96 protein-coding genes, 3 pseudogenes and 1 other annotated feature (1 of these 100 running past the window's edge) are annotated in these 115343 nt (G+C 42.6%); of the genes and pseudogenes, 84 read left to right on the top strand and 15 right to left on the bottom strand.

Features of this window, described 5'->3' with window-relative positions; translation table 11 throughout:
- The 17 genes from MHZ95_RS13740 to MHZ95_RS13660 all read left to right on the top strand — a co-directional run.
- Window positions 1-439, top strand: partial view of an alpha-ketoacid dehydrogenase subunit beta gene (locus tag MHZ95_RS13740; protein ID WP_239391351.1) — the 3' portion only. The gene continues 545 nt to the left of window position 1, outside the view; only the last 439 of its 984 coding nucleotides appear in the window; the start codon falls outside the window, past its left edge; the stop codon is at window positions 437-439.
- 25 nt (window positions 440-464) lie between these two features.
- Window positions 465-1763, top strand: a complete 1299-nt coding sequence (locus MHZ95_RS13735; RefSeq protein WP_239391350.1) for a dihydrolipoamide acetyltransferase family protein — start codon at window positions 465-467, stop codon at window positions 1761-1763.
- 226 nt (window positions 1764-1989) lie between these two features.
- Window positions 1990-3666: a methylmalonyl-CoA mutase family protein gene (locus MHZ95_RS13730; RefSeq protein ID WP_239391349.1), complete on the top strand. Its 1677-nt coding sequence runs from the start codon at window positions 1990-1992 to the stop codon at window positions 3664-3666.
- Window positions 3659-5818, top strand: coding sequence for a methylmalonyl-CoA mutase (gene scpA, locus MHZ95_RS13725; protein WP_239391348.1), 2160 nt, complete (start codon window positions 3659-3661; stop codon window positions 5816-5818). The genes MHZ95_RS13730 and scpA overlap by 8 nt, the downstream gene beginning before the upstream one ends.
- 41 nt (window positions 5819-5859) lie before the next feature.
- Entirely contained in the window at window positions 5860-6894 is a 1035-nt protein-coding gene (gene meaB / locus MHZ95_RS13720) for a methylmalonyl Co-A mutase-associated GTPase MeaB (protein ID WP_239391487.1), read from the top strand.
- An 89-nt stretch (window positions 6895-6983) separates the two neighbouring features.
- A complete protein-coding gene (locus MHZ95_RS13715; RefSeq protein WP_239391347.1) occupies window positions 6984-9173 on the top strand; it encodes a helix-turn-helix domain-containing protein in 2190 nt (729 codons plus the stop codon).
- A gap of 443 nt (window positions 9174-9616) precedes the next feature.
- Window positions 9617-11173: a class I adenylate-forming enzyme family protein gene (locus MHZ95_RS13710; protein ID WP_239391346.1), complete on the top strand. Its 1557-nt coding sequence runs from the start codon at window positions 9617-9619 to the stop codon at window positions 11171-11173.
- Between the two features lie 49 nt (window positions 11174-11222).
- A complete protein-coding gene (locus MHZ95_RS13705; RefSeq protein ID WP_239391345.1) occupies window positions 11223-11654 on the top strand; it encodes an acyl-CoA thioesterase in 432 nt (143 codons plus the stop codon).
- A gap of 265 nt (window positions 11655-11919) precedes the next feature.
- Window positions 11920-13089, top strand: a complete 1170-nt coding sequence (locus MHZ95_RS13700; protein ID WP_239391344.1) for an ABC transporter substrate-binding protein — start codon at window positions 11920-11922, stop codon at window positions 13087-13089.
- A 71-nt stretch (window positions 13090-13160) separates the two neighbouring features.
- Window positions 13161-14033: a branched-chain amino acid ABC transporter permease gene (locus MHZ95_RS13695; protein WP_239391343.1), complete on the top strand. Its 873-nt coding sequence runs from the start codon at window positions 13161-13163 to the stop codon at window positions 14031-14033.
- Window positions 14034-14050: 17 nt separating this feature from the next.
- A complete protein-coding gene (locus tag MHZ95_RS13690) occupies window positions 14051-15073 on the top strand; it encodes a branched-chain amino acid ABC transporter permease (RefSeq protein WP_239391342.1) in 1023 nt (340 codons plus the stop codon).
- A 2-nt stretch (window positions 15074-15075) separates the two neighbouring features.
- Window positions 15076-15843 carry an ABC transporter ATP-binding protein gene (locus MHZ95_RS13685; protein WP_239391341.1) on the top strand — a complete coding sequence of 256 codons (768 nt, stop codon included), beginning with the start codon at window positions 15076-15078 and terminating at the stop codon, window positions 15841-15843.
- The gene (locus tag MHZ95_RS13680; protein WP_239391340.1) at window positions 15843-16565 is read left to right on the top strand and encodes an ABC transporter ATP-binding protein; all 723 of its coding nucleotides are present in this window, start codon (window positions 15843-15845) and stop codon (window positions 16563-16565) included. Before MHZ95_RS13685 ends, MHZ95_RS13680 begins: the two co-directional genes overlap by 1 nt.
- A 56-nt stretch (window positions 16566-16621) precedes the next feature.
- Window positions 16622-17788, top strand: a complete 1167-nt coding sequence (locus MHZ95_RS13675) for an ABC transporter substrate-binding protein (protein WP_239391339.1) — start codon at window positions 16622-16624, stop codon at window positions 17786-17788.
- Window positions 17789-18283: 495 nt separating this feature from the next.
- Window positions 18284-19762, top strand: coding sequence for a hypothetical protein (locus tag MHZ95_RS13670; protein ID WP_239391338.1), 1479 nt, complete (start codon window positions 18284-18286; stop codon window positions 19760-19762).
- A gap of 20 nt (window positions 19763-19782) precedes the next feature.
- On the top strand, window positions 19783-20340 hold the full coding sequence (locus MHZ95_RS13665) for an acetyl-CoA carboxylase biotin carboxyl carrier protein (RefSeq protein ID WP_239391337.1): 558 nt from the start codon (window positions 19783-19785) through the stop codon (window positions 20338-20340).
- A gap of 53 nt (window positions 20341-20393) precedes the next feature.
- Window positions 20394-21737 (top strand): acetyl-CoA carboxylase biotin carboxylase subunit, encoded by a 1344-nt coding sequence (locus MHZ95_RS13660; protein WP_239391336.1) that lies wholly within the window; start codon window positions 20394-20396, stop codon window positions 21735-21737.
- Window positions 21738-21788: 51 nt separating this feature from the next.
- On the opposite strand, the gene MHZ95_RS13655 is transcribed toward MHZ95_RS13660, so the two are convergent.
- Together MHZ95_RS13655 and MHZ95_RS13650 are read right to left on the bottom strand one after the other, a co-directional pair.
- Window positions 21789-22520, bottom strand: a complete 732-nt coding sequence (locus tag MHZ95_RS13655) for an IclR family transcriptional regulator (protein ID WP_239391335.1) — start codon at window positions 22518-22520, stop codon at window positions 21789-21791.
- 15 nt (window positions 22521-22535) lie between these two features.
- Window positions 22536-23306, bottom strand: coding sequence for an IclR family transcriptional regulator (locus MHZ95_RS13650; RefSeq protein WP_239391334.1), 771 nt, complete (start codon window positions 23304-23306; stop codon window positions 22536-22538).
- A gap of 359 nt (window positions 23307-23665) precedes the next feature.
- Here MHZ95_RS13650 and MHZ95_RS13645 point away from each other — a divergent pair, with 359 nt between their 5' ends.
- The 3 genes from MHZ95_RS13645 (at window position 23666) to MHZ95_RS13635 (ending at window position 27257) form a co-directional block, all read left to right on the top strand.
- A complete protein-coding gene (locus MHZ95_RS13645; protein WP_239391333.1) occupies window positions 23666-24988 on the top strand; it encodes a phenylacetate--CoA ligase family protein in 1323 nt (440 codons plus the stop codon).
- A gap of 169 nt (window positions 24989-25157) precedes the next feature.
- Window positions 25158-26480 carry an MFS transporter gene (locus tag MHZ95_RS13640; protein WP_239391332.1) on the top strand — a complete coding sequence of 441 codons (1323 nt, stop codon included), beginning with the start codon at window positions 25158-25160 and terminating at the stop codon, window positions 26478-26480.
- 15 nt (window positions 26481-26495) lie between these two features.
- The gene (locus MHZ95_RS13635) at window positions 26496-27257 is read left to right on the top strand and encodes a 3-hydroxybutyrate dehydrogenase (RefSeq protein WP_239391331.1); all 762 of its coding nucleotides are present in this window, start codon (window positions 26496-26498) and stop codon (window positions 27255-27257) included.
- Between the two features lie 299 nt (window positions 27258-27556).
- On the opposite strand, the gene MHZ95_RS13630 is transcribed toward MHZ95_RS13635, so the two are convergent.
- A complete protein-coding gene (locus MHZ95_RS13630; RefSeq protein ID WP_239391330.1) occupies window positions 27557-28447 on the bottom strand; it encodes a LysR substrate-binding domain-containing protein in 891 nt (296 codons plus the stop codon).
- A gap of 148 nt (window positions 28448-28595) precedes the next feature.
- Between MHZ95_RS13630 and MHZ95_RS13625 the strand changes: the two genes are divergently transcribed.
- From MHZ95_RS13625 to MHZ95_RS13595, 7 genes are all read left to right on the top strand, one after another.
- Complete coding sequence (locus MHZ95_RS13625; protein WP_239391329.1) at window positions 28596-30359, top strand: thiamine pyrophosphate-requiring protein; 1764 nt, start codon at window positions 28596-28598, stop codon at window positions 30357-30359.
- On the top strand, window positions 30346-31839 hold the full coding sequence (locus MHZ95_RS13620) for an aldehyde dehydrogenase family protein (protein WP_239391328.1): 1494 nt from the start codon (window positions 30346-30348) through the stop codon (window positions 31837-31839). Before MHZ95_RS13625 ends, MHZ95_RS13620 begins: the two co-directional genes overlap by 14 nt.
- Window positions 31840-31936: 97 nt before the next feature.
- Window positions 31937-33001: a TRAP transporter substrate-binding protein gene (locus MHZ95_RS13615; RefSeq protein WP_239391327.1), complete on the top strand. Its 1065-nt coding sequence runs from the start codon at window positions 31937-31939 to the stop codon at window positions 32999-33001.
- A 79-nt stretch (window positions 33002-33080) separates the two neighbouring features.
- Window positions 33081-33560, top strand: a complete 480-nt coding sequence (locus tag MHZ95_RS13610; RefSeq protein WP_239391326.1) for a TRAP transporter small permease — start codon at window positions 33081-33083, stop codon at window positions 33558-33560.
- Entirely contained in the window at window positions 33560-34834 is a 1275-nt protein-coding gene (locus MHZ95_RS13605; protein WP_239391325.1) for a TRAP transporter large permease, read from the top strand. The genes MHZ95_RS13610 and MHZ95_RS13605 overlap by 1 nt, the downstream gene beginning before the upstream one ends.
- A gap of 48 nt (window positions 34835-34882) precedes the next feature.
- Complete coding sequence (locus MHZ95_RS13600) at window positions 34883-35791, top strand: malate dehydrogenase (RefSeq protein WP_239391324.1); 909 nt, start codon at window positions 34883-34885, stop codon at window positions 35789-35791.
- An 18-nt stretch (window positions 35792-35809) separates the two neighbouring features.
- Window positions 35810-36745: a ketopantoate reductase family protein gene (locus tag MHZ95_RS13595; protein ID WP_239391323.1), complete on the top strand. Its 936-nt coding sequence runs from the start codon at window positions 35810-35812 to the stop codon at window positions 36743-36745.
- 704 nt (window positions 36746-37449) lie between these two features.
- Here MHZ95_RS13595 and MHZ95_RS13590 read toward each other — a convergent pair.
- A complete protein-coding gene (locus MHZ95_RS13590; protein WP_239391322.1) occupies window positions 37450-39042 on the bottom strand; it encodes an AraC family transcriptional regulator in 1593 nt (530 codons plus the stop codon).
- Between the two features lie 225 nt (window positions 39043-39267).
- Between MHZ95_RS13590 and MHZ95_RS13585 the strand changes: the two genes are divergently transcribed.
- The 12 genes from MHZ95_RS13585 (at window position 39268) to MHZ95_RS13530 (ending at window position 53941) form a co-directional block, all read left to right on the top strand.
- On the top strand, window positions 39268-40131 hold the full coding sequence (locus MHZ95_RS13585) for a transketolase (RefSeq protein WP_239391321.1): 864 nt from the start codon (window positions 39268-39270) through the stop codon (window positions 40129-40131).
- Window positions 40115-41170, top strand: coding sequence for a transketolase family protein (locus MHZ95_RS13580; protein WP_239391320.1), 1056 nt, complete (start codon window positions 40115-40117; stop codon window positions 41168-41170). The genes MHZ95_RS13585 and MHZ95_RS13580 overlap by 17 nt, the downstream gene beginning before the upstream one ends.
- A 297-nt stretch (window positions 41171-41467) precedes the next feature.
- Entirely contained in the window at window positions 41468-42886 is a 1419-nt protein-coding gene (locus tag MHZ95_RS13575) for an MFS transporter (RefSeq protein ID WP_239391318.1), read from the top strand.
- A gap of 15 nt (window positions 42887-42901) precedes the next feature.
- Entirely contained in the window at window positions 42902-43690 is a 789-nt protein-coding gene (locus MHZ95_RS13570) for an SDR family oxidoreductase (protein ID WP_239391316.1), read from the top strand.
- Window positions 43691-43704: 14 nt separating this feature from the next.
- On the top strand, window positions 43705-44751 hold the full coding sequence (locus MHZ95_RS13565) for a zinc-dependent alcohol dehydrogenase (RefSeq protein ID WP_239391314.1): 1047 nt from the start codon (window positions 43705-43707) through the stop codon (window positions 44749-44751).
- A 90-nt stretch (window positions 44752-44841) separates the two neighbouring features.
- Window positions 44842-45675 carry a sugar phosphate isomerase/epimerase family protein gene (locus MHZ95_RS13560; RefSeq protein ID WP_239391312.1) on the top strand — a complete coding sequence of 278 codons (834 nt, stop codon included), beginning with the start codon at window positions 44842-44844 and terminating at the stop codon, window positions 45673-45675.
- Window positions 45676-45734: 59 nt separating this feature from the next.
- A complete protein-coding gene (locus tag MHZ95_RS13555) occupies window positions 45735-47228 on the top strand; it encodes an aldehyde dehydrogenase family protein (protein WP_239391310.1) in 1494 nt (497 codons plus the stop codon).
- Window positions 47229-47429: 201 nt separating this feature from the next.
- Window positions 47430-48551 carry a cupin domain-containing protein gene (locus MHZ95_RS13550; RefSeq protein WP_239391308.1) on the top strand — a complete coding sequence of 374 codons (1122 nt, stop codon included), beginning with the start codon at window positions 47430-47432 and terminating at the stop codon, window positions 48549-48551.
- 14 nt (window positions 48552-48565) lie between these two features.
- A complete protein-coding gene (locus MHZ95_RS13545) occupies window positions 48566-49438 on the top strand; it encodes a fumarylacetoacetate hydrolase family protein (protein ID WP_239391306.1) in 873 nt (290 codons plus the stop codon).
- The gene (locus MHZ95_RS13540; protein WP_239391304.1) at window positions 49435-49851 is read left to right on the top strand and encodes an acyl-CoA thioesterase; all 417 of its coding nucleotides are present in this window, start codon (window positions 49435-49437) and stop codon (window positions 49849-49851) included. Before MHZ95_RS13545 ends, MHZ95_RS13540 begins: the two co-directional genes overlap by 4 nt.
- Window positions 49852-49870: 19 nt before the next feature.
- Complete coding sequence (locus tag MHZ95_RS13535) at window positions 49871-51478, top strand: class I adenylate-forming enzyme family protein (RefSeq protein ID WP_239391302.1); 1608 nt, start codon at window positions 49871-49873, stop codon at window positions 51476-51478.
- A gap of 183 nt (window positions 51479-51661) precedes the next feature.
- The gene (locus MHZ95_RS13530) at window positions 51662-53941 is read left to right on the top strand and encodes an ATP-binding cassette domain-containing protein (RefSeq protein WP_239391300.1); all 2280 of its coding nucleotides are present in this window, start codon (window positions 51662-51664) and stop codon (window positions 53939-53941) included.
- A 99-nt stretch (window positions 53942-54040) separates the two neighbouring features.
- On the opposite strand, the gene MHZ95_RS13525 is transcribed toward MHZ95_RS13530, so the two are convergent.
- A complete protein-coding gene (locus MHZ95_RS13525; protein WP_239391299.1) occupies window positions 54041-54802 on the bottom strand; it encodes an IclR family transcriptional regulator in 762 nt (253 codons plus the stop codon).
- 252 nt (window positions 54803-55054) lie between these two features.
- Here MHZ95_RS13525 and MHZ95_RS13520 point away from each other — a divergent pair, with 252 nt between their 5' ends.
- From MHZ95_RS13520 to MHZ95_RS13455, 14 genes and pseudogenes are all read left to right on the top strand, one after another.
- Window positions 55055-56284, top strand: coding sequence for an FAD-dependent oxidoreductase (locus tag MHZ95_RS13520; protein ID WP_239391297.1), 1230 nt, complete (start codon window positions 55055-55057; stop codon window positions 56282-56284).
- Between the two features lie 38 nt (window positions 56285-56322).
- On the top strand, window positions 56323-56871 hold the full coding sequence (locus tag MHZ95_RS13515) for a hypothetical protein (protein ID WP_239391295.1): 549 nt from the start codon (window positions 56323-56325) through the stop codon (window positions 56869-56871).
- Window positions 56872-56972: 101 nt separating this feature from the next.
- The gene (locus tag MHZ95_RS13510; protein WP_239391293.1) at window positions 56973-58154 is read left to right on the top strand and encodes an MFS transporter; all 1182 of its coding nucleotides are present in this window, start codon (window positions 56973-56975) and stop codon (window positions 58152-58154) included.
- 53 nt (window positions 58155-58207) lie between these two features.
- Window positions 58208-58707: pseudogene (locus tag MHZ95_RS13505) on the top strand (formylglycine-generating enzyme family protein); the annotation flags it as partial.
- Window positions 58708-59128: 421 nt separating this feature from the next.
- Window positions 59129-60424 (top strand): MFS transporter, encoded by a 1296-nt coding sequence (locus MHZ95_RS13500; protein ID WP_239391291.1) that lies wholly within the window; start codon window positions 59129-59131, stop codon window positions 60422-60424.
- Window positions 60425-60442: 18 nt separating this feature from the next.
- Complete coding sequence (locus tag MHZ95_RS13495; protein ID WP_239391289.1) at window positions 60443-61612, top strand: ROK family protein; 1170 nt, start codon at window positions 60443-60445, stop codon at window positions 61610-61612.
- Between the two features lie 313 nt (window positions 61613-61925).
- The gene (locus MHZ95_RS13490) at window positions 61926-64199 is read left to right on the top strand and encodes an arylsulfatase (protein WP_239391288.1); all 2274 of its coding nucleotides are present in this window, start codon (window positions 61926-61928) and stop codon (window positions 64197-64199) included.
- A 19-nt stretch (window positions 64200-64218) separates the two neighbouring features.
- On the top strand, window positions 64219-65460 hold the full coding sequence (locus MHZ95_RS13485) for an MFS transporter (RefSeq protein WP_239391286.1): 1242 nt from the start codon (window positions 64219-64221) through the stop codon (window positions 65458-65460).
- Window positions 65461-65686: 226 nt separating this feature from the next.
- Window positions 65687-66565: a 3-hydroxyacyl-CoA dehydrogenase family protein gene (locus MHZ95_RS13480; protein ID WP_239391284.1), complete on the top strand. Its 879-nt coding sequence runs from the start codon at window positions 65687-65689 to the stop codon at window positions 66563-66565.
- Window positions 66562-67341 (top strand): enoyl-CoA hydratase/isomerase family protein, encoded by a 780-nt coding sequence (locus MHZ95_RS13475; RefSeq protein ID WP_239391283.1) that lies wholly within the window; start codon window positions 66562-66564, stop codon window positions 67339-67341. The genes MHZ95_RS13480 and MHZ95_RS13475 overlap by 4 nt, the downstream gene beginning before the upstream one ends.
- A gap of 329 nt (window positions 67342-67670) precedes the next feature.
- Complete coding sequence (locus tag MHZ95_RS13470) at window positions 67671-69221, top strand: class I adenylate-forming enzyme family protein (RefSeq protein ID WP_239391281.1); 1551 nt, start codon at window positions 67671-67673, stop codon at window positions 69219-69221.
- An 18-nt stretch (window positions 69222-69239) separates the two neighbouring features.
- The gene (locus MHZ95_RS13465; RefSeq protein ID WP_239391279.1) at window positions 69240-70943 is read left to right on the top strand and encodes an acyl-CoA dehydrogenase family protein; all 1704 of its coding nucleotides are present in this window, start codon (window positions 69240-69242) and stop codon (window positions 70941-70943) included.
- A 33-nt stretch (window positions 70944-70976) separates the two neighbouring features.
- Entirely contained in the window at window positions 70977-72155 is a 1179-nt protein-coding gene (locus tag MHZ95_RS13460; RefSeq protein ID WP_239391277.1) for an acetyl-CoA C-acetyltransferase, read from the top strand.
- Between the two features lie 141 nt (window positions 72156-72296).
- Complete coding sequence (locus MHZ95_RS13455) at window positions 72297-73844, top strand: class I adenylate-forming enzyme family protein (RefSeq protein WP_239391275.1); 1548 nt, start codon at window positions 72297-72299, stop codon at window positions 73842-73844.
- 142 nt (window positions 73845-73986) lie between these two features.
- Here MHZ95_RS13455 and MHZ95_RS13450 read toward each other — a convergent pair whose 3' ends face one another.
- Entirely contained in the window at window positions 73987-74739 is a 753-nt protein-coding gene (locus MHZ95_RS13450) for an IclR family transcriptional regulator (protein ID WP_239391273.1), read from the bottom strand.
- Between the two features lie 221 nt (window positions 74740-74960).
- Between MHZ95_RS13450 and MHZ95_RS13445 the strand changes: the two genes are divergently transcribed.
- The 8 genes from MHZ95_RS13445 (at window position 74961) to MHZ95_RS13410 (ending at window position 83593) form a co-directional block, all read left to right on the top strand.
- Window positions 74961-76163: an FAD-dependent monooxygenase gene (locus MHZ95_RS13445; protein WP_239391272.1), complete on the top strand. Its 1203-nt coding sequence runs from the start codon at window positions 74961-74963 to the stop codon at window positions 76161-76163.
- A gap of 221 nt (window positions 76164-76384) precedes the next feature.
- A complete protein-coding gene (locus MHZ95_RS13440) occupies window positions 76385-77374 on the top strand; it encodes a fumarylacetoacetate hydrolase family protein (protein ID WP_239391270.1) in 990 nt (329 codons plus the stop codon).
- Window positions 77334-77825, top strand: a complete 492-nt coding sequence (locus tag MHZ95_RS13435) for a DinB family protein (RefSeq protein WP_239391268.1) — start codon at window positions 77334-77336, stop codon at window positions 77823-77825. Before MHZ95_RS13440 ends, MHZ95_RS13435 begins: the two co-directional genes overlap by 41 nt.
- Before the next feature lie 49 nt (window positions 77826-77874).
- Entirely contained in the window at window positions 77875-78996 is a 1122-nt protein-coding gene (locus tag MHZ95_RS13430; RefSeq protein WP_239391266.1) for a cupin domain-containing protein, read from the top strand.
- 163 nt (window positions 78997-79159) lie between these two features.
- Complete coding sequence (locus MHZ95_RS13425) at window positions 79160-80197, top strand: TRAP transporter substrate-binding protein (RefSeq protein WP_239391264.1); 1038 nt, start codon at window positions 79160-79162, stop codon at window positions 80195-80197.
- Window positions 80198-80330: 133 nt separating this feature from the next.
- Window positions 80331-80825 (top strand): TRAP transporter small permease, encoded by a 495-nt coding sequence (locus tag MHZ95_RS13420; RefSeq protein WP_239391262.1) that lies wholly within the window; start codon window positions 80331-80333, stop codon window positions 80823-80825.
- Window position 80826: 1 nt separating this feature from the next.
- Window positions 80827-82095, top strand: a complete 1269-nt coding sequence (locus tag MHZ95_RS13415) for a TRAP transporter large permease (protein WP_239391260.1) — start codon at window positions 80827-80829, stop codon at window positions 82093-82095.
- Between the two features lie 142 nt (window positions 82096-82237).
- Window positions 82238-83593 (top strand): MFS transporter, encoded by a 1356-nt coding sequence (locus MHZ95_RS13410; protein ID WP_239391258.1) that lies wholly within the window; start codon window positions 82238-82240, stop codon window positions 83591-83593.
- Window positions 83594-83643: 50 nt separating this feature from the next.
- Here MHZ95_RS13410 and MHZ95_RS13405 read toward each other — a convergent pair whose 3' ends face one another.
- Together MHZ95_RS13405 and MHZ95_RS13400 are read right to left on the bottom strand one after the other, a co-directional pair.
- Window positions 83644-84417 carry an IclR family transcriptional regulator gene (locus MHZ95_RS13405; protein ID WP_239391256.1) on the bottom strand — a complete coding sequence of 258 codons (774 nt, stop codon included), beginning with the start codon at window positions 84415-84417 and terminating at the stop codon, window positions 83644-83646.
- A 20-nt stretch (window positions 84418-84437) separates the two neighbouring features.
- Window positions 84438-85244 (bottom strand): IclR family transcriptional regulator, encoded by an 807-nt coding sequence (locus tag MHZ95_RS13400; RefSeq protein ID WP_239391254.1) that lies wholly within the window; start codon window positions 85242-85244, stop codon window positions 84438-84440.
- A 195-nt stretch (window positions 85245-85439) separates the two neighbouring features.
- Here MHZ95_RS13400 and MHZ95_RS13395 point away from each other — a divergent pair, with 195 nt between their 5' ends.
- The 4 genes from MHZ95_RS13395 (at window position 85440) to MHZ95_RS13380 (ending at window position 89384) form a co-directional block, all read left to right on the top strand.
- Window positions 85440-86708, top strand: coding sequence for a phenylacetate--CoA ligase family protein (locus tag MHZ95_RS13395; RefSeq protein ID WP_239391252.1), 1269 nt, complete (start codon window positions 85440-85442; stop codon window positions 86706-86708).
- Between the two features lie 130 nt (window positions 86709-86838).
- On the top strand, window positions 86839-88215 hold the full coding sequence (locus tag MHZ95_RS13390; protein WP_239391250.1) for an MFS transporter: 1377 nt from the start codon (window positions 86839-86841) through the stop codon (window positions 88213-88215).
- Window positions 88216-88273: 58 nt separating this feature from the next.
- Window positions 88274-88726, top strand: coding sequence for a DUF3237 domain-containing protein (locus MHZ95_RS13385; protein WP_239391249.1), 453 nt, complete (start codon window positions 88274-88276; stop codon window positions 88724-88726).
- 217 nt (window positions 88727-88943) lie between these two features.
- Window positions 88944-89384, top strand: coding sequence for a BrxA/BrxB family bacilliredoxin (locus MHZ95_RS13380; RefSeq protein WP_239391247.1), 441 nt, complete (start codon window positions 88944-88946; stop codon window positions 89382-89384).
- A 249-nt stretch (window positions 89385-89633) separates the two neighbouring features.
- On the opposite strand, the gene prli42 is transcribed toward MHZ95_RS13380, so the two are convergent.
- Window positions 89634-89732 carry a stressosome-associated protein Prli42 gene (prli42, locus tag MHZ95_RS13375; RefSeq protein WP_239391246.1) on the bottom strand — a complete coding sequence of 33 codons (99 nt, stop codon included), beginning with the start codon at window positions 89730-89732 and terminating at the stop codon, window positions 89634-89636.
- A 114-nt stretch (window positions 89733-89846) separates the two neighbouring features.
- Here prli42 and mce point away from each other — a divergent pair, with 114 nt between their 5' ends.
- The 6 genes from mce to rnz all read left to right on the top strand — a co-directional run bounded on the left by mce (window position 89847) and on the right by rnz (window position 95655).
- Window positions 89847-90275 carry a methylmalonyl-CoA epimerase gene (mce, locus tag MHZ95_RS13370; protein WP_239391486.1) on the top strand — a complete coding sequence of 143 codons (429 nt, stop codon included), beginning with the start codon at window positions 89847-89849 and terminating at the stop codon, window positions 90273-90275.
- On the top strand, window positions 90262-91809 hold the full coding sequence (locus tag MHZ95_RS13365; RefSeq protein ID WP_239391245.1) for an acyl-CoA carboxylase subunit beta: 1548 nt from the start codon (window positions 90262-90264) through the stop codon (window positions 91807-91809). The genes mce and MHZ95_RS13365 overlap by 14 nt, the downstream gene beginning before the upstream one ends.
- A 13-nt stretch (window positions 91810-91822) precedes the next feature.
- Window positions 91823-92944: a M20/M25/M40 family metallo-hydrolase gene (locus MHZ95_RS13360; RefSeq protein ID WP_239391243.1), complete on the top strand. Its 1122-nt coding sequence runs from the start codon at window positions 91823-91825 to the stop codon at window positions 92942-92944.
- Window positions 92945-92959: 15 nt separating this feature from the next.
- Window positions 92960-93436 (top strand): chemotaxis protein CheW, encoded by a 477-nt coding sequence (locus MHZ95_RS13355; protein ID WP_239391241.1) that lies wholly within the window; start codon window positions 92960-92962, stop codon window positions 93434-93436.
- Window positions 93437-93511: 75 nt separating this feature from the next.
- Window positions 93512-94696, top strand: a complete 1185-nt coding sequence (locus MHZ95_RS13350; RefSeq protein ID WP_239391239.1) for a DNA polymerase IV — start codon at window positions 93512-93514, stop codon at window positions 94694-94696.
- Window positions 94697-94710: 14 nt separating this feature from the next.
- The gene (gene rnz / locus MHZ95_RS13345) at window positions 94711-95655 is read left to right on the top strand and encodes a ribonuclease Z (protein WP_239391237.1); all 945 of its coding nucleotides are present in this window, start codon (window positions 94711-94713) and stop codon (window positions 95653-95655) included.
- A gap of 149 nt (window positions 95656-95804) precedes the next feature.
- Here rnz and MHZ95_RS13340 read toward each other — a convergent pair whose 3' ends face one another.
- On the bottom strand, window positions 95805-96281 hold the full coding sequence (locus MHZ95_RS13340; protein WP_239391235.1) for a YbaK/EbsC family protein: 477 nt from the start codon (window positions 96279-96281) through the stop codon (window positions 95805-95807).
- Window positions 96282-96396: 115 nt separating this feature from the next.
- Window positions 96397-97416 carry an NADPH dehydrogenase NamA gene (gene namA, locus MHZ95_RS13335; RefSeq protein WP_239391233.1) on the bottom strand — a complete coding sequence of 340 codons (1020 nt, stop codon included), beginning with the start codon at window positions 97414-97416 and terminating at the stop codon, window positions 96397-96399.
- Between the two features lie 376 nt (window positions 97417-97792).
- Between namA and MHZ95_RS13330 the strand changes: the two genes are divergently transcribed.
- The 4 genes from MHZ95_RS13330 to MHZ95_RS13315 all read left to right on the top strand — a co-directional run bounded on the left by MHZ95_RS13330 (window position 97793) and on the right by MHZ95_RS13315 (window position 100655).
- The gene (locus MHZ95_RS13330) at window positions 97793-98125 is read left to right on the top strand and encodes a hypothetical protein (protein ID WP_239391231.1); all 333 of its coding nucleotides are present in this window, start codon (window positions 97793-97795) and stop codon (window positions 98123-98125) included.
- A gap of 267 nt (window positions 98126-98392) precedes the next feature.
- Entirely contained in the window at window positions 98393-98926 is a 534-nt protein-coding gene (locus MHZ95_RS13325) for a sigma-70 family RNA polymerase sigma factor (RefSeq protein WP_239391230.1), read from the top strand.
- A 3-nt stretch (window positions 98927-98929) separates the two neighbouring features.
- Entirely contained in the window at window positions 98930-99343 is a 414-nt protein-coding gene (locus MHZ95_RS13320) for a PadR family transcriptional regulator (protein WP_239391229.1), read from the top strand.
- Between the two features lie 7 nt (window positions 99344-99350).
- Window positions 99351-100655, top strand: coding sequence for an FtsW/RodA/SpoVE family cell cycle protein (locus MHZ95_RS13315; protein ID WP_239391227.1), 1305 nt, complete (start codon window positions 99351-99353; stop codon window positions 100653-100655).
- Window positions 100656-100734: 79 nt separating this feature from the next.
- On the opposite strand, the gene proC is transcribed toward MHZ95_RS13315, so the two are convergent.
- From proC to MHZ95_RS13300, 3 genes are all read right to left on the bottom strand, one after another.
- A complete protein-coding gene (proC, locus tag MHZ95_RS13310; RefSeq protein ID WP_239391226.1) occupies window positions 100735-101544 on the bottom strand; it encodes a pyrroline-5-carboxylate reductase in 810 nt (269 codons plus the stop codon).
- 51 nt (window positions 101545-101595) lie between these two features.
- Window positions 101596-101815, bottom strand: a binding site (T-box leader).
- A gap of 58 nt (window positions 101816-101873) precedes the next feature.
- Window positions 101874-102986, bottom strand: coding sequence for a hypothetical protein (locus MHZ95_RS13305; RefSeq protein WP_239391224.1), 1113 nt, complete (start codon window positions 102984-102986; stop codon window positions 101874-101876).
- Window positions 102987-103004: 18 nt separating this feature from the next.
- Window positions 103005-104144, bottom strand: a complete 1140-nt coding sequence (locus tag MHZ95_RS13300; protein WP_239391222.1) for an SPFH domain-containing protein — start codon at window positions 104142-104144, stop codon at window positions 103005-103007.
- Window positions 104145-104308: 164 nt separating this feature from the next.
- Here MHZ95_RS13300 and MHZ95_RS13295 point away from each other — a divergent pair, with 164 nt between their 5' ends.
- The 8 genes from MHZ95_RS13295 (at window position 104309) to MHZ95_RS13260 (ending at window position 114448) form a co-directional block, all read left to right on the top strand.
- Window positions 104309-105253, top strand: coding sequence for an MBL fold metallo-hydrolase (locus MHZ95_RS13295; RefSeq protein ID WP_239391221.1), 945 nt, complete (start codon window positions 104309-104311; stop codon window positions 105251-105253).
- Window positions 105219-105992 carry an SDR family NAD(P)-dependent oxidoreductase gene (locus tag MHZ95_RS13290; RefSeq protein WP_370643038.1) on the top strand — a complete coding sequence of 258 codons (774 nt, stop codon included), beginning with the start codon at window positions 105219-105221 and terminating at the stop codon, window positions 105990-105992. The genes MHZ95_RS13295 and MHZ95_RS13290 overlap by 35 nt, the downstream gene beginning before the upstream one ends.
- 154 nt (window positions 105993-106146) lie before the next feature.
- Window positions 106147-107400, top strand: a complete 1254-nt coding sequence (locus MHZ95_RS13285; RefSeq protein ID WP_239391220.1) for a Y-family DNA polymerase — start codon at window positions 106147-106149, stop codon at window positions 107398-107400.
- Between the two features lie 150 nt (window positions 107401-107550).
- Window positions 107551-109527: a sigma-54-dependent Fis family transcriptional regulator gene (locus MHZ95_RS13280; protein WP_239391218.1), complete on the top strand. Its 1977-nt coding sequence runs from the start codon at window positions 107551-107553 to the stop codon at window positions 109525-109527.
- 262 nt (window positions 109528-109789) lie between these two features.
- Window positions 109790-111142: a dihydrolipoyl dehydrogenase gene (lpdA, locus tag MHZ95_RS13275; RefSeq protein ID WP_239391216.1), complete on the top strand. Its 1353-nt coding sequence runs from the start codon at window positions 109790-109792 to the stop codon at window positions 111140-111142.
- A gap of 18 nt (window positions 111143-111160) precedes the next feature.
- Window positions 111161-112114 carry a thiamine pyrophosphate-dependent dehydrogenase E1 component subunit alpha gene (locus MHZ95_RS13270; protein ID WP_239391215.1) on the top strand — a complete coding sequence of 318 codons (954 nt, stop codon included), beginning with the start codon at window positions 111161-111163 and terminating at the stop codon, window positions 112112-112114.
- Between the two features lie 18 nt (window positions 112115-112132).
- Complete coding sequence (locus tag MHZ95_RS13265; RefSeq protein WP_239391213.1) at window positions 112133-113188, top strand: alpha-ketoacid dehydrogenase subunit beta; 1056 nt, start codon at window positions 112133-112135, stop codon at window positions 113186-113188.
- A 15-nt stretch (window positions 113189-113203) separates the two neighbouring features.
- Window positions 113204-114448 (top strand): dihydrolipoamide acetyltransferase family protein, encoded by a 1245-nt coding sequence (locus MHZ95_RS13260; RefSeq protein ID WP_239391211.1) that lies wholly within the window; start codon window positions 113204-113206, stop codon window positions 114446-114448.
- A gap of 115 nt (window positions 114449-114563) precedes the next feature.
- Here MHZ95_RS13260 and MHZ95_RS13255 read toward each other — a convergent pair.
- Window positions 114564-114815, bottom strand: a pseudogene (locus tag MHZ95_RS13255) (LysR family transcriptional regulator); the annotation flags it as partial.
- 152 nt (window positions 114816-114967) lie between these two features.
- On the opposite strand from MHZ95_RS13255, the pseudogene MHZ95_RS13250 reads away from it, so the two are divergent.
- Window positions 114968-115343 (top strand): annotated as a pseudogene (locus MHZ95_RS13250) (transposase); the annotation flags it as partial.

Here is a 115343-nt window from a genome sequence, read left to right as displayed (position 1 = left end):
TGAAGTGCCGAATGAAGATTATGTCTTGCCGATCGGAAAAGCGGATGTGAAGCGCGTTGGCGATGATATCACGATTATCACATATGGTCTTTGTGTCCATTTTGCACTTCAAGCGGCCGAACGTCTTGCCCAGGATGGCATATCTACTCATATTCTTGACTTGCGGACGATTTATCCGCTTGATAAGAATGCGATTATCGAAGCGGCTTCCAAGACGGGGAAAGTTTTGTTAGTGACGGAAGATAATCAAGAAGGAAGCATTTTGGGAGAAGTAGCGGCCATCATTGCCGAAAATTGCTTGTTTGAACTCGATGCTCCGATAAAACGTTTAGCAGGACCTGATGTACCTGCCATGCCATATGCACCGACGTTGGAGAAGTTTTTCATGGTCAATCCGGACAAAGTCGAGAAAGCGGCACGTGAACTCGCTGAGTTTTAACTGAACTGGAAAGGAGGTAAAATAATTGGCAATTGAAAATATTAGCATGCCGCAACTCGGGGAAAGTGTGACAGAAGGCACGATAGAGAAATGGCTAGTCAAACCGGGCGATACGGTGAACAAATATGATCCGCTTGCAGAAGTGAACACGGATAAAGTGACGGCGGAGATTCCTTCTTCTTTTACCGGGACAATCAAAGAACTGATTGCACGGGAAGGGGAAACGCTTGCTGTCGGAGAGACCGTCTGTACGATTGAAACGGAAGGCCAAAACGAGGCAACGCCAGTCGCAATAGCACCTGCACAGGAAGAACCTGCCAATGCAATATCGACAGCAGATGTTCAAACACAGTCCGACACAGCAAACCGCCAAAAAGGAAAAGCGGCGGGGCGCTACTCTCCGGCAGTTCTGCGGTTGGCACAGGACAATGGCATCGATTTGACACTTGTGGAAGGTTCGGGTGCGGGCGGACGAATTACACGGAAAGACTTGTTGGCGTTGATTGAGAGTGGGAATATTCCTTCTACACCGACCCCGTCTGCATCAGCCCCACGAGTGCCTATAGATTCAGCATCATCTCCCACGAAGCCAGTTAAGGCTGTCGATGTGCCTGTAGCAGTGGGAGATATTGAGATTCCGATAACAGGGGTACGCCGTGCGATCGCCAGCAATATGTTGCGTTCTAAACACGAGGTACCTCATGCTTGGATGATGATTGAAGTCGATGTGACGAATCTTGTTCAATACCGTGACGCATTGAAAGACGACTTCAAAAAGAAGGAAGGCTTCAATTTAACTTACTTCGCTTTCTTTATAAAAGCGGTTTCCCAAGCATTGAAAGAATTTCCGATGATGAATTCGATGTGGGCTGGAGACAAGATTATCCAGAAAAAAGACATCCATATTTCTATTGCGGTCGCGGCGGAGGATGCTCTTTACGTTCCCGTCATCCGCCATGCTGATGAAAAAACAATCAAAGGAATTGGGCGTGAAGTGCAGGAACTGGCGACTAAAGTGCGTTCAGGTAAGTTGAATGCATCCGAGATGAAAGGCGGTACATTCACGGTAAATAATACCGGCGCATTCGGCTCCGTTCAATCGATGGGGATCATTAATCACCCACAAGCAGGAATCCTTCAAGTGGAGTCGATTGTCAAACGCCCTGTTATCATGGCGGGTGGTATGATTGCTGCACGTGATATGGTAAACCTGTGCTTATCGATTGACCATCGTGTACTTGACGGGCTTGACGGCGGTCGATTCCTTGCACGTGTGAAAGAAATTCTAGAAAACATATCAGCCGACAATACATCGGTTTACTGATGGATGACGTTCAAAAGCCCGGACTGCCCAAGTCCGGGCTTTTTCATCAAGTAGCGACTTCTGTAGCTGATGGTTCGCTTTCAATAGACAAGCTTTATAGAATAAAGGTAAATAGCACTTTTGTTCGAATTAGGTGAGTTTTCATACTAACACTTCCAACAAAACCATTTGTCAGGTAAAATTAAACTAGATGGATGTTTTCGAAGGGAAAGGGGATGGGAATGATATGTCAGTACATACAATGAAAACAGCGATGTTTGACAAAGCGGATGCTACCCAATGGAGAGAAGCGGCAACCAAAACGTTGAAGGGGAAGCCTTTTGAAACGCTGTTGACTAAGACGATAGAGGGCATCGAACTACACCCGCTCTATACGCTAGAGGATGTTGAATCCCGTGCGCAAAAACATCGAGCAATCAGCAAGGAGACAGGATGGATCGTCGCTCAGCAAACGTTTGCGCAAGACGGTCAACAATTTATCGGAAAAGTGAAAGCTTCCCTAAAGCGTGGCAATGAAGCGATCTTATATGATGGTACACAGCAACTTGATTGGAACCAGTCATCGCTGGAGGAACTGGCACAGCTGATGGTATCCTATCCATTTTTTATTCGAAACACAACAAAACAGGATCCAATTTTGAATGCGTTTTCATTAATCCCAGAAGCGATGCGTTCGACGGTGAAAGGGATGATCTTTGTTCCTGACTGGATCATTCCGGACGGCTTCTTGCAGGTTCGGACGATTGGTGCGGATAGTGGGTATGCTCATCACAAAGGGGCAGATGCTGTTACAGAGCTTGCCTTAACGCTTGTACAAGCCGCCCAGTATGCTGAAGGCAAGGAGAACTTTTCCGATTTCGCAAATGATTTCTTTGTTCATTTTGCGGTGGATACGCATTTTTTCATGGAAATTGCTAAGTTCCGTGCATTTCGCATTCTATGGCAAGCATTCGGAACGGCCTATGGCATGAGGCAAACACCGAATATCCCGATACTTGCGACGACATCCCTACGCTCCTATTCGAAGTTGGATCCTTATGTCAACTTATTGCGCGCAGGCAACGAAGCTTTTTCGGCGGTTCTGGGGGGGGCCGACGTCATCACGGTACATCCCCATGATGTATTGACGGGGCCGACAGATGCTTCCATCAGATTTGCGCGCAATCTTCAGCTTGTCATTAAAGAGGAAACCCATGTCGATAAAGTGCTGGATCCTTCAGGCGGTTCTTATTTTATCGAAACGATCACATCCAAGCTTGTCGAAAATGCATGGGCAATGTTTATAGAAATCGAGGCGGATGGCGGTTATGAAGCCTTTATGAACAGCTCACGTCTCGAAGACCTTCTGAAACAACGGCGTTCGGACGTGGCAAAAGGGAAGAAGTCATTGATTGGAACTAATGTGTATGCAGATTTGACAGCCACAGAGTTAACAAATGGGGATGTGGCTCTTACGGGAGGGCGGCTTGCCGAGCCATTCGAAAAGATCCGATCAAAATTTGAAGAAGGACAGCCTAGAACGGTATTAGTGACGTTTGGCAGTGTGAAAGACTTTAAACCCCGCGCTGATTTCGTAGGAGGGTTTTTGGCGATCGGAGGCATCCGTTCCGAATTGAGTCCAGCTTTTCAAGAAGCACAAGACGCAATCGATTGGCTCCAGCAGGAAAGGCCGGACTATGCAATTGTTTGTGCTTCACCGACGGAGATGGAATCCATAATTCCGCAATTATTGGGGAAACTTCCTGATTCGGTCATTTTGGAGGCGGCAGGGAAATATGATACGGAGCTAGCCCAACAATGGCTTGATTTAGGTTTACATGGTTTTCTATTCGTTGGTCAAGACAAAGTAGAAAAGCTGTTTGACATCTATAGCCAATGGAAAGGGGATAGTCAAGATGAATAAACCCGATTTCAGTAAAGTAGACTTGCAACAAATTACAGCCAATTTGACAGAAACAAAGCCGGTTGACCATAAACCGTTTCTCACTAACGAAGGCATCGAAGTGAAAAACTACTATGTAGAAAAAGATATTGAAAACATAGAACACGTGCATGATTATCCTGGAATTGCGCCGAATACGAGAGGCCCTTATCCAACGATGTATGTCGCAAGACCTTGGACAGTGAGACAATACGCCGGCTTTTCGACAGCGGAAGAAAGTAATGCATTCTATAGACGTAACTTGGCGATGGGGCAAAAAGGCCTTTCCGTTGCATTCGATTTAGCGACGCACCGTGGATATGACTCCGACCATCCGAGGGTGACGGGGGATGTCGGGAAAGCGGGCGTCGCCATCGATTCAGTCGAAGATATGAAAATATTATTCGATGGCATTCCACTCGACCAGATGTCGGTGTCAATGACAATGAATGGCGCGGTATTGCCAATCATGGCTTTTTATATTGTGGCGGCAGAAGAGCAGGGGGTGTCACCGGACCAACTTGCCGGTACGATTCAGAATGATATTTTGAAAGAATATATGGTGCGGAACACGTATATTTTTCCTCCTGAAATGTCCATGAAAATCATTGCGGATATTTTTGAATACACATCCAAGAATATGCCGAAGTTCAACTCGATCTCCATTTCCGGCTATCATATGCAGGAAGCGGGGGCAACCGCGGATATTGAACTTGCCTACACCCTTGCGGATGGACTTGAATATGTCCGTACGGGATTGAAAGCGGGCATTGATATCGATTCCTTCGCACCGCGCTTATCCTTTTTTTGGGCAATCGGCATGAATTACTTTATGGAAATTGCCAAAATGCGTGCTGCGCGCAAAATTTGGGCGCAAATGATGAAAACATTTGAACCAAAAAATCCGAAATCACTCGCTTTGCGGACCCATTCACAAACATCAGGCTGGAGCTTGACTGAGCAAGACCCCTTCAACAATGTGACGCGCACGCTGATTGAAGCGAATGCAGCGGCAATGGGGCATACGCAATCGCTCCATACGAATGCGCTGGACGAAGCGATCGCCTTACCGACAGATTTCTCTGCACGCATCGCCAGAAATACGCAGCTGTTCTTGCAGGAAGAAACGTTGATGACGAAAGTGATCGATCCATGGGGCGGTTCCTATTATGTCGAGCGATTGACCGATGAGTTGATGGAAAAGGCATGGACGTTGATCGAAGAAATCGAAGATCTTGGTGGGATGGCGAAAGCGATTGAGACGGGATTGCCAAAAATGAAAATTGAAGAAGCGGCCGCTAAACGTCAAGCGCAAATCGATTCGCGTGCCGAAACGATTATCGGCGTCAATCAATACCGATTGGAGACAGAAGATCCAATCGATATTTTGGACATTGACAATACGCTTGTTCGACAAAAGCAGATCGACCGTATTAATGAGATGAAGGCAAAGCGCAATGAAGCCGAAGTAAGACAGCTTTTAGCAAAGTTGACGGAAGTGGCGCGGAGTGGCGAGGGCAATCTTCTTTCCTGTGCGGTCAATGCGGCACGTGCACGCGCGACAATCGGTGAAATTTCAGATGCGATTGAAAGCATATCGGGCAGACATAAGGCGGTGATCCGTTCGGTGAGTGGTGTGTATAGTTCAAATTTCTCGAATGCAGAAGAGATTGAAGAAGTAAAATTGATGGCCGAAGATTTTTTGCACAACGAAGGGCGACGGCCGCGTATCCTCATTGCCAAAATGGGGCAAGACGGCCACGATCGCGGGGCAAAAGTCATCGCATCTTCTTTTGCCGATCTCGGTTTCGATGTGGATATTGGACCATTGTTCCAAACACCGGAAGAGACGGCTTTGCAAGCAGCTGAGAACGATGTGCACGTCATCGGCGTCAGTTCACTTGCGGCGGGACATAAAACACTTGTCCCTGCACTGCGGGAAGAATTATCCAAAATCGGCCGCGATGATATTCTCATTGTTGTCGGAGGGGTGATCCCGGCACAGGACTATGCCTTCTTACGCGAAAATGGCGCTGTCGCTATCTTCGGTCCTGGAACAGTCATTCCAGTCGCTGCGCAAAAAGTGATTGAAGAAATTTACAGCAAGCTTGGCTACAAGGAAGTGGCGGAGTGAAAGAATATAACCGTTTAGACGACGACAGTGCGCTGCACGTGATGGCCGGCATCGCTTCATCACATGACGGCATGTCCGCCGCCAGACGGAAGCGCTTTGTGAAAAAAGAACGATTCGTTTCGGTGGAGGAATTGACGGAGAAGATTTTACGAGGGTCCCGTCTCCATTTGGCAAAAGGGATAACCCTGCTTGAAAGCATTACTTCGCAAGATAAAGAAGCAGGACAACAATTATTGCTCAATGTACTGCCTAAAACGGGAAACAGTATTCGCATTGGTATTACAGGCGTGCCTGGAGCAGGAAAAAGTACTTTTATTGAGGCGTTTGGCTTGATGCTCGCCAATGCAGGCCATAAAGTAGCAGTTCTTGCGATTGATCCGAGTTCTACCGTTACTGGCGGGAGCATCCTAGGTGACAAAACCCGGATGGAAGAACTGGCAAGGCATCCAAATGCTTTCATTCGGCCTTCACCTTCTGCGGGGACGCTTGGAGGCGTTCATAAAAAATCGCGGGAAACGATGCTGCTTTGTGAAGCCGCTGGATATGATGTGATCTTGATTGAAACGGTCGGCGTCGGGCAAAGTGAAACCGTCGTCCGCGGCATGGTCGATTATTTCATGTTACTCGTCTTGACCGGTGCGGGGGATGAATTGCAGGGGATGAAAAAAGGGATCATGGAGCTGGCAGACGGGATCGTCGTTCATAAGGCGGATGGGGACAACTTGAGACTTGCCAAAAAGACGGTTAAGGAATATCGTCAGCTACTGCACTTCCTGCAACCCGCATCACCTGGATGGACGTCGACAGCCTTACCAGTTTCATCGCTCCAACAGACCGGACTTGACGAAGTGTGGAAAACGATTTTGACGTTCAAAGAAACAATGGAAAGGACTGGTCATTGGGAAGGGCGGCGGCAATCCCAAACAAAAGATTGGTTCCGCTCCATGATCAATGATCGGCTTATTGATGCATTTTTTGCAGAGCCAGGAAAGAAAGAAGCCGTCGCGGAACTCGAAAAGGGCTTGCTTGAAGGAACACTCACAGTTACGCATGCGGTAGACCGGTTGTTTAACTAATTGGCATTCCATAAAACGGACTCCACAATTGTTTAGGAAGTCCGTTTTTTCAGTTAGCAAACTGACAACAGATCGAGAGGGATAGATAAATGTCTCATTTAAAGCAAGAAAAAATCATTCAAAGATTAGAGAACCATTTGCGGATGACTTCAAGACAGTTGATAAAAATGGATACGGAAGAGGAAGCGATCCAATTTTTAATCGACTCCTTCAAATCGAAATTTTACTGTGATTTTGTTGGAGTTGTTTTGGAAGAGCAAGAACAATTTATACTGAAAACACGGACAGGTCATATGGACAATGTGAAAAAAATCTTTCCTTTGTCGATTCAAAAATGCTCGCCTTTATTATTAATCCAAAGTTTACATAATAATGAAACTGAAAAACTCGAAGACTGTGAAATGACCGAAAAATTAAAAGCATCGGGCGTTAAAACTTGGTTTACGGTGCCTTTAATGGATGATGTGAAAGGTTTGGGCTATTGCATCATTGGTTTTTTCACCTATGTTCCTTTACTTGAAATGGACCGAATCTTCGATGAGTTTGGAAAGGACGTGGCGGTCGCCATTTCTTTAGCTAGGCGAAAAGATCAGCAATCTAAAAAGATTGAAGGTATCGAATGGATTAGTCGAAACTTATCCATTGACCGGACGCTGGAAGGGAATATTAGTGAATTTACTTCAAGGGCTGCAAAAGGGACAAATGCAGCATCTGCCTGCATCTATCTATACAATGAAAAGGACAGTTGTTTCGAATTGCAGAAGCCCGTTTTCGGTGCAGTGGCATATGTGCCAAAAGTCTACTTGAATCATAATAATGCACTGATCGAGTACTTTTCCTATCTTGAGCAAGCGGGAGGGCGGCAATTGACCATCCCGATTGTTATAGATTTGAAGACAATCGGGGTATTGCATATTGAAGATAAAAATTCAGGACTTTTATTTTCAGAAGATGATGTCAACTTGTTGAAATTGTTGAGCGAACATATTGCAGTTTTGTTGAAAAATGCTCAATTGTACAATGCGGAGAAAGATCATCGGGAACGTTTACAGCTTCTCCTCGATTACCAACAGGCACTTGTAAAAGAAACGGTTGTCCACGATGATTTTCATGGTGTCACCGAGATGCTTAGTGAAATGTATGCGTGTTCTGTCATATTATTAGATCGTTTTTTTCGGCCGCTCTCCTACAAATTAGAGGAAAGTGATCATGAAATGATTGAAAGATTCATGGTGGAAGCAGAACAAAATCGAATTGCGACAAGGATTTTTAAAGTGTTCGAAGAAGAGGAACGTCCTTTTTCCGTGTGGCCGGTCAATGGCGTGAATGCATTGCTAGGCTATTTAGCGTTGCGTATTGATGAAGCGCAGATTGATGAGTTTGATCGTTTGACGGTGGAATTGGCACGGAATATTTGTTCAATCCAATTTATCAAACAAAAACTTGTTTTAGATGCCAATGAACAAGCGAAAGACACCTTAATGAGTAAGCTATTGGTCGAAACGATTGAGGATGAACAAAGCATTTTACAATATGCGAATCTATTCCAATGGAATATTTATCAACCACATCGTGTTGCAAATTTATCAATCAATTTGAACGAATCTGAAGTGGAAGGCTTGAATTTATTAGAACAAAAATCGAAAAAATCAATCGTATGGGATTATATTACAGACGAAGTTATAATGAGCTGGCAAGGCGTTATGACAGCTACTTTTAATGAACAATATTTGTTCATCGTCCCGGTTAAGGAAATCAATAAACGTCATCAATTTTGGGCAGAATTTTATAAAAAAATTCAGTTGGCCGTTTCAAAAAGTACAATTGATTGTGAAGTATATTTAGGTATCGGTAGTCGAGTAGAAGAATTGAAAAAATACTATAGTAGCTATGAACAATCCCTGCAAGTATTGAATGTCGTGAAAAATCGATTTCAGACAAAGGGGTACGCCCTGTTTGAAGAATTGGGCTCCTATACGCTTTTACATCATTTGCATCATCCGGTTGTCAATATCTTTATGGAAAATCAACTGGGTGCTTTACTCTCATACTCTGAAGAAAAGAATATTGACTTGTTTCATACGTTAAGTGTGTACTTGCGGAATAATGGTAATGCCAAAGGTACGTCCGAAGAACTATTCATCCATCGGAGTTCATTGATTTACCGTTTGGAGAAAATTGAAAGTTTACTTGATGTGGATTTGAATGATTCCGAAACACGCTTTAATCTAATGATGGCGATTAAATTATATGATATGAATCGACAGGCTTATTCATGAGCCTGTTTTTTCATCGTTAAATACGAGGAAAATCCAAAAAGGAATTCCTACATGTTGTACGTATCATTCGAAAAGTGGGAAAATTATAATAAATATATACTTTTATGGAGGGTTACATAAAAGAGGGTCCAAATACCGATTGCTTCAAATAGTTCTTTTTAACTTGCTTCAGCAGAAGTCTACTACTTCTATAAGGGGCAATATGAATGCTAGATATGGTTTTAATTCAGTGGAGGTCAAAACCCCGGCTGAACCAAGTTAAAGCCTCCGGCGGATGTCACAGATTTTGAAGGGAGTTAATTGCGCTTATCTAAGTGCCTTAATTTCTGCAAAAAACGCAGAAATTAAGGCAAATCGAACCCTTCGCTGTTCGATTCGCAATTCAAAATCCCGACGCAATTACGCCGAGGCGTAATTGATATGGGAAGAAGGAGCTGGAATGAATGGAAAAAAGAAATGAATTGAGTGTCTATGGATTGCTTGATTATGTCAGTGCTCAATTACCTGCTGCTGAAGCCATTTATGACTACAATACTCCTCGAAAAACGTATCAGTCGTTAAAAAACGATGTGGATACCTACGCTGATCGATTAGCGGCTAAGGGAATTGGTAAAGGCGATCGAATTGCGGTTTCCTTGCCGAACTGGTACGAAACAGCAGTTTTACTATTTGCAGCAGGGAAAGTCGGAGCGATCACAGTTCCGTTCAATCCAGGGTACAAATCACATGAAATCAATTATATTTTAAGAAAGTCAACACCGAAAGCGCTGTTCATTACAGAAAAGTTCAAAGATAGTATGTCTTACGAGGAAGCGCTTGCACTCGTTCCGACAATCGTGAGTGTAAAATTTCGTGAAGAGCGCATTGATGCACTTGAGGATTGGTTGTGTGAAGATGTACCGAAAATAGGGAAGGTGGAAATCGATCCGAAGGAAGATATCTATCTCATTTTATATACATCGGGAACGACAGGCGAACCAAAAGGGGTCATGCTGACTCACCAAGCTTGTGTCATGTCAGGGAATGCGGGCGCGGACATACTTCAGTGTTCAGGAGATGATGTCCTCCTTGTCACTGCGCCTTTGTTCCATATTTTCGGAATTGCAGTGAACTTGTTTTTGGCTGTTGCATCAGGTGCACGAATGGTGTTTTTGGAAAAATATAATCCTGAACACGTCTTTCAAATAACCGAGAAAGAAAAAGTGACGATTAAACAAGCCGTCCCGACAATGTACCTAAAGGAACTTGAATTTGAGGACTTTGACAAGTATGACCTTTCTTCTTTGCGAACGGGTATTGTCGCAGCCGCACCCATCTCACCGGATAAAGTCAAAGCTATTCGAGAGAAGTTCAATATTAATCTTCTTCAAGCGTTCGGAACTTCGGAAACGGCAACTACGACAATAGGCGCTTTGGACGATTCGGAAGAGAAAATTCTCTCAACACTGGGGAGACCGGTTAAGGGTGTGGAATTAAAAATTGTCAACGCGAATCGGGTTGAAGTCCCTGCAGGAACAATAGGGGAAATCGCCATTCGGGGCGTTGCGAATATGAAAGGGTATCATCAGATGCCCGAACAAACGGCTCAAGTCATGGACCACGAAGGATGGTATTATTCCGGGGATTTAGGGAAAGTCGATGACGAAGGTTTTCTTTATTTTGTCGGACGTCAAAAAGAAGTGGTCATTCGTGGCGGATTCAATATTTATCCGCAGGAGATTGAAAACTTGATCATGCAACATCCCGCAATAGATACTGCGATCATCATTGGTTTGCCGGATGAAGTATTAGGAGAAACCGTGTGCGCTGTCATTAGATGTCTTCCAGGTGAAAAATGTACAGAACAAGAGATTTCAGACTTTTTAAAACCGAAAATTGCGACCTATAAATTGCCGAATCGAGTTCTTTTTATAGATGAATTCCCATTGATGGCAAGCGGCAAAATCCAGAAGGTCAAAATGAAAGAATTGATTTTGAAAGAAGCGAATAGTCTTGTGTGAACTTGTTGCACCGAGATGAGAGAGAATGTAGAAAATTGGAGGAGATTGTATGGCTACAAAATATTCATTCAAAGTGAGATGGGGAGACACCGATCCAGCAGCAATTGTCTTTTTCCCTAATTTTTATAGATGGATGGATGAAGCGACACATGAGTTTTTAACAGAATTAGGGCTTCCTACATCCGAATTAATAGAAAAAGAAAAAATCGGGGCACCACTATTGGAATCCAATTGTAAGTTTAAAACGCCGCTTGTGTTTGATGATGAAGCTTTCGTCATAACGGAAGTAGCTGAAATCCACAATAAGGTGTTCAAATTGTCCCATACATTTTACAGGGGAGAGACATTCATCGCTGAAGGATTCACGTTACGCGCTTGGACTTCCTTCAATGGAAAACCGAAAGCGATCACGATTCCACAAGAGATTCGTGAAAAGTTGAAAGCGCATCAGAAAGCCGATTTAGTTGCACAAACGAGTTAAGATTGAAGGCAAGATAATGGGGTTACCATTGAAATCTAGCAGTAGAAGTGGAGAAACTGTTTTCCTTTGAAATCTTCACTTCACTGTTTTGTGTAACCGCTTTCAATTATTGTGTGGCTTTATCAAGCCATTAGGCGAATTGAATAGAATTGATTTCCTGAAAGGGGTGATTAAAGACGAATCTATGAAAGTTGGAAAACAAATTCTGGAGGAAGCTTTCAAAATACAGTAAACAGAATATGGACTTTAGGGGTGGAAGATTGAGATGAAACAAATGTTAAAGGGGAAAGTAATTGCACTGCTTAGTCTTGCTTTTCTTTTAATCATGGCTGGTTGTGCAGAGGAAAATGTGGCTAGCGGCGAAAAAGGAGAAAGCTCGCAAGATGATGTGATAAAAATGGGATTACTTCTTGCAGAAACAGGGCCGGCTTCGACACTGGGTGCTTCCCAAGTAAAAACGGTGAAGTTATTGCAAAAACAATTGGATGAGGCAGGACCGATTAACGGTAAAACGATAAAACTGATCCAATACGATTATGAAACGGATGATACAAAAGCGGTCGTTGCGATGGACAAGCTCCTTTCTGAAGGTGTTGTTGCAATTAACGCGGCCACTCAATCCAGTACAACGACGGCTGTTATGCCAAAAGCGATCGAGGCAAAAATACCATTCCTCGCAGGGGCACCGATCGATGTAGAAAATGAATATGTGTATAGCACGGTTCATTCTCCTAGAGTCATTGCAATGCCGATTGTCGACTATTTAAACAAACAAGGGATTAAGAAAGTGGCATGGTTAAACGCCGCGGATGGATTTGGCGTGACGGGCCTTCCAGCGTTCAAAGAATTGGCTAAGGAAAACGGTATTGAGATTGTCGCGCATGAAGAGTTCGACGCAACTGCGACCGATATGACCATCCAATTGACGAAAGTTCGCAGTAAGGATCCCGAGGCGATCATTGTGTGGTCAAGAACGCCTGGAGCCGGGATTATTGCCCGCAACTTTAAAGCACTCGGTTTCGATATTCCGATGATTCAGAGCACAGCTGCGGCCAATGAAGGCTTTTTAGAACAAGTGAAAGATGACAATGAGAATATTTTTGTCGTCGGCAGTAAATTGAGTGTTCTCGATCAATTACCGGACTCAGAGCAAAAAGAGCTTTTGAAAGAATTTAAAGAGGCTTATGAACAGGAGTTTGGAGAGGAACCAGATTTGTTTGCGGCGCATGTTGTGGATGGTGTCTATGCATTCGTTGAAGCAGTGAAAGCCGGAAATACGACAGCCGAAGAAATCCATCAATATTTGGCGAATGATCTAGGGGCTTTTTTAGGCGTTACTGGGACGTATAACTTTTCTGAATCCAGAATAAGTCCTGAACCCGATGGGATCTCTGTGTTAGCAATTGAAAATAATACGTGGAAGTATATCGAGTAAGAAAAACAGAAAAGCCCTGCGGTAAGGTACTGAATTTGTTGCAGGGCTTTTTCGAAAAGGGGTTGCTGAAAATGGATCTGTTTTTACAATATTTGATCACAGGGCTTACAGTCGGCAGTATCTATGCTTTATTAGCTGTCGGCTTTGTCACAATTTATAACGTTACTGGTGTATTGAATCTGGCTCAAGGAGAATTTGCGATGATCGGGGCATTATCGTGCGTGACTTTGGTTAATCTAGGCATCCCGATTTTAGGTGCTATCCCTTTAGCTATTTTAATTACTGCCATCATTGGCTTCGGGGTTGAAAGATTGGCGATTTATCCAGCTAGGAATGCGACGCCGATCATCTTGGTCGTCATTACGTTAGGTGTATCCATTTTCCTGAAAGGGATGGGCTTGATCATTTGGGGATCGTCTCCGAAATCTTTGCCACCTATTGTCGAGAGTCGATCAATTCAGTTTTTTGGAGCGGTCATCAATTCACAAAGTATTTGGATTTTCATTTTATTATTTGTCTTATTAATCCTTCTGTATTGGTTTTTCGATAAGACATTTATCGGTTCAGCGTTACGGGCAAGTGAAAAAAATCCACACGCTGCTAGCTTAATGGGCATCAATACAAGCACGATGTCGACCATTGCGTTTACGATTGCAGCAGCATTAGGTGCAATTGCAGGTGTGATGATAGCCCCTCTGACTGATGCTACGTACGAAATGGGCTTTTTTATCGGCATCAAAGGCTTTGTTGCCATGATTTTCGGTGGAATGCATAGCGTACCCGGGGCTGTAGCGGGCGGTTTGTTATTGGGGGTCATTGAAGCTTTTTCGGGAGGCTATATATCTACGTATTATACGGACGCGTTGGCATTTGGCTTCTTGTTGCTCGTTCTGTTCTTTAGACCACAAGGATTGTTTATGAGAGCAACTGGAGAACGTGTGTAGAAAGGAGGGGGCATTCAATGGAGAAAGTGGAAGCAATTTTATACGGGAGTCGCTGGAAAGGGTTTCTTGGCTTTATTGCATTGATATGTTTATTGCCGTTTTTTATCAGTTCGCAATATATTTTCACGCTATTCATACTAATAGGGATTTATTGTATTGTTACAATCGGTTTAAGCCTGCTGATCGGTTATGCAGGGCAAATTTCGATTGGCCATGCTGCATTTTTTGGAATTGGTGCGTATGTTTCGGGTGTATTGACAGCGAAGCATGATATGTCTCCATGGCTGGCGATGGGAATTGGAATGATTGCCACATTTCTAATTGCTTATATGATCGGCATGCAAGTATTGAAATTGAAAGGGCATATTTTGGCATTAGCAACGATTGCCATTAACATCATTGTCTACATTTTATTGGTAGGTCTGAGCGATATTACGGGAGGAGCAAGTGGGCTGATCGGCATCCCGAACTTATCATTGTTCGGCTTGGAGTTAGGCAACCAATTACATTACTACTTCCTTGTTTGGGCATTCGTTTTCTTAGTGATCTTATTTTCTACGAATATCATTCGTTCAAATGTTGGGCGGGTGCTGCGAAGCATTCATGATAGCGAAATCGGAACGGAAACGTTAGGTGTGAATGTAACGAAGTATAAGATCGCCATTTTTGCGCTTAGTGCAATGTATGCCTCGCTGGCAGGCAGTCTGTATGCACATTATATCAATTTCATTGCCCCACCGACTTTTAATGTTTCATTTTCCATCTTACTATTGGTGATGGTCATGGTCGGTGGCGTTCACTCCATTTGGGGAGCGATGATCGGAACGGCTGCCATTATGTTTTTGAATGAAGTCATCCGTTTTGTCGGCCATACGGTTTTCAATATTAGTGGAGAGGTCGAGATTGTCGTCTATGGATTGATCATTGTCGTTGTTATGATCTTCATGCCAAAAGGCTTGATTGGCGTGCTAGACATAAGAGGAAAGTTTGCGATCAAAAGTGCGGCAAAGAAAAATGTAGCTTCTGAGAAGGGAGTCTGACAATGGGGAACTTACTTGAAGTGAAAAACCTAACAAAAAAATTCGGCGGCGTTACCGCAGTCAATGATGTCAGCTTCCAAGTCGGCGAGGGTGAAATCGTGGCGGTTATCGGCCCCAATGGCGCAGGGAAAACGACATTGTTTAATATGATTTCATCCTTTATCCAACCGACCGTTGGGGAAGTGTTATTTAAAGATCAAAAATTGACGGGGAAAAAGATCTTTGACTTAGCTCCTTTAGGGATCTCTAGGACATTTCAAAATTTGCAGATCTTCAGTAATATGACCGTTTTGGAAAATGTCATGATGGGCACTTCTGTGAAATTGAAAACAAATGTTTTCAGCGCAGGTTTTCGGCTCCCAGTCGTAAAAAGAGATGAAAGCAAGGCTTATCAAGCAGCATATAAGGTGCTGGAAATGATGCAATTGACTCATTTAATGCATGAACAAGCAGGACAACTCTCTTACGGACAGCAAAAGAAAGTGGAATTTGCACGTGCGATTGTGTACGATCCTGCACTGATTATGTTGGATGAGCCGATGGCGGGTTTGAATGATGCCGAAACAAATACGATGGCTGGTTATATTAGTGATTTAAAAAAGAAAGGACATTCCTTTTTATTTGTCGAGCACAAAATGGCAACGATCATGCAAATCGCGGATCGGATTGTCGTCCTCGATTTCGGGACAAAGATTGCAGAAGGGACGCCAGAGGAAATTCAGAAAAATGAAAAGGTGATCAGTGCCTATTTAGGCGAGGAGGCGATTTGATGTTTGACGTTCAAAATTTAAGTACACGGATTGGGAAGATTCAGATTTTACACGCACTGGACTTTCATGTAAACAAGGGGGAAATCGTGTCCATTATCGGAGCCAATGGTGCGGGGAAAAGTACATTGCTGCATACACTGGCAGGCATCTATTCACCATTTGAAGGGAAAGTGACGCTTCAAGACGATACCATCAGTGGATTGCCAGCCTATAAAGTGGTCGGCAAAGGACTAAGGCTTGTTCCTGAGGGGAGGCAAATCTTTCCCGGCCATACCGTCAAGGAAAATTTAACGTTAGGAATCTATTCAAAATATTATAAGGATCGTAAATATGTTGAAGAAAACCTGGAAAGAATGCTGGAGTTGTTTCCGGGACTAAAAAAACATTACCAAAACTTAGGTGGGAATTTAAGCGGTGGAGAGCAGCAGATGTTGGCAATCGGTCGGGCGCTCATGTCAGATCCAAAAATCATTTTATTAGATGAGCCTTCAATGGGATTAGCGCCTAAAATTGTCAATGAAATTCTCGAAATACTCATACGGATCAAAGAAGAGATGGGCACAATGGTTGTCTTGGTTGAACAAAATGTCAAGGCTGCACTCAAAGTGGCGGATCGGGCTTATGTCATGGATCAAGGAAGATTTATCATGAACGGAACGAACAAGGAAATCAGTTCCAACCCTGAAGTGAGATCCGCTTACTTAGGGATAAAAGTGGGGTAAATGGAATATTTATTTGCAAGGAAAGCTGGGTAGACATTAACAAGGGAGAGATATGTATGAAAAGAAATTTTAAAGGAAAAGTAATACTATTTTTAGCATTGACTTTCCTATTAATGATTGCGGGATGTGGAGGTGGAAATGCCCGGAATGCGACCGCAGATATTAATGATGAGGAGGTTGTAAAAATCGGTGTGATTGTTGCGGAAACCGGGCCAGCTTCGACACTTGGGAGCTCGCAAGCGAATACAGTGAAACTATTGCAAAAGCAATTGGATGCAGCGGGACCAATCGATGGGAAGACAATTCAGCTGGTTAAACATGATTATGAAACAGATGACACGAAAGCAGTCGTAGCAATGGACAAGCTTATTTCAGATGGTGTGGTAGCAGTAGTCGGAGCAACACAATCAAGTACATCAATGGCCATTATGCCAAAAGCAATCGAAAAGAAATTGCCATTATTCACGATTGCTCCGATTGAATCGGACAGTGAGTATGTTTATAGCATGGCACATAGCACAACTGTCATTGCAATGCCAATCGTCGAGTATTTAAACAAGAACAATATTAAAAAAGTAGCATGGCTGAATGCTGCGGATGGTTTCGGCGTAACAGGTAAACCTGCATTTGAAGCATTAGCAAAGGAAAATGGCATTGAGATTGTTGCTCATGAAGAGTTTGATGCAACGGCAACGGATATGACAATCCAATTGACAAAAGTGCGTAAAACAGATCCAGAAGCAATTATAGTTTGGTCGAGAACACCTGGAGCTGGCATTGTCGCACGAAACTATAAAGCACTTGGGTTCGATATTCCGATGATTCAAAGTACAGCTGCGGCGAATGATGGTTTCTTGGAACAAGTGAAAGATGACAATCAGAATATTATGGTCGTCGGAAGTAAGTTAAGCGTTGTCGATCAATTGCCAGACTCTGAGCAAAAAGAAATCTTGAAAGGCTTCAAAGATTCCTATGCAGAAGATTTTAACGGAGAACCGGACTTGTTTGCAGCGCATTTGTTGGACGGTATTCAAGCCATTCTAGAAGCAGTAAAAGCAGGGCATGTAACATCAGAAGATATTCAGCAATATTTACAAAATGACATGGGCAAATACTTAGGTGCGACAGGAACATTTGATTTTGGCGTATCCCAAGCTAGCCCTGAAGCAGATGGTATATCGGTTATTAGTATTGAAAATAATACATGGAAGTACAATGACTGAACACAAGATGAGATTTGTACTGAATTAAGGAAACTGGATTGCACCAAAAAAACTGGCGTTTCTTTCTGAATTAGGGGAAAGGAACGCTGTTTTTTATATTGTAAGAAAAGATGTAATCCGGAAAAACGCAGAAGTCGTATCATGTGAAACATACTACCTAAACTTTAGAAGTCAATCAGTTTTAGTTGGATGAACTGTTCCAAGAAAGTTCGTTAAGCGAAAAATTATTCAAATAGATTGTTGAATAAAATGCCGACTTTGCCGAATAGCAGAATTTCGAGTTTTTCTATTCAAAAAAACATTGGTATTGTAATATTTGTACTACACGGAATATTCAGTTCTATATATTTGAAGTCAAGCATTTTAAGAGTAAATATTTAGGAGTGATATTGTTCAATCAAGTTATGAGAAGAAAAGATATGCAGATGTTTTTCATTGAAACGAAAGCGCTTTATATTGCGGGTGGGAAAATTTTAGCATACGAGGGGGATTAGCATGGAATTACAGTTTCTTGACACGACTTTCCGGGACGGTTCTCAAAGTCTGTGGGCAGCAGGGATGCGACCGGGCATGATGGAAGCGGTTGCAGAAGATATTGATCAATCAGGTTTTAAAGCGGTGGAAGTGCCGGTCATGCCGATTAATTTCAAAAAAATTGTGCGCGATTTAAAAGAAGATCCGTGGGAAATGGTGAATATGCTCGCGAAAAAAATGCCAAAAACAACAAAGGCTTTTATGGGCGAGCCAGCCATTTTTCCATTCGAAATCGTAGGTGCTCCTGAAGCGGTCGTTAAGCTTTATTATGAAAGGATCGTTGCAACTGGGGTATTGAATCGAGTCCAAATCATGGCGAATATATTTGGCAATGTCGATCGGCTCTATCCTTGGTATTTACCATTTTTACGAGAACAGAACTTGGAAGTTGCACTCGCTCTTTCCTATGCCGTATCTCCCCGGCATACAGATGAATATTTTGCGCAAAAAACGAAAGAATTGGTGGAGATGAAACCGGATGTGATCTATTTGAAAGATCAGGGCGGCTTGTTGACAGTTGATCGCATCCGTACATTAATCCCTATTATTTTGGAAAATGCAAATGGAATCCCGATCGAATTGCATTCCCATTGTACGACAGGTCAAGCAGAGCTTGTCTATCTCGAAGCAGCAAAATTAGGGATTCGGACTTTGCATACGGCGATTCCACCATTAGCGGATGGATCTGGTCAACCATCGATTTTTAGTACCGTTCAAAATGCAAAATATCTTGGATATACGTCCAATCTTGACATAGAGCGGCTTCAAAGGGCTTCGACTCGTCTGATGGAAATGGCGAAGCAGGATGACATGCCGATTGGTGCACCGCTACCTTATGATCATTCTCAATTTGTTTACCAAATACCTGGAGGCGTCATTTCCAACTTAAGACATCAACTGAAAGAATTAAAGCTTGAAAATCGTTTGGATGAAGTATTGGAAGAAACTGTGCATGTTCGGGAGGAGTTAGGCTATCCGGTAATGATCACTCCATATTCCCAGTTTGTTGTCAGTCAAGCGGCGATTAACGTTGCAACGGGTGAACGTTATAAAGTGGTCATCGATGAGTTGATCCAGTTTGCGCAAGGGACTTTTAGCGAGGATTCGGGCTATACATGGATGGATGAAAATTTAAAAGATAAAATATTATCTCTTCCGCGTGCGCAACAATTATCGACAGTGCCTGATGGAAGTACACCCCTTCATAAAATACGAGAGCAGTTTGGAGGCCCTACTCTTTCAGACGAAGAGTTCCTGCTTCGCTATATTATGAAAGGAACCCAAGAAATCGATGCGATGCGCCAAGCAGGACCACCTAGAAAGTATTTTTCTGCGACCGCGCCTTTAATACAGCTGTTGGATAATTTGAGTAAACAACCGGATATTAAACATATTCAAATACAAGGCCATAATCGTTCATTGTTATTAACGAATAATTGAGAATCAGGGAGGAATGGAAGATGAGTAAAAGTGTATTGAATATATTGAATGCAAATGATGTAGAAACATTGATGAAACTGATTCAAAAATTGGAGGAATCTTCTTTTAACTATTTAAAAATGGAAAACGGAGAGCATAAAATCATTATCGGCAAAAATGGTTATTCAGAACCATTTGTAGCCGGTAATGGAAATGTTGAGTTGAACGTGGGGCATTCAGAAGAATCTGCACAAAATACCCAGCATCATGAAACGACTGTCGCTATCACGCAACAAGCTGAAGCGGTAGCTACCGTTCAAGCGCCTCCTGTTAAAGAAATCGCTCTAGAACAGGAAGGGATTGAAATTATCAAAGCGACTACAGCCGGTCTATTTTATGCGCAATCTGAACCCGGTGCAGCCCCATATGTACAAGTTGGTGAGCAGGTTGATGAAGATACGACAATCGGTCTGATTGAAATTATGAAAGTATACAGTGCCATCTCGGCAGGTGTCTCCGGAGTGATTACCGCGATTCATGTTGAGGATGCGCAGCTTGTTGAATATGGACAACCTCTTTTCTCCGTCAAGGTAAAATAATTTTGAAGGCTGTTAGTTTGTCGGTGAATTATCTTCGGAGAGGAGCATTTAGCATGAAGATTTCACGTATTTTCATTATTAATAGAGGAGAAATTGCTGTTCGAATTATTCGAACGTGTAAAGTGTTGGGGATAGAAACCGTTCTTGCTGTTTCAGAAGCCGACCAACAGAGTTTGCCAGCAAGATTAGCAGATAAAACAGTTTGTATCGGCCCTGCCAATGCAGCCCAAAGCTATTTGAATATACCTATTATCATAACTGCAGCTCTATCAGTCGGAGCGGATGCTGTTCATCCTGGATACGGATTCCTTGCAGAGGTACCGGAATTGGCACAGGCTTGTAACGAGAATGGTCTGATTTATGTGGGGCCACAAGCGGACCATATCGCCAAGATGGGGAATAAGTTGGTTGCCCGAGCCATTGCGGAAGAGTGCGGAGTGCCAGTGCTTCCGGGATCGGAAAAAGTGTCCTCAGTGGAGGAAGTAATCCAGACGATTGAAAAGATCGGATTGCCGATCATGTTAAAAGCAGCGGCTGGTGGTGGCGGTCGTGGTATGAAAATCGTTACAAGTAAAGACCAAGTGAAAACTGTTTTTGAATCTGCCTCTGCTGAAGCCAATGCTGCATTTGGCGACGGGACGATGTATGTGGAAAAGTATATTGCGAACGCTCGTCATATTGAGGTGCAAATACTGGGCGATAAATTCGGTAACGTTCTTCATCTAGGGGAACGGGATTGTTCGACGCAACGTCGTCATCAAAAATTGATAGAAGAAGCTATGGCGCCCCTTATTTCAGAAGAGCTGCGTCAAGAGATTCGCAATGCAGCAGTAACATTAGCCAAAAACATTGCGTATGAAAATGCTGGAACCGTTGAATTTATCGTTGATCAAGATGAAGCCACTTTTTATTTTCTTGAAATGAATACGAGGATTCAAGTCGAACATCCTGTAACGGAAGCTGTAACAGGCATTGACTTAATTCAAGAACAAATCCATGTGGCGGAAGGAGAAGCGTTACGGTTGGCCCAATCGGCTATCGCTTTTTCCGGACACTCGATTGAATGCCGGATTAATGCCGAAGCGCCGGAAGAAGGGTTCCGTCCGACTCCCGGAATGATTACTAGATGGGAAATGCCACAAGGACCTGGCGTTCGAGTGGATACGCATTGCTACCAAGGGTACACTGTCCCTGTGTATTATGACTCGATGATTGCGAAAGTGATTGTCCATGGCAATGATCGTGCGCATGCCATTCAACGGATGTTAGTTGCTTTGGACGAATTTTCCGTTGAAGGTATTCAGACGACGATTCCATTTTTAAAGCAAGTGTTGCATGATAAGGATTTCGTTAGTGGCAATGTCAATACGCGTCTATTGGAAAAAGTATTGGTTTGACTAGTGCAATATAGATTATTCAAAAGGACTTTTGAAGATGTGATTTTGATATTATTTAACTTTTTGAGAGAGTTGTTCTGTTGCTTCATTAATCAGTTTGATAAATTGAGGCAACTTCTTTCTACTGAATCGTTGTGAAGGTCCAATCACCTCGATGGCTGCAATCGTTTTTCCGCTTCTTGTCTTGACTGCACTTGACACGGAAGTAACGCCAGAATAAGGTTCGTTGTTTGTGATCGCATATTTTTTTGTACGAATTTCTTCGAGTATATAGTCGATATTGTCGTAGGTTCCTTGCTCATCGATAGACTGAAAATAATGTTGGATTGCTTCTGGGTTTTCTTGCGCCAAAAGAATTTTTCCAGCACTGGTCGTATGTAATGGGAATTTTTGACCTTCATATGCATGATAGCCGATCGGGTCTGGAGAATTGGCACCATTGATGTAAAGCACATGTCCGTTTTGTCGAATGCCAAGCTGAGCTGTTTCATTTGTATGGATGGAAAGCTCTTTCAGAATTTCATGTGATGCGTGGATTAGCGGTGTAGACGATTGCAGGACTGCTCCTAAGGCAAGGATAGAAACCCCAAGCCGGTATTGGTTAGCATCCTTCACAAGAAAGCCTTCATGTCTCAATGTATTGAGCAGTCTATGGGCGGTACTTGGCGCGACACCGATTTGTTCAGCTGCTTCGTGCACGCCAAATTCTTCTTGCTCTGCGGAATAGAGATTCAGAATCCGCAGGGCATTGTCTAATGAAGAGTATTTTTTGTCGTTTGCCATCCAATCTCCCTCTATTCAAAAATAATGGCCGAGCCTATTTGAAATTTTTTTACTTGCTTCGACAACATGACCGGTAAGATAAGGAATGTCCTGTACATGGATTTGGCTCTCCCAACCGGTTACGCTCACTGCGGCTACAACTTGCCCCGAGTAGTCATAAATCGGAGCGCCGATGCTTACTCCTTGATGAAATTCGTTGACACAAACGGAATAACCTTGCCTTCTAATTTTGTCAAGATGCACTGATAGTTCATCGGAATTTTTAACTGTGTTTTTCCCGAATGATTGAAAGCCAATCGCTTCAATTTGTGCGAGCGTCGATTTGAAAGCGTCTTTTTGTTGAAAAGCTAGTATGATTTTGCCACAGCCTGTACAATAGGCCGGATTTTTCTTGCCGATATGCGAATTGAGACGAACCGGGTGAGGCGTTTCCAGCTTTTCAAGATAGACGATATCGATCCCTTCCAAAATGCCCAAATGAACGGAATGTCCAAGTTGCTGGACAAGGTTTTCCATTACTGGTCTCGCTTCCCGATGAATGATCATCGTTGTTTTAATGATGCCGGAAAGTGTCAATATCGAAAAACCTAATGAATAGCGTTTTGTTTTTTTATTCTTTTGTAAATAGCCATGTTCCACAAGAGTAGTAAGTAACCGATTTGTACTGCTTGTACTTAAATCGATGGCTCTTGAAATGTCCGATAAATTCCATTCAGGCTGTTCTTTTGTAAAAAGCCGCAGTATCGTAATGGCATTTTGCACGGTAGTGATCAAATATTTATCCACTAAACGATCTCCCCTTTCAATTACGCCTCGGCGTAATTGCGTCCAGATTTTGAATTGAGCAAAGCTCAATTAACTCCTTTCAAAATCTGTGACATCTGCCGGAGGCTTTATCTTCGTTCAGCTGGCGTTTGAATACCCGCTGAACAGTAAACAAGTCTGCATTCATCGTTCCACTTAGATAGGTGGGATACCTTTGTAGCTGACGCTTCGCTTTCAGTACAAAAACATTTGCTGAATGAAGATAAAAAAATTTTTTATTTTGCCACATAGCAGAATAGCGTATTTTTATATATGTCCACCTTATACTATCATAATTATCAGAAGAGATTAACTACTTTGTGTAATGGAGGATGAAGTCAATGACAGAGAAAATATTGGAAACTTATGATGTTCCGATGGATCAATTAAAGTTTGTTCAGGAAGAAAAGTTGCTAAAACAACTTGCGTATGTAGGTGAAAAATCGGCTTTTTACCAAAAGAAATTTCAAGATGCAGGTTTTACAGTCGACGATATCCGGAGCTATGAGGATCTTCGGAAATTGCCATTTACGGAGAAAAATGAATTGAGAGAGAGTCAACGACTTCAGCCGCCTCTCGGATACCATGCGGCTGTAGGAATGGAAGATATCATTCGGGTACATTCTTCTTCCGGGACGACGGGAAGACCGACCTATGTAGGGATTACGCGGAAAGATTATGATATGTGGAATGATATGATGGTCCGCGTTTTAGAAACACATGGCATTACAAAGAATAGTGTCGTTGTATTTGCAATGGGGCTCTCATTCTTTGTCGGCAGTTCGATGAAAGATGCCATTGAAAAACTAGGTGCCACTTTTATCCCGATCGGGACAGGTGCTTCGGATCGAGTCGTACGAAGCATTCAAGATATGAAAGCAGATGTCCTTTTTTGCACACCTTCCTACGCTGGGTATCTAGCAGAGTATATCCGAAAGAATTACAATATGGAGCCAAAGGAATTAGGCATTAAAATCATGTCTGTCGGAGGAGAACCTGGTGGCGGTCTGAAAGAAGTGAGAAGTAAAATCGAAACGGACTGGGGATGCAAGGTGATGGAAGCGATGGGGAATGCCGACATGGTGCCTGTCCTATTCAGTGAATGTCAAGAGCGGAACGGCATGCATTTTATCGGTTCCGATACGGTTATCTGTGAAATTATCGATCCAGAAACAGGTGAACCCGTACCGTTCGGTGACAAAATGGAAGGGGAGCTCGTCTATACGTCAATTGATCGGGAATGTGTGCCGCTCGTTCGATTCAGAACGAGGGATCTTGTGCAGGTAAATACAACGCCATGTGCTTGCGGTCGAACAAGTTTCCGTATGAAATGTATCGGCCGGACGGATGACATGCTCATTTTAAAAGGCGTTAATGTCTTCCCTTCGGCAATCAAAGATGTAGTGAGCAGTTTTAGCCCAAAGACGACGGGGGAAATTCGTATTGTTTTAGAAGAACGTCCGCCTCTTGTTAAAACAGCTTTACCGATCAAGGTGGAATATAGCGGAACGAAAAACGAGGAACAACTGCAAAAGTTAAAGCATGAAATCGAAGCTGAATTACGTTCTAAATTGATTTTTACCTCAAACGTACAACTTGTGCCAGAAGGGACATTGCCAAGATTTGAAATGAAAGCAAACCTTTTTGAACGATTGTATGAATGAATGTACAAGTAGAGAAAAATACGCTTTATTTCGTAAACGCTTACAATGCTATTTAATAGCGAGCTGCCATAAAAATTTCGATCGGGTGAAATAAATTTTTCACCCGATTCAATTACATTCAATCGTATGAATTAAGTTCACTAAAAGAATTCAAAGGAGGATACAGCTTATGAATAATGCTACAGAAACGTTAGAAAAACGGGTGATCAGAAAAACGATGAGAAGAATTTTGCCATTTGCCCTTCTATTATACATTATCGCTTATTTGGACAGGGTCAACCTCGGCTATGCGGCATTGCAGATGAATGCTGATCTCGCTTTAACTGCAGAAGTGTTCGGACTGCTATCAGGAATTTTCTTTATCGGCTATTTTCTGTTCGAAGTACCGAGCAATATGATCATGCATAAAGTAGGAGCAAAGATTTGGATTGCCCGCATTATGGTGACATGGGGTATCATTTCGTCTCTTACTGCCTGGGCGCAAACGCCGATGCATCTCTATATTTTACGATTTCTACTCGGAGTCGCGGAAGCGGGCTTTTTCCCCGGGATTATTCTATATCTTACTTATTGGTTCCGTGTTCAGGAAAGAGGACGGGCAGCTGCTTTCATCATCATTGCAATGCCGATTGGAGGCATGATTGGTGGACCTTTGTCGACATGGATCATGACAAATGTTGAATGGCTCGGTTGGACTGGCTGGAGATGGATGTTCGTTCTCGAAGGATTGCCAGCGGTTCTACTCGGAATTGTGACATTGTTTTACTTGACTGATCGTCCTCGTAAGGCTAAGTGGTTAACGGATGAGGAGAAGAACTGGTTAGAGACTGAATTGACAAAGGAACAGCAACAGAAAAAACAGACGACCAAAACGTCGAAAAAAGAGATGTTCAAGGACTCAAATATTTGGAAACTCTCATTCATTTACTTTTTAAATTTCGGCGCTGTTTATGGTTTGGCTTTCTGGCTGCCATCTATTATCAAATCCGTATCCGAGACGCTTTCGCTGACATCCATTGGGTGGCTATCGACCATCCCTTCGATCATCGCGATTCCATCGATGATTTTATGGGCATGGCATTCTGACAAAACGAATGAGCGCCGAGGCCATCTGATGATCAGTTTTGTGATTGCAGCCATCGGTTTTATCGGTTGCGGGTTTACTTCTAGTGCATATATGACCATTGCGTGCATCGCGTTCGCAGCGATAGGTTTATATAGTTTCTCAGGTGTGTTCATGTCTTATGTGACGACATTTTTTACGGATTCGACGGCACCTGTCGGTATTGCGACGGTCAATTCCCTAGCAAGCCTAGGTGGATTTTTTGGGCCGATGGTATTCGGTTACTTCACTTTTTCAACCGGAATGTTTTTTGTAGGGGCTCTCTTGTTTACAGCTTTTCTCGTTCTGTTGACGATGAAGAATAGAGAGCCGGAGCGGAGTGCGGTGGAAGCAAGTCAACAGCAAACTGTAAGCGCCTTCAAAAAGTAGAAAGGAATGAATCATATGAAACAAACAGATCGGACGGTTATCGTAACTGGAGCTGCACGTGGAATTGGTTTTGCAATCGCAAACGGGTTTATCCAAAATGGAGATTTTGTCATCATAGCGGATATTGATGGAGTGGAAGCAAACGAAGCTGCACGTCGGCTTGGTCCACGTGCAGTGGGATATCAACTTGATGTAGCGGATGAGGAAAGTGTTCGTGAATTCACGAATAAGGTTATTTCTGAAAGAGGTACAGTGCATGTTCTAGTGAATAATGCGGGACTTCAGCATATTGATAAAGTGGAAGATTTTCCAACTGACCGATGGTGTTTACTAATTGATGTCATGTTGACGGGCACTTTTTTAATGACAAAATATACATTGCCTTATATGAAAAATCAGCAGTATGGTCGCATTATTAATGTTTCTTCTGCGCACGGAAAAATGGCCTCACCGTATAAATCAGCATACGTATCTGCCAAGCATGGAGTCGTGGGCTTTACGCGAACTATTGCACTTGAAACAGCAACGGAAGGGATCACGGTGAATACGATCATGCCGGGACCTGTCAAAACCGAATTGATTGAAAAACAGATCGGTAAACTGGCGGAAGAAGACGGAATTTCAGAGGAAGAGGCGATTCAAAAACATTTATTAGGGAAGCAGCCAATGAAGCGGTTTATTGATCCATCGGAAATTGCGGGTACAGCGGTTTTCCTTGCATCAGATTCTGCTGCATCTATTACGGGAGATGCAATCAGTGTATCTGGGGGAATTTAAAGAATAAGGGAATTTTATATCTAACGTTAATAGAGCAGGTGCATGGATAAAATCATGTGCCTACTCCAATTTTATTGTTTAACGTCTTATCAAATTTCAAGCTGTAGATTAGTTATATTGAAATTTTATTTTTCATTGTTGCGCATACAGCAACTTTTAGTTGAATCATCGTGCATAATCTTCTAAGGTGATAATTAATTATGAAAATTCAGTCTCCGTGAGGTGGATAAAAAATTCGCATGGGTGTCCGTTTGATACATTAAATAAATAATCGGGCTTAAACTTTCGCTATCCATCCTTTAAATTACTGTTTGATCATCGATGTAGTGCGTTGTTAAATGGTGAATAAAAGCTTGAATCGCATAGGGAATAAAATCGCCTTGACGGTAAATAATCCCCACTTTTTTTATGGGTAAGGAATCAGAAATTTTGACTAGTTTTATGGGGAGATCCGTGACACCGTTCAAATATTGTCTTGGTAAAATTGTAGCCCCATTATGAAGGATGGTCATCCGGACCAATGAGTAAATATCCGATAGCTCGACAATTGGATTTAATGTAAAACCTAATTCTAGACAATGCTTGTCGATAGATTGTCTAAGTAGGTAATGTTCAGGTAATAAGAAAATGGGTTGTGATTGAAGTTCTTCCAATTGAATCTCTTCTTTTTCGGCAAATGGGTGCGTGATGGATACCGCTACGGAAAGTTCTGATGAGAATAATGGAATTGTTTCTAACTGCTGATGGTAAATGGGCAGGAAAACAACGCCCATGTCCAATTCGGAGTTAAGGATTTTGAGAACGGTTTCTTCGGTAGTAAGATCGAAGACGGATAATTTAATGTTAGGATATTGTTGATGAAAGGATAGAAGTGAAGCATACAGTAGATGGTTTCCAGATGTTCCGATTCGAAGTTGTCCGCGATTCAATCCCTTTAATTCTTGTATTTTTTCTTTTGCGATTTCCATTTCAAGAAAAATACGATTTACGTGTTCAAGAAGAATAGTGCCAGCAGCCGTTAATTCGATTTTTTTTCCTACTCTCAAGAATAGATCGTCTTCTAGCTGACTTTCAAGCAAGCGAATTTGTTGGCTTAATGTAGGCTGGCTTATCCCAAGTTTTTCAGCTGCTCTCGTAAAATGGAGCTCTTCACATACCGTTTGAAAATATTTTAACAGTCGTAGTTCCATTATTCCACTCCGTCCATAGATAGTGACTATTAAGATAATAGATATAATAGTATTGTACTATTGTTCTGAATCGAATACAATATTCTTGAGAGTTATTTCAGATAATTTGAAATTAACTAAAATGTTGAATAGAGAGGGTGGAGATTCATTGGGAAATCGTTACACGACGAGCTCAGCTTTTTTAGAAGCACTTCAGGAGGCGGGCGTTACACATTTATTCTCCAATTTCGGAAGTGATCATCCGGCTATCATTGAAGCACTGGCATTGGCAGAAAAAGAAGGGAAAGAGTTGCCGAAAGTGATTACGTGCCCTCATGAAATGGTTGCATTGAGTGCTGCACATGCATTTGCACAAGTGAGCGGAAAAGCACAAGCTGTCTTCGTACATGTGGAATGTGGGACGCAAAATCTAGGAGCAGGTCTGCATAATGCATGGAAAGGGAGAACGCCAGTTCTCATCTTTGCGGGAAGTTCACCTTATACACAAGAAGGCGAATTATTAGGCAGTCGAAACGAATTCATTCATTGGATCCAAGATGTACCTGATCAGCGGGGTATTGTAAGGGGTTACATGAAGTATGACAATGAAATTCGTACTGGAGCAAACGTTAAGCAACTTGTTCATCGAGCACTACAAATTGCGGAGAGTAGTCCGAAAGGACCTGTCTATTTAATGGGTGCACGGGAAGTGATGGAGGAAGAAACAACACCGATTCAGATGAATACCGATCTATGGCAACCCATTTCGCCGCGTGCATTGGCGCCAAAGGAAATTGCGCCGTTTGTTGAAGATTTGAGGAAGGCAAAAAATCCACTCGTTATCACTTCATATATCGGGAAAAACAAGGCTGCGGTTCATGAATTGGTCAAATTTTGTGAGAGTCTTGCAATTCCTGTGTTGGAATCCGTGCCTAATCATATGAATTTCCCATCGACGAACCTGCTCCACTGTGGCTATCAATGGAATACGCCAGAGCAGAATGCGTTGATTGAGGAAGCAGATTTCATACTTGTCATCGAAAGCGATGTTCCATGGATTCCGCTGATCAATAAGCCATCGAAAGACTGTACGGTTTACTATATTGACGAGGATCCACTGAAAGAGGGCATGCCACTCTGGTATATACCATCCAAACGCTTCTTTGCTGCAGATGCAGAAACGGCATTGCAACAGTTGAATGTAGCAATTGCAGCACTGGATGTGAATCAGGCTGAAATCGTGAAACGTCGGGCTAAAGTAGAAGCATACCATAACGAACAGCGCGCTAATTGGGCAAAAGCGGAAACCTATTCAGAAGGAATCATGACGGCGGAATATGTAACCGCATGTATTCGTGAATATTGTGATGAAAATACAATTGTTATAAATGAAGGAATCTCGAATTTTCAAGCATCCTATACACATCTCCAAATGTCGGAAACGGGTTCCATTTTAGGAAGTGGTGCAGGAGGACTCGGTTGGAATGGTGGTGCTGCGGTCGGTGCCAAGCTGGCGGATCCATCCAAAACGATCATTAGTATCACTGGAGATGGCTCGTATATGTTTAGCGTTCCATCAAGCGTACATTGGCTGTCAAGAAAATATGACGCTCCCTTTTTAACGGTGATTTATAATAACCGGGGCTGGAAATCTCCGAAACTATCGACACTTGGCGTTCATCCGGATGGGGTTGCAAACGAAATGAATGAGTTTTTCGTTGACTTCACGCCGCATGCCGATCTATCAAAAATTGCGGAAGCAGCGGGTGGTGCGTTTGCGCGAAAAGTGGAAAATCCAGCAGAAGTGAAGGAAGCGCTAAAAGAAGCTATTGCGGCCGTAAGATCAGGTCGTTCAGCGGTTTTAGATATTTATTTACCAGCAATTCAAGAAGAAAACAAAATGAAAGTGGGGAATGAACATGCAACAGTCTGAAACTATCACTAAAAACGCTTTTACAGGAGAATTAGTCAGAGGAAATAGTTACATTAATGGACGGTGGGTCGAAGGGAAAAGCGATCGTACCTACAAAAACGTCAATCCTTATGACAATTCGGTCATCGCAGAAATTAAATTAGCGTCCAAAAAGCAGGTGGAGGAAGCTTTTCAATCGGCAGCAGAAGCGCAGAAGAAATGGGCAAAATCCTCAGTTGAAGAACGCAAGCAAGTGATCGAAAAGGCGATCCATTATTTGACCGACCATCGTGAAGACATCGTACAACTCATTAGCCGTGAGACGGGCGGTACGCTTTTAAAAGCGAATGTTGAACATCATCTGGCGATGGAAGTTCTTGAAGAAGCGTTGAATTATGTGGACGAAGTCGGAAACGTCCAGGAAGTTCCCGGAGGACCAGACGGAAAAATCAATAAAATCTATCGTCTGCCACTCGGCGTTATTTCCACCATTTCACCGTTCAATTTTCCGGTCAATCTATCGATGCGGGCAATTATTCCAGCCATTGCGCTAGGAAATGCAGTTGTTCATAAGCCGGATATTCAAGTGGGGCTTGTCGGCGGCGTGTTATTCGCAAAAGCGTTTGAATATGCGGGGCTTCCGGCTGGAGTCTTTAATCTCATATTAAGTGATATTGATGAGATCGGAGATGAGATGTTGACGAACCCGATCCCGCGTCTCATCAGTTTTACAGGTTCAACAGCCGTCGGGCGTCATATCGGTTCCATCGCCGGCCGGAATTTGAAACGGGTTGCGCTGGAACTGGGAGGAAACAGCCCCTTTGTCGTGCTTGCCGACGCGGATGTTGACCAAGCTGTCAACGCAGCTATTTTTGGAAAGTTCATCCACCAGGGACAAATCTGCATGATCATTAACCGGATCATTGTCCACAAAGATAAACATGATGAATTTGTGGAGAAGTTTACGGCACGGGCGAAGGAACTAAGTTGTGGAAATCCACAAGATCCAAAGACTGTCATCGGACCGCTAATTAATGCGCGCCAACTGGAAAAAGCGGTTGGCTTTGTGGAGCTGGCGAAAAAAGAAGGGGCGACAATGGTTCTGGAAGGAAAAAGAGAAGGGAATGTCTTGACGCCGTATGTCTTTACAGAAGTAAAAAATACGAGCGAAATCGCCCAAACGGAACTATTTGCGCCAATTGCGCTCATCATCAAAGCAGAAACGGATGAGGAAGCTGTGGAAATGGCAGGAGAAACAGCACATGGGTTGAGTTCTTCCATCTTTACAAGTGATTTGAAAAAAGGGGAGCAGTACGCAGTGGCACTTGATACGGGGATGACGCATATTAACGATCAAACTGTAAATGATGCGCCGAATATCCCATTTGGGGGGACTAAAGCAAGCGGACTCGGCCGGTTCGGCAATCCGTGGGTCGTTGACGAATATACAACATTGAAGTGGGTTTCCGTCCAAACGAAGGAAAGGGCGTTTCCTTTTTAATCGAATACAAAATAACAACTGGAATCGGTCATCCGAAATCGGATGACCGCACTAACTCTGCAAGGATTATAAGTTATCTAAAGAGGGGGATGAAGTTGTGTCTAAGAAGATGATGTTTGTTTTCCTTTCAACTTTTTTAGTCGTATTCATTTTAACTGCATGTGGCGGATACTCGGGTAAGAGCAGCGTAGATGGAACTGCCGCGGCGGACGAAAATGAAAGCGGTACCAAAATACCGGCTGCAGATACAAGTGGCGCCACTTACAAGTTACGCTTAGGTCATCAATCACCTGAAGAAACTAATGTTCAAGTGTATGCAAAGCTTTTTAAGGAACTCTTGGAAGAAAAAACAAATGGAGACGTGCATGTTGAAATCTATCCATTCCGTCAACTTGGAACAGATCGTGAATTGCTTGAAGCCATGCAGTTTGGCACATTAGAATTTGGCATCATTAACGGTCCCCCCATTTCAGGATTTGCGCCTGAAACAGCGATAGTTGACTTACCTTTCTTATTCAGGGATTGGAATCATGTAAAAACATTTCTTGATTCAGATGTAAAAGAAGAGTACACAGCTTTAACAGAAGAAGCGAATTTGAAAATGATGGGCATTATGGCGCGCGGTTTTCGCCATGTAACCAATTCGAAAAAACCGATTGAAACTGTAGAAGATTTAAAAGGATTGAAAATTCGCGTAATCGAAAGTCCTGTTTATGTAAACGCTTACCGAGAAGTCGGGACAAGCCCGCAAAGTATGAACTGGAGCGATGCCTACACGGCCCTAGAGCAAAATGCGATCGATGCGCAAGAGAATACACTGGATATTATTCACGATGAAAACGTCGCCGAAGTTCAAGATTATGTATCCAAAACAGGCATTAACTTCGTATTCAGTTTCATTATGGCGAGTAAACAAGAGTTTGACAAATGGCCTGAAGATATTCAACAAGCAGTCCTCGAAGCGGCAGACGAAGCCGGAAAAGAAATGACGACACGAAACGAGCATAATGAAGGGGAGTTCGAAGAGAAATTGAAAGCGAAAGGAATGGAAATTAACGATTTCGATCGTAGCCAATTCGAAGGTAAATTTGAAGACACCTATTCCAGTTGGAAAAAAGAGCATGGCGATAACTTGCTAAAGAAAATCCAAGACATTAAGTAATCTATTTCCAAGCCGCCTTTACGAAAAATGCGGCTTGGGATATTTCATACACCTGCGTATAGACAAAGGGGGAGATAGAATGATAGATAAAATTAGTTACTGGCTCGATGCCGCCTCTAAAGCGCTTATTGTCTCTTTTCTAACAATTATGACGGTAGTGTTAGCGATTCAAATTGTCCTGCGCTATTTTTTCCAAATGGGGATCATCTGGTCAGATGAGTTGGCCCGATTTGCAATGATTGCACTTGTTTATATAGGAGCTGCTTCAGCTACACGGGATAACAGTCATATCACGGTCTCCATTTTCGAAGATCATAAGCCATCATTGCGGAAATGGTTTGCACCTATTCAATGGATTGTCATGTTTGTTTATAGTATTTGCCTGATAAAATTTGGCTTCGACACGTTAAAAGTAGTGGGGGCGCAGAGCTCAGCCAATATGGGGATTTCAATGGGATGGATTTACGCAGTGATTCCGCTGTCTGCGGCCATTATGATTGTTCATCTACTTGCCAGGATAGGGAAAAGGCCTCCTGCTATTGAGAAGGAGGAGATTTAATGGTTACACTTTTTTTTGCGTTAACGATTGTTTTATTTCTTCTGGGCGTTCCAATGGCAATTACGATTGGATTTTCATCCATTGTCTATATCCTTTTAGCTGACATCAATCCGATGATTGTGGTGCAGCGCCTTTTTACAGGTGCGGATGTTTCTGCTTTAATGGCAATCCCGTTCTTTATTCTCGCTGGTAATTTGATGTTGACCGGTGGCCTTGCGCAACGAATCCTAGATTTAGCGAACTCGTTGATTGGCCGAATGACAGGGGGCCTTGCGTTAGTCACAATCTTAGGATGTATGTTCTTCGCAGCCATTTCAGGAAGTTCGATTGCGACAGCAGCGGCACTGGGAACATTAATGATTCCCGCAATGGTAGATAAAGGATATGGTCGTGGATTTGCGACAGCGATTGTCTCGAATGCAAGTCCGATGGGGGTTATTATTCCACCAAGTATTTCTTTAATCATTTACGGTAGCCTTTCGGGTGCATCCATTTCAGACTTATATTTGGTCGGAGTGCCAGCTGGGCTCATCGTTGGTATTTCGCTTCTTATCGTCGTTTACTTGATATCGAGAAAGCGTGGATATAAAGGAACGGATGAACCATTTAAGTTTTCCGATTTCTTAAGGGCTTTCCGCCGTTCACTTTGGGCGCTTGGTACGCCAATCATTTTGCTTGGTGGCGTTTTTCTAGGAATTGTAACGCCGACAGAATCAGGAGTTGTCGCGGTTGTCTATGCAATCATTGTCGGTATGTTCATTTATCGTGAACTAAAACTAAAAGATGTTTGGGGGATTTTCTTAGACTCGGCAAAGTCGACAGCGATAATCATGTTTATCATTGCCAATGCTGCGCTATTTGCCTATATTCTTGCATACGAAAATATTCCTACTGCAATCGTCTCGAGTGTATTGTCGATTTCCGAAAACCCGATCATCGTTTTATTATTGATCAATGTTATTCTTCTTATTTTTGGCGCGTTCATGGATACGATGGCGATTTTAGTAATTGTCGTCCCGATGTTCCTCCCAGTGATTACCGCAATGGGAGTGGATCCGGTCTTGTTTGGAATCATCGTTGTTGTTAACACTGCGATTGGTATGGCGACGCCGCCATTCGGAGCAACATTATTAATTTCATCGAACTTAGGTAAATCCCCACTCGTCACGGTAGCCCGGGAATCGGGTTGGATGTTATTCGCTCTAATTGTAGCGTTATTGCTTATTACGTATGTTCCTTATCTCGTGATGTTCCCGCTGTGGGGCTTTGGCTAATCGTTAACTGTCTCTCAGATTTGTAATTGAAGTTGAGAGGAGAAAACTATGAAAATATCTATTATTGGCGGAGCAGGTACGTTAGGGGCGGCGATAGCATTTCGTCTTTGCCAAAATGATCAAGTGGATGAACTTTGTTTAATCGACGTGAATGAATCGCTTTTGATGAATCATCTGATGGATTTTAAAACGGCTTATCCAGCAAAAACTATCTATAAAGGGAATTTTCAAGATCTAACTGGTTCACAACTTATTCTAATTACCGCAGGGGTGCCGAACCGTAATGATATCGAATCAAGGAATATCTTTTTGCGGGGGAATATACCTATGTTTCAAAGTTTTGGTACTCACATCAAGAAGTATGCTTCGGATGCTTTTATCATAACGGTGTCCAATCCGGTAGATGCCTTAAATTATTATTTATATCGAAATTTTGATTTTAAGAAAGGGCAGTTGTTAGGTTATACAGTCAATGACTCGCTCAGGTTTGAACAGGCAATCCGGTCCGTCATGGAAATCTCGGAGGACGCGCACTTATTCAGCCCGGTCATTGGCGAGCATAGCAGCACTCAAGTTCCACTGTTTAGTCAGACTCGATTAAATGGCAATCCCTTGGCATTGAAAGCGGAGGACGAAGTAGCGATTAAGGAAAAATTAAATCGTTGGTTTATTGAATTTAACCGTTTAAACATCAATCGGACAACGGGTTGGGCAACCGCTGCGGGGATAGGTAGACTCATTGATGGCATCGTAACGAACGGAGAAGTAGATACGATTGGTTCGGCAATTGTAGAAGGCGAATACGGAATTGTCGATATAAGTATAGGAGTGCCGGTAACGGTTAGCAAGGTTGGAGTTATATCTATACATGAATGGCAACTGGCAAAAGCAGAGTTGGCGGATTACCAGCACTCAGCAGAGACGATTAAACAATTGATCAAGCCTTTTATCAGATAAAGAAAGGGGGAAGAGAAGGTGAACATCATCATAGCAGGTGCAGGGGCAATGGGTTGCCGATTCGGTAGTGCACTAGCTGACAGCAGTTGTCAAGTGACACTTCTGGACGATTGGCAGGAGCATATTCATAAAATAAATCGAGATGGATTGATTGTAACAAATGAAAAGGGATCCAGCCAGGTTCTGATACGCGCCTCATTACCTGGAAAGTGCGATCATAAAGCTGACTTAATGATCTTTTTTACAAAATCCATGCAAACAGAAAGCATGATAAAAAGTTGTTTGCATCTCATTACAGAGAAAACAGAGGTATTAACTCTTCAAAATGGTATTGGTAATATTGAAGTGCTTTCACAATATATTTCCGAAAATCAACTTTTTGCGGGAACGACAACATACGCTGCCAATTTGGAAGGGCCTGGAACTGTTGAAGCTTTCGGTTCTGGGACAATCGAAATGATGCATGTAAAGGGTGAAAGAAAAAAGCAAACGAAAAAAATAGTTTCCATATTAAATGAAGCTGGATTGAGGACTGAACTTTCAGCAGATATTCTCAAAAGTATTTGGGAAAAAGCCGCTTTTAATGCGGTGTTGAATCCGCTCTGTACGTTGACATCGAGCACTGTAGGAACAATCGGTACATATGGGGCGATTGTCGATGTCGTCAGTGGCATCCTCAAAGAAGTGGAGCTTGTGGCACATGCTGAGAATGTTCCTTTGGATAGACAAAAAGTGATGCGCGTTATTGATAGCGTATTCGATCCAGCTATGTCAGCGCACCATTATTCTTCGATGTATCATGATATTCAAAAGGGACGACCGACAGAAATTGATTTTTTAAACGGCGCTATTATTCAGAAAGCCCAAAAGCATAAAATTGCTGTACCTTACAATACGTTGATATACCATTTGATTAAAATGCTGGAAAATAATCGAATAGCTATTACCACCTGAGCTAGCATGCCGTTTTTATAGTATATGGAAATTACAAAGAGGCTGGGACAAAACCCACCTCAAAATAAAGAGCCCCGAATTTTTTGTACTGTAGTGATCATTATCCGTTAAGACTTTTATTCAAGAAGGACCCCGCTGTCGAGAATAAACATTCAAGAGAAGGAGAAAAAATCTGACAACCAGCACAATTGTAAGGGAATACTTTACTACAGTTTAAATTATTCGGAGAAAAAAGACGAAGGAAATGTATCTTTCGTCTTTTTTTCACTTGCTTCAGCAGTAGCTCCTACTTATATAACTGTCAGTAAGCATTCGATTCAGCGGAAGTTCATGCTATAAGTTTTTAAACGAGTCAATTGATAATTTATCCCGCATTAACGGGCAGTCAGACTCCCACCTCAAGAGTTAAGTAAAACGATAAGGATAGGTGGGAGATCAGCTGCCAATCGAACAGCGAAGGGTTCGATTTGCCTTAATTTCTGCGCCCTTTGCAGAAATTAAGGCACGTACAGGACGCCGTGAACTTAAGTTGCCTTCCTTCAGTGGGTAGTTTGGATATCCGTTAAAGTAAGATAAAAGCCCGATTGGTTCGGGCCAACACGATGTTGGTCACACAAGCGTTGTCACAGGACGTGACGCTTTTAGCTTGTGTTCTCCTCAATCAGTGGGGGATGGGAAAAACCCCCACTGATTGAAGTTTCACTTTATCTTATCACTTTAAAATTGTTCTTTTTATATTGTGTCGGGGTTATTCCAGTCACTTTTTTAAAGGTTTTCGAGAATTGTTTTGGATCAAAGTAACCAACCTCGGAAGCGATTGAATAAATATTCATATTACTTGTCATCATCAATTCTTTCGATTTTTGAATACGGTGTGTAATTAAGTATTTTTGAGGGCTTATCCCCATTTCTTTCGTAAATACTTGACTTAGATAAGAATGGCTGACGTTTAATTTTTCGGCGATAATCGTAATGGTAATCGTGTCTGAGTAATGTCCGTGAATAAAATCGATCGCTTGAAGAACAATTGGGCTTTTCATCAGGTGACGATGAGATATGTCATTCTTTAACGACTTTATTTGTTCAATGAATTCCTCGCATTTCTGTTCAATAGATGTAGTGAATAATTCTCTTGATGAATTGTCGATATTTGACATTTTTTCGAATTGGATGACTTGGAACTTGTCTAGGATAGCCGATAAAAAGGTATAACAATAATAGTAAAGATCATAATTCAAACTAGGTTTAATAATATCCAAAAATAAGCGTTGAATTAATTTTATTAATTGGGGATCTGCAATATTACGGTTAAATCTTTCTTTTACTTCCTGTAAATGCGAGTCAATATGATTAAAATCAACATCTTTCTTTACCATTTTAATGTATTCAATTGTTAATAGCTCTGTTTCATGACAGAAAAAGTTGTAGGCTTTTAAATAATATAAAGATTCGTACGCAGCTCGTATATCGTTGACGCTCTTAATATATGAACTTCTATACCTTCGTGCTGTCTTTGTCTGTGTAACTCGATTCAATTTGTTGGTCAGTTTCATGAGTGTTCGTTGATAAGTTGCCTGACTCTTGGAAGGGATATCATTTATAATGATGCACAACAGCGTTGGGTTAATATAAAATACTTCTCCGCCATTATAAGCATCTAATACCTTTTGACATTCATCTATCAACAGTTCGCCAACTAAATAATAAATATTTTTATTTAAATCATGGTCAACATATTCTATATCCATTAAATTGCACAAGTATAAATAATATCCTGAATTCTGTAAGTTGAGGCTTGCTTTCTTTTTGTAATAGATAAATTCCTCTTCGGTTCCTCCCCTTAAAATATCATTAAGATATTCTGTCTTTTCAAGCTTATTTACTCTAGCATTCATAATGGCATTTTTGTCTGTCACTTTTCCGATGGAGTTAAAGTAACAATTATAATTGTCTTGTAGTGCATCTTTGAAGTAGTTTTTTAGTTTAGTAATTAAAGTAGTATCTTCATGCGTGGTGATGGAATAGATAATCTCTGTATAAGAAACAAGCGTAAATGCCAGAAGTATAGGTGAAAGATTTTCTTTTAGCAAATCAACAAAGAAATCCTGTGCTTGATAGATGGGACTTGATAATTGAAAAATTACGATATCTGCCTGTATTTCTATTATTCTATCTAGACATTCTTGATAAGAATCGGCTATGTAAGCGATTTTAAAATCGTTTGTAGTAATATCACTCACCTTTTCAATGATGTTTTTTTCTGTGTATAGGACAATTTTCAAAGGCACAGTACACATCCGAATTTCTACCTCCCTTTCTTGTCATGAATTATAGTGCTAATTTATAGAATTATCAATTTATGAAAAGAAAACACACTATTCTATAAAATTATGCCCCATTATGTTCAAAGTAGTTGAGTACAATTTAGTTAATGCAAAAGTACATTGCATTGTATTTAAAAGTAAGGCAGTTGGAAGTGCTTAAAAGAAGAAATTTTACTTTAATCTACGAGGAGGAAAACTATGAGCATCGATACGTTATTAACACCAGGAGGTTCCTTAGCAAAATTCCCTTTGGAGGACCTAGTTATTAAACTAAAGAAATCTGTATTTGAAATGGGGAGGGCTGCCGGAGGAGGGTATATCGGTCAAGGACTTGGCTCGGCGGAAATGATAGCCGCTTTATTCTTTAAAAAGTTGCGCCTAGATCCCAGTGATCCGACTAATCCAGACAGGGATAGATTTCTTTTATCAACAGGCCACTATGCGATTTCGATTTATGCTGCAATGGCTGAGTTAGGCATTATAGATAGAAAATTACTAGAATATTATAGTGCTGATGGATCGCCTCTCGAGATGATTGGATCAGAAACAACGCCAGGTTTGGAAATAGGGGGTGGTTCTCTAGGACAAGGGCTTTCAAGAGGAATTGGTCACGCAATAGCAGCAAAGTTAAGAAATCACACTTGGAAAACATACGTTTACATGAGTGATGGAGAAATGCAGGAAGGGCAAGTGTGGGAAGCTGCATTAGTTGCTGCTCATCAACAGTTGGATAATCTAGTTCTGATTATTGACAATAACGGGATGCAAGTTGAAGGAAGAATTAACAAAATCACAAGTCTTGATCCTTTGGCTGAAAAATGGGAGTCATTTGGATGGAATGTTAAGGAGATTGATGGTAATAATCTTTCAGAAGTTATGAATGCGTTAGATACAATCCCTGAAAATAACAAGCCGACTATCATAATATCTCATACGGTAATGGGGAATGGCATTTCGTTTTTACATGATCGTGAAGATGCACACTATGTGAAGTGGTCAGAGGAAAATCATGCAAAAGCCTTGAGTGAATTGGGGGGGAATAACAATGAAAAAAGCTTTTGATGCTGTTATCTATAATGGACAAAACGGAGCAGAAGTAAAAGAGAGGGTTTATACACAAGCGATTAAATCCCTAGGAGAAAAATATCCTGATGTTGTTTGTCTAACCGCCGATATGACTTATCTGCTGGAAGTGAATGCCTTTAGAGACCATTTTCCAGAAAGGGCTTTTGACTTAGGAGTTGCGGAACAGAATATGATTGGCGTCGCTTCTGGAATGGCACAGGCGGGGGAAGTTGTCTTTGCACACACATTTGGTTGCTTTATCACAAGAAGAGCAATGGATCAGATTGTAAATGCGATAGCTTATGCAAATAAAAACGTTAAAATGATTGGAATGATGCCTGGCATCGCTAGTGATGGTGGACCTTCACATATGGCAATAGACGATATTTCATTAATGCGTAGTACACCTAATATGACGATCCTAGATCTTGGTGACTCAACGGAAACTGGACAAGCTGCAGAAGTTGCCTATCAGCATGAAGGACCTGTCTATTTACGAATGCGTAGAGGGAAGCAACATCACCTTTTTGATTCTGATAAGTATAAACTAGAAATAGGAGAAAGTTACTGGATACGTGAAGGTACTGACATAAGTATTGTAACGTCAGGTATTATGACGAGCCGTGCTTTGGAAGCCGCATCTCTTTTGGAGAAGCAAGGGATAAGCACTAATATTCTTCATGTTCCTTCTATAAAACCAATAGATACTGAAGGGATTTTGGAAGTGGCCTCCCGTTGTAAAGCGCTTATTACTTTAGATAATCATAATGTGATAGGCGGGTTAGGAACTGCTGTTGGAGAAGTTCTGTTAGAAAATAACTTTAGCGTACCATTTTATAAAATCGGCATTCAAGATAAATTTGGAAAAGCCTCGAGTGAGTCATATTTAGCCAAAATATATGGACTTGAGCCAGAACAAATTGCCCAAACAGCTAAGGCTTTTCTTGATGGCAAGAAGAATCCTCAAGAGAGTGTTCTAATAGAGCCTCAACTGATTGTACAAGGTGGCGGCTGGCAAGAAGAGTGGAAGAATTAGAAGAAAGTACATTCTACCTTTTTGATGTATCTTTTGATAGCGCTTCCAAGAAGGATGAGATTTTAAGATACCCGAAACCCTGAACAAGTTCAGTTTAGCAGGAGTATTTTATTTTAAGAATTATGTAAATAAATTATAAACCGGATGATTTTGAGATAAACGGGGTTAAAAAATACACCATTGAAAATTATCCTCTAAACGTCCGGTTTTAAAAACAATGTATCTTGAAAGATGTAGTATTTTCCATTTCATTCAACTTAAATTGATAAGCAACAAGGAAATAAAGGGGGAAATAAGATGCAAATTACTGAAAGTGTTAAAAAAGTTAATTCGGAAAATGCCTATATAAAGACTGGCCCCCAACCAGGTTTTTATAAACTGGAAAGGAAAGAAATCATTGGTTATTCCCTAGTTGACCTTGCAATGAATCTTGTATTCCAGTCGATTCTTATGTTTATCACTTTCTATTACACGGATGTATATGGTTTATCTGCAGTACAAGTTTCTGTCATGTTTCTACTTTCAAGGTTTTGGGATGCGCTGAATGATCCGATGATGGGGGCCTTGGCTGAACGACTAAATCCTAAAAAGGGAAAATATAAGCCGTACATATTATGGGGTGCTATTCCTTATGCACTTATGGCGATATTAGCATTTACCGTTCCCGATTTAGGTGATATTGGAAAGTTAATCTGGGCCTATCTTACGTATAATTTATTAAATATGGCATTCACTTTTATTATTCAACCATATACAGCATTGACAACCGTTATGACGGCAGATCCAAATGAAAGAACAAAACTTAATTCGGTTCGAATGACGTTTGCCCAAAGTGGGGGAGTTATCGTTGCTTTGTTCATTCCATATTTAACAGGATTTTTCGGTAAAAATGATTTGGCAACGGGTTATCAAATAACGGTTATCTTACTTTCTATTATTACCGCAGCGATTTTAATTTATAGCTATACAACGATAAAGGAAAGAATCAAATCTACATCGCACTTAGATCCAGTGAAAATAAAAGACATATTCATACAGTTAGGTACTAATCGTCCAAGTGTCGTTTTATTTCTTCTCTTTGTCGGTGTTTACGGATTTAATACAATAGGATCTGCTTCGGGGATTTACTATATGACATACAATGCGGAACGGTTTGATTTGGTCGGTATCTTTTCATTGATGAATGTATTACCTTCAGTGATTGCTGTTCCTTTCGTTCCGCTGCTTGTTAGAATGATCAAGAAAAAAAATACAGTTGCGCTTGGCTTACTGATTGCTGCAATAGGATCAGCAATGATTTATATTATCCCAGTTACTGAAATTGCATTATTGATGACCGCTAAGGGAGTTGCCTCATTTGGTTACGGGATTTTAATGGGTATACTCTGGTCTATCATTCCAGATGCGGTTGAATACGCTGAGTATAACACAGGAAAACGATATCCAGCAGTTGTTTACACAACGATTGGTCTAGGACTAAAAGTTGCAATGACGGTTGGGGGTGTAATCCCGACGTGGGTCTTAGCCACAGTTGGCTATGTTCCAAACGCAACTCAATCAGTAGATGCATTGAATGGTATTTTACTTATTGCGTCTGTTTTACCAGCAGCGATTTGTGTTGTCACATTAATCATTTTTATGCTTTTTTATAATTTGACAGAAGAAAAAGTAGAAAAAATAATGTCCGAATTAGCCATTCGAAATCAGAGTCAATAAAAAGGAGGGAAATTAGTGGTAAGTAAATTGGAGGATTTTTCATTAGAGAATGCATTTTCACTAAATGGAAAAGTGGCTATTGTAACAGGAGCAAACCAAGGTCTAGGTATGGCATATGCCGTTGCATTTGCAAAAGCGGGAGCAGACTTATTCATCCCTCATTTTACCGATGACATTTCAGAAACAAAGAGATTGATTGAAGAAATAGGAAGGAAGGTTGTTTTTTTACAAGGGGATCTTTCAAATCAGTCTTACATTGACGAAGTAGTTCAGTGTTGCATGCGGGAATACGGTCGAATTGACATTTTAGTAAATAATGCCGGCGTGGGTATATTCGGAGATTTCATAGATTACCCAGATTCAACATGGCAGAAAGTAATGGATATTAACTTGAATGCAGTTTATTACTTAAGTCATCGGGTTGTAAAGGAAATGGTAAAACAAAAATCGGGAAAGATAATAAATATTGCATCTGCACTTGCGTTTACAGCAGATAAAAATTGTCCGCCCTATACAACTAGTAAACATGCAATTGTTGGATTGACGAAAGTCTTTGCGAATGAAGCAGGTCAATACAACATTCAAACTAACGCAATCGCCCCAGGTTTTTTAGAGACTGAAATGACAAAAGGATTTTTAGAAGATAAAACATATTACAACAAGATTGTTGAACGTATTCCAGTAGGACGGTGGGGGAAAGGGTATGACCTAATGGGGACAGCAGTTTTTTTAGCAAGTAATGCTTCAAATTATATTAATGGCTGGACGATAAATGTAGACGGTGGATTTACGACAACAATTTAATAGGAGGAAGAATTATGAAAACGGTTGCAGCAGTGAAAATCGGAAGTTTAAAAGATCCGGATGAAAAAACAAGGGGACGGGTTGATATCATTGACCTACCTGAACAGGAGGTCGGAGACGAAGATGTCAAAATTAAAATAGCTTATTGCTCAATATGCGGATCTGATCCACACTTAGTTGAAGGTGTTTTCGGATGGAATCCTCCATTTGGCCTCGGTCATGAAGTATCAGGGATTATTATTGAACTTGGTCCTAATGCGACTAAGAAAGGGCTTCAAGTGGGTGATCGTGTAGCCGGAAACTTTATAAAATTTTGCGGAACTTGCTATTACTGTTTAAATGGACAAGAACAATTTTGTGAAAATTTACATGATTATAATCGTCCAGGCATGTCAGAATCTGTTGTTTGGCATGAATCGCAAGTTTGGAAAGTACCGGATGAAGTCCCGCTTGAAGAGGCATGTCTACTTGAACCTGTTGCAATTGCAGTACGCACAGTTGATAAAACCAATATAAAAGTTGGTCAACGCGTTGCTATATCTGGAGGCGGTCCAATAGGATTATTAACGCTACAGATGTTCAAGAAATTCGGTGCAACTTCATTAACACTTATTGAACCAATTGAGGACAGACGTAATCTGGCAATAGAATTTGGGGCAGAACATGTAATTGATCCTACCGAAGAGGACGTTGTTAAAAAAGCAAAAAAAATAACAGAGGGACGTGGATTTGACGTTGTTATTGAGGCATCAGGATCTCCGAAAGCAGCTATGGCTGCAGCCGATATTGCAGCCCGGGGTGGCACAGTTCTATATACTGCCATGTTCCCAGTAGATTATGAAATGCCGTTAAATCTATATGAAAAATGTTATTTTCAAGAATTAACAATCTCAGGCATTTTTGTTGCACCTTATGCTTTTCCTAGAGCGTTACAAATGTTACCAAAACTTAATCTAAGGCCATTTACACAAAAGATTTTTCCGTTAGATCGTGGAGTAGATGCATTTGATGCGCATATGAGTGGAAAGTACCCGAAAGTCCTCATCAAATGTAATGATTAAAAGTATTGACGGTAAATTTTACTTATTATGGAGGGATAGTGAACTAGTTTAAATAATCGAATCTATATTTATACGAGGGGGGGAATATGCATGAGATATTCCATTTGTAGCTGGACGTTTGGAAATATACCCATTGAAAAAGTATTTGATCGCGTTTCTATTGCAGGGTATAAACATATTGACATGCAAGCTCTGGTTAACGACTATAATTGGAAGAAAGTGAAACAGTTAGCGAAGGATTATTCCCTAGAAATTAATGGTCTTCTCTGTGATAGTGGTTGGCCGGTTGAAGAACATGATTTAGCAAATGCAAACAGGGGGAATAGACAGCAGGCTGTTGATTATTTTAAACGCCAGATTGAATGTGTCAAAATGGTAGAAGGTAATTATTTAATTGTCGTGCCTTCTGCAGTGGGGAAACATTCCCTACTCGGTACTGATAAAAGCGAGGATTGGAAATGGGCTATTGAATCGGTTTGTAACCTTACTGAAACGGCGAAGGAAAATGGAATCATTTTGGTGATAGAACCAATTAATCGATATGAGAGTTGTATCGTGAATAATTCTGACGATTTACTTAACTTTGTACTGGAAGTCAATCATCCCAACGTTAAAGGCTTGTTAGATACTTACCACATGAATATCGAAGAGTCTAATGTGAAGGAAGCGTTTCTGAAACTGAAGGACTGGATAGAAGTCGTTCACTTTGCGGATAGCAATCGACAAGGTTTAGGTAGAGGACAGATCGATTTTGAAAAAATTGTGTCCGTTATGAAAGAAATTGGATTTAACAAAACGGTCGTACTGGAATGTACAGCGCCAGGTCCTAATCCTTTTAGTGCGGATAAGGGAGAAAAGACTGTCCAAATCATGTCAACGTATGCAGAGGAATCATTGCTAAAGCTACAAGAATGGTTTAATTAATGGATATATTTACTTGCCGGCAATTCAAAAAGTAAACAAAGGGAAAGCGGGGAATGGGCATGCAACAGTCTGAAACGATTGCAAAAAACGGTTTTATTGGTGAATTGGTCGATGGAAATAGTTATATTAACGGGCAATGGGTGGAAGGAAAGAGCGACAGGATTTACAAAAACATCAATCCTTATGACAATTCAGTCATTGCAGAAATTAAGTTAGCGTCCAAAGCTCAGGTAGAAGAAGCTTTTCAAAACGCAGCGGAAGCACAAAAGAAATGGGCGAAAGCTTCTATTGAAGAGCGCAAGCAAGTGATTGAAAAAGCGATCCATTATTTGACTGAGCATAAGGAAGAAATCGTGCAACTCATTAGCCGTGAGACGGGTGGGACACTGTTAAAAGCGAATGTTGAACATCATCTGGCGATGGAAGTTCTTGAAGAAGCGTTGAATTATGTGGACGAAGTCGGAAACGTCCAGGAAGTTCCCGGAGGACCAGACGGAAAAATCAATAAAATCTATCGTCTGCCACTCGGCGTTATTTCCACCATTTCACCGTTCAATTTTCCGGTCAATCTATCGATGCGGGCAATTATTCCAGCCATTGCGCTAGGAAATGCAGTTGTTCATAAGCCGGATATTCAAGTGGGGCTTGTCGGCGGCGTGCTGTTCGCAAAAGCATTTGAATATGCAGGGCTTCCGGCTGGTGTCTTTAATCTCATACTGAGTGATATTGATGAGATCGGAGATGAGATGTTGACGAACCCGATCCCGCGTCTCATCAGTTTTACAGGCTCAACAGCCGTCGGGCGTCATATCGGTTCCATCGCCGGCCGGAATTTGAAACGGGTTGCGCTGGAACTGGGGGGAAACAGCCCATTTGTCGTGCTTGCTGACGCGGATGTCGACCAAGCTGTCAACGCAGCTATTTTTGGAAAGTTCATCCACCAAGGACAAATCTGTATGATTATTAATCGGATCATTGTCCATAAAGATAAACATGATGAATTTGTGGAGAAGTTTACGGCACGGGCGAAGGAACTGATTTGCGGGAATCCACAGGATCCAAAGACTGTCATCGGACCGCTGATTAATGAGCGCCAACTGGAAAAAGCGGTCGGCTTTGTGGAACTGGCGAAAAAAGAAGGAGCGACAATGGTTCTTGAAGGAAAAAGAGAAGGGAATGTCTTAACACCGTATGTCTTTACAGACGTGAAAAATACGAGTGAAATTGCCCAAACGGAACTTTTTGCGCCAATTGCGCTTATCATTAAAGCAGAAACGGATGAGGAAGCTGTGGAAATGGCAGGGGAAACAGCACATGGGTTGAGTTCTTCCATCTTTACAAGTGATTTGAAAAAAGGCGAGCAGTACGCAGTGGTACTTGATACAGGGATGACGCATATTAACGATCAAACTGTCAATGATGCACCGAATATTCCATTCGGAGGAACGAAAGCGAGCGGACTTGGCCGGTTTGGCAATCCGTGGGTCGTTGACGAATATACAACATTGAAGTGGGTTTCCGTCCAAACAAAGGCAAGGGCGTTTCCTTTTTAAGCAATTCCAAAAGCTGATTTAAGCTATAAGGCTTGAATCAGCTTTTCACTATACCTTGAAGTTCCCTAAAAAACAAAAACCAGACTATTGACAAATTTAGAGAAAGTGAGATAATAATAAACAAAGAGAACTAAGTTCTCAGGAATGATATTGCAAAGTCTTGGTGTTTAAAACTATTCTATTAAATAGGGGTGGAGGAGTATGGTATCGAAACATCTTTTTACGAAAAAAGAATTGGATGCATACTATGATAATTTGAAAAAGGAAAACCTCGGGGCGCTTTGGAAGGATCTCGGTCATATGGTGACGAAAGAGCCGGTCCATGATGTCAAGCCGTATTTGTGGAAATGGAAGACTGTCCGTGATTTTGCGTTGCAGTCGGGTCAGTTGCTGGAACCGGGTAAAGATGCAGAGCGTCGTGTCGTTTATTTACAAAATCCAAGCTTGATAGACAAAGGGTTGATCGGCTTTGGAACACATACGTTATATGCAGGGATTCAGCTGCTCCTTCCAGGGGAATATGCACCTTCCCATCGTCATTCACAAGCGGCGATCCGTTTTATTATCGAAGGTGAAGGCGCTTACACAGCTGTAAATGGTGAGAAAACGTATATGGAACGTGGTGATATGATCTTGACACCTGCATGGACTTGGCATGAGCATAAGCATGAAGGAACTGAACCGGTATTTTGGATGGACGGACTGGATGTTGGTCTTGTCAAATCGCTGGCAGCATCGTACTTTGAACAGTTCAAAGAGGAATCCTATCCGGTGCTGGCTCCTGAAGAGTATGCCGTTGAACAATATAAAGGCGGAGCCTATAAAAAATTAAATGAAAAAATCGAACCTGGCTACCCATCGCCGGTATATGGTTATAAATTGGATCGGGTAAAATATTTATTGGATCACATGGCTGAGGAAGATAATGATCCGTATGAAGCATATGCGATTGAATATATTAATCCGTCAACAGGTGGTTCTGCAGATGGCCGTATCGGAACAGTGATGCAAAAGTTAGTACCGGGTCAACATACGAAAGCCCATCGCCATGTTCATAGTGCTATTTACCACGTATTTGAAGGACAGGGATATACAGTGATCGATGGACAGAAATTCGAATGGGAAAAAGGGGATTTCTTCATCTTGCCACCATGGAGCTATCACGAGCATGTCAATACAGGCGAAGAGGATGCTTATCTTTTCTCCTACAATGATAAGCCGGTAATGGAGAAGCTGGATCTTGAATTTGGCAATGCCTACGAAGAAAACGGAGGCCAACAAATTATCACATCAACTTTTAAAGCTGAAGCAAATGAGGAATAAAGGGGAATACGCACATGAAAATCGCTATTTTTAACGAAGACTTATTGGGCATTGTTAAAGAAGACAAAGTTGTGGACGTTTCCAAAGCCGCCAATTGGGATACGAACAATCCGGAATCTTCTTTTCTTTATCTCGTAGAAAACTACGAACAATTGAAAGACAATATGGAAAAAGAGGCGGAAACAGGGAAAGCCTATGCGATCCAGGATGTATTTTTTAAATCGCCAGTTCCCAGCACCCGGAAAATTTGGGCTGCACCCGTCAATTACAAGTCCCATCAGGATGAAATGAATAAAATGTTCAACAATGCGCCAAGGACAATTGAAGAGATTGCATTATTTTTGAAATCTCCAGAATCGCTCTCTGGACCAATGGATCCGATTCTGTTACCTTACAAAGACCGCCGTACGGATCATGAAGCAGAGCTGGGCTATGTCGTTGGTAAAAAGGCGAAAAATGTGAAAGCGGAAGAGGCAGAAAACTACATTTTTGGCTACTTTGCATTATTAGACATTTCCATCCGCGGCAACGAAGAAAGGACTTGGCGAAAATCGTTTGACACGTTTACACCGATCGGTCCGTGGATTGTCACTGCGGATGAAATTGACAATCCGAATGACTTAAAGATGACGTTATGGGTTAATGATGAAGTAAGGCAAGACGGCAGTACGAAGCATCTCATTTACGATTGCTTTAAATGCTTTGAGGTGGCATGTGATAATATGACGCTTCTCCCAGGGGATATTATTGCTACAGGTACACCAGATGGAGTAGGACCAATTGAAGTAGGCGATAAAGTGCGTATTAAAATCGAAGATATCGGCGAATTCACTGTAGACGTTAAGCATGCCGAGATAACAGAAGAAGTGGGGGCAACGAAAGCTTGAAAAATATACACCCGATAAAAGTCGTATTTGGTGATACAGATGCAGCAGGAATCGTTTTTTATCCAAATTTTTATCGCTGGATGGACCAGGCAGCACATGAGTTGGTCGGAAAAGCAGTGTTACCGGTTTCGAAATTGCAAACGGAGCGAAAAATCATTCTTCCATTGTTAGAAACTTTCTGCCAGTTCAAATCCCCTTTGTTTTTTGAAGACCAAATCGAAGTTCATTCGCAAGTGGTCGAAGTGCAGAACAAAGTGTTTAAAGTCGAGCATGTGTTTAAAAGAAGAGAGCAAGTCGTTGCATCTGGTTATGAAAAGAGAGCTTGGACGTCAACTGCGGATGGAGTGCCCAAAGCGGTTCCAATTCCTGAAGATGTGCAGCAAGCATTTGGGCTAGTAAAAAATCCTTCATAAAAAATCGGGTGGTGACTATTTGAAGACCTTCAATCTACCATTAACGATCCAGGAATTACTAAGTGAAGCGGCATCGACATATAGAGGGAAAATCGCTTTTACGGACGGACATAACGAACTAAGCTTTGAAGATATCAGGTGGCAATCCCAGCGGCTGGCCAAACATTTTCTAGCAATGGGCTTGCGGAATGGGGATGTACTGGCTGTACAATTACCAAACAGTATTGAATTTGTCATTGCCCATCTCGCGGCAGCTGAGATCGGTCTTGTATTCAACCCGCTTAGCCCGAATTACCGGCAGCAGGAATTGACCTATATGCTAAGGCATTGCGAGACAAAAGCATTGGTCGTGTCGGGGAACGGTGGAAAAGTCAATTTCGAAAAATTGGCCTATGACGTCAAAGTTGAATTACCTCTACTTCACCATATACTTGTCGTAGGGGAAAAAGAGGATGAACGAAGCATTTCTTTCTCGACTTTGCTCGATGAAGATCCTGCATTTAATGGCGAAATAACCGATCACACGCCAGATGTAGACGATCCTGCTTTGATCATGTTTACGTCTGGAACCGAATCGAATCCGAAAGCTGTTCTTCATTCATTTCGGACATTTGTGGCACCCCATTTGTTAAATGGAAAAGAATATGCCATGACTGAGGAAGATACAATCTACAGCTTGACACCGCTGTGTCATATGTTTTCCTTGCCGATGATCATGATTGGGCTTCATCAAGGGGCGAAGCATTATGTGTATCCTGATTATCATGTGGAGCAAGTGTTGGAAACAATCGGGAGTGAACATGTCTCCTTCTTGATTGCTGCACCGGCACATTTGATCGATCTGTTGCATCGCGTCGAAGCAGATCAGACGACTAGGATGAATTTGCGCCTTGTGTTAACAGGAGGAACAACCATACCAGCACAAATGGTAAAAGATGTGCGCAAACGTTTCAACTGTAAAGTCGCTGCTCAATGGGGAATGACTGAAGTGTGTGCGGGAGCGTTTACTAGACCCGATGATGAACCTTCGAAAGCATGGGAAACGGTCGGGCGGGCATGCCCTTCGGGGGAAATTGTCATTTTAAATGATAATCTTGAACCGCTTCCAGTCGGAGAAATGGGGGAAATTGCCTTTAAAGGCGATTGTTTGTTCATCGAGTATTATCGAAACCCAAGTGCAACGGAATCTTCCATGACTAACAATGGTTTTTTCCTAACTGGAGACCAAGGTTATCTAGATCAGGACGGCTATGTGTATTTTTTAGGAAGGTCGAAAGATACCATCAATCGAGGTGGCTTGAAATTCCATGCATCGGAAATTGAAGAGGCGTTACAGATGCATCCTAAAATTCATCGGGCTGCGGTGGTCAATGTCCCAGATGCACGTCTAGGAGAAAGGGCATGTGCCTACGTGACAGTGAGGGATGAGGAATCATTCCAGTTGGAAGAGATGAAAGCATTTCTATTGGAAAAAGGGTTTGCTATTTACAAAGTTCCCGAGTATTTGGAAATCCGTTCAGAGCTTCCAACAACGCCATCGGGCAAAATCTCCAAAGGACCGCTTCGGACGGAGGCTCGACTGCTTAGCTGTTCAATGGTGGGACGCTCGGAAAAGGATAATAGATAAGACAAAAGAGGTCGAAAGAAGAGCAATTTCTTTCGATCTCTTTTGTTGTGGTCAAGGTGTAAGCCTGAAATTGATAAAGCTCTGACAATCCAACGAGACAAAAAGTGGAAAAGAAGAGGGTGGATGCGAGACAGTATTCATAAGCGACTGATTGATTGAGATATAATCAGGAAGGATGATTAAATGTCGGGAATAAAAGATGAAATCATTTTACGAGGGCTTAAAGAAAATAACTTGAAAAGTGTAGACTTAAATATACCAAAAGAAAAAATCATCGTATTTACGGGTCTTTCAGGCTCGGGAAAGAGTTCAGTCGTATTTGATACATTAGCTACGGAAAGTAGAAGACAAATGACGTTGAACTACCCACAGTATATCCGCTATCAAATGCCGCGGTACGAAAGACCTCACGCTGATCTTATGCAAAACTTAAGCCCCGTTGTCGTAGTCGAGCAAAGACCTGTCGGAGGCAATTCTCGTTCAACAGTTGGCACTTATATGGATATCAATCCTTTAATTAGACTTTTGTTTTCAAGAATAGGAAAACCATCAATCGGTTCTGCAAACGAATTTTCAAGCCAAAGTTCTTTTGGTAGTTGTCCGGCATGTAGTGGGTTTGGGGAGATCATTGCGCCGGACTTAAATAAGATGGTCGATTTGGAGAAGTCTCTTCGTGATTATGCGGTAAGATTTAAGCCCTTATCACCTTCCGGCTGGCAAGGCAACTGGATGATGACCTGTGGGTTATTCGAGCCAGATTTACCGATAAAGGACTATTCGGAAGAAAAGCGCCAGCTGCTCTTATATGGTCCCAAGGAAGGTGAAAAAGTCAATGCACCGTTTCATACGAAAAATGGACCACAAAAACATGATTGGGATGGGGTATTACCAAGATTTACGCGCCTTTATATTAATAGAGACATTTCGAAGTTAAAAGGAGTGACCCAAGATGATGTCTTAGCTGTATCCACACATACATTATGCCCGACCTGCCAAGGATCAGGACTGAATCCCAAAGTATTGGAATGTAGGGTAAATGGTTTCAATATTGCAGAATACGATCAGTTTGAGCTAACCGAACTACTGGAAGAATTAACAACACTACAAGACCCTTTGGGAGAATATATCGCACAGCAAGCAATTCCTCCTCTAAAGCAATTAGTGGAAATGGGATTAGGCTATTTGAGTCTATCAAGAAAAATGGGCACCTTGTCTGGCGGCGAAGCGCAAAGGGTAAAAATCGCTCGTCATTTAGGGAGCAGTCTAAACAATATCACCTATATTTTTGACGAACCTAGTGCAGGACTCCATCCGGAAGAAGTGGATTTGTTAATTCAGATGTTAAAAAGTATAAAGGCCCAACATAATACTGTCATCGTCATTGAACACGATGTATCCATCATCAAAGTAGCGGATGAAATCATAGAAATGGGACCAGGAGCAGGTGTCAATGGAGGAGAAGTTGTCTATCAAGGACCAGTAGAAGAACTAAAAAACAAGCCGACCGCAACAACCCTAACTCACCAACAAACTATCAACAAAAATCCAAGAGAAATAAAAGATTATTTTGCCATCAGCGGAGCAAATCACAATAACTTGAAAAATATAAGCGTAACGATTCCTAAAAATGTCTTAGTGTCTGTTTGTGGCGTATCGGGTTCAGGGAAAAGCTCTTTAATGTTGGAATCCTTTACGGAAATTTATCCAGAAACCATAAGCGTAGGGCAAGGCGGTATCGGAACCTCTAGCCGTTCGACACTTGCTACCTATATGGGAATTATGGATGATATCCGCTCCCTTTTTTCAAAAGAAACAGGACAACCACCTGGTTTGTTCAGCTTTAACTCTTCAGGCGCATGTCCGATTTGCAAAGGGAAAGGAGTCATCACGCCAGACGTAGCATTTGCAGATCCAGTGACGATTCCCTGCGAAGCATGTGCCGGTACGAGATATTCAGACGAGGCACTGTCTTATCGATATCAAGCAAAAAATATTGTAGAGATTTTAGAGTTAACGATAGATGAGGCGATTTCCTATTTTAAGATGCCAAAGATCATCAAACGAGTGAATACACTAAAAGACGTAGGATTAGGGTATCTAGCTTTAGGCCAGACGACAAGCTCTTTAAGCGGAGGAGAAATTCAACGTTTAAAACTGGCAAGCCACTTACAAAAAGAAGGACAAATCTACCTATTAGATGAACCTTCCATAGGGCTTCACACAAAAGATAATGGAAAACTTTTAGATGTATTTCAAAAACTTGTGAATAAGGGTAATTCCGTTATCATAATTGAACATAATCTAGACTTTATCGCAGCGAGTGACTGGATCATCGAAATGGGACCAGGAGGAGGAAAACAAGGCGGACGTATACTCTTCGAGGGGACACCGGAAGAGATGCTCAATGCACAAACATTGACAGCTAAATGGTTAAAAGAGGGAGTTAGAGAACGTTTTCTTTAAAAGCAATAGGCATAAGTAATCCAGTTACACGGAAAAACTGCCATGTAACTGGGTTGGCTTTTACATGCCGCTTCAAAAAGTGTGCGTTTTATACTGTTCTTATTTGGAGAATCCGAATAGACTTGATATTTCCTCGCTTTTTTTAAGAAGTTGAACACTAAGCTCCTCTTCAAGGCTAGCTGGAACCGTACCTTGAAATCCAACAATGATAATGGCACCCAACATATGCGAGTCATGATTGAAGATCGGAATCGCTGTCGAAGAAATTGATGGGGCGAGTGCTTCACTAGCAAATGCGATGCCATTTTTTTGAATTTCTTCAAAATCTGTTTGGAGAGTTGCCTTTTCTTCAGCGGAAAGATGTTCAGTTTCACCGGCTATCCACTCATCCAGCAAAGGTCCGTTTAATAATGCTCCAAATAGCTTCCCACCAGCCGAATGAATCGGAAGAACAGTCCCGACTTGGCCTCCTAAATTTAATCCTGCACGGCTATGAATCATGTGAATGATTGTCGGTCCATCATGCGTCCATACAGCAAGCAAAGTCGTTTCTTTTGAAAGGATATTGATCTCTTCCAAAAAAGGACCCACTTTCTCCAAAATATTTTCACTGTTGACCGTTGCCATTCCGTAATCAATCAGTGCTGGTCCACCCGAGTAATGGCCACTTTCCTGATCGCGATACAAAACGCCAAGGGAGGTGAGTGTATGTAAATATTTATGCAAATTACTTTTCGTGATTTTCGTATGATGATGGATGTCGTTGAACTTAAGCGGTTGCGGGCTTTTGGCTACAAGTTCAATAATCGAGAACCCGACGATAAGTGCCTGGATTTTCGGCAAGTTTTCTTTGTCTGACATAAGTGAGAACCACCTTTATGTATGATTACATTACTATTTTACCATCGAAGTGGATTTTTTGCTATTTTACGAAAAAAGAGACAGAATCAATTGACCCTCGGCGTAATTGCGTCCACATGCGCTGTGTGAAGCTAAATATTTCGTTTGAATTGTTCCAGATAGAAGAACAAACCCATATGATTGGCTGAAGATTATTCGTTATAATTAACTCAAGAATTATTTCTCTATTCAAACAAAGGGGTGCTAGTAATTATGACAACTGTTAACAAGCGTGATGTAATCGTCGTAGGAGCAGGGCCGGTGGGAATGATTGCAGGTCTGGCTCTACAAAAAAAGGGGATTTCCTGTGTCGTCATCGAAGCGGAAGAGAAAGATGCGCCAAGAGCCGGAAGCCGTGCAATCTTTTTACATAGCGCGTCGCTAAAACTTTTGGAAGAAACATCGCAAGGGCTTGGTTTTGAGCTGGCGAAAAACGGTATCATCTGGCCAATCAAACGAACGTTATTTCGTGGGAAAGAAGTGTATGTCCGTAATTATGGTATTACGAATAACCAAGATACGACTAAATTGCCGCACTTTACATCGCTTCACCAACATCATATCGAGAAAATCATTTATGACGCTTGTATTGCGGCGGGCGTTGAATTTGTCTATGGTGAGCCGGCAAAAAATTTGGCTATTGCTAAGGATGGTGTCAAATTGACAACTGCTTCAGGCGATGTATGGGAAGCGGATTACGTCATCGGCTGTGATGGGGCTCGCTCAGTTGTTCGTGAACAAGCTGGCATCGAGTTTGAAGGACCACGTACACATGATACATTCCTCGTTGTAGACATTGAAGAAGACGAAAACGATCCGATGCCAGTCGAGCGGATTTTCCACTATCAGCATCCGGCAATGGGTCGCCGCAACGTCATGTATGTACCATTTAAAGGCGGATTGCGGGTAGACCTTCAACTCCTGGCTGATGACAAAGTGGAAGATTATACATCAGAAGAAGGACTAAAAGAGTGGCTTCCGAAAGTGATGGATCCGAAATATGCGGAACGTGTCACTTGGGTATCCTCCTACCGTTTCCACCAAGTTGTTGCGGATTCGTTTACCGATCCGAATTGTCGTATTTTACTGGCCGGAGAGGCTGCACATTTATTCGCTCCATTTGGCGCACGTGGTTTAAACTCCGGTGTACCTGATGCAATCATTGCTGTACGAGGCATCGAGCAAGCGATCCAAGCAAAAAATGAAGAAGAGCGCCGTCAAGCGATCGATGCAGCGGCAACAGAACGAAGAATCGCAGCAAAATGGAACCGTGATGGCTCGACAACAGCGCTTCATCACTTGCAAGGCGAATCAAAAGAAATGAATCTGAAACGTGAACTGGCCGCTTCGCTCGTGTCAGTTGTCCCGACACTTGGCCGCTGGCTTGACGAAGGCCCATACGGACCAAAATTCGGCCCTCCTGAACTGACAACAAAATATTAATAGATATTGCAAGATCGAAGAAAAAGGAGGATAACGAAATGGTATTGATAAATGAAAATAAGTTTGGTTCAAAAGCCCAGTCCATCAATGACGTAGCCGAACGGTTAACGGCCATCAACTGGTATGAAAAAGCCGGTGTGACAGAGAAAGAGGCGGAGGAAACATTCCATCGTTTCATGCAAGCTTTGCAAGTGAACAAGTACGATATCCAATGGGTTTCAAAAGAGCAAGTGCCGGATGCAATTAGCAAACTTACATTCGATAATAGCGAATTATGGGAAGTGTTGCGTGAGCTTCCCAATCAGTTGAAAAAAGACATCGAGGCAGAAGGGCAAGTGTCCCTTCTTGAAAAAGCCGTTGACACAGTCCCGCAAGCTGTTTTTCATGCTGCATTTGAAAAGGCTTTCCAAACATTTGACGAGGAAAAAACAGTCAGTTTCCTTGTCGGACACGCGATGTATATAGCAGTTCTGGCGTGCACAGCAGAGCTGGCGGGTAGAACGGAATTATTTGCATCCTTATTAGAATTGCTAGAGTCTGGCCATGTTCCACTTGGACCTGAAGGGAATACGATTTACCTGCTTTAAGTACAAAGTTTATATAATCGGGAAAAAGTTGTACGGGATCAATTTCCAGTACAACTTTTTCCGTATTCAATTGACTTGATTTTAGAGAAAGCAGGGGTGTAATGGAAAAGGAAGTATTGTGGAATAAAGAATTTATATTCATATCCGTCGCCAATTTTTTTCTCTTTGTTACGTATTATGCATTACTCGTATCTTTTCCTTCGGCTGCCATCCGTAATTACGGTGCAACCGGAATGATTGCTGGTTTATTTACGGCTGTTTTTCTTGTGGCAGCCATCATTATTCGTCCATTTACGGGTCCGTGGATTGAACGACGGGGCAAGCGATTTATAATGATCATTTCATTATTGATTTTTGCGGTAGCTTCTTTTTCCTACAGTTTTTTTGATTCTGTCATTCCTTTGCTTATTTTACGATTTATTCATGGGATTGGCTTCGGAATGGCGACAACCATAACAGGGACCATTATTGCCGACATTGTTCCAGAATCGCGAAAAGGAGAGGGAATGGGCTATTTTGTCATGTCAAGCAATTTGGCGATGGTGCTCGGTCCTTTTATAGCGCTGACGATTTTCAGGGCATTCGATATTTATGTTTTATTTTGGATCGGCGCATTTTTTGCGTTTACGGCATTAGTCTTTGGAGTAGCGACAAGGTTGGAAAAAGAAGAGAAAACGACTATCATGAAAAAACAGCCGATGTTTGAAAAAGCGGCGATGCCTATTTCTTTAACCGTTGCTTTTTTTGCCCTTTCCTATTCAACGGTTTTATCTTTTATGGCGATTTTCGCCGCAGAGCGGGGATTAGGGGCTGAATCCAGTTTCTTTTTTGCAGTCTTTGCGGTTGTACTAATCCTCTCTCGGCCGTTTACGGGAAGGTGGTTTGATCAGTATGGGGCAAATGTAGTCATTTTCCCCGCCATCCTGCTGTTTGGTCTTGGTATGCTTTCCCTTGGTCTATCTCAAGGTGCTTTTTTATTCTTCATTGCTGCCGGGTTGATTGGAGTTGGTTGGGGAACACTCTTTCCATGTTTTCAGACACTAGCGATTCAAAGTGTGGAACCGAAGCGTAGGTCCGTAGCAACGGCCACTTTTCTATCGACATTAGATATTGGCATTGGCGGCGGGTCATTGATCGTCGGAGCATTGGCGGGGGGAATGGATCTTGGAATGATCTACGCTTTTAGTTCCGTTTATATTTTTACGGGCATGGCCGTCTATTATTGGGCCCAAAAGAAGAATGCTATTTCAATAGAAGGAACTCAACAACATCGTGAAGCATAATCTTTAAATTCATTCCACAACCGGTAACCAATTTGAAGTTTAAGGAGTTCGTGATTTCTTGGAATGATGCAATGGCCTATTGTCAATGGGTGGGGAAAGATTGCCGACCGAAGCGGAATGGGAGTATGCGGCGAGAGGCGGACTCATCCAAAAGATATTTCCTTGGGGAGATGAACTGGAACCCAATGGTGAACATCTTTGTAATGTTTGGCAAGGAAAATTCCCGCTTGAAAATACGAAAGCTGATGGCTACTTGAGTACGGCATCTGGCAACACCTTTAAACCGAATGGCTATGGTCTCTATAATATGGTGGGGAATATGTGGGAATGGTGCGCAAACTGGTTTAGCTCCGATTATCATTTAATCGATACCATCAATAATCCAAAAGGATCTTCCACTGGGACAGCAAAATCGATGCGCGGGGGATCCTATCTTTGTCATGAGTCCTATTGTAATCGTTATCGGGTGGCTGCAAGAACATCTAATACGCCCGATAGTTCAACTGGGAATTTGGGATTTCGTTGTGTGAAAAATATTTCTATTATGGATTAAAGATTTTATCAACAGTAGTGTGAACTGATACGCTCATTCATGCTACTGTTTTATTATTAAAATAAAGCATTTTAAATTTTAAGTTACTTTATAGTGACGCTATCTATCAATAACATAATTTATTAATTACACAATATTTGTAATGTTTCGAATGTCAATCCTCACAATTAAGGAAAAAAAACTTACATAACCATTTTTCTGTAGATTACATTCTTTTCTAAGGGATGATATTCTTTAACGAAAGATTTAAAATTTATTACTCGGACGACTTTCAACCAAATAGGAAACAACTTTAAAATAGGTTTGAAAGCGCTATCAAAAAGGGGGTGGCAACTGGGAAATAAGTTGTTTTCGTCAGTTAATTGACAAGTATCAATTATTGTGGGAAGGCCGAAATTATGGGGAAGAAAAGAGGGATTGTATGCGTTGGTTTGTACTTTTGCTATTATTTTTTGGGACGGTTATTAACTTTGCGGATAAGTCAATTATAGGACTTGCAGCTGTTTCTATTATGAAGGATTTTAATCTTTCTTATACGCAATGGGGATTGGTTGGTAGTAGTTATTATTGGTTATTTCCTGTGACTGGGATTTTTGGTGCTGCGTTAGCGGATCGTTTTGGAGCAAAGAAAATACTCGGCTTCTTGATGCTAACATGGACTGTTTTGCAGTTTGGAGTATTGGCGATCACAGCCTTGCCATTACTGATTGTATACAGGGTTTTACTTGGTGTTTTCGAAGCTCCATATACCCCTATTGCTTTCAATCATGTACATAAATGGTTTCCGCCAAAGCAAATCGGATTTGCCACTTCAATTGTTGTAGCTGGCGGTGGAGTTGGAGCAATGGTTGTCGCCCCGCTACTTGTCGCTTTAATAGTCGCATTTGGCTGGAAAGTGGCATTTGCTTTGCTTGGTGCTGCAAGTTTTGTTTGGTTTTTCCTTTTCCAGTTTTTCACTAAAGAAAGTCCTGTGCAAGTTTACAAAGAAAAGCAGAAGAAAGCCCGATTAGAGAAAATTAAGTTGAAGGATTTTCTAGTATTAGTTGCTTCTCCGACTGCTCTATTTACGACATTTGCTTTTTTATCAACTCAATTTTTAATTGTGTGGTTTACGATTTGGTTGCCAATCTATTTAGTGGAAGTCGTTGAGCTGTCTGCAATTCAAATGGGTTATGGTGTGGCGACAATTGGAGTAGTTTCCATCCTTATCTATATTGGCGTATCGGCATTTTCAGATCACCTGTTTAAAAAGAATCAGAATTGGCGTCTATCTAGAGTATACGTAGTTGCTGGAGCGATGGGCATCGGTGCATTATTTTTGGCTTCGGTTACGGTCTTTCAAAATCCAGTTTGGGTTATTATTGCCCTATGTCTGGCAAAAGGATTCACATATGTGATATTACCGATTGGTCCAAGCATCATGATTAATGAGTTGCCCGAAAGAGGAGGTCTGATGGCTAGTATTTTAACTTCGTTTGGTAATCTCGCGGGCATAGTCGGCCCAATCCTAACAGGCTCAATTGTAGCCTTAGCTGGCGCGAATAAAATAGCAGGCTATAATTTGTCCATATTATTTATAGCTGGTCTTGTCTTAATTTTTAGTTTGCTTTTTGCTATTTTTGTTAAACCCAAATTAGCAAAGGTAAGTATGGATGAACAACATGTTAAATTAGAAGAAAAAGAAAGTCGCAAGAAAAATTCAGTTCCAGTTTTATAGTAAAGGTAGGACAAAATTATGTTCAAAAAATTTCTTGAGGATGATTCCCGAAAAAATGAACTTGTAAAACAAACCTATCACTTGATTCATAAACGAAGAACCGTGACAAAAGCGGATTTAATTGAACATATGCAATCAAAGCCAACGACGATGACCCGAGTAATTGAAGAACTTTTACTAAATGGGTGGATCAAAGAAGTGGGAGTGGGTCCGTCAAATGGAGGACGGCCACCTATTTTATACGAGGTGTCCGAAACGATTGCTTGGATCATTGGAATAGATATTTCCCGAACTACCACCCGGATTGTTCTCACAACGATTAATTTTACCATTGTCGAAAGCGAAATCATTCAAATGACAAGAAGTCATACGCCTGAGATTGTATTTGAAGAATTAAATCGGATTATTTGGAAGTGGCTAAAGATATATGCTATTTCTTTTGATCAGTTACTTGGAATTGGTGTCGGAGCAGTGGGGCCTATATTACGTCATGAGAGAAAAATTATGAAACCGGAATCCTTCCTGTCTTTAGGGTGGGAAAATGTAAATGTACCGGCATATTTCAATGATTTTCCGGTAGCCGTGATGTTGGATAATGGGGCAAATACGGCAGCCATGGCAGAACTTTTTGCATGTGGTGAAGTGCATAAAAATATTTTATATTGCATCAACGGTTTTGGAATTAGAGGCGGATTTGTGAATGATGGAAAAATCTTTTATTCAGGATTAGGAGATACCAGTGCTTTAGGACATATGATTGTCCAGGCGGATGGTAAAGTATGTAAATGTGGTAGGCAGGGATGTCTAGCTGCTTATTCCACAATCACTTCGATGGTCGATGAATTTGAAAGGATAAGTGGCGAAAAAAATATGACTTACCATCATTTCCTACATTTAATGCAAGCGGGGGATGAACGTGCTCTTCATATTGCAAACAAAGCAGCATTTTATTTTGGCGTCGGTTTAGCGAATATGGTTAATTCACTTCGTCCAGAGCTTGTGGTACTTCACGGACCACTGATCTATGAAACATCTTCATTTTTTGATGATGCAGTGCGCAGCGCCCAATCTCACATCTTTATGCCTGACCTGTTATCACCTACTTATAAAAAAGGCTCTTTAAGGGAAAATGCAATCGCGCTTGGGGGAGCAATTCAAATTTTCCACTCCTATTTTAATAGTGTGTAATCATTTCTCCACTTTATTCCGTAAAGGAATAAAGTGGACCTGGCTGGTTGTGTATCGTTCGGTGGCGGCTATGAGACTATCTCAGTAATTGAACTAGAGGTTATTCTCAATGCCGGGTCAGTAAATGTTTTACTTTATCAATAGAATCTATCATTTTTTACGGCAGTATCTGATGTGAATTCCCTTTTATTCGCATAATTTCTTTTTGTGAAATCGACGAAATATTCTAGGTATTAAATCTGAAGACATATCTCATATTTGGTGATTTTAGTTAATTGGGATAAAAGAATTATATTCTGAAAGGATTGATAAAATGTTTAAAGATCAAGAAATACCATTTAAAGGTGAAATCGGAAAAACGGTTGATGTCTCGACCCCATGGTGGCCTGAAGAAGAAACGACAGACAAACAAAATCCAAACATTGTCTATATTGTATTAGACGATTTAGGCTTTTCGCAATTAGGTTGCTATGGTTCGGATATTTCCACACCGCATATGGATGAATTGGCGAAAAATGGACTCCGTTATACGAATTTCCATACGTCAGCTATGTGTTCACCTACGAGAGCGTCCTTATTGACGGGACGCAATCCTCATTCGACAGGTGTATCATTTGTCACGGAATTGGATAGCGGGTTTCCGAATTGTCGAGGGAAGGTAAGAAAAGATACCGCAATGCTCAGTGAAGTGCTTCTTGAAGAAGGGTACAACACGTTTGCTGTCGGTAAATGGCATCTGGCACCGGCAAAAGAACAGACGCAGATTGGTCCATTTGATGGTTGGCCACTTGGGCGAGGTTTTGAACAATTTTACGGCTATTTAAGGGGAGCGACGGATCAGTTCCATCCCGATTTAGTAGAAGGGAACCGTCGTGTTTCACAACCGAAAAGTCCGGAAGAAGGCTATCATTTAACTGAAGATTTAACGGATAAGGCAATTGACTATATCCGATTACAGAAGTCAGAAGCACCTCACAAGCCTTTTTTCTGTTATTTATCTTATGCGGCACCGCATGCGCCTCATCAAGCACCAAAGGAATTCATTGAGAAATACAAAGGGAAATACGATAAGGGATGGGATGTTGCAAGAGAAGAGTGGTTTTTAAGGCAAAAAGAGCTGGGAATTATTCCATTGGATGCAAAACTGCCCGAGAGAAATCCAGATGTCAAAGCTTGGGACACGCTTCATGAGGATGAAAAGAGATTGTATGCGAGAATGCAGGAAGTGTTCGCAGGCTTTCTCGAACATACCGATCATCACATCGGTCGTTTCATCCAATGTTTGAAGGACTTGAGACAATTGGATAATACTTTCATTGTTTTATTATCTGACAATGGCGCCTGTGGAATGGGCGGTGAAGGAGGTATGGTCAATACGTGGACGCCATCCTATAACGCAGTGCCGGAAACATTTGAAAGCAAGTTGGCGCGTATTGATGAACTGGGCGGGCCGAACGCGAATAGCCACTATCCGTCCGGTTGGGCTCAAGTCGGAAACACACCATTAAAATGGTACAAAACGTATACACATGCGGGCGGGATTAGGTGTCCACTCATCATTCATTACCCTGAAAAAATAAAGGATAATGGGGCAATTCGTACACAGTACCATTTTGTCACTGATATTATGCCGACGGTGCTGGAGTTAATTAATACGGAAATGCCTGAGGTCTATAAAGGTGTACCGCAAAAACCTGTATACGGGACAAGTCTTCTGTATACGCTGGCTGACGGAGAGGAACCTACCCGTAAGAAAGTGCAACATTATGAAATAGCAGGAAATCGTGCAATTTGGAAAGATGGTTGGAAGGCAGTCGCACGTCACGTAGAAAATACTTCTTTTGATGAAGATCAATGGGAACTATATGATGCAAATAATGATTTCTCAGAATTTAATGACCTTGCTAAGCTTTATCCAGGAAAATTAAAGGAACTGATTGAGGATTGGTGGTCGGAGGCGGAAAAATACGATATCTTCCCATTGGATGGTCGAACCCTCGGTCAAAGACTAAAATTGATTGCGAAACGGGGAAAACAGATTGACGGACCAGTTGAGCGGGTTTTCTATGCGGCACCAGCAATTCACAATGGGCTTCAAGCGCCAGACTTAAGAAACCGATCATTCCAAATCGAAGCTAAAATAGAGCGTACTTCTACAGATGATGATGGTGTCATCGCAGCACATGGTGATCAATCAGGCGGGTATACTTTTTTTGTGAAAAATAACCATCTTTATTTCTATTACAATTTCTCCAATGTAGAGGAATTTGTCGTCAAATCGGAGCAGGAGCTTCCAACAGGCGCTCTTACCGTGTGCTTTACGTTTGATAAAACAGGTGAAGAAGAAGGCGTTGGCAAAATGTTTGTCAATCATGAACAAATTGGTGAGGGGAAGATCCTTCACGCATCTGCACTTGGCTTTTCACGGGCATTATTTTACATTGGACAAAATGAAAGAAACCCGATCAGCCCATTGTACACGGCGCCGTTTCCATTTAAAGGGCAGTTGGATCAAGTAATCTACACAGTAGATGGCTACAAGGAAGACATTGAGGCAGGTGTTTTGCAAGAATTGATGACAGAATAGTATTGGAGAGTAGGATTGGATGAGGATTTCTGACTTAACAAAAGGTAAAAAGAAATATGTTGCATTGGCGCTATTGTTTGTTGGATGGCTTTTGAGTTTCCTGGATCGGATGGTCATGAATATTGCGGTAATTCCGATCAAGGAGGAATTTAACTTAGATCCCTCAATGGTAGGTATCATATTAAGTAGTTTTTTTATTTCGTATGCATGTATGCAAATACCGGGAGGCTGGTTGGCTGATAAAATCGGATCCCGAAAACTTGTAATTTTCGCCATCGCTTTTTGGTCGTTATTTACAATCTTTTCCGGTTTGGCCTGGTCGTTAGCTTCCCTAGTAATCATTCGTATTTTATTCGGAATTGGGGAAGGGTTCTATCCCTCAGCCAGTCAGAAAGGTATATCTGAATTTTTTCCGAAAAATGAAAGGTCAAAAGCCTCGTCTACGATGATGTCATCCAATTTTTTTGGAGCAGCGCTAGGTCCGTTGATCGCTGCGCCTTTAATCGTCTGGTTGGGTTGGAGACATATGTTTGTTGCAATTGGAGTGGTCGGCTTTTTATTGGTTGCTGCATTTTGGTTCTTTTACCGGCCTGCAGCCCAAACGGAAAAAATTGAAGTGAAAATTAAAGAAACAAACAAAGTGCCGTTGAAGAACCTGTTGAACAATTCTGGTATATGGAAAATTGTGGTCATGTGGTTTGCAGCAGGAATCATTAACTGGGGTTTCAGTTCATGGATGCCCATCTATTTAGTGGAAACCCGTAATTTAGATATTCTTTCGGTAGGATTGATTGCTTCAGTACCCGCCCTACTAGGCGGTTTTGCTACCATCTTGAGTGGTATCCTATTGAATAAATATTTTATAAATACGGAAAAGTACTATGCTGCAGGCGGAATGTTGTTAACAACTGTATTTTTGTACTTAATGATTATTTCTGACTCCATGGTTGCGGTTGTGATTTACTGGAATTTAGTTTTCATCTTCAAGAGTTTTGTATTTTCAGTTGCCTTTTCGTTACCACATCAATTGTTACCGAAAGAAGCGATTGGAACTGGCATGGGTATGGTAAATACAGGAGCCCAAGCGGCAGGATTCATCGCTCCAATTGTAATGGGATTCATTATTAGTGCGACGGGTTCGTACGATACTGCATTCTTCTTTTTAGTCGCATGTGGCATTTTATCGACAATCGCGGCATTATCAATCACGAAGAAGGATCGAAAAGTCAGTCCGCAGAATGCAGAAATAGCAATGGAATAACCTAGTTGAAATTGAATTGTATATAAAGGATATTGTTTTATTGATATCTTTCCAGAAAATTGGAGGTGACTTAAAAGTGTTCTTTTAAGTCACCTCTCTTCTTTTTGTGTATAGCCTGTATTATTTGACTAAAAATTAATGTTTCATTCCTACACATTGTAGGTGTGATTTCAAGAAAAGACCGTTTATAATGAAAATACAGAAACTTTGATTGGAGAGATGAACAATGACAATTCAAACGATTGGTGTAGTTGGCGCAGGCTCGATGGGCGCTGGAATTGCAAACCTTGCAGCATTGAATGGATTTAATGTAGTTTTAAGAGATATTGAAGATCGCTTTTTAGAAGGAGCTCTTGCACGACTTGATCAGTTCATGGCCAAAAGTGTTGAGCGTGGGAAAATGACGGAAGAGCAAAAACAAGAAACACTGGCTCGTATTCAAACGACGACAAATCTCGAAGACTTAAAAGATGCCGATGTAGTCATTGAAGCGGTAATTGAAGATATGGACTTAAAGAAAGAAGTTTTCGCTCAACTTGATAACATTGTCAGAGAAGATGTCATTCTAGCAACGAATACATCGTCTATGTCCATTACTGAAATCGCTGCAGCAACAAAACGTCCTGACCGTGTAGCGGGTATGCACTTTTTCAACCCGGCACAGCTCATGAAGCTTGTGGAAGTCGTACGTGGCTATGAAACAAGTGACGAAACTGTAGAAACGTTGAAAGCGCTTTCTACTCAATTGAAAAAAGAAGTCGTTGAAGTGAAAAAAGATACACCTGGGTTTATTGTTAACCGCATTATGATTCCGCAATTTATCGAAGCGATCCGTCTTCTGGAAGAAGGGGTCGCCTCGGCAGAAGATATCGACAAAGCCGTTAAATTCGGTTTGAACTACCCGATGGGGCCATTTGAATTGCAAGACTATGCGGGTGTGGATATCGGCTATTACGTTATGGAATATTTCCAAAATGAATTCAACGATGCACGTTTTGCACCACCATTGCTCATGAAGCAAATGATGAGAGCAGGTCGCTTTGGAAAGAAAGCGGGCGCTGGATTTTACGACTATGAACAAAAAAAGGAGCTCGTGAAACAATGACATATGAATACTTATTATTAGATATTGAAGAAAATGTAGCCACAGTAACGATTAATCGACCACCTGTCAATCCGTTGAATACACAAGTATTTAAAGAATTATCCGAGGTATTTGCGAAGTTGGATGACAATGATGAAGTACGGGCGGTTATTCTGACAGGTAGCGGAGAAAAAGCGTTCGTTGCAGGCGCGGATATTAACGAAATGGCCGGCTTGGATCTTGTCGGCATCAATAAGATGAACAAAGTATCCAGAGCTGTTTTTTCACAAATTGAAAATGCTACGAAGCCGGTCATTGCAGCATTGAACGGTATGGCATTAGGTGGCGGATTTGAACTTGCGTTGGCTTGTGATTTACGCATCAGTTCTGAAAAAGCGAAATTTGCATTCCCTGAAGTAGGTCTTGGTATCATTCCAGGTGGCGGCGGCACACAGCGTTTACAAAAGATCGTTGGACAAGGTGTTGCTAAAGAACTCCTTTACTTCGGTGAGATGTTCGATGCGGCTAAAGCGCTTGAATTGCATATCGTCAATGAAGTTGTATCTGTGGATGAAGTATTGTCAACTGCGAAAGAATGGGCAAAGAAACTTGCGAGCAAGCCACCGGTCGCTCTCCAGATGTTGAAACTTGCAGTGAATACAGGAAGCAATACGGATATCGAATCAGGTTTAATCATTGAAAGCGCTTGTTTTGGCAACGCCTTTTCGACGGAAGATCGAAAAGAAGGATTGAATGCGTTTGTTGAAAAGAGAAAACCGGTTTACGCTGGGCGTTAACTGTAGAATCGACAGCAATGAAGTATCCAGATGCACAGCCCATCAGGGTACTTCATTTTTTTATCTTCATTCAGCAGAAAACTCCCACCTCCATAGGTGGCGAGATGAATGCTTTTTGGTTTACTGTTCGGTGGGTGTTCAAACATCCGCTGAACGAAGATAAAGCCTCCGGCGGATGTCACAGATTTTGAAAGGAGTTAATCGAGCAAGCTCGATTCGAAATCTGGACGCAATCACGCCGAGGCATGATTGATAAACAAACGAGCGTATTTGAATTCAGTTGACAGATTGAAATGGTGATTCTCGCTTCAAGCAGGAGGAAATTGAATATGACAAAAGATAAAAATCGAATGACAGTTTATGAACTTCTTTGTCTTGCAGAATCAATCCATCATAACAAAGAGGCTATTTACGATTTGACACAACGCGTTTCGTATCGTCAATTAAAAAAAGACGTTGATCAACTAGCAGCTTCCTTCATCGAACAAGGTTTTAAAAAAGGGGACCGGATTGCAGTTGCATTGCCGAACTGGTATGAAACAACCGTCATTTTTTTCGCTGTGGCGAAAATCGGTGCGATTCTTGTGCCGTTTAATCCGAGTTATAAAGCACATGAAGTTCAATATATTTTACATCATGCGGAACCGAAAGCCCTTTTCGTTACAGAAAAGTTCGATGGACGTATTCTTGAAGAGGATCAACCTCTAATCATAACGGTTCGCTTTGAGCAACAAGGAACAACTTCCTATGCAGATTTGTTAAACGAAAGACTTTCGGAGGCAGACGAAGCGGTGCTAGATGTAGATGAAGACGTGTACTGCTTGCTCTATACATCGGGTACGACGGGCACACCAAAAGGCGTTATGATTACGCATAGAGGCGTGATCCAGTCGGCCAATACGCTTGCTAAAGAATTGCGCTGCACAGAGCAAGATGTATTTCTAATTGCTGCACCTCTTTTTCATATTTTTGGCATGGCATGTAATCTATTTACAGGGCTAACGGTCGGGGCACGTATGGTCATCAAGGAAAAATATCATCCGAGGGAAATGCTTGTATTGATTGAACAGGAACGGGTGACGATTCAGCAAGGTGTGCCGACAATGTTTTTGAAAGAGTTGGAAGTGGAAGATTTTGATCACTTCGATTTATCCACTTTACGTGCTGGAATGGTCGGGGCATCCCCAATACCGCCGAACAAAGTGAAAGAAGTGCGTGATCGTCTTGGAATGAATCTATGTCAATCTTTTGGAATAACCGAGACTTGTACTGTAACCATGACTCCTTACGATGATGATGAGCAAAAAATCATCCGTTCACTTGGAAAAGCAATACCGGGCGTACGGTTGAAAATTGTCGATGAAAATCGGAGTGAACTGCCGGCAGGGCAAACAGGAGAAATTGCGATACATAGTTTCGGAACGATGAAAGGCTACTATAAGATGCCTGAAGAGACAGCCCGGGTAGTTGACGCTGAAGGCTGGTTCTATACAGGAGATCTCGGGATACTGGATGATGAAGGCTATTTATACTTTGTGGGACGCGCGAAAGAGATGATTATACGCGGTGGCTACAATATCTACCCGCAAGAGATTGAGGCGGTATTGACAAAACATCCTGCTGTGTCGAATTCGGCAGTTATCGGCCTTCCTGATGACGTATTAGGGGAAGTTGTCTGTGCAGTCATTCAATTGAAGAATGGCCAATCCACTTCGGAAGAAGAACTGAAAAACTATTTGAAAGAACAGATCGCCACTTATAAAGTACCGGGTAAAATCATTTTTACAGAAGAGTTTCCCTCCACGGCTAGCGGCAAAATACAAAAGGTGAAGTTGCGGGAAGAGCTTATGTCAACCATCAATAGCCCTGTATCGCACTAAAAGGAGTGAAAGAAAGAGATGGTAGTTAAAGGGAAAGAGATAAAACATTTTCTAACTGGCAACATCGAGGCCGAAGAGATCTTTACACCGGAAGATTTTTCTGATGAACATGAAATGATAGTGGATTTGGCAGAGAAATTTGTTATGAATGAAGTGATGCCGTCACTGGAAAAAATCGAAAATCAGGAATTTACTGAAACGATCCGTCTTATTAAAGAAGCGGGTGATCTTGGACTGATTGGTGCAGATATTCCGGAGGAAGACGGTGGAATGGATCTTGGAAAAGTAAGCGGTGCCATTATTTCTGAAAAGATGGCGTATGGCCGTTCCTTTTCGATCACATTTGGCGGGCAAACCGGTATAGGTGCGCTACCAATCGCCTATTTTGGAAATAAAGAGCAAAAAGAACGCTATTTACCTAAATTGCTAACAGGTGAGAAAATTGCAGCCTATGCATTGACAGAACCATCTGCAGGAACGGATGCAATGGGCCTGAAAACTTCCGCAAAACTGACGGATGACGGTAAGTATTATGTGTTAAACGGCGAGAAGCAATGGATAACAAACTCAGCTTTTGCAGATGTTTTTATCGTCTATGCGAAAGTGGATGGCACTCAAATAACTGCTTTTATTGTTGAAAAAGGTTATGAAGGACTATCGACCAGTCCTGAAGAGAAGAAAATGGGACTGAAAGGTTCTTCCACACGCTCACTTATTTTAGACAATGTGAAAGTGCCTGCTGAAAACGTAATCGGCGAAATCGGCCGCGGACATATTATCGCCTTTAATGTCTTGAATATTGGTCGATATAAAATGGCATCGACAGCACTTGGTTCTTCCAAACGTTCGATTGAGCTGGCAGTGAAGTATGCCAATGAGCGGAAGCAATTCGGCAATTCGCTTTCTGACTTCAACTTGATCAAACAGAAAATTGCCGATATGACAATCCGCACATATGCCAATGAAAGCAGTGTATATCGCACGGCGGGGGCTATGCAAAATGGTTTTGAAGAGATGAAGCAGACAGGCGAAGATTACGGCAAAACGATTGCACGTTTTGCAGTCGAATGTTCGATCAATAAAGTCATGTCGACGGAAGCGTTGGACTTTGTCGTTGATGAAGCGGTGCAAATTCACGGAGGTTATGGCTATATGGCCGAATACGAAGTGGAGACAATCTACCGCGATTCACGGATCAACCGTATTTTCGAAGGGACTAATGAAATTAATCGTATTATTATCGCATCGACCTTATTGAAGAAGTATAGTGGACATAGTGAACTGAATCAGATTGGCAATGGTCCGCTAGAGCGCGCAAAACAGACACTTAAACTGATGAAAGATTATTATGAGGCGACGATCCAAGCTATTCAGAAAGCTGGAATTGATAATCTAAACAAAGAACAAGAAGTGGCTGCTTTTCTAGCAGATCTTGCAATTGGGATTTATAGGAGTGAAAGCGCTGTCCTTCGTGCCGAAAAAGCGTTCAATCGTTCTGGAGAAGAAAAAAGTAGTCAAAAGCTTGATTGTGCAAAAATTGTTGTCCACGAAACTGCACAACAATGTGCAATCCAAGGGTTGAATATGGCCGGTTATCTTCGCGATGACGAAACTTTCTTACACGCTGCTGGTCGACTGATTTCCAGTAGTTCCGAAAACATTGTGGAAACAAAAAGACGCATTGCAGACCGGGTCATTGCTGCAGACCGTTATGTTGTTTAATCGAAAACAAATTATTTAGAAGAGGTGTATAGAATGACAGAAATCGTTTTATTGGAAGGTGCACGGACACCATTTGCAAAGATTTCGGGGTCTTTTCGCGATATTTCAGCAACTGAATTAGGCGTGATTGCCGCAAAAGAAGCAATCCGCAAATCGAATATTAACGCCGAAGACATTGACCAAGTCGTCTTCGGAAACGTTCAACAATCGAGTAAAGATGCTCATATTTTGGCGCGGCATGTCGGTTTGAAAGCAGGTACTCGACTTGAGACGCCCGGTTTGACAATTAACCGTGTTTGCGGTACGGGAATCGAAGCGATTTTAACAGGAGCTCGGTATATCTTGGCAGGCGAAGCGGAAGTCGTATTGGCAGGCGGCACGGAAAGTATGAGCCGAGTGCCACATGTTATTCCTGGTATGAGATGGGGAAGTCCCCTCGGCGGTCCGGTCATCGAAGACTGGTTATGGGATGGTCTGCTCGATACGAACTGTGGCTTTACAATGGCGGAAACCGCGGAAAATCTTGCGGAAAAATATCGGATTTCACGTGAAGAAGTGGATGCACATGCGCTTGCCAGCCATACTCGTGCCATCGAAGCGAGAGAAAAAGGCTATTTTAAAGAAGAAATTGTTCCGGTCACTGTTAAAGGGCGTAAAGGCGATATCGTCATCGATGAAGATGAGCACATCCGCGAAACTTCCATGCAACAGCTTGGAAAACTTCCTGCGCGCTTCGTCGAAAACGGAGTTGTGACACCAGGAAATGCAAGCGGTATGGTGGATGGTGCTGCAGCAGTGGTCATTGTCTCTAGTGAATATGCAGAGCGAAATGGCCTAAAACCGATTGCTCGTCTTGTCTCGTGGGATGTGGTAGGTGTCGAGCCTAAATATATGGGAATCGGTCCTGTCCCGGCGATTCAAGGCGCTTTGAAAAAGGGGGATCTACATGTGGAAGACTTGGACTTGATTGAAATTAACGAAGCCTTTTCAGCACAATATCTAGCTTGCCAAAAAGAACTTGGGTTTGACTTGGAAATCGGAAACGTCAATGGTGGTGCCGTTGCACTTGGACATCCACTTGCGGCAAGCGGAACGAGAATTTCGCATACGCTCATTAAAGAATTACAAAGACGAAACAAAAAATATGGCGCATCTGCGGTCTGCATCGGTGGGGGACAAGGCATCGCGGCGATTTGGGAAGCTCTTGACTAATATTCATTAACCTAACGAATGCCTATGAAAAATATTTCAGGCACTCGTTAGGTTTACTGTTATTTCGTTTACACTTTTGATTTTTCGAAGTAAGGAGTATAGAAGGAATGAAAGATTTCACAACAATCGAGGGGGAGAAATGTGGCTAACTTAAAAACGAATCTAAATGTCAGTGATACATTAAGAGCTACAGCTACTCGTTTACCGAATCGAGAAGCAATCTATGATGAATCAAGACGAATGACATATGGACAGTTGGATCAAGAAGTGACAAACCTTGCCAAAGGGCTCATACGGATCGGTGTGACAAGCGGGGATCGTGTAGCAGTTGCATTGACAAACTCCTGTGAATACGTCACGGCATTTTTTGCCATTGCCCGGGTCGGAGCGGTCTTAATTCCACTCAATCCATTTTTCAGTAAAGAAGAAAGTGTCTATATTTTGCAACAGGCAGAGGCAAAAGCTCTTTTTTGTGATACTGAGAGTTATTATTCTGAATTGAGCCAGGAGACTGAAACACTATCAACGCTCATTTCTGTTCGTTTCCAAGCGGCAGATTATATGAACTATACCGAATTACTAGTCGGGCATAATTCAGAAGAAGTCCGTGTCGCCCCAACTGAAGATTTATTTGCCATCATGTTTACATCAGGAACGACAGGCCGTCCAAAAGGTGCAATGTTGACGCATGAAAATGTATTGTTTTCTGCCATGGCAGGTTCCGAAAGGATGAAATGTACAGAGGAGGATGTGTTTTTAATCCCAAACCCTCTTTTCCACGTCATGGGAGTGACTTTCATCCTTCGTGCAACTTATTGTGGCGGGAAACTGGTCATCATGCAGAAATACTCGGTGAAAACTGCATTGTCGCTTATTGAAACGGAGAAAGTGACGGTCCACCCAGGCGTGCCGACAATGTTTATTTTAGAGCTGAATTCTCCAGATTTTAATAACTATGATCTGAGTTCACTTCGTACAGGGGAAATGGCAGCGGCGCCCTGTCCGGTAGAAATTGTCAAACAAATCCGTTCGAAAATGAATTGTAATGTTCTTGTCGCCTATGGCTCGACGGAAACAGCCGCGACACTGACAATGACTGGATTTGACGATGACGATACCTTGCGTTCGGAAACCGTCGGTCGTCCAGTACACGGCGTAGAGGTGAAGGTGGTCGATGATCATCGGAAAGAATGCGCTGTCGGTGCAGTCGGGGAACTGGTTTGTAAAGGACCAGGAGTGACAAAAGGTTATTATAAAATGCCGGAAGAAACCGTCAAAGTGATTGATCATGAAGGCTGGTTTTACACGGGCGATATGGCGACAATCGATGAAAATGGTTACGTAAGAATCGTCGGACGAAAAAAGGAATTGATTATTCGTGGCGGCTATAATATTTACCCACGTGAGCTTGAAGAAGCGCTCCACCAACATCCTGCCATAGCAGATGCGGCTGTCATTGGCCTTCCCGATGAATTATTCGGGGAACTGACATGTGCTTGCATCGTTTTAAAAGAAAATATTACGACAACTGAGGAACAACTGTTGGCGTATATGAAAGAGCGGCTCGTCAAATATAAAGTTCCAGATAAATTTATTATTTTAGACAAATTACCGATCACAGCATCAGGGAAAATAAGCAAATTAAAGTTGAAGGAACAACTCGACAATCATATTTCCATCACATCTTAAAAGAAGTTGTCTAGTATTACTTGTCAACGGACTAAAGGGAAACTAAATTACAGCATGTACTGCAAAAAAGAGTGTAGACAAGTCAAAAATAACTTTGTCTACACTCTTTTTTTAGAAAAATACTATGAATTGGAAATTTGTGTTATGGATTTGTGTACCCAAATGTTTTAGATATCGCTTGTTGCATCTTCAGTAAATATTGGCTTGTTTCGTCACCGATCGCACTCGGTATGTCTGGTGTGAATCCGACAACTGCAATGATCCCGACAAGTTCTTCACTGTATGACAGGATAGGTAGCGATACGGAAGAGATGGAAGTGATCAATGGCTCCTTTGCAAAAGCGATCTTTTCTTCTTTAATTTTATGGAATTCCTTATCTTCATCTGTCATGGAAGGTTCTGCTGCCACCCGCCAATTTTCGGTGATGTGATTATTATAAAATACGTTGAAAATCTTTCCGGAAGACGAGTTAGGTGGTAGTAATGTACCGATTTGTGCTCCTATATTGAGAATTTGATCTGGGCTCCAAATCTTAGCGATAACAGGCCCGTTTGTAGTACCGACAGCAAATAATACAGAACACTTCGTCTGCTGGCTGATTGTTTGTAAATAAGGGGTTATCTGCTCCACTACATCTTGCTTGCCGATCGCAGTCGTCCCATATTGAATGAGCTTAGGACCAAGATGATAGAGCCCTGTTGAACTTTCTCGGATGAGTAAATCGAGTTGTGTCAATGTATTCATGTATTTATACAAATTACTTTTGGTCATTTTCGTTTTTTCTTGTATTTCTGCGAATTTCATAGGTTTTCCGTTATTCACGATCACATCGATGATCCCGATTCCGATTTGTAATGATTGGATGGTGGATCCATTTTTTTTGATTTCTATCATAATGTCTCTACTCCCTCTGTTCTCTTAGTTATTAGTATAGCAAAAAACAGTCCTCTAAAAAATTTCAAATAATTTTGTATTGACTTTAATTATTAGAATACTGTAAAATACACTTATGGTAAACCTCGTTCACTATTAGTGGAATAAAAAAGGTTTGATTGTATAAGAATGAATGAGGAGAAGCGAAACTATGAACTATACTTATTCAGGAGGTTTTCATTATGAGCAATGATCAAAACAATCCAATTATTATCATAGGCGGAGGTATTGGTGGTTTAGCAACTGCCTTAGGACTTGCGGAAAATAAAAAGTACGTCAAAGTACTGGAACAGGCTCCGGAATTTTTGGAAATCGGTGCTGGAATCCAGCTTGCAGCGAACGCAACAAATGTTTTACAGCGTTTTGGCGTGATGGATAAAATCAATGAAATTGCAGTATTTCCAAAAAGGCTTGTTCTCATGGATGCTTATACAGGCAAAGAGCTTTCTGCATTGGACCTTGGAGATGTGTATAAAGAGAGATATGGAGCGCCTTATATCGTGCTACACCGCTCAGATCTCCATAAAGCCTTATATGATGTTTGTGCGGAAAGCCCTTACATTGAATTAGTTACCGATCAGTCCATTGTAAAAACTGAGGAAGCGAATGGCGCGGTGACCGTCACGGCTGCAAATGGTGATGTACATACAGGTTCTGCGGCAATCGGAGCTGATGGACTATGGTCCAATACTCGTAAACTCTTTGTTGATGATCAGCCGATCTGTTCTGAATATGTGGCCTACCGAGGAGCAATCCCGATGGAGGATGTAACTGAAGTTGGCAATCTTGATGATGTCTATATGTGGATCGGGCCGAATTTCCACCTTGTTCAATATCCTGTTCGACGCGGTGAACTTTACAATCAAGTCGTCGTTTTCAAAAGTTCTGAATACCGCGAAGAAATTCAGTTTACAGACGAATGGGGGACGCCGGAAGAAATGGACCGTGTGTTTGAAGGAACCTGTAGCCTCGTACAAACAGCGCTTACATTCATTCAGCGTCAAAAGAGATGGCCGATGTATGACCGTGAACCGCTCAATAATTGGACGAAAGGACGTATCACTTTAACGGGCGATGCAGCACATCCAATGCTTCAATATCTCGCTCAAGGTGCATGTCAAGCATTCGAAGATGCAGCGTATTTGGCTGACATGGTGGAAGAATGTGACGAAGATATTGAAACAGCATTCTTGAAATATCAAGAAGAACGCATTCCAAGAACGGCTTATGTTCAAAATAATGCACGTCTATGGGGAGAAATCATCCATGCTGTCGCACCGGAAACGATCCTTCTGCGTGATACGATCTTGAAAAACCGTGCTTCGGAAGATTTTCAATTTGTGGATAAGTTCCATGGTTACAATAAAAACAAAGTGACACATTGAGCCGAGTTTGCATTCTGAATAATTAATTCACTACAAATAATTAGATGAACAAGAATATTGACAATCTAATGAAATATGATTATCTTATATAATGAGTAGACAAAGTATCCTAGTAGTGGAATATATTTTTGGATTGAATTATCTAAAAAAACGGGATAATGAATGCGTTTACTAACTGATAATTTCGTAAAAATTTACTATGAGTTGAAAGGGAGAGTCATATGAAACTAATTACTTTTACTACTGCAGGATTTTCAAGAATTGGTGCACTTGTCGACGGAGATAAAGTAGTCGATTTAAACTATGCTTACCAGTCACAACTTCAAAATGAAGGCAAATACCGTTTTGAAGAAATTGCAGAAGCTTATGTGCCAGCTAAAATGGAAGGCTTCCTGCAAGGCGGAAAAGAAAGTTTGGAAATTGCAAGGGCAGCTGTCGACTTTGCACTTGAACATCCGAATAGCTTCAAACATCAGCTCGTCTATGATAAAAGCGATGTGAAAGTGGAAGCGCCAGTGACACAACCAGGAAAGATATTCTGTGTTGGTCATAACTACCGAGAGCATATTTTGGAAATGGGCCGTGAATTACCGTCCAATCCAGTTTTATTCGCCAAGTTTGCGAATACAATTATCGGTCCGGAAGATGACATCCCATTCCATCCAATTTCGGAACAGCTTGACTATGAAGCTGAATTCACATTTGTCATCGGTAAACAAGCACGCAATGTCTCCGAAGAAGATGCTCTGGACTACGTAGCGGGCTATACGATTACGAATGATGTGACATACCGTGATATCCAAAGACGTACACTTCAATGGCTACAAGGGAAAACGGTTGATGGAAGTGCACCGATGGGACCTTGGCTGATCACTTCCGATGAATTGACGAACCCGTCAGGCCTTGACGTAGTGCTGACGGTTAACGGTGAAGTGAGACAAAAAACGAATACAGAAAACCTAGTCTTCTCTGTTCCAAAACTTGTTTCATTCCTATCGAATCTTGTCACACTTGAGCCAGGGGATGTCATCTTAACAGGAACACCAGGTGGCGTAGGCGTTGCAATGGATCCACCGACATTCTTGAAAGATGGCGATGTTGTACGAATTGAAATTGATAAAGTTGGTGTCTTGGAGAACAAAGTGTCCCTACAAAAGGAGGAAATTAAAGATGACAGTCGTCGCAGTGAACCAATCCATTCAAGCAATTAATAACAGCATTGATGCAATTTTGAAGGTTTCAGATAATTTATCGGAAGAGACGATTCGTTGGAATCCGACTAATGAAGAATGGTCTATTTTGCAAATCATCTCTCACTTAAATGAAGCGGTTCCATATTGGCTCAACGAAATTGATCGCGTGTTGGCAGAGCCGGGTGCTCAATGGGGACGCGGATTGCAAGATTCGGCACGTTTAGCTGCAGTGGTCAATCCGGATGAGTTGAACGTTTCCGAGCAGTTCGCTGAATTCAAAGAGCTCAAGCAAAAAGTGGCAGATGGCTTAGAGAATTTGAGCGAAGAAGATCTGAAAGCAGAAAACCCTCACCGTAATTTCGAAAAATTCGGCAATAAGCCGGTCTCGTTCATGATCGAACATTTCCTCGAGGAACATGTAGAGAAGCATTATAGCCAAGTGCAACGCAATCTAAGTAAGCTCGACTGATAAGGACGGATCCATCAATTACACGACAAAAGAATAGGATGTGTTTTGAATGGCAGAAGTGAAAGATGATGTTAAAGAATTCATGGGCAGTGATACGGTAAAGGATTTCACGAAAGATATCCAGCAGTATAATCTTGGACCACTTTGGGAAGCGATTCCGGCAATTATGAACAAATCGCCGAAGCCGCAAGCTGAAGCATATCTCTGGAGCGGTGAGTTATTGAACAAAAAGCTGATGGAAGCAGCTGAAATTTTCACACCCGAGCGTGGCGGGGAGCGACGTGCCATCTATTTCCAAAACCCGGGATTGACTTACCGCCAACCGTGGGGCTGGGCATCGACAACGCAAACTTTATATGCTGCTGTCCAATTGCTACTTCCTGGTGAAGAAGCTCCATCGCATCGTCATACACAAAGCGCACTTCGTTTTATATCGGAAGGGGAAGGAGCCTACACAATCGTCCAAGGTGAGCGTCTCTTCATGGAAGAAGGAGATTTCCTGACAACGCCGAAAAATTTATGGCATGGACACGGACATCTTGGAGATAAACCGATGATCTGGATGGATGCACTCGATATTCCAACTATCTATTCAATCGGAGGCACGTTCTTTGAACCGTATGCCGATGGATTACAGCAGCCGGATGTACCGGATAATTTCTCGGAGCTCCGGTATAACGGTGGAATTGTTCGTCCTGTCGGAGACGGCAAGTTTACAGTTGCCCCGCTTGCAAATTATAAGTGGACGCGCACCGTTGATGCGATTAAAGGTTTAATGAATTTTGATCCGGATCCGTATGATGGCTTCGCGATCGAATATATCAACCCTTCAACAGGGAAATCGGCGAACCCAACGATGGGATCACGCATGCAACATTTACCGAAAGGATTCCATACGAAAGCGCATCGCCATACCCATTCGGTCATTTACCATGCGCATAAAGGTTCAGGCTATACAGTCATTAACGGTATCCGTTTCGATTGGAAGAAAGGCGATTACTTCGTTGTTCCAAACTGGGCTTGGCATGAACATGTCGCTTCAGAAGATGCGTATCTATTCTCGGTCAACGACTTGCCGATCATGGATCGCTTCGAATTGGAACAGGAACAAGTATATGATTCGAATAATGGACATCAGGATGTCACAGATGAATTTAAAGCGGTTCGATGAAGTGAACCACTAAATGCAATGAAACAGTGAAAGAAGGTCGAGGACCCCTTTTTCAAACAGCCTAATTGGATGTTTAGAAGGGGTTCTAGCCATATAAATAATCGTGAAAAATATGTCGAAATCATGCGGAACTAACGGATGTTCGAATACTGGGGGAAATAACATGAAAATTAGAAAGAAAAGAAAGTGGTTATCGTTGACCATGCTTGCCGGGGCTGCATTATTTGCGTTGGCAGCCTGTGGAGGGAGCGATGGGCAAAGCGCTGACGCTGGCAAAAATGACGGAGGCGATACATACACCTTCAAAGCTTCACATGTTGTACAAGAATCACATGTTTGGCATAAAACAGCTGAAAAGTTTGGCGAAGAGCTTGAAAAACTATCAGATGGAAGAATGAAACTGGATATTTATTCTGCTTCAACACTTGGTCTTGAACAAGATATGGTTCAACAGCTAGAAACGGGTTCTATCGACTTTGGTTTTCTCACAAATGCCTATATGAGTACGCGTGAAGTTACTTTAAACTCATGGTTTATGCCATTTCTATTCAGTGATTTAGAAGATGCGAATAAAATGCGTGAGTCGGAAGAGACAAAACAAATGCTTGAAGAATTGGGATCACAAGGGTTACTAGGTTTGGATATCGCATTTGCAGGAAATCGTCACATTTTAATGAAAGAAGGATTTATCGGTTCTCCTGAAGACTTGAAAGGAAAGAAAGTTAGAATTATCGGAAGTCCAGCTATGCAAAGTTTCTGGGAAAAAACTGGTGCAGGTCCGACAGCAATGCCACTCCCAGAAGTCTATACATCATTACAAACCGGAGTCATTGACGGTATGGATATTGACTTAGATGCCCTTGTAACGGAGAAGTATTATGAAAATGCAAAGTATTTGACGTTAACTAACCAGATGACTTTCCCGACAGTTGTTGTCATGAGTCAAGCAAGCTTTGACAAACTATCCGAAGAAGATCAAGAGATTGTTAAAACAGCTATGAAGACTGCAGTAGATTGGGGAGCGCAGGAAGCAATTGCAAGGGAAAAAAGCAACCTTGAAGAGTTGAGGAAGAATGGTGTTGAAGTGCAGGAGCTGGAAGACCATTCTGCATTTGATGGCATTGCCGAAGAAGTGAGAACTCAGTATGCGAACGAATCCGAAATCATCAAATCGTTTATTGAGACTGCACAGAATGATTGATTGTTATCCAGCTTATGCTTAACAATGTCCGGTATGGGAAGGGGCCCCGCCCAACTTCCCATGCTGACTTAAGCATGTTTACATGTAAACGTTTGCGTATATATTTATAATCTGCCAAAAGGCGGTGGGACTGTTGAAAATTGTTTATCGATTAAGTGATTGGGTGTATAAAATTGAGAAAGTGTTGGCGGTCATTTTTGGAGCGGCTATTTTGATATCTTTATCGGCAGGGGTTATCTATCGTTATTTTTTAAAAGTCCCTTTACTATGGTCGGATGAGATAGCTATCTTTTCACTTGCATGGATCACCTTTATTGGCGGGAGTATGGGGATTAAGCAAAATGCCTCTCCGTCTATCACCATGCTAACGGACTTTTTGAAAGGAAAAGTGAAGAAATTCGTTTTAATTATGGGTTTTCTTGTGATGGTCGCTTTTATTGGGTATGTGCTTTATTTGTCGGTTAATTGGCTGAATTCGCCAAATATTTTAGTCCAAAAATCGAATACAATGCAAATGCCCAAAATTTGGTCATACCTATGTATACCAATAAGCTTTGTATTCATGTTGGTCCATTCTTTGGAGTTGCTCGTTAAAGGGTTATATTCCAGCGACGGGGAGGCTTTTTAAGATGACAATTGCGCTAATTCTCTTCGTCGTACTTTTACTACTTCGAATTCCGATTGCATTTGTTTTAGGAATGACGACGATTGTATACATATTTGCAACAGATAATATGGGGTTAATGCTTACCGTGCCACAAAGGCTTTACTCAGGGATGGAAAACTACGGATTACTTGCAATTCCCCTCTTTATGCTAGCCGGGGAGTTAATGAATTCTGGCGGGATTACAAAAAGGCTGATCGATTTTGCCAAAAGTTTCGTAGGGCATTTCAGAGGGGGATTAGCCTATGTGAATGTCATTGCCAATATGCTACTCGCTTCAATCATCGGTTCTGCGACAGCGCAAATTGCGATGATGAGCCGGACGATGGTCCCTTCAATGGAGAAGGAAGGATATTCAAGACCATTTAGCGCTGCGACGACTGCAGCAGCAGGGTTATTAGGCCCTATTATTCCACCAAGTATGCTGTTTATCATTTATGGTGTAGGTTCAGGTGTATCCATTGGCTCGATGTTTATCGCGGGTGTTTTACCGGGCATTCTTCTAGGGCTTTCTTTTATTATGCTGATTGCATTTATAGGGATGAAAGAAAAATGGCCAACGCAACAGCGTGCGCGTGTAAGTGAAGTATTCATCTCCTTTATCAAAGTGATTCCGGCTTTGCTTGTTCCAACAATTATCATCATCGGAATTCTCAGTGGGATATTCACACCGACAGAGTCTGCAGCATTTGCTTGTCTTGTCGCTTTGATTGTCGGATTTTTCTTTTATAAGGAGCTTGATTTACGTAAGCTGCCGAGCATTTTAGTGAATACAACCGTTACAACTGCAATCATCACACTACTCATTGCGATGGCGAATTTGTTCGGATGGATGCTTTCATTTGAATTGGTTCCACAAAAGATTGCAGCTTGGATGGTCGCGTTGACGGATAATCCATTATTATTTTTACTGCTTGTAAACATATTCCTTCTATTACTTGGCATGTTTATGGATGGGATTGCAGCTTTGATTATCCTTGTACCAATTTTTGCACCGCTCTTAGTAAATTACGGAATTGATCCAATTCATTTTGGGGTCATTATCTGTATCAACCTGACGATTGGAATATTGACACCGCCTGTTGGCTCCGGTCTTTATATCGCTTCATCATTATCCGATGTATCGCTTGGAGCTTTGATAAAAGCAATGTGGCCATTCTTAATCGTCTCATTGGCAGTATTGTTAATCATTACTTATTGGACGCCGCTGACTCTTTGGTTACCTTCGTTATAAAACGAATTTACGATAGGGTTCCAAACCGGTTTATCACGAATGGAACCCATCCTGCTTATTAAAGCAGAGGGGAAATCTCACACGCCCACAGTGTTTCTGTTCCACCGAGAATCTTGTGCATCGCAAACTAGGGGGAGAAGATTTGGCTTCTATTAATACAACTAAGATTATTGCTACTAGTAAATTTAACCGCTTCCACATGGGACTGTTATTATGGAGTTTGCTCATTATTGCGTTTGATGGGTATGATCTCGTGGTATTCGGGACGGTTGTGCCGCTTCTGATTGAGGAATGGGGCCTTACTTCAGTTGAAGCGGGGGCCATGGGAAGTTATGGACTTTTCGGGATGATGTTCGGTGCAATCATCTTTGGAACATTGGCCGATCGTATCGGAAGGAAAAACGTAATTGTCATCACTGTCGTGTTGTTTAGCTTATTTACTTTGTTGTGCGGATTCGCACAAACGCCAACGATGTTTTCCACATTCCGCTTTTTAGCAGGCTTAGGGCTTGGTGGCATTATGCCGAACGTGATTGCCTTGTTGACGGATTATTCACCGCAATCCATGAGAAATATGTTGGTCTCCATCGTGTTATGCGGCTATTCGGTCGGAGGGATTCTGGCTCCATTATTAGGGATTATACTAATGCCGTCTTTCGGATGGGAGTCTATTTTTTGGATTGCCGGATTGCCGTTATTACTGTTACCGATAATGTATAAGCAACTACCGGAAACGTCGAGTCACTTGATCCGAACAGGTAAGAAGAAGGAGCTATTCGCCATTCTTTCCAAGGTTAGTCCTGGATCGACCTTTACTGCTTCCGATGAAATTGTAGAACTAGCAGCAACGGAAACAAAAGTACCGATTGTCGGCTTATTTAAAGAGAAGCGTGCTTTAAGTACAATGATGTTTTGGATTGCATTTTTCAGTTGTTTACTGATGGTGTACGGTTTGAATACTTGGCTTCCGAAGTTGATGATGGAGGCGGGATATGCACTGAACTCCAGCTTAGGCTTTCTGATCGCCCTTCAAAGTGGCGCGATTATAGGGACACTCATTATCGCCCGGTTATGCGATAAATACGGCTCGAAAAAAATGCTTATCCCGATGTATGCATCTGGAGCAGTTGCTTTAACACTACTTGGGTTTGGTGGAAGCCCTTTCTTGATCTACTTTTTAGTAGCGGTTGCAGGGGCTGCTACGATCGGAGCTCAAAATATTGTACAAGCTTATGTTTCCCAATATTATCCGGCTTATATCCGATCCACCGCATTAGGTATGGCATCTGGCGTGGGGAGAATCGGCGGTATGCTCGGTCCGCTTTTGGGAGGCTTCCTCTTATCTGTCAGTTTGCCGATTCAATTGAACTTCATCGCATTTGCGATTCCTGGAGTGATCGCCGCAATCGCCTTATCACTAGTGCCTCAAAAACAAACACAAGTGAAAAAGGACAAAATGTCAATCGAACCAACGGGAACGGATTTGCGCCAAGTGTAAATACAAAAAAGCGTATCAGACAATGATACGCTTTTTTGTATTTATGCATGTTAGTAATAACCCAAATGCTCGGATATTTCAGCCGCCGCTTCCATAATTTCCTCAATGAAAAAATGAAAGCGATCTGGCGTGATCGTTGTTGTGGAGCCGATGATCGATAAGGAAGAGACAACATTTTGGGTATAATCCCGTATAGGAGCTGCGATGCCGACGAAGCCTTCGTAAAACTGATCTTTTGAGAAGGCATATCCTCTCTGGCGGATTTTTTCTAGCTCTTCTAAAACTTGTTCAGGCAGTGTAAACGATGCTGGCGTATATGGATACATCGGCATGGCGAGTACTCTTTCAATTGTTTTCTGATCTTGAAATGCTAAAATGCATAGCCCTTCACTGGTACAGTGAATCGGATTTTTTCGGCCAATTTGTGTAATGAGGCGGTGTTGTCGTTCGCTTTCTTTTCGAAACAAATAAGCCACTTCATCATTTTCAAGCAGACAGATATGGGCGGTTTCATTTAATCGATTGACGAGTGAATGCACGGTTGGTAATGCTTCTTTGTACATTTCATGATGGGTGGAAATGACCCCTCCAAGTGTTAACAGTGATAAGCCGAGCCTATATTTGCCTGTCCTAGGATTTTGAGATAAAAAATTTTCCTTCATTAATATAGAGACCATTCGATGCGCGGTACTTTTCGGTATCTGAATTTGTTCTGCAATATTTGTCAAACCTAATTCTTTTTGTTTAGCGTTAAATAAGCGTAAAATGCGCATCGCGTTTTTTACAGATGAAAGGATATATTTATCTTTTATTGTGCCGGGCATGGAATACACCTCTCAAAAAATTAGTATGGCTTTTGTTGCATGTACGAATTGCGCTTTCGTAGTTTGATCAGCTCGGTGATGCGTTTAGCCGTATGGACGACTTCAACGATCGATTGGTGTTGTTTCGCCCGCTTCTCAAGACGAACGACTGGTCCGGTAATATTGACAGAGGCAATGACTTCCTCTTTTTCGTTGAAGATGGGCGCACCGATGGCGATAATCTCTTTTTCGAATTCTTCGCTGTTGACCACATAGCCAAGTTGTTTCACTTCATGTAATCGCTTACGCAATTTATCCGCATCCGTAATTGTGTTCTCTGTAAATCGTTGTAACGGTTTGGCTAGCAATTGGTCGATGACTCCCTCTTTTTCAAATGCGAGGATCGCTTGCCCACTACCTGTACAATGAACGGGGTTGCGTCGTCCAATATGTGTCGTGATACGAGAAGTATATTCACTTTCTATTTTTTGTAAATAAATCACTTCGTTGCCTTCTAATATTGCGATATGTGAACTTTCTCTTGTTTTCTCCGTCAGCATATTCAATAACGGGGTTGCGTCTTCTAAAATATGTAACTGGGAATGAACGATATTTGTCAGAGAGAGGACGGATACACCCAGACTGTAGGCACTGGATCTCGGGTCTTTAAAAACAAATCCTTCACCAGCCATCGTTGTCAATAATCGATGTACCGTACTTTTAGCCAGATTCAACTCTTCTGCAAGATCTGTCACCCTCAGTTCCGGAGAATCCATCGAGAAGGCTTTTAAAATACGTAGTGCATTTTCGATGGAAGAAAAGGTTTGTTTTCCTTCTTTTACCGACATACAATCACTCCTCTGTTCTATAATTATAACACGACTAATCGGAAAGGTTAGAAAATTTATGTTTTATTCCATATAGAAGAACAATGAGGTGGGAAAGCTCAGGGAAACCTTATAGGATTGTAAGAGGGACCGGGTCTAGTAAGGTGAAGCAGTGCAATAAGGGAATGTATTCTAGGAGAAAAGAGGGGGATGTCAATGACAGTTTTGTCATCACAATGTAAAGATGTACAACTATCCGATCATCAGCTCTATCGATTGAATCAATTGCTTGTTTTTGTCAGTCAATACAATGGTTTTTATCAGCAGAAATTCAAAGATATCCAATTACCGATCCGATCGGCAGCGCAATTGAGCAAACTTCCATTGACGACTAAACAAGAATTAGTCGAGGATCAAAAGAATCATGCTCCTTTTGGTAAAAATCATTCCTATCCAACAGTGGACTATGTTCGTTATCATCAAACGTCCGGAACATCCGGAAAACCGCTGAAAGTATTGGATACGGAGGAAAGCTGGGAGTGGTGGGAAGAGTGTTGGCTGGAAGTCTTCCGATCAAGTGGTGTGACAAAGGAAGACCATGTGTTTCTTGCTTTTTCTTTTGGTCCGTTTATCGGATTCTGGGGGGCATTCGAAGCGGCTAAAAAGAATGGTTCGCTCGTTATTACAGGTGGAAGCCAGTCCACGAAAGAACGGTTGACTTGTATGATTGAAAATGAAGCAACGGTCCTTCTCTGTACTCCAAGCTATGCGCTACATATAGCAGAGGTGGCAGAAGAACTCGGAATCGTTTTAACTCAAACGGGTATTCGGAAAATCATTACTGCAGGTGAACCTGGTGGATCAGTGCCATCGATCCGATCACAAATTGAAACATTATGGGGAGCTACGCTCTATGATCATGTCGGCATGACAGAGATGGGGGCTTATGGCTATTCTTGTTCAGAACAAAACGGGATTCATGTCAACGAAGCGCAGTTTATAGCCGAAGTGATTGATCCTGATACATTGGAATCCGTTGCTGTCGGAGAAAAAGGGGAATTGGTATTGACCAATCTTGGACGTTATGGGTATCCACTTATCCGTTACCGGACAGGGGATATCGTCGTCCATTCGAACGAAGTATGCGCATGTGGCAACCCATACAGTTTCTTCCCAGGGGGCGTTATTGGACGCGCTGATAATATGGTAGTCATTCGGGGTATTAATATTTATCCGTCCTCTATTGAAGCTATTGTAAGGGAATTTCCAGAAGTGAAAGAATTCAGGGTTGTTTACTATTCCCAAGCCGAAATGGATCAAGTAAAAGTGCAGATCGAGACAAAATCCGAAATTACACCTATTTTAGCGACCCGTTTAAGAGAGCGAATCGGCTTGAGAATCGATGTGGAAAATGTTGAAGCGGGTACGTTGCCACGATTTACAATGAAAGCAAAGCGAGTGTTGGATGTAAGGGATCAAGCATAAGGATCCCCTTTCCCATTTAATAGAAGCGTTTACAATGGGGCGTGTGGATCTTTGTTCGCTTGTTGTCATTCCTTGCTGACAAGCGGATCCTTTTCATACATAAGAATTTGACAACTAAGGGGAGAATGTTATGCAAAAAATCAATCCAATGAAGGTCATTGATAATAGTCGGATGCAACGCTTTCATATTTGGCTAATCGGTTGGCTGTTTCTCGTTATTCTGTTTGACGGCTACGATGTTGTCATTTATGGCGCCTCGGTCCCTTTGCTTATTCAGGAGTGGGGGATTTCTGATGTGACAGCAGGGGCGATTGGCAGTTACACGGTGTTAGGTACTGCAGTCGGGGCGGTCATTTTTGGCATATTGTCCGATAAGATGGGACGAAAAAATGTCATCTTGTTCACTACTTTCATTTTTAGTTTTTTTACAATGTTATCTGGTTTCGCCAACGGACCGACGTTGTTCATTATTTGCCGTATTATAGCAGGTATCGGTTTGGGAGGCGTGATGCCGAACGTCATCGCATTGACGACGGAGTTTGCACCAAAGCGTATCCGTACGGCTCTTGTCTCGTTTGTTTTTTGTGGTTATTCGGTCGGGGCACTTGCTGCAGCGCTTACGAGTCGTTCACTTCTTCCGGTAGCGGGCTGGGAGCCGGTATACTGGTTGGCAGGGATTCCGATTCTTTTCATCCCTTTGCTAATTAAGGATATTCCAGAATCGGTCAGTTTCCTTCTTCGTAAAGGGAAAAAAGAAGAAGCAAAGAAAATTCTATTGAAAATCGATCCGACTTTGAAAGGGGAAATTGAGGTTGTCCGTACAACTTCGAAAGAAAAAGGTTCTCCTGTCACGAGGTTGTTCCAAGAAAAACGTGGATTTAGTACGGCCATGTTTTGGGTTTCCTGTTTCAGTGCATTTGTTTTAATCTATTCCATGAATACATGGCTTCCGCGTCTGATGATGGAAGCAGGCTATGACTTAAGCTCAAGTTTACTGTTTACAGCGGTCATGCAAATTGGTGCAATTACCGGGACACTCGTTTTTGGACCTTTAGTTGACAAGCTAGGTTTTAAGAAAGTACTTGTACCCTTATTCTTTTGTGGAGCGATCGCCTTGGCGCTCATCGGTTTTACAAGCAGTATGCTGATCGCTTTCGTTTTGATTTCAGTGATCGGTGCGGCATCGGTTGGCGTGCAAAATATTTCGAATGCTTTTGTATCCCAGTACTATTCCTCGGACATGCGTTCAACGGCTCTTGGCAGTACGATGGCGTTTGGTCGATTAGGCGGGATTGCGGCACCGACGTTCATCGGGATTTTATTATCCATCAGTTTACAGCCTCAGTATAACTTTGCGGCGATTGCAAGTGCAGCGGTCCTCGGTGGCTTCGCGATGCTATTTGTACAAGAAAAACATGGACAACATAAACTGGCGACAGAGCAGGGGGAACAACAGGCAAAGAATGAAACAAAACAATCAAAATCAGCAAATATCGCTAACACTTAAAACGTCTAGTAAGTTTATGGGGGATAATTACCAATAGAAATGGAGAAGGATAGCTTTTATGGTTAGTCATCTTAATCATGTATTTACAGCAAAAATTGAAGTGGATAAACCCATTGAAATCGGAGATGTAGGGAGTGGAATTAGAAGGGTCATACCGATTACTGGTGGAACATTTGAAGGCCCTGATATAAAAGGGATCATCCTTCCAGGCGGAGCGGATTATCAGCTCATTCGCCATGATGGCGTGACGGAGGTGATCGCCCATTATACCATTCAAACCGATGATGGAGTTCCGATTTATGTTGTCAACAAAGGCTACAGACATGGTCCGAAAGCGATTATTGACAAGCTTATTCGTGGTGAAGAAGTACCTGATGGTTCCTATTATTTTAAAACATCACCCGTATTTGAAACGGGTAGTGAGAAGTATGACTATCTCAATAAAATGATTTTTGTCGGAGAAGGCATACGGAAACCATCCTATGTAGAGATTGAGGTTTTTCGATTGTAATCTAAAAGAGGGTTCCCCTTTGCGCAAAGGGGAACCCTCTTTTCACAAAATGGTAAAAGGAAGAAAAGTCGCCTACTAGATTTGCATGAAGTTATATAAATATGGGAAATCAGAATTTTTTCATAGACAATCATAAGGTTTTTTGCAAATTGATATTTTGCAACTTTTCACTGCTCCTGCTATGATAAAGTGGAAAATAGAAAGGGGTTCGATTGTAGTGAATATGGATTTCAACCTTTACATGAACGATATACTTAGAACAGCACGTTCTGAAATGGAAGCAAGCGGTTATGAACAATTGACAACACCTGAACAAGTGGAAGAGGCGTTCAAGCGCTCTGGCACGACACTTGTTATGGTCAATTCTGTTTGCGGTTGTGCGGGAGGTATCGCACGTCCAGCAGCTGCCCATGCGGTTCATTATGACAAGCGTCCAGATCATCTCGTCACTGTATTTGCAGGACAAGACAAAGAGGCAACTGCACAAGCACGTATGTTGTTCGGGGAAGATCACTTACCGTCCTCTCCATCATTTGCCCTATTGAAAGATGGAAAACTTGTCGCTGAAATTGGTCGTTATGAAATTGAAGGTCATGATCCGATGTCTGTTGTGACAAATTTACAAAGCCAATTTGAGGAATACTGCGAAGAGGTTTAAAAACAAATGCGCAGGCGCCTGTTCAGGGGCGACAGGCATAAGACGGATTGGCGAAGAGGCGCTTTTTGCCTCATAGCCAAGTCGGCTTATGACCAGAGCCCCTAGGCGCCGGAGCCTAGACGATTGGAAAAAAACAGTCCAACCGTGCAAATCGCACATGTGGACTGTTTTTTTGTTGTTTCCATCCCGGCTTGGGACTTTTCCTATGTTTATCGCCTTCGATCGGACAACTAGCCTTTTGGACTTCTTTTACATAAACATTGTACTAAGTCCGAACATGAGACTAGAAGCGACCATGGCGATGATCATCACTAAAACAATAACTTTTTGAACCTTCTTATTGCTCATCCGTCAAAACCCCTTAACTTTTATATGTCTATTTTAACAGAACTGAAAGATTTCACAACATATAGCAGTTGAACGAGATAAAATGTACAATAGGATAAAGGGGGAGTAAGGATGATGCAGCAAGTCGATCATGTTGGAATTGCCGTGAAAAGCATTGACGATACACTCGAATATTATGTTCATACGCTCGGTTTTACACTTTTAACCATTGAAGAGGTGGAGAGCCAAAAAGTTCGTGTGGCGTTCATTGATGCTGGAAATATAAAACTTGAACTGCTGGAACCGCTTGGGGGAGACGGACCAGTCGCAAAGTTTATTGAAAAGCGTGGGGAAGGAGTTCATCACATCGCTTTCGGCGTGTCGGACATCCGCACAAGAATGCGTGAGCTCCGCGAGAAAGGTGTCCAGCTATTGCAAGAAGAACCAAAAAATGGTGCTGGCGGGGCTGAAGTTGCGTTCCTCCATCCGAAGTCATCGTTTGGCGTCTTATATGAACTTTGCGATAAAAGCGGGAAAGGGGAATGTGGAAATGGATATTTATGAGAAGATTAATGAATTATACGATAAAAAAAGAGAAATTGAACTCGGGGGCGGAGACGAAAGGATTGCCAAACAGCATGAAAAAGGCAAACTGACGGCTCGTGAGCGGATCGATCTGCTTCTTGATCCGGATACCTTTGTGGAATTGAATCCGTTTGTCACCCATCGGACACGCGATTTCGGAATGGACAAGCAGGTTGGACCCGGAGACGGTGTAGTGACGGGCTATGGAAAGATTGACGGTCGCCCTGTCTACTTGTTCTCGCAAGATTTCACCGTTTTCGGAGGGGCACTTGGGGAAATGCATGCCATGAAAATTGCTAATGTCATGGATTTGGCGGCTAAAAATGGCGCACCTTTCATCGGTTTGAACGATTCGGGGGGGGCACGGATTCAGGAGGGCGTTGTTTCCCTCGATGGATATGGTGAGATTTTCTATCGTAATGCGATCTACTCCGGGGTCATTCCGCAAATCTCGGTTATTCTCGGCCCTTGTGCGGGCGGTGCTGTGTACTCTCCGGCCATTACGGATTTCGTATTCATGACGGATGAAACAAGCCAGATGTTCATCACTGGGCCGAAAGTGATCGAGACGGTAACAGGGGAAAAGATCTCATCTGAAAATCTAGGCGGATCGAAAGTACATAACACGATTAGCGGAAATGCACATTTCCGTGGGAAAGATGAAGAAACCGTCCTGGGAAATGTTCGAAAACTACTCAGTTATTTACCTCAAAATAACCGGGAAAGATCACCGCTTGCGGAGTATGAAGTACAAGATGACTATCGTGCCGATTTAGCGGATATCGTCCCGTTTGAAACGATCAGGCCTTACGATGTCCGCAAAGTGATTGACCAAGTCGTGGACAAGGATTCTTTCATGGAAGTTCAGGCCGAATTTGCGAAGAATGCCGTCGTCGGACTGGCGCGTATGAAAGGGGAAAGCATCGGACTCGTTTGTAACCAGCCACGTGTGATGGCGGGCGGGTTGGATATCGATTCATCAGATAAAATTGCCCGATTCATCCGCTTTTGCGATTCTTTCAATATTCCGCTGATTACATTTGAAGATGTAACCGGCTTCTTCCCGGGTATAAAACAAGAACACGGTGGCATCATCCGTCATGGTGCGAAAATCTTATATGCCTATTCGGAAGCAACCGTTCCTAAAATAACGGTCATTCTCCGAAAAGCGTTTGGTGGCGCGTATGTGGCGTTGAACTCCAAATCCATTGGCGCTGATGTCGTTTATGCATGGCCGAATGCGGAAATAGCTGTTATGGGTGCGGAAGGCGCTGCCAACATAATCTTTTCCCGGGAAATCGCACAAAGCGACAATCCGGAGCAAACACGCGCGGAAAAGATCGAAGAATATCGTGAGAAATTCTCAAACCCTTATGTGGCGGCATCGCATGGCATGGTCGATGATGTCATCGATCCGCGCGAAACACGCATAAAACTATTGCAAGCCTTGGAAATGATGCGCAATAAACAAGAAATCAGACCGGAAAAGAAACATGGAAATATTCCACTATAAGGGGAGAACTATTTTGAATAAACAACGATTACTTAATGAATTTTTAGAACTTGTCCAAATTGATTCAGAAACAAAAGATGAAAGACAAATCGCGGATGTATTAACGCAGAAAATGACCGCGCTCGGATTTGACGTCGAAGAAGACGATTCGGACGATCGTAGCGGTCATGGCGCTGGTAACCTGATCGCTACATTGAAAGGGACAGCAAAGGATGCCGATCCGATCTATTTCACTTGTCATATGGACACGGTCGTTCCGGGGCAAGGCATCAAGCCCGAATTAAGTGATGACGGCTACGTCTATTCTGATGGCACGACCATTCTTGGAGCGGACGATAAGGCAGGGATTGCTGCTTTGTTTGAAATGGTCCGTACGTTGAAAGAAAGCGGTCAGCCACACGGGGATATTCAGTTTATCATTACAGCGGGCGAAGAGAGCGGCCTTGTCGGTGCTAAAGAAATGGATGCGTCATTGATCACAGCAAAATACGGCTATGCGGTCGATAGTGACGGAAAAGTGGGCGGTATCGTGACCGCTGCACCTTACCAAGCGAAATTGCAGACGACAATCCACGGGAAAACTGCACATGCCGGTGTAGCACCTGAAAAAGGCGTTTCTGCCATCAATATTGCGGCAAAATCCATTGCCGCTATGTCACTTGGACGGATCGATTCAGAAACGACAGCGAATATCGGCCGTTTCGAAGGAGGACAGGCGACGAACATCGTCTGTGATGAAGTGCATATTGTAGCGGAGGCGCGCTCTATTGATCCGGACAAGTTGAATGAACAGACGGAACATATGGTGCGAACGTATGAACGCACAGCTGAGTTGATGGGTGGAAAAGCGGAAACAGAAGTCCAAATTATGTATCCTGGATTCAGATTTACAGAAGAGGCTCCCGTCGTCCAGACAGCAATGCAAGCGATCCGCAATATTGGACGGACTCCCGAATTGATGACGAGCGGCGGTGGAAGTGATGGCAATATTTTCAACGGTGCTGGTATTCCGACGGTGACGCTGTCGGTTGGCTACGAGGAAATCCATACGAAAAATGAACGGATGCCCGTTGAGGAACTGAACAAATTGACAGAATTGCTACTGGAAATTGTTCGCGTTGCTGCCGATAAGTGAAGGAGAGATTTTTTGATGAATGATGTAAAAGCGGTTATCGTCCAATGTGGAAATGAAGAATATGCAATTCCCGTTGAGGCGGTTGTCTCTATTGAGCGTTTAGGACAGGTGAATCCGATACCGCATCTGCCCGATTATTTGCTCGGATTGATGCGAATCCGTGAGGAATTAGTGCCTATTCTGGATTTTGAACAAATTTTATATGGACGAAGTGCAAAAGGGCATGCCGATGCCAGGGTGGTCGTTGTGCAGACGGAAAATTTATTTATCGGTTTGCTCGTTTTGGATGCAAAGGAAATTTTAGACATACCTGAAAACTTGATGACTTCTTCCGGATTGATGGCTTATTCCCGGACACCGTATTTCACTACTGTTGCCAATTTGGAAAATCGGATGATCACCGTAGTGAGCCCTGCCATTTTATCCGACACCTTGACAGGAATGGATGACATTCACGAATACGTCGAGGCTCAATTAGCACAGGAACAATAATGCAAAAAACCGGGCAGTTTCTTCTGTCCGTTTTTTGCATTATAATGGGTACTATGTTAAAGGGAGGGGAATGTGATGACAATGGTTGGCGAATCTCATGCAAGAGTGATACTCCATCTTGATATGAATAGTTTTTTCGCATCCGTCGAACAAGCGCATAACCCTTCTTTAAAAGGGATTGCGATGGCTGTAGCGGGCAACCCGAAAGAACGACGGGGGATATTGGTCACTTGTTCATATGAAGCGCGGGCACTTGGCATTTACACGACGATGACAATCGGAGAAGCGAAAAGGCTCTGTCCGGAGTTAGTCATTGTTCCTCCAGACTTCGAGAAATACCGAACTGCTTCGATAGCTGTTTTCGATTTATTGCGTTCTTATACGGACCTTGTAGAACCTGTTTCGATTGACGAGGCCTATATTGATATCACCTCGATCGGTGGGTTGACCCATGCCGTTGAAATCGCGACTGAAATGCAGCAACGCATTTTACGGGAATTGGATTTACCTTGTTCCATCGGTATTGCGCCAAATAAGTTTCTTGCCAAAACCGCGTCGGATATGAAAAAGCCAATGGGAATCACTATCTTAAGAAAGCGGGAAGTGGAGTCCATCCTTTGGCCGCTCCCGGTTATCGAAATGCATGGGGTCGGAAAAAGCACAGAGAAGAAAATGCATACACTTGGTATTTACACGATCGGCGATCTTGCTCAAAAAGAAGAGGCGACCATCAAAGCGACCTTTGGTAAATATGGCCTCCGGCTCCGGAACCGGGCGAATGGCATCGATCCCCGGCCCGTTGACCCGGAAGCGGCAGATGAGCGGAAAAGCGTGGGTAGTTCAACAACGTTACCCATCGATGAAACGGATCTTGAAGGATGTCTAAAAGTATTCAAATGGCTGGCAGCGAAAGTGGCGGACAGGCTCGATAAGCGCCAACTGGCCGGAACAGTCGTGATGATCCAAATCCGCACGGCCGATTGGCGCAATCAAACCCGTAGCCGAACTGTACACAACCCGCTCTATGAGGAACAGGCCATTTATAAAGAAGCGATTGACCTATTCAAGCGGCATTGGGATGGCGAGCCTGTTCGTCTTCTTGGTATCACTGTGTCGAACGTCGTTCCGATGAATGAATTGAACGAACAATTATCGATTTACAATTTTGAGAAATACGCTAAAGAAGAGACCGTAAACGATCTGTTATCGCAAATTGAGCGGAAATTCGGTCCGGGTGCCGTCAAGCGGGGCAATGGGTGAGAGGAGATTTTTTTATGGAATTGCAATTTTTAGGGACAGGCGCAGGTATGCCGTCCAAAATGCGTAACACATCAGCAGTCGTCTTGAATTTGTCGGCTGAGGGAGAAGGCTATTGGCTGTTCGATTGCGGGGAAGCGACGCAGCACCAAATTTTACATACATCATTGAAACCGCGAAAGATCGCGAAGATTTTCATTACACATCTTCACGGTGACCATATATTCGGCTTGCCAGGATTGATTGGCTCCCGTTCTTTTTTAGGCGGCGATGACCTGCTTGATATATACGGTCCATATGGATTACGCGAATGGCTGGAAACAACGCTCCGCATTACGCAAACACATTTAAATTATACACTTCGCGTTCACGAAATCGAAGACGGGGTTGTCTTCGAAGACGAGAATTTCCGGATCATCGCCCAAAGCTTGCGGCATGTCATTCCTTGCTACGGCTATCGGATTGAACAAAAGCCGTTGCCTGGTAAATTGCTCATCGAGAAAGCAGTGGAGGCGGGCGTACCGAAAGGCCCTCTATTGAAGCGATTGAAGGATGGAGAAGATGTGACGTTGGATGATGGCAGGATGGTTATAAGCAAAGACGTCACCGGTGCGCCACAAGTAGGGTTTACAGTCACCATCCTTGGTGATACAAGCTATTGTGACTCCGCAGTGGCACTGGCTTCTGAAGCGGATATTCTCGTACACGAAGCGACATTCGATATGGAGACCGGCAATCTGGCGGCAGAATATGGCCATTCGACAATCGGTGATGCCGCTTCTGTTGCGAAAGAAGCGCGGGCGAAAGCGTTGATCGCCAATCATATTAGCGCACGCTTTATGCCGAGTGATTTGGCAAAGTTGCAAGCGCAAGGGGAAGCGATTTTCCCGACACTTCATATTGCAGAAGACTTTGCACGTTTTGAATGGAAAGACGGGGAAATAATTCGTTTGGAGAATTAGTTTGCTCAGGCTATACCCATTGCTCTTGATTATCCATTATCAGATGAATATAGTTAAATTGTTAGAATACTCTTTAAATATTTCCTGGGAAATGAGCAGAACCCCGATTTCTTCGATTAAGTAGAAATCGGGGTTCAAGCATGTAAGCATCATTTCACCGTAAGGACTTCTCCCTTTGTCATTTTCTTCAGTTCATCGGGAGTCAATGAAAATACCGCTTTCGGGTGACCTGCCGCGGCCCAGATCGTTTCATACTGAAACAGATCCTCATCAATTAAAGTCCGTACAGGCTTCTTATGCCCTAATGGAGGAACCCCACCAATGACAAATCCCGTTGCTTCACGAACAAAGTCAGCGTCGGCTTTTCCTAACTTATCATTGAGTTGTTGGGCAATGGATTTTTCGTTAACTCGATTGATGCCACTTGCGACAACGAGGAGCGGTTCGTCTGTACTTTTCAACCGAAAAATAATGGACTTGGCGATTTGCGCCACTTTGCAACCTAAAGCATCTGCCGCCTCTTGTGCCGTACGCGCACTGTCTTCTAAAACGACTACTTCATTGGAGTGACCTAATTCTTGTAGTGTATCTTGTATTACTTGAGAATTCGCTGTTAACTTTTGCATTGAATTTAATTCCTTTCATTATTATTGTCTGAATAAATAATTCTTCTTCAATATATCATATTACGCGAAAGAAAAAGGACTTTCGAATAAGAAAGTCCCGAAACTGCTTTTCCTTTTAGAATCTCCATCCTCGCTCATACTGTTGCGGAGTAGAGATTTCCACCTCTAGTTCCCTTGCCGCTGTGTATGGCCAGTAAGGGTCCCGAAGGAGTTCCCGCGCAAGCAACACCATGTCCGCACGGTTATTTTTCAATATTTCTTCCGCTTGAATGCCTGTCGTAATAAGACCGACAGCCCCTGTTGCAATATTCGCACCTTCTTTGATCGTTTCGGCAAACTTCACTTGATAGCCGGGATATGCATCAATTTTAGCTGGAACAACCGCCCCTGAGCTGACATCGATTAAGTCCACTCCCTGTTCTTTCATCCACTTTGCCATTTCGACGTATGCTTCGGCTGTCATGCCGCCCTCCGTATAATCATGCGCGGAAATGCGGACGAAAAGAGGACCTTCCCAAACCGAACGTACTTCATCGATGATTTCGCGCAGGATACGATAGCGGTTTTCACTGGAGCCGCCATATGCATCCGTCCGTTTATTGGATAAGGGCGACAAGAACTCATTGATCAAATAGCCGTGGGCACCATGTAATTCAATGACATCAAAGCCGGCTTTCTTTGCACGCATCGCACCAGCTTTGAATGCCTGTATCGTTTCTCCGATCTCCTCGACGGTCATTTCAACAGGTGTTTTATATTTATCATTGAACGCAATAGCTGACGGTGCCTGAATATCTCCATCAACAGTCGCTTTCCGACCGGCATGTGCGAGTTGAATACCCGTTTTCGCCCCGTGTTGCTGGGTAAGTCGTACGATTTCCGCCAGACCTTCGATATGCTCATCGCTCCAAATGCCCAAGTCTTGTGCAGAAATGCGCCCTTGCGGTTGTACTGCCGTCGCCTCAACGATAATGAGCCCGACCTGACCCACCGCGCGTGTTGCATAATGGATCTTGTGCCATTCCTGTACCATTCCATCCTCATTATGGCTTGAGTACATGCACATTGGTGCCATGACGATACGGTTTTTGAATTCAACTCCGCGAATTGCATACGGTTCAAACAATTTTGCCATATTCTCGCCCTCCCTATATCTTGACTACATCAGTATAGCAAAGGACGGAGGAGTAGACCGTATTTCATGCTTGCAATGCCTTTATTATAAAATACAAGTAGATTGCAGGGGAAGTATTGTTCAATATGGAAATAGTAAAGAGATTGATGAAGGAATGCTTGTTGTCTTTTATTGAGAGAATTTATTGTCTTGTCTTCATAAGCTACATCGACAAGATGTTTTCAATGGGAGGTGTTCTATTATCGAAAAGTTCACTAGCAGATCATTGTCATTGTTCCTTTTTGTTTATTTTTTATTAATAGTCATCTTTTTGGCTTTTACCATTAAGACCAACTTTAATGGGATTGGATATAATATTGATTTGAACGAGGAAACGATGGTCTGGACGATTGAAGAAGGTTTTTTGGTAAAGAAAACATATGATGTCGAGAATATGGAAGAGTATTCAGGAGAAGTAATACATGCGGTGTTGCTAATTAATCGTGCTGACGGATTATGGAAAATGAATATTACCGTCATTTCACTCTTTATCGCAGGATTGTTCGGTTTATTTTCTTCGTCATTTAAACAAAATAGATATTTTAAATGGTATATGACAGTGTATGTTCTCTGCTTTGCTGTTTTTGTTTATTGGTCGATGAATGCTTATCAAGAGCTTCTGGAAGATCTTCCTAGACTACAGAATTTTATTAATAATTTGAAGGACTGAGAATAAGAGAAATCGTTTGGAGGAGCCGACGAATGGAATTGAAACGAATGGGAGTTTGATAGATTCGGTGATCGGTAAAGAAAGATGGTGTGAATTTATCGGGGTAACTTTTTTCATTGTAAGTGTATCCTGCTGCATATGGAACGGGAAAACGGTATGGCAATCACATACCGTTTTTATATTAAGACAGCGAAAAGCTGTAAATATTCTATTTAAAAACCTTCTGATTGGACGTCTCGTCTAATAGTAAGAAGGGGGGGAACGAAAGTGGAGGAATTACTAACAAACACAATTGAAATTGAAGACAAGGATGCCTTGATCGATGAATTGATGGAGCGGTATGGACAGGATATCTTAAGACTGGTCTATTCTTATGTGAACAATAGCCAGATTGCAGAGGATTTAACGCAAGATATATTTGTAAAATGCTACAAATCGCTTCATACATATAGCGGAAAATCAAAACTTAGGACATGGTTATGGCGGATCGCCATTAATCATTGCAAGGATTACCTAAAGAGCTGGTATAACAGGAACGTATTGGTGACGGAAGAAGAGCCGGCCAACTATCGGACTACGAAACAAATGGTCGAGGATACTGTCATCCAAAAAGAAGAGGATGATCAATTGATTGCTGCAATCATGACACTTCCGATTAAGTACCGGGAAGTAATTTATCTCTTTTACTATGAGGAATTGTTAATCAAAGAAATTGCTGTTCTAACGGAAGTGAGTGCAAATACGGTGAAAACGAGGCTCAGACGTGCCAAGGAGTTACTGAAAGAACGATTGGAGGGATAAGGAATGGACGAACGTTTAAAAAGATTGAGAAATTCCATGGATACGACTACATTTTCCCAGTTAAACTTTACGGAACGGCATCGGAAGAAAATTTGGGAGAAAATCAACAAAGAAAACGAAAGGGAAGAAGACGTCTTGTTCGCCATTATGCAGATTCTTGTTCAAGAGAAAACAGGATTCGAATTGGTGCAATTATTGCGTGGACGGGGACTGCGCACCTTTGAAGATAATGAAGGAAAATTATATACCCTATTGCATCAGCTTGAACAGGAGGGCTGTCTCCACGCTAGCTGGAACGAATCGAGTGTGAAATATTATCAACTAAGCAATAAAGGAAGAAAACGACTACGAACATTAGAAAAACAATTCACTCCGAAGCGTTTTGCTTTTAATAAATTAGTAGGCGAGGGAGAGTGAACGATAAGTGGAAAAAAAGAGTCAATCTTATTTAAGAGAAGTTAGGGAGCAAATAAAATCAAAAGAGGCGAAGAATTTTGTTTCTGCTGAACTGGATTCTCACATAAAAGAAGCGAAGAACGAGTGGATGAAAAAAGGGTTAGAGGATGCAGAAGCGGAAGAAAAAGCGGTCGGACAGATGGGAAGCCCGGTCACTCTTGGGCAACAGTTGAACAAGCTTCATCGGCCAAAGGTGGATTGGCTGACGGTGATTTTGTTAGTTACTGCGATAGGACTAGGGTTTACACCAATTTTATTCGTGGATGCCGACTATTCCTCACAGATTGGCATGGGTGCGGGCGATTTTTTTAAGCACAAAGCTATCTTTGCTTTTTTAGGTGGAGCATTGGTTTTGGGAATGATGCTACTGGATTATCGGAAATTAGCTAAGTTGGGCTGGTTGTTTTACCTAATCGGTATATTGATCCTCCTTATGTTAAGCTATTTTCCAACTGCACTAATCAATGGAATGTCGGTCATAATGCTTGGACCTTTCAGGCTGGAAAGTTTGATGGCCATCCCATTCTTTTTTCTTGCCTGGGTATCTTTTTTTAATAACAAAAGGTTGAAGATTTGGCATTTAGGTCTTTTGTTTTTTCTCTCTTGTTATTTACTCTTGATGGTACCGAGCATCCCAACAACTTACATCTACGTTGTTATGGTATTTGTCCTATTTTGGTGGAGCAAATTTAGCAGGAAACAGATTTTAACTACTATGATTTTATCCGTGGGCACATGTTTGCTGGCAGTTAGTGCTTTTTGGCCATTAACAAGTCCTTATCAAAAAGTAAGGCTTTTGGCTTTTTTAAACCCCGAAAAATATTCAAATGATGAAGGGTTTATGATCTTACACATTAAAAAGCTCATGGCGGATGCAGGTTGGTTTGGAAGCTCCAACACACTGCCATACTTACCAGGAGCGCATACCGATTTTGTTTTTGTCAGCTTTATATATCATTATGGCTGGTTTTTTGCTGCCGTTCTTGTTTTGATTCTTTGCCTACTTGTAGCAAGAATTATTGTCATTGCCCATAAGATCCATGATCCATATGGCAAGCTTCTCCTTATCGGTGCGATGACACTTTATACGGTTCAATTAGCTAGTAATATCGGCATGACACTCGGGTTCTTACCAATGACTTCTATGTCCTTGCCATTCATCAGCTATGGATTAATGCCAACCCTGTTTAACGCCTTTTTAATTGGTGTTGTACTAAGTGTTTATCGACGTAAAGATTTGGTGTCTAGCCGTTCGGTTCAAGTTACTAATTAAAGGGAATTTGTCAAAGGAATAAACGAAAACCCGCAGAATGGATTGTTCCAAGCGTCCATTCTGCGGTTTTTTGATTTTCTTAAGATTGTGCTCCGAGTTCGCGTGAACGGGCTGCCGCTTTTTCGATGCATTCTCCGATGATTGCTTTGAATGATCGTTCTTCCAATGCTTGTAAACCTGCTGCTGTCGTGCCATTTGGACTTGTCACGTTCTCCCGCAGTTCTGCTGGTTCTATTCCGGTTTGTTTCATCATGGCCGCTGCGCCTTCAAGCGTTTGGATGATGAGTGCGCGGGCGACATCCGGGGAAAGGCCTTTTGAAGTAGCGGCTTCTTCCAACGCTTCTGTCAAATAATAGACATAGGCAGGACCACTTCCGGACAGGGCAGTGACAGTATGCAAATCATCTTCTTCCACTTCTTTCACCAGACCGATTGCGCCTAATAGTCTGATTACGTGCTGGCGCATCGTTTCATCGACGGTGGCGTTCATGGCCACACCTGTTGCCGATTTGCCGATCGTAGCGGAAGTGTTGGGCATCGAACGGGCAATCGGTCTTTTTCCGAGACCTTCTTCCATTGTTGCAATCGATACGCCTGCGATAACAGACAAAATCGCCGCATCGTCTGATAGCAATGGGTGAATTTCTGTCATTACTTGGTGGATGTCTTTCGGTTTCGTCGCAAGTACGACTAAATCGGCTGTCTTCAGTATTTCTTTTTCTTTGCAAACAACGGAGATTCCATATTTTTGTTGTAAAGAAAAAAGCCTTTCATCATCCGATTTATTCATCACATAGACATTACGTGGTTCGATTGCACCTTGCTTTACGATGCCTGCAATGACGGCTTCCGCCATTGAACCTGCGCCTATAAATACTACTGTTTCCATCTTGAACACTCCTCTAGTTTTTCAATAAAAAAATGCGCTTCCGTCCTCATTGAAAAGGACGAAAACGCATGTTTCCGCGGTACCACCTAATTTTACCGGTCAAATCTCGTACCGGTACATCTTGTTCTTTCTTAACGCGAAAGGCACGTCCGTGTTTCCACGGAAGCTCGGAAGGAGGTTCAAAGCGGAAGAGGGAGTTGTGGCTTTCAGCCGGTGACCACAATTTCTGTTCTCCATTTCCGCATTTACTGGTCTTCGTCAATGCTTATATGTACTTGAATTAGAACGATTATTGCACGTTATGCAAAGAAAGTCAATCACGTGCTCAATCAGCTCATCTCGGAAAATACGAAGAATAAGCCAATAATGGCTAGCGTAATGACAACAACCATCGTCACTTTCAAGGCACTAACTGGTGATTTGCCGCTCACTTTACCTGTTTGTCCATTGACCAGAAAGCGGTAAATCGTGTTATTGAATACAAAGGAGGAAATCCAAATCGGCAATAAAATATGCTTATAGGTAATCGCTTTGTAATCTGTTGCGACGCTGACAATATTGACGACATCCCCATGGACTTGTCCGTAAATGCCATTTGCGATGCGCTGGTCAATGATCCCTCTTGCATCATGCCATCCTTCTTGTAGAGGGATTGAATACCTTTCCGCTAAAAAACCCGATAAATATTGGGATTTATAGTCGACAAGTCCATTCAGGTCGAAAGGTTCGATCTTATCAATAAGTCCGGTAGCCACGTTACGGGAAGCTTTGACTAACACATCATCAAAAAATTCCCTGTAACGCCCGCTTTCTGTCCGCCAGCTAATTTTCCGAACTTGCTCTGTCACTTGTTTCGGCTTTCCATCTTCGATGACGGTACGTGTCTCCGTCACATAATAATAAGTTCCGATTTGGACGACAAAGGAGGAGTCGGTTTGCGAGTCGAACGTCCAGTATGGAAGGTAGGCGCCTGTAATTTTATTCAATTGATACGATTGCTTTAACTTGGAAGGGGCGAAATAACGCTTTCGGATCCATACTTTGAATTTGTCGACGGCCTCTTCTTTTGTTATCTGAAAAGGAATAACCAACGCAGGTTTGATACCTGCATGATGTTCACTGGTAGCAATATGGGAAGAGCCGCAAAATGAACAGAAATCCGCTACTTTATCTTTGTCTAACAGTGTTTCAGCACCACAATTTTCACACTTGAAAACGCGCTTTTCATCATCCCAGCTATGGTCTTCCTTTTCGAGGGCTTGTAAAAAATCGTGTTCAATGGTGTTTTCACGTGTTGTTTCGATTTCACTTTCACTGTCACAAAACGGGCATTTCAATGTTCCGGTAGCCGGTTCAAACACCGCATTGCCCCCACAGGAAGGGCATTGATTCACTTTTGTTTCTTCAATTATTTTAAACTCTTCATTTTCCAAGCGGCTCACATGCACACCTCATCCTTGTTATAAGCTGCCGCCGCAGTCGCCACAAAATTTGGCATCCGGGGCGTTTCCATTGCCGCATTTCGCACATGTCTTTTCCGACATTTGTTGTGTGCCACATTGTCCGCAAAACTTTGCATCTGCGTCGATATCTGCCTGGCAGCTAATGCATGGAACTTTTGGTGTTTGAAGGGCTTTCCCGCATTCCCCACAAAATTTTGCTCCTGCGTTATTGAGTGTCTGGCAATGTGGACAGTTCACTTTATCGGGCTGGGCTGTAGGAGGGACCGGTTGCTGCTGATTTCCTTGGAAAGCATTCGCCATCATATTGCCGAGTGCGGCGCCTGCTCCCATGCCTGCACCTGCTCCCGCTAATCCGCCGCCTTCATTTCTCGCTGCATCCCGAATGGCTTCCGCTGCCTGGAATTGCTGGTACTGATTTATATTTCCGAGCACACCCATCGATGTCCGTTTATCCATCATTTTTTCGACTTCTTCAGGCAGTGATAAGTTTTCGATGTAGAGGGAAGTGATCTCGAATCCAAATGCTTTGAACCGTTCCAGCATCTTTATTTTCCCTTGTTCACTGAGCTCGTCATAGTACATGGCTAAATCCAAAGCCGGTATTTTCGATTCAGCAAACAGATCGGTCAACCCTGATAGCACCATCTTTTTCAGCTGGCCTTCGATGCTGCTCGTATCGAAAGAGGCATTCGTACCGAACACTTCTTTCAGAAAGACGGTCGGTTCGGATACCCGGTACGAATAGATGCCATACCCGCGTAATCGGATCATACCGAACTCCGGGTCCCGCATCATAATCGGATTGGAAGTTCCCCATTTTTGATTGATAAATTGCTTCGTATTCACAAAATAGACTTCCGCTTTAAACGGAGAGTTGAATCCATGTTTCCATGCCCTCAACTTTGTCAAAATCGGCATATTTTGCGTATATAACAGATGACGCCCCGGACCGAAGACATCTGCAATCTCTCCTTCGTGGACAAAAATGGCCACTTGTGATTCCCGGACGGTCAGTTCAGCTCCCATTTTAATTTCATTATTATGCACGGGGAACCGGTACACCATTGTATTCGTATTTGAATCGGTCCACTCAATGACCTCGATAAACTGATTTTTGAAAAATCCAAATAAACCCACTCTATAAGCCCTCCCAACAACGTAGTAAACTGCTTTCATTATACCATGAATCGACAAAACTCTTTTGCTTTGCTAGAAAAAAGGGAACTCAATGGATGACGTTTGTGACGAGAAGATGTACAATAGACTGAACACTCATTCATTTTTAAAAAGGGGCTTTTTATATGATTCATAAAATAATCATTCCTACGCCATATGCAGTAGGAGACGTAAATGCATTTCTCGTCAAGGGGGATGCGCTTACACTTGTCGATGCGGGACCGAAAACACCAGAAGCATATGAAGCTTTACGCTGCGGTTTGAAAGAGGCGGGCTACACATTTAATGATGTTGAGCAAGTCATTTTGACGCATCATCACCCCGATCATGCTGGTTGGATCGATGCATTCGACCGTGCAGAAGTTCTTGGCCACCGCTACAATGATTTGTGGTTGAAACGCGATGAAGCATTTTTTAAGTATCATGATAGTTTCTATCTAAATTGTTTGATCGAAGAAGGGGTTCCCGAAGAATATCATTTTTGGGTAAAGCGTATGAAACGTTCTGTTGAATTGATGGGTGAGCGACCGCTCGATCAACTTCTGGCTGAAGGGGAGAGAGTTCCCGGACATGAGGATTGGACAGTAATGGAAACGCTCGGTCATGCACAAAGCCATATCGTGCTGTGGCATGAAAAAACAGGGGCGATGATTGGCGGGGATTTAGTGCTTGAAAAAGTGTCCTCTAATCCGCTGATCGAGCCGCCACTTGATCCTCAAATGGAGCGTTCACGTTCTTTATTGCAATATCAACATTCATTGAACCGCTTGCTTGACATGCCTGTTGACGTCATTTATAGCGGCCATGGCGATGAAGTCCGAAATGTTCATGCGCTGATTGAAAGCCGATTGGCAAAACAGCGTGACCGTGCGATGAAAGTGCTGGCGATGATGAATGGCGGCTCGCGGACGATTTTTGAACTGACCCGTGAACTATTTCCGGCTGTATACGAAAAAGAGCTCGGCTTAACCTTATCGGAGACCATTGGACAAACCGATTATCTCATCGATCAAGGATTGATCCAAGAAACACGCGATGAAAATGGCATTCTGCATTATGCGCAAGCGTAAATCGATTTTAGTTACGGGAGCAACAAGCGGTGTCGGTTTCGCGTTGACGAAAAGGTTGTTGGCAGAAGGGCATGCCGTTTGGGCGACAGGCAGAGCGGTAGACGCGTTAACGGAGTTGCGGCAAGCCGGTGCGCTGACGATCCGGGCCGATTTATCCGAGCAGCAAGATCTTGATCATTTAGTAGCACAAATCAGTTCACCCGATGTTGTTATTTTTTCAGCTGGGATCGGTACGTTTGACTATGCCTATGAAACTTCTGATAAAGCGATACAAGATACGATGGATCTCAACGTTGTTGTCCCAATGCGGCTTACGAAACGGCTGTTGCCCAGCATGATGGAACGTAAACAGGGGCAGCTGATTTATCTAGGCTCGCAAGCAGGGAAAGTGTCTACACCAAAGTCTTCGATTTACGCAGCATCCAAACATGCTATGATCGGCTATACGAATGGACTTCGTATGGAGCTTGAGCCATTCGGTATCGATGTCACGTCCATCAATCCGGGCCCGATCGATACACCATTTTTGGATCTCGCGGATAAAACGGGTCATTATCGCCAGTCGATCGGTAAACATTTGTTGATGGTGGAACAGGTGGTCGATGCGATTATGAAAACGATCGACAATCCTGTCCGAGAAGTGAATCTGCCATGGTATATGGGAATCACAAGTAAACTGTATGCGGTCGCTCCCGCGCTTGTTGAACGTCTAGGACGTAAATTTTTCATGAAAAAGTAATTAGCCACAGCCTACGAGGTTGTGGTTTTTCATTTTATCAAACAGTTTTAAGGAACTTGCAAATGATAATTTTTCCGGAAAAATATACCGATAGCATATGAACGTGCGTTCGTCATATACTATAAAGAACATCAGTTCTATCGGAGGCGTTAGTATGTATGAGCATTTACCGGATCGGAAAATCGTCTGTCTCGATATGCGCAGTTTTTACGCCAGTTGTGCAGCTGTGATGGAAGGGCTGGATGTGATGGAAACACCGATTGCGATTATTGGTAATAAAGAGCGGAAAGGCGGTGTCGTTCTCGCTGCATCTCCACCGCTAAAAAAACAATTCGGGGTACAGACGGGGATGCGCCTGTTTGAAATTCCAGATGATCCAGCAATTCATTTGATTGAACCTAAAATGCAGTTTTATATTGACGTATCCATGGAAATTGTCCGTTTGCTAAACAGTTATGTGCCGAAAGAGGCGATCCATGTATATAGCGTGGACGAAAGTTTCATTGATCTAAGTGGAACGGAACGGCTATGGGGACCCGTTGAACAGGCAGTGGAACGAATACGGGACGATCTCAGCAAGCAATTCCAGCTACCGTCTGCGTGTGGCATAGGGCCGAATATGCTATTGGCGAAAATTGCACTCGATCTGGAGGCAAAAAAAACGGGGATTGCGAAGTGGACGTATGAAGACGTGCCGACGAAGTTATGGCCGATTGCGCCGCTTAGCCGGATGTGGGGGATCGGTAGGCGCCTGGAGAAAACCTTGAACAATATGGGCTTATTTTCGGTCGGTGATCTTGCACATGCTTCCCTCGATCGGTTGGAGAAGAAATTTGGCATTATGGGCAATCAGTTGTACCATCATGCGCACGGCATCGATCTATCAGAGATGGGCGCCCCACTGATCGAAGGGCAGGAAAGTTTTGGCAAAGGGCAAATCCTTTATCGTGACTATCGGACACGGAAAGAAGTGCTCACCGTCATCCTTGAGATGTGCGAAGATGTCGCCATGCGGGCGAGGAGAGCGAGGAAGGCGGGGCGCACCGTACATCTGTCTGTCGACTATTCGAAGCAAGCGCTTGGCGGCGGTTTCGGGCGCTCGCGTTCGATGAGCGAGGCGACCAATGACACGCTGAAAATTTACAAGATGTGCATGGCATTATTCGATGAATTTCACGACGGTCGACCTGTGAGACGTCTGGCGATCAGCCTAGCAAATCTGGAAGATGAGCGTTCCATGCAATTGAGTCTATTCGACGAGCATAACTGGCGCAACCGTGAACTCGGTGAAACGATGGATGTGTTGCGAAACAAATACGGCTCGAATGCTATTTTGCGGGCGGTTTCATATACAGAGGCGGGGACGGCTGTTGAACGGGCGAAATTGATTGGGGGGCATTTCAGGTAAAGATTGAAATGAATAGAGAGAAGCGAAGTGTATAATTGAAAGTGTTTTTTGACAGTTTAGCAAAAATGAAGAAGGTAAGGGTGGTATATGATATACTATTTTCAATATTCCGATTGAAGGAAGAGTATAGTGATGGTTGGAGGCGACAGGATGAACCAGCTATTAAGAAAAGCGATTGTCGAATCTCGAGAATTTTATCTGTCTACTAAATCTGTCTGGAAGCGATATCAGGAAATGGGACAATATCCTGAGGGGAACATACGCGAAGAAATACTCGACTCCTGGATGAGTTCCAAAAATCTAGGTGTCAATCCTTTTCAAAATCGAATAAACGAAATTATTACCCAGCATGATCTGACCGAACGAATTGAACGAAACGAACAATTATTGTCGTTCGCGTCACCCCAAATAGCAAGTTTAGCCGACCTTTTGAACGATTCGAAAACGATGCTGTCCATTACGGATAATAACGGTACGATTTTACATTCCTCTGGTGAAAAGAAGACCTTGAAAAAGGCGGAAGCTTTAAATATTTTTGACGGTGGTACGTGGAGCGAGAAATCCGCAGGCACCAATGCTGTCGGGGTCTCGCTGAAGACGAAAAAATCGGCCCAAGTACTGTTTTCCGAACATTTCTGTGAAAAAAATCATGAATGGTATTGCGCGGCCACTCCGATTTTAGCCCCATTTACAAATGAACTGTTAGGGGTTGTCAATATTGCAGGTTCAACTGATCGGGTAAACGAGCACAAAGTCGAACTTGTCATTGCGGAAGCGAAAAATTTAGCTCATTCCATTGTCCGTCCCCTATTTGACCATGTATTGCGCAATAACTTATTTCTAACTGCCGCGATGGAGGGCGTAGAAGATGCCGTATTTGTAGTCGATAGCGGAAAAGTGATTGTGGAAAAAAACGAGGCAGCCAGGTCTCATCATAGTCTACAAGGTATACAAACCATTCCCAATCTGACAGGGCTCGAAGCACTCGTCGATCGTGTATTGCAATCCGGGAAGAAAATCATGAAGGAAGAAGTATGTGATGATAAAAGAAAAAGAAAATTCGTATGCTCCATCTACCCGGTCACTTTCCAAGAAAAGCACTTAGGCGCGGTCATATTTTTAAAAGAAAGCTTCATGCACATCCAAACGAAAATGGAAGCCCAGATACCTAGACGATCAGTGAACCGACAAACAACACGCTATTCGTTTGATCATCTCATCGGATCTTCTCCGGTATTTATGGATGTTGTGAAAAAAGCTAAGAAGGCATCGATGATTGAATCGACTCTCTTTCTTTCCGGTGAAACCGGGACTGGAAAGGAAATGTTTGCACAGGCAATTCATCAGGCTAGCGACCGAAGGGAAAAGCCTTTTGTAGCGATCAATTGCGCTGCTATTCCACAAGGATTGCTTGAAAGTGAATTATCCGGTTATGAACCTGGCGCTTTCACAGGTGCCAAATCAAAAGGAAGCCCTGGGAAATTTGAATTGGCGAATGGAGGCACGATTTTTCTTGATGAAATCGGGGATATGCCGCTGGATTCACAGGTTCATCTCCTGCGTATATTGGAAGAGCGGGTCGTCACAAGAATAGGCGGAGTAAAAACAATCCCGATAGATGTACGCGTCATTGCAGCGACACATAAGGATTTAACAGAGGCGGTCGCAAAAGGGGAATTCCGTGAAGATTTATTGTATCGGCTGCGCGTCATCCAATTGAAAATTCCGGCTTTGCGTGAAAGGGCCTTTGATATCCCGGAGATGGTCAACTTTTTTATCCGAGAAATGTGCGGTCAATTTGGAAAGCGGGACGTTCTGATCCACGCTGATACCATGCAATATTTATCGCAATATAGTTGGCCCGGAAATATAAGGGAGCTGAAAAATGTAATTCAACAAGCGCTATTTAATATGAATGGCAACATATTGCATCCTATGGACCTACCCGTGGAACTGTTGGAGGAAATTGAAAGCGCTTCATGTACAGAAAAAGAGCGGTTCATCGAAGCGATGAGAAGAGAAAAAGGGAATGTCACGAACGCCGCAAAAATGCTAGGCATTTCCCGTGCGACGATGTATCGAAAAATCAAGCAGTATCATATAACAGACGATCATTGGATTGGATGATAGAAGCACCGTTAACCCCTGATGAATGAAGGATATTCATCAGGGGGTTTTTATCTTCATCCAGATAAAACTGTGAGACAATGAGACACTTTTCGTCTCATTGAAACAATCATGGACGGTATTTTAAAAAATAGTACAGATAGGTGAACCCTGTTGATGCGTTGATTTATGTGATTATTCAATCTGCCAAACATATTCGGCATACTTTTTGCAATATTGTAAAGGTGTATCTTCATTTATGAAAGTGAGGTGATGAAGTCGCATGCAGAATTTTGATTTGATTGTAATCGGTGCGGGACCTGGCGGATATGTTGCCGCAATAAGGGCTGCACAATTAGGCAACACGGTCGCAATTGTGGAAAGGGAAAAAATCGGTGGGACTTGCTTGAATGTCGGTTGCATTCCGTCAAAAACGCTTTTGAAACATGGTGAGATGGTAGAGAACATAAAAAAAGCGAATGATTGGGGTATCCATACTGGTGGATTGTTCATCGATTTTCCGAAGCTGATGCGACGGAAAGATCAAGTCATCCAAACGTTAACGGGTGGCGTCGATTATTTACTAAAGAAAAACAGCATCACGCTATTTCAAGGAACAGCATCCCTAGATAAGGAACGGGTTGTTACGATTGCCGGAGAAAAAATCAAAGGTCGGGATATTTTATTGGCTACCGGTAGCAGACCGTTTGTTCCTCCTATCAAAGGGTTGGAAGAAGTTGACTACATGACGACGGATTCGTTTTTCAACTTGAAGGAATTACCGGAATCCCTCGTTATTATCGGTGGAGGCGTCATAGCAGTTGAATTGGCTTTTGCGATGGCACCGCTTGGTACAAAGGTGACCATCATCGAAGTGGCGGATGATATTTTATTGACGGAAGATCCGGATGCACGAAAAATCATCCATGATCAGTTGAGAAAGAAAAACATTGAAACGATTACAAAAGCTGAAATCCAGGAAGTGAAAAAAAGCCAAGTAGTTCTAGCGAACCGGGAAATTGCATATAACAAGTTGTTGATAGCTACCGGCAGAAAACCGAATATTGAAGTGGCGAATGACCTGCAATTGGAAATGGATGATGCCAATAAATTCGTTGCGGTAAATGACAGGTATGAAACGAGCCAGAAGCATATTTACGCCGTTGGGGACTTGGTCGGGGGTTATCAATTAGCTCACGCGGCCAGTGCAGAAGGTCTCGTAGCGGTACATGCCATGAATGGGGAAATGCCGGATCCTCTCGATCAAACAGCAATCGCACGCTGTGTCTATACGTCCCCTGAAATTGCTACCTTCGGACTTAGTGAGGATCAGGCTAAGAAAGCCGGTTATGACGTAGCCGTGACCACATCCCTGCTCGCAGGCAATGGCAAGGCAATCGCGATGGGGGAGACGGAAGGCTTTGTAAAAATCATTGCTGACACAAATTACGGAGAAATTTTGGGGGCTGTCATCGTCGGAGCCGGTGCTACCGAATTGATTGGCGAGCTATTAGCTGTCAAACATGCGGAAGGGACGATGAATGAATTGGCGAGCTTTGTACGAGCCCATCCATCTGTCTCCGAAGCAATCGGGGAAAGTGCGAATGCGCTATCCCGGCAAGCAATCCATATGTAAGCATTACAAAAGGAGGAATTGTATATGGATAGGAAAGAAGCGCTTTGGATTTATCAAAAGATGAATGAGATCCGTTTTTTTGAAGATGAAGTACACCGCACGTTCGGAAAAGGATTGATTCCAGGATTCGTCCATTTGTATGCCGGAGAAGAAGCGGTTGCGACTGGTGTCATGGCTTTATTAGATGATGAGGATTATATAACGAGCACCCACCGTGGCCATGGTCATGCGATTGCAAAAGGCTGTGATATCAATGGGATGATGGCAGAAATCATGGGGAAAAAGGATGGTCTCGGCGGTGGAAAAGGCGGTTCTATGCACGTTGCAGATATTGGAAAGGGAATGCTTGGTGCAAACGGGATTGTTGGTGGCGGTTTTGGACTTGCTGCGGGTGCAGCCTTAACGGTTAAGACGTTGGGCCGGGACAATGTCGCAGTCTGCTTTTTTGGGGACGGTGCATCAAACGAAGGCGTATTCCATGAAGGTTTGAACCTTGCGTCCATTTTGAATTTACCGGTCATCTTCGTTTGTGAGAACAATCAATTTGGGGAAGGAACTCCATTCAGATATGCGAGTGCTTCCGAAACGGTTGCGGAAAGGGCTTCAGCTTATAATATGCCAGGTGTCCGTGTGGATGGCATGGACGTTGAGGCAGTTTATGATGCAACAAAAGAAGCGATTGCAAGAGCAAAGTCAGGTAAGGGACCTACGTTAATCGAATGTGATACGTACCGCCAATATGGTCATTTTGAAGGCGATGAGCAAAAATACAAAACGGATCAAGACCCGAATAAAGACCGTGATCCGATTCCCGAGTTCCGTGAAAAAGCGATAGCCAACGGATGGATGACTGCGGAAGAAGCCGATGCGATTGAAACGGCGGCGGAAAAAACGATTGTCGAGGCAACCGCTTTTGCGGAAGCGAGCCCGTTGCCGGATGAATCTGCACTTTATACGGATATCTTTGCTTAAGAAAAGGAGGAATCACAAATGACAGAAAGAAAACTGACGTTTATGTCTGCAATTACCGAAGCAATGGTTCAATCGATGAGAAAAGATGAGACGGTCATTTTAATTGGAACTGATGTTGCCGGAGGAGCAGAAGTCGATCATCTGGTCCATGACGATGGACGTTACGACGACGCGTTTGGTGGTGTGTTCGGTTTGTCAAAAGGAATGGTGACGGAGTTCGGACGTGAACGCGTCATTGATACACCGATTGCAGAACATGGATATTTCGGTGCTGCGGTCGGTGCGGCTGCCACGGGGCTACGTCCCATTGCCGAATTGATGTTCAATGACTTTGTCGGATTTGCGTTGGACCCGATCTTAAACCAAGGTGCAAAGATGCGCTATATGTTCGGCGGCAAAGCAAAAATTCCGTTGACTGTGCGGACAGTACATGGTGCCGGCGCGGGTGCAGCGGCACAGCACTCCCAGACATTGTATGGCATGTTCGGGGCCATTCCCGGTGTGAAAGTGGTCGTTCCTTCCAATCCATATGATGCTAAAGGGCTGATGCTCGCGGCGATTGAAGAAGATAATGTCGTCGTCTTCTCGGAAGATAAGATGCTATATGGGATGAAAGGCGATGTACCTGAAGAGTATTACACAATTGAAATCGGCAAAGCGAATGTGGTCAGGGAAGGTACGGAGCTGACGATTGTCGCCATCGGTAAAATGGTTCAAGTCGCGCAAGAAGTTGCAAATCGTTTGGCAAAAGGAGACATCTCCGTAGAAGTGATCGATTTACGGACAATCGCTCCGTGGGATCAGGAAACGGTTTTGAACTCTGTAGAGAAGACGGGAAGACTCATCGTCATTGACGAATCCAATCCGCATAACAATACGGCGACGGATATTGCATCAGTCGTTGCAGATAAAGCATTCGATTACCTCGATGGACCGATTAAAACGGTTTGTGCGCCGAATACACCGGTTCCATTCGCTGCGAACCTAGAGAAAGCATACATTCCGGATGCAGACAAAGTGTTGAAAGTGGCCGAGGAATTAATTGCCGATTTAAGAAAGGTCTCAACTATCTAGGAGGTGAACGAACGGATGAACGAAACGATTGTAATGCCTAAATTAGGGATGACGATGACGGAAGGGACCATCACGGAATGGTACAAAGAAGTCGGAGATCCCGTTGAAAAAGGTGAGCCGATTTTAACGATCAGTTCAGAGAAATTGAACCAGGATATCGAAGCGCCGATATCAGGTGTGTTATTGAAAAAACATGGCGAAGTGGAAGATGAGTTGGAGGTGGGGGCTGTCATCGGAGTGATCGGAGCGGAAGGGAAAACAGCTTCCACGGAAACAAAGAAAGTTGAGCAGCCTCACGCTGAAAAATCGAAAACTTCCGAGCGTGTAAGTGTAGCTACAGTAGCAAGACCTGTAAAACAGGCCAGTACAAAGACACGGATTTTCATCACACCTTTAGCTAGACGAATGGCTGAAAAAGAAAACTTGGACATCGCTCACATCAAAGGGACCGGCGGCAATAATCGCATCACGAAACGCGACATCGAGCGCGTGTTGGTAAATGGTGTGGATGTTGAAGTTGAAGCTACAGCTGAACGTACAACTCAAGCTGTTTCAGTCGATTTAAGTGCGGTTGGTGAAGGGCTGTCTCCGATGAGAAAAGCGATTGCGCGGAATATGCGTGGCAGCTTGGCACAAACAGCGCAATTGACACTACATCGGAAAGTGAATGCGGATCCATTAATTGACTTCCAAAAGGTGTTGCGAAAAGAAATCGAATCGGGCGAATTGGATGTTAAACTAACGCTGACGGTACTTATAGCACGGGCGACAGTCCTCGCACTCCAAGAATTGAAGAAAATGAATTCCCTTTATCATGATGGTCAATTGACAGAGTTCGATGAAGTTCATCTAGGAATTGCGACTTCCCTGGAAGATGGCTTGTTGGTCCCTGTCATTAAGGATGCCCATCAAAAAACAATCGGTAGTCTCGCAAAAGAAATGAAGGACATCACGGAAAAAGCGAGAAGCGGGGCGGCGGATGGCAACCTGCTGTCTGGCTCGACGTTCACGATCACCAACCTGGGAGCCAGCGGAATCGAATACTTCACACCTATTTTGAACGCACCGGAAACGGGCATTTTAGGTATAGGTGCATTGCAGGATGAATTGGCATTAGCCGAAGACGGTGCAGTGAAATCAGTGAAGAAAATCCCGCTCAGCATCACCTTTGACCACCAAATCGTGGATGGTGCGACAGCTGCCGAGTTCTTGACGATGTTGGTCGGCTATATCGAGTCGCCTTATCGGTTGGTGCTTTAATAGTAACTGTACTGAAAAATGATGATTGACAAAAAGAAAGACTGCTGGAATAAGTTTCCTATTTTTCCGGTAGTCTTTTTGAATATTCGTAAATACATATTTAGTTTATGAAGATTTATTTAGCGTCTTTATCAGAAAACCTTTCCTTAATTTCCTCGAAAAACAGATTGGCGGCATTGGAAAAAACCTGATGCTTCTTCCAAACAATATTTAATCCGGATTCAAGTCTCGGTTCTAATGGTCTAAAACAAAGGCTACTATCACTGGATGTATTTACTAACTTATCAAGAGTGACTGCGTAACCGATGCCTTCCACTACCAATATGGCAGCATTATACACAAGATTGTAGGTCGTGATCACGTTTAACAACTTAGGGCATTCATCTCCCACCTCAACGCGAAGCGTAGGTGGGAGATGAATGCTTGCCCTTCGTTTTTTATCACGAAGCAAACGTATGTTTTGAAATGCAGGATTTGTGGTATAAGAAAGTATGCTACCATCTGATTGGAGGGTGAGCAATGATTCGCTGTATGAAAACATCATTCCGGGCAAGCAGGGAAACCATTGACCGATTATTCGAGTGTAACCGGATTTCAGGTGAGGTTTGGAATCGGTGCTTGGAGCTTGCGAAAGAAACTCATTTGAAAACGGGAAAATGGATCACCAAAAGCGAATTGCAAAAAGGGACAAAAGAGACTTTTCCGATTCATTCCCAATCTGTTCAAGCCGTGTGTCATAAGTATTTGTTTGCACGTGATGCAGCAAGAAAAGCGAGAAAAGCCGGACATCCAAATAAATACCCGTACAAACGAAAAAATCATTTCAATACGAAATGGGCGAACAACGGCTTCAAGGTCTTTGAAAATGGCAAGATCCAATTATCGATGGGGAAGG

The organism is Sporosarcina sp. ACRSM, from assembly GCF_022346545.1.
Classification (GTDB): Bacteria; Bacillota; Bacilli; order Bacillales_A; family Planococcaceae; genus Sporosarcina.
The sequence above is the reverse complement of the archived record's forward strand: the minus strand, read 5'-3'. Positions and strand labels throughout refer to the sequence as shown.

What these genes read in the sequence shown, in the direction of transcription:
- MHZ95_RS13655 (WP_239391335.1), bottom strand. Translation starts at nt 22,520, where the DNA reads ATGGCAAACGACAAAAAATACTCTTCATTAGACAATGCCCTGCGGATT.
- MHZ95_RS13575 (WP_239391318.1), top strand. Translation starts at nt 41,468, where the DNA reads ATGCAAATTACTGAAAGTGTTAAAAAAGTTAATTCGGAAAATGCCTAT.
- MHZ95_RS13590 (WP_239391322.1), bottom strand. Translation starts at nt 39,042, where the DNA reads ATGTGTACTGTGCCTTTGAAAATTGTCCTATACACAGAAAAAAACATC.
- MHZ95_RS13365 (WP_239391245.1), top strand. Translation starts at nt 90,262, where the DNA reads ATGGATATTTATGAGAAGATTAATGAATTATACGATAAAAAAAGAGAA.
- MHZ95_RS13585 (WP_239391321.1), top strand. Translation starts at nt 39,268, where the DNA reads ATGAGCATCGATACGTTATTAACACCAGGAGGTTCCTTAGCAAAATTC.
- MHZ95_RS13355 (WP_239391241.1), top strand. Translation starts at nt 92,960, where the DNA reads ATGAATGATGTAAAAGCGGTTATCGTCCAATGTGGAAATGAAGAATAT.
- MHZ95_RS13350 (WP_239391239.1), top strand. Translation starts at nt 93,512, where the DNA reads ATGACAATGGTTGGCGAATCTCATGCAAGAGTGATACTCCATCTTGAT.
- MHZ95_RS13565 (WP_239391314.1), top strand. Translation starts at nt 43,705, where the DNA reads ATGAAAACGGTTGCAGCAGTGAAAATCGGAAGTTTAAAAGATCCGGAT.
- namA (WP_239391233.1), bottom strand. Translation starts at nt 97,416, where the DNA reads ATGGCAAAATTGTTTGAACCGTATGCAATTCGCGGAGTTGAATTCAAA.
- MHZ95_RS13490 (WP_239391288.1), top strand. Translation starts at nt 61,926, where the DNA reads ATGTTTAAAGATCAAGAAATACCATTTAAAGGTGAAATCGGAAAAACG.
- MHZ95_RS13400 (WP_239391254.1), bottom strand. Translation starts at nt 85,244, where the DNA reads ATGTCGGTAAAAGAAGGAAAACAAACCTTTTCTTCCATCGAAAATGCA.
- MHZ95_RS13330 (WP_239391231.1), top strand. Translation starts at nt 97,793, where the DNA reads ATGGTCTGGACGATTGAAGAAGGTTTTTTGGTAAAGAAAACATATGAT.
- MHZ95_RS13500 (WP_239391291.1), top strand. Translation starts at nt 59,129, where the DNA reads ATGCGTTGGTTTGTACTTTTGCTATTATTTTTTGGGACGGTTATTAAC.
- MHZ95_RS13260 (WP_239391211.1), top strand. Translation starts at nt 113,204, where the DNA reads ATGAACGAAACGATTGTAATGCCTAAATTAGGGATGACGATGACGGAA.
- MHZ95_RS13685 (WP_239391341.1), top strand. Translation starts at nt 15,076, where the DNA reads ATGGGGAACTTACTTGAAGTGAAAAACCTAACAAAAAAATTCGGCGGC.
- MHZ95_RS13680 (WP_239391340.1), top strand. Translation starts at nt 15,843, where the DNA reads ATGTTTGACGTTCAAAATTTAAGTACACGGATTGGGAAGATTCAGATT.
- MHZ95_RS13715 (WP_239391347.1), top strand. Translation starts at nt 6,984, where the DNA reads ATGTCTCATTTAAAGCAAGAAAAAATCATTCAAAGATTAGAGAACCAT.
- MHZ95_RS13280 (WP_239391218.1), top strand. Translation starts at nt 107,551, where the DNA reads ATGAACCAGCTATTAAGAAAAGCGATTGTCGAATCTCGAGAATTTTAT.
- MHZ95_RS13390 (WP_239391250.1), top strand. Translation starts at nt 86,839, where the DNA reads ATGCAAAAAATCAATCCAATGAAGGTCATTGATAATAGTCGGATGCAA.
- MHZ95_RS13640 (WP_239391332.1), top strand. Translation starts at nt 25,158, where the DNA reads ATGAATAATGCTACAGAAACGTTAGAAAAACGGGTGATCAGAAAAACG.
- MHZ95_RS13340 (WP_239391235.1), bottom strand. Translation starts at nt 96,281, where the DNA reads ATGCAAAAGTTAACAGCGAATTCTCAAGTAATACAAGATACACTACAA.
- meaB (WP_239391487.1), top strand. Translation starts at nt 5,860, where the DNA reads ATGGCCGGCATCGCTTCATCACATGACGGCATGTCCGCCGCCAGACGG.
- MHZ95_RS13445 (WP_239391272.1), top strand. Translation starts at nt 74,961, where the DNA reads ATGAGCAATGATCAAAACAATCCAATTATTATCATAGGCGGAGGTATT.
- MHZ95_RS13395 (WP_239391252.1), top strand. Translation starts at nt 85,440, where the DNA reads ATGACAGTTTTGTCATCACAATGTAAAGATGTACAACTATCCGATCAT.
- MHZ95_RS13520 (WP_239391297.1), top strand. Translation starts at nt 55,055, where the DNA reads ATGACAACTGTTAACAAGCGTGATGTAATCGTCGTAGGAGCAGGGCCG.
- MHZ95_RS13645 (WP_239391333.1), top strand. Translation starts at nt 23,666, where the DNA reads ATGACAGAGAAAATATTGGAAACTTATGATGTTCCGATGGATCAATTA.
- MHZ95_RS13320 (WP_239391229.1), top strand. Translation starts at nt 98,930, where the DNA reads ATGGACGAACGTTTAAAAAGATTGAGAAATTCCATGGATACGACTACA.
- MHZ95_RS13475 (WP_239391283.1), top strand. Translation starts at nt 66,562, where the DNA reads ATGACATATGAATACTTATTATTAGATATTGAAGAAAATGTAGCCACA.
- MHZ95_RS13480 (WP_239391284.1), top strand. Translation starts at nt 65,687, where the DNA reads ATGACAATTCAAACGATTGGTGTAGTTGGCGCAGGCTCGATGGGCGCT.
- MHZ95_RS13385 (WP_239391249.1), top strand. Translation starts at nt 88,274, where the DNA reads ATGGTTAGTCATCTTAATCATGTATTTACAGCAAAAATTGAAGTGGAT.
- MHZ95_RS13265 (WP_239391213.1), top strand. Translation starts at nt 112,133, where the DNA reads ATGACAGAAAGAAAACTGACGTTTATGTCTGCAATTACCGAAGCAATG.
- MHZ95_RS13675 (WP_239391339.1), top strand. Translation starts at nt 16,622, where the DNA reads ATGAAAAGAAATTTTAAAGGAAAAGTAATACTATTTTTAGCATTGACT.
- MHZ95_RS13465 (WP_239391279.1), top strand. Translation starts at nt 69,240, where the DNA reads ATGGTAGTTAAAGGGAAAGAGATAAAACATTTTCTAACTGGCAACATC.
- MHZ95_RS13710 (WP_239391346.1), top strand. Translation starts at nt 9,617, where the DNA reads ATGGAAAAAAGAAATGAATTGAGTGTCTATGGATTGCTTGATTATGTC.
- MHZ95_RS13450 (WP_239391273.1), bottom strand. Translation starts at nt 74,739, where the DNA reads ATGATAGAAATCAAAAAAAATGGATCCACCATCCAATCATTACAAATC.
- MHZ95_RS13485 (WP_239391286.1), top strand. Translation starts at nt 64,219, where the DNA reads ATGAGGATTTCTGACTTAACAAAAGGTAAAAAGAAATATGTTGCATTG.
- MHZ95_RS13705 (WP_239391345.1), top strand. Translation starts at nt 11,223, where the DNA reads ATGGCTACAAAATATTCATTCAAAGTGAGATGGGGAGACACCGATCCA.
- MHZ95_RS13470 (WP_239391281.1), top strand. Translation starts at nt 67,671, where the DNA reads ATGACAAAAGATAAAAATCGAATGACAGTTTATGAACTTCTTTGTCTT.
- MHZ95_RS13515 (WP_239391295.1), top strand. Translation starts at nt 56,323, where the DNA reads ATGGTATTGATAAATGAAAATAAGTTTGGTTCAAAAGCCCAGTCCATC.
- MHZ95_RS13620 (WP_239391328.1), top strand. Translation starts at nt 30,346, where the DNA reads ATGCAACAGTCTGAAACTATCACTAAAAACGCTTTTACAGGAGAATTA.
- MHZ95_RS13510 (WP_239391293.1), top strand. Translation starts at nt 56,973, where the DNA reads ATGGAAAAGGAAGTATTGTGGAATAAAGAATTTATATTCATATCCGTC.
- MHZ95_RS13460 (WP_239391277.1), top strand. Translation starts at nt 70,977, where the DNA reads ATGACAGAAATCGTTTTATTGGAAGGTGCACGGACACCATTTGCAAAG.
- MHZ95_RS13670 (WP_239391338.1), top strand. Translation starts at nt 18,284, where the DNA reads ATGGAATTACAGTTTCTTGACACGACTTTCCGGGACGGTTCTCAAAGT.
- MHZ95_RS13405 (WP_239391256.1), bottom strand. Translation starts at nt 84,417, where the DNA reads ATGCCCGGCACAATAAAAGATAAATATATCCTTTCATCTGTAAAAAAC.
- MHZ95_RS13695 (WP_239391343.1), top strand. Translation starts at nt 13,161, where the DNA reads ATGGATCTGTTTTTACAATATTTGATCACAGGGCTTACAGTCGGCAGT.
- rnz (WP_239391237.1), top strand. Translation starts at nt 94,711, where the DNA reads ATGGAATTGCAATTTTTAGGGACAGGCGCAGGTATGCCGTCCAAAATG.
- MHZ95_RS13700 (WP_239391344.1), top strand. Translation starts at nt 11,920, where the DNA reads ATGAAACAAATGTTAAAGGGGAAAGTAATTGCACTGCTTAGTCTTGCT.
- scpA (WP_239391348.1), top strand. Translation starts at nt 3,659, where the DNA reads ATGAATAAACCCGATTTCAGTAAAGTAGACTTGCAACAAATTACAGCC.
- MHZ95_RS13415 (WP_239391260.1), top strand. Translation starts at nt 80,827, where the DNA reads ATGACAATTGCGCTAATTCTCTTCGTCGTACTTTTACTACTTCGAATT.
- MHZ95_RS13525 (WP_239391299.1), bottom strand. Translation starts at nt 54,802, where the DNA reads ATGTCAGACAAAGAAAACTTGCCGAAAATCCAGGCACTTATCGTCGGG.
- mce (WP_239391486.1), top strand. Translation starts at nt 89,847, where the DNA reads ATGCAGCAAGTCGATCATGTTGGAATTGCCGTGAAAAGCATTGACGAT.
- MHZ95_RS13600 (WP_239391324.1), top strand. Translation starts at nt 34,883, where the DNA reads ATGAAAATATCTATTATTGGCGGAGCAGGTACGTTAGGGGCGGCGATA.
- MHZ95_RS13555 (WP_239391310.1), top strand. Translation starts at nt 45,735, where the DNA reads ATGCAACAGTCTGAAACGATTGCAAAAAACGGTTTTATTGGTGAATTG.
- MHZ95_RS13605 (WP_239391325.1), top strand. Translation starts at nt 33,560, where the DNA reads ATGGTTACACTTTTTTTTGCGTTAACGATTGTTTTATTTCTTCTGGGC.
- MHZ95_RS13635 (WP_239391331.1), top strand. Translation starts at nt 26,496, where the DNA reads ATGAAACAAACAGATCGGACGGTTATCGTAACTGGAGCTGCACGTGGA.
- lpdA (WP_239391216.1), top strand. Translation starts at nt 109,790, where the DNA reads ATGCAGAATTTTGATTTGATTGTAATCGGTGCGGGACCTGGCGGATAT.
- MHZ95_RS13660 (WP_239391336.1), top strand. Translation starts at nt 20,394, where the DNA reads ATGAAGATTTCACGTATTTTCATTATTAATAGAGGAGAAATTGCTGTT.
- MHZ95_RS13285 (WP_239391220.1), top strand. Translation starts at nt 106,147, where the DNA reads ATGTATGAGCATTTACCGGATCGGAAAATCGTCTGTCTCGATATGCGC.
- MHZ95_RS13495 (WP_239391289.1), top strand. Translation starts at nt 60,443, where the DNA reads ATGTTCAAAAAATTTCTTGAGGATGATTCCCGAAAAAATGAACTTGTA.
- MHZ95_RS13560 (WP_239391312.1), top strand. Translation starts at nt 44,842, where the DNA reads ATGAGATATTCCATTTGTAGCTGGACGTTTGGAAATATACCCATTGAA.
- proC (WP_239391226.1), bottom strand. Translation starts at nt 101,544, where the DNA reads ATGGAAACAGTAGTATTTATAGGCGCAGGTTCAATGGCGGAAGCCGTC.
- MHZ95_RS13295 (WP_239391221.1), top strand. Translation starts at nt 104,309, where the DNA reads ATGATTCATAAAATAATCATTCCTACGCCATATGCAGTAGGAGACGTA.
- prli42 (WP_239391246.1), bottom strand. Translation starts at nt 89,732, where the DNA reads ATGAGCAATAAGAAGGTTCAAAAAGTTATTGTTTTAGTGATGATCATC.
- MHZ95_RS13610 (WP_239391326.1), top strand. Translation starts at nt 33,081, where the DNA reads ATGATAGATAAAATTAGTTACTGGCTCGATGCCGCCTCTAAAGCGCTT.
- MHZ95_RS13630 (WP_239391330.1), bottom strand. Translation starts at nt 28,447, where the DNA reads ATGGAACTACGACTGTTAAAATATTTTCAAACGGTATGTGAAGAGCTC.
- MHZ95_RS13425 (WP_239391264.1), top strand. Translation starts at nt 79,160, where the DNA reads ATGAAAATTAGAAAGAAAAGAAAGTGGTTATCGTTGACCATGCTTGCC.
- MHZ95_RS13545 (WP_239391306.1), top strand. Translation starts at nt 48,566, where the DNA reads ATGAAAATCGCTATTTTTAACGAAGACTTATTGGGCATTGTTAAAGAA.
- MHZ95_RS13530 (WP_239391300.1), top strand. Translation starts at nt 51,662, where the DNA reads ATGTCGGGAATAAAAGATGAAATCATTTTACGAGGGCTTAAAGAAAAT.
- MHZ95_RS13435 (WP_239391268.1), top strand. Translation starts at nt 77,334, where the DNA reads ATGACAGTCGTCGCAGTGAACCAATCCATTCAAGCAATTAATAACAGC.
- MHZ95_RS13550 (WP_239391308.1), top strand. Translation starts at nt 47,430, where the DNA reads ATGGTATCGAAACATCTTTTTACGAAAAAAGAATTGGATGCATACTAT.
- MHZ95_RS13665 (WP_239391337.1), top strand. Translation starts at nt 19,783, where the DNA reads ATGAGTAAAAGTGTATTGAATATATTGAATGCAAATGATGTAGAAACA.
- MHZ95_RS13290 (WP_370643038.1), top strand. Translation starts at nt 105,219, where the DNA reads ATGAAAATGGCATTCTGCATTATGCGCAAGCGTAAATCGATTTTAGTT.
- MHZ95_RS13580 (WP_239391320.1), top strand. Translation starts at nt 40,115, where the DNA reads ATGAAAAAAGCTTTTGATGCTGTTATCTATAATGGACAAAACGGAGCA.
- MHZ95_RS13440 (WP_239391270.1), top strand. Translation starts at nt 76,385, where the DNA reads ATGAAACTAATTACTTTTACTACTGCAGGATTTTCAAGAATTGGTGCA.
- MHZ95_RS13430 (WP_239391266.1), top strand. Translation starts at nt 77,875, where the DNA reads ATGGCAGAAGTGAAAGATGATGTTAAAGAATTCATGGGCAGTGATACG.
- MHZ95_RS13730 (WP_239391349.1), top strand. Translation starts at nt 1,990, where the DNA reads ATGTCAGTACATACAATGAAAACAGCGATGTTTGACAAAGCGGATGCT.
- MHZ95_RS13690 (WP_239391342.1), top strand. Translation starts at nt 14,051, where the DNA reads ATGGAGAAAGTGGAAGCAATTTTATACGGGAGTCGCTGGAAAGGGTTT.